Genomic DNA, 86,289 nt, shown 5'->3' with positions numbered 1-86,289 from the left:
CCCCCCCCCCCCCCCCCCCCCCCCCCCCCCCCCCCCCCCCCCCCCCCCCCCCCCCCCCCCCCCCCCCCCCCCCCCCCCCCCCCCCCCCCCCCCCCCCCCCCCCCCCCCCCCCCCCCCCCCCCCCCCGGGGCCGCGCCACGCCGGGCGAGCCTGCCGACACGCTCCCGCGTGCGCGGATAGCCTCCCAAGCGGACTCCCCCATCCCGGGGCCGGTCCGCCCGCCGTCCCGACCCCGAGCACCGCACCCAGGAGGCCGCCCATGCGTCAGCTGCGGCTGGTGGCGCTCTCCGACGACGGCACGAGCCTCGTGCTCGCCCTCGACGGCGCCGAACCCGGCGAGGAGGGCGAGCGGTTCGAGCTGCCGATCGACGAGCGGGTCCGTGCCGCCGCCCGCGGGGACGCGCGCCGGCTCGGCCAGATCGACGTGGAGATCGGCGCGACGCTGCCGCCGCGGGTCATCCAGGCCCGCATCCGCGCCGGGGAGACCCCCGAGCAGGTGGCGCAGGCCTCCGGGATCCGGGTCGAGCGGATCATGCGCTTCGCCCACCCGGTGCTGCAGGAGCGCGAGCGGGTGGCCGAGCGGGCCCGCGAGGCCCGGGTGCGGCTGTCCGAGGGCGCGCCGTCGGTCCCGCTGCAGCAGTTCATGTCCGAGCGGCTGCGACTGCTCGGCGCCGACCTCGACGCCGTCCGCTGGGACGCCCACCGCGCCGGCGACGGCGTCTGGCAGGTCACCGCGGCCTGGCAGGCCGGCGCCAAGTCCGGCGTCACCCGGTGGGCCTACGACATCCCGGCCCGCACCGTCGCCCCGGTCGACGCCGCCACCACCGACTTCGCCGAGGGCACCCGCCTGGTGCGCGTCGTCCCGCACGTGCCGACCGAGCGACCGTCGCCGGTGCGCCCCCGGCCGGTCGTCGTCGTCCCCGACGACGACGGCGTCGCCGCCCCCGCTTCCTCCCGGCTCGCCCGCGACGAGGACGGCGACCCGGCCCCGGACGACGACGTGCGACGGGTGCTGCCTGCCGACGGCTCCCCCGCCGGCGCCCACCGCACCGATGCGCCCGCCGACGAGGACGACATCAGCGAGCACGACACCGTGGTCCTGGGCCGCCCGGGGAGTGACGGGGACGACGACGAGGACCCGCGGGCCCGCATCCCGGCGTGGGAGGACATCGTCTTCGGGGTCCGCCGGCACCGCTGACCTGCGCCTACCCGTGCAGGTGGGGTCGGCGACGAGTGACGCCGGCCACTCCGGGGGAGGTGTCCGCGCGGAACTGCCGGGTACCACGGGACACATGTCAGCCTCGGTGTCCATGCCCCTCGGCGGCGTACAGGTCGGTTCCTTCGACTCCTACGAGCAGGCCCAGGCCGCCGTCGACTACCTCTCCGACCAGAAGTTCCCCGTCGAGAACGTCACGATCATCGGCTCGGATCTGCGCCAGGTCGAGCGGGTCACCGGCCGGCTCACCTGGGGCCGGGTGCTCGCCGCGGGCGCAGCCGGTGGCGCCTGGTGGGGTCTGTTCGTCGGCCTGCTCCTCGGCATCTTCGCCGTGGACGGCTCCGCCTGGATCGGCTCGCTCCTGACCGGCCTGCTCATCGGTCTGCTCTTCGGCATGCTGTTCGCCGCGATCGGTTACTCCGCCAGCCGGGGACAGCGCGACTTCACCAGCACCAGCACCGTGGTCGCCGGCCGCTACGACGTCATGTGCAATCCCGCCCGCGCCGAGGAGGCCCGGGCGCACCTGGCCCGCTTCTCGCTGCGCGGCTGAGGCTGCTGCCCTCCTGCAGGGTCGGGCCGTGGCCCCGTCCACAGGCTCGCCGCGAGCTCGGACGGCCCCGCTCAGAGGCTCGCCCCGAGCCTGCGAGGGGTGAGGAGAGCGGGGTCCTTCTCGAGGAGGACGGGGGCCTTCCTCAGCGCAGCGTCGCGAACGCCACCGCGGCCGCGGCGGCGACGCCCAGGGAGTCGACGCCGGCCCGCATGGGGATGCGCGCCCGCACCCGCGCGGCCCGCTGCGCCTCCGGGGTCAGCCCCGGTCCCTCCGCCCCGAGCAGCACCGCCGTGCGCGGGTGCATCCGCGGGTCCACCGCCGCCAGGTCGACCGCGTCGTCGGCCGGGGTGAGCGCCACGGTCAGGTAGCCCGCCTCGTGCAGCCGGTCCAGCCCGCCGGGCCAGTCGGGCAGGACGGCGAACGGCAGCGCCAGCACGTGGCCCATCGAGACCCGCACCGACCGGCGGTAGAGCGGGTCGGCGCAGCGCGGGTCCAGCAGCAGGCCGTCGACGCCGAGGGCCACCGCGGAGCGGGCGATCGAACCCAGGTTCTCCGCGTCGTTGAGCGCCTCCAGCACGGCCAGCCGGCGGGGCGCGGCCGGGTCCGGCCCGGCCAGCAGCGCGTCGAGGTCGGCCGGGGGACGACGGTCGGCCGAGGCGAGCACACCGCGGGTCAGCCGGAAGCCGATGACCTCCGAGAGCACCCACTTGTCCGCCTCGTAGGCCGCGACCCCCTCGGGCAGGTCGAGCGCCGCCACCCGCCCGGGCACGCCCAGCACGGCGCGCACCCGGTAGGGCGAGGCCAGCAGCCGCTGCACCGCCGGGACGCCCTCCACGATGACCGGGCCGGTGCCGCGCTCGGTGCCCGGCCGGCGGTCCCCGGCCTTGAGGTCGCGGAAGTCGGCCACCCGGGGGTCGTCCGGGTCGGTGATCGTCGTGGGGCTCGGCGGCACGGCGTCGATCCTCCCAACCCGCGCTCGGCGGGCGGTCGCGCCGTCCGCCCCGCAGGATCGTCGGCGTGCCCCCTGCTCCCGTGACCGTCGTCGGCGCCGGCATCGCCGGGATCGCCTGCGCCCGCGCCCTGGCCGCGGCGGGGACGCCCGTCCGCGTGCTCGACCGCGGTCGCCGGCCGGGCGGGCGCATGGCCTCGCGGACGATGTCCCAGCGGACCGTCGACCTCGGCGCCTCGTACCTGACCGCGCACGAGGGCTCGCCGTTCGCCGCGGTGGTCGACGACTGGGTCGCGCGCGGCCTGGCCCGCCCGTGGACCGACACCTTCGCCGTCGCCGGGCCCGACGGGTTGCGGTCCACCACCACCGGTCCGGTCCGGTACGCCGCGCCCGCCGGGCTGCGCTCGCTGGTCGCCGACCTGGCCACCGGGCTGGACGTCGAGAGCGGGCACACGGTCGCCACCGTCGGCCCCGGCCCGCGGGTGGACGGCGAGGACGTGCCGGCCGTCGTCCTGGCCATGCCCGACCCGCAGGCCCGCCGCCTGCTCGGCGCCGTCGCGGCCGGGCGGCTGCTGGACGACCGGCCGTGGGAGCCGTCGCTGGCCGTCGTCCTCGGGTGGTCCGAGCGGCGCTGGCCGGCCGACCTGCACGGTGCGTTCGTCCACGACGACCCGGCGGTCACCTGGGTGGCCGACGACGGCGACCGGCGCGGGGACGGCGCCCCGGTGCTGGTCGCCCACACCACCGCCGAACTGGCGGCCGCACACCTCGAGGACCCGGACGCCGCCGCCGGCCCGGTCACCGCCGCGGTCGGCCGGGCGCTGGGCATCGACGTCCCGCCGGCCTGGACGGCGGTGCAGCGCTGGACGTACGCGCGCCCGGCCGAGCCGCGCCCGGAGCCCTTCGGGCTGGCCGACGGCATCGGTGTCTGCGGTGACGGGTGGTCGGCCCCGTCCCGGGTGGAGAGCGCCTGGACCTCCGGGCACCTCCTCGGCACCGAGCTGGGCAGCACCCTGCTCACGGCGTGACACTCGCGACCATGGCGCCCTGACCACCCCCAGGCCCCCGCGGTGGTCCCGGCGCCGTGATCGCGGAGAGTGGCGGCTAGCGAGCCACCCGGGCCAGCTGGCGGGCCTGGGCGACCAGCCGGCCGGTGGCGTCCCAGATACGGCACTCCTCGTCCGACCAGCCGCCCGCCACCTCGGTGGAGCGCGACTCGACCAGGCACCAGCCCGGCGCCGGCAGCGCGCGGACGAGCACCTGCAGCTGCACGGTGGGCGCCCAGCCCGTCCGGCCGACGGCGAAGGCGGTGGGCGGCAGGGCGTCGGCGAACAGCAGCAGCGCCAGCGGGTCGGGGTCGCGGCCGTCGGCCAGCCGGATCCAGGAGCGCAGCACCCGCTGGTCGGAGAACCGGCCGACGGTCCAGCCCGCCGTCGCGGGGTCGAGCCGGGTGTCGATCTGCCGGACCAGGCCGACCGTCGGCCCGGCACCGGTGGTCCGGGTGAGGACGCAGTCCTCGGGGTCGGGCACCTCCGGCGCGGCGTTGACGGTGTACTCGGCCGGCTCGCTGCCGAGCGTCGCCGTCGTCACCTGCGCGGCGATCGACGGGCCGGCCTCGCCGGTGAGCAGCACCGTGGAGTGCGCCAGCGTGCGCCCGGCCGGGCCGGGCGTGACGGCGAGGTGGGCCGGCCCGGCGGCGGTGGCCCGCAGGTAGCTGGCCGACAGCGCGACCGGGTGCGGGTGCGGGCTGTCCAGGACCGCGGCACGGGCCGCGACCGCCAGCAGGTAGCCGCCGTTCAGGACGCCGCCGCCGACGTCCCAGCAGGGGTCGAGGTCGGCCACCAGCCCCCCGCCCTCGGCGCGGCGCACCGCCGTGGCGGCGTCGAAGGCGGACGGGATCCCATCGGTCTGCGGCACGCCCCGGAGCCTGCCAGGGCGGGAGCCCGTGGCGTGCACGCACCCGGGGCGCGGCCTGGCCACCGCACCGGCCGGCGGTGACCGCCCGGTCGTGGGGCCGCGCACGACGGAGCGGTTCGGGGGGTCGCTGCGGGCCCTCCACGGGCGGCCCGCCGAGGCCCGGCGGGCCCGGCTGGACGAGATCCCCTCCGATCACCAGGCGGCGCCGACGGAGTGCACGGAGTGACATCCCGACGTCCGTGGCGTCGCACCGTGACCACAACTTCACGAAGCGCGACGCGCCGTCCTCCGCACCCCCAGGACTGGGGGGCGGCGTCCCCCTCTGCCGCGTGTGCCCGGCACCTCCTCCTCCCCCGGAGCCTCGGATCCATCGAGAGCGGGCCGCGGGGGCGGGCTCTGCGACGCCGGGGGGCGGGTGCACGTGCACGGGTACGGGGACGAGACGGCCGGGGTGTGCCCGTTCAGCGGGGTGGGTGCCGGGACGACGCGCCGCGGGGTCTCGCGGCGCACCGTGCTGGCCGGGCTGGCGGGCCTGGCCGCACTGCCGGTCATGGGCGGGACGGCGCACGCCGCGCCGGGCCGGACGCCGACCTCGCCGCCGCGGCCGCCGGCCCGCCGCCCGCGGGCCACGCGCGGCGCGCACGCCGTCGGCAACCCGCGCGGCAGCGACATCGCGGTGCGCGCCGGGCGGGACAAGGAGGCCCGCTTCGGCGTGATGTTCAAGAAGCTGCCGGCCTTCTCGCCGCCGGACGCGCTGCTGACCGCGCTGGCGGTCTCGATGACCGACGGCAAGGCACCGCTGTCCGACGTCAAGGACTCCGACGTCGCCTTCGACAACCCGGGCATGCCGGCCGGCTACATCTACCTCGGCCAGTTCATCGACCACGACATGACGCTGGACAAGACCCCGCTCACCCAGCAGCAGCAGGACCCGCGGGGCATGACCAACTACGACACACCCCGGTTCGACCTGGCCAGCGTCTACGGCAAGGGCCCGGCCGGCAGTCCCGAGCTCTACGACCCGGCGCGGCCGGGCTACCTGCTGTGCAACGACCACGACGGGGTGCGCGACCTGCCCCGCGACGACGTCGGCGCGGCCTACCTCGGCGACCCGCGCAACGACGAGAACCTGATCGTCGCCCAGCTGCACGCCGTCTTCCTGCGACTGCACAACCGGCTGCGCGACCAGGGCCGGAGCTTCGAGCAGGCCCAGCAGCAGGTGCGCTGGCACTACCAGTGGCTGATCGTGAACGACTACCTGCCGCGCATCGTCGGGCGAGAGGTCGTCGACCGGCTGGTGCGCCGCCGTCGCAGCGGCCCGATCGAGTTCCTGGGCCGGTTCTACAAGCCGCGCAACCCGCGACGGCCCTACATGCCGGTCGAGTACTCCGGCGCGGCCTACCGCTTCGGGCACAGCATGATCCGCGCCGAGTACGAGGTGCACGACCAGCACACCGTGCCGATCTTCGCCAACGAGGGCCACCAGGACCTGCGCGGCAACCGCCCGGTCCCCGAGGACCTCTGGATCGACTGGAACTACTTCTTCGAGATCCCCGGCATGAGCACGCCGGACGACCGCAACATGGCCCGGTTGATCGACACCCAGCTGTCGCTGCCGCTGTCGACGCTGCCCCCGACCGTCGTGGCCCCCACCGCCGGCGCGATCACCTCGCTGGCCGAGCGCAACCTGCTGCGCGGCAAGCGGCTCGGCCTGCCCGCCGGCCAGGACGTCGCCACCGCCATGGGCCTCGAGCCGCTCACCAACCAGCAGCTGGGCCTGACCGACCCCGGCTGGAAGGGGAAGGCGCCCCTGTGGTTCTACGTGCTCAAGGAGGCCGAGCTGCTCGGCGGGCACCGGCTGGGCCCGGTCGGCGGCACGATCGTCGCCGAGGTGGTCCTCGGCCTGATGGCCTGCGACACCAACTCCTACTTCACCGCGAACCCCGGCTTCGACCCCGGGCCGGGCTACGCCATGGGCTCTTTCCTGCTCTGGGCCGACGCCATCGACCCGCGGGCCTTCGAGAGCCCAGCGGAGGAGGAGCCTGCGGACGGCGAGGTCGACGAGCTGCCCGAGGACGAGGCGCCGCACGAGGAGGAGCCCGAGGTCGAGGAGCCGGAGGACGCCGAGGAGCCCGAGCTGCTCGAGCCCGGCGAGGCGCCCGACCCCGCGGCCACGACCCCGGTGCCCGGCCCGGTCGTCTGAAGGAGGACCACCCCTCAGCGGCCGACCGGCCAGGCGGCGACCCGGTCGTAGCGCGGCACGGGTCCGAGGTGGCTCTCCAGCAGCTCCACCTCGGTCACCGGCCAGCCGGGGCCGCGGTGGCCGGCCAGCCGCTCGGGCAGGTCGCCGTCCCCCGGCCGGCCGGGCCGCCAGCGGCCGAGGGTGAGGTGGGCGCGGAAGGGCCGGTCCTCGACGGGCAGGCCGAGCCGGCGGGCGACGTCGGCCAGCCGGGCGGCGAGGACGCGCAGCGCCGCGTCGTCCCCCGTGACGCCGGCCCAGAACACCTGCGGACGACGCCGCGTGCCGAACCGTCCGGCGCCGGCGAGGCGCAGGCTCATCGGCGGGGTGGCTGCCACGGTGGGGCCGGCGGCGGCGACCAGCTCCTCGACCTGCTCGGGCGGGACCGCGCCGAGGAAGAGCAGCGTCAGGTGCCAGCGCTCGGGCGGCGTCCAACGGGGTGCACCGGGCGCCTCGCGCAGCGGCGTCAGCGCACGGTCGAGGTCGGTCAACGCGCCGGCCGGCGGGGTCACCGCGAAGAACAGCCGCCGCGGCCGGGGCGCGGTCAGTCGGGCACCGCCAGGCCGGCGTCGCCCAGCGCCGCCTGCAGGCGCAGCCGCTCGACGTCGCGGGGCCGTCCCGGCGGGACGGCGTCCAGCGCGTGCGGCACCTCCAGCAGCCGGGCCGCCTCGACGAGGACGTCGTCGTAGGCCGCCTGCAGCCCGCGGCGGCGGGCCATCGGTGCCCCGGCCGGCACGCGGGCGAGCTGGGTGCCGAGCCGGCGCAGGTCGGCGGCCACCAGCTCGAGGGGGCGGCCGGTCGGCGCCATCGGCTCGCGTCTGCGGCGCAGCGGCGCCGGCAGGCGCGCCGACCCGAAGACCAGGCGGGCCACCCAGCCGGCCAGGGCGACCGAGGCCACCACGCCGGCGACGATGGCGCCCAGGTGCAGCAACGAGGTCCCCATGCCGCCTCCACGGACGACTCGAGAGTGGTGGTCGTCACGGTACGACGGTCCGGCGGGGGTCAGCTCGCCTGCGTGCCCGGCGCCTCCGCCGATGCCGCCTCCGCCGCGGCCCGGACGGTCGCCGGCGGGACCGCCCGCGGGGAGACGTGCAGCTGCAGCCGCGGTGGGACGACGCGCGCCTCCAGCCGGACCCGTCTGCCACGGGCCAGCCACGCCGCGGCGATCCCGCCCGCGGCGACCGCGACCGCGCCACCGAGGACGAACCCCCAGGGCGCCCCCCACCGCTCGGCCACCCAGCCGATCAGCGGCGAGCCGATCGGCGTCCCACCCATGAAGCAGGTGAAGTACAGCGCCATCACCCGGCCGCGCAGCTGCGGGTCGACGCCCAGCTGCACGAAGCTGTTGTTGGCCACGCTGAACACCAGGCCCGCCGCGCCGGTCGGCACGAGCAGGGCGGCGAACGACCAGTACGTCGGCATGAGGCCGCAGACGATCGACGCCACCCCGAAACCCGTGGCCGCGAGCACGAGGAACCGCTGCCTCGGCCGGGTGGTGCGCCGGGTCGACAGCAGCGCCCCGGACAGCGATCCGGCCGCGAAGCAGGTGGTGAGCAACCCGAACGCCTCGGCGCCGACGCCGAAGACCTCGCGGGCCATCAGCGCGATGGTGACCTGGGAGTTGAAGGTGAAGGTGCCCAGCACGAGCGCCAGCCCCAGGGCCAGCCTCAGGTCCGGCCGCGACCACGCGTAGGCCAGCCCCTCGCGCAGCTGGCCCCGGGCCCGCGCGACCGGTGGGCTGGAGTGCAGCTCGCCCGGCCGCATGGACAGGAGCGCGCCGATGGTGAACGCGAAGCTGGCCGCGTTGGTGAAGAAGGCCGGCGCGGTGTCTCCCGAGGCCGCGCCGATGAGCAGCCCGGCGACCGCGGGGCCGACCAGCCGGGCGCCGTTGAAGATCGTCGAGTTGAGGCTGACCGCGTTGGGCAGCAGCTCCGGGCCGACCAGCTCCGCGACGAAGGCCTGCCGCACCGGTGCGTCGACGGCGGAGACCGAGCCGAGGGCGCCGGCGAGGACGAAGACGTGCCACAGCGCGATGCCGTCGGTGGCCACCAGCAGCCCGAGCAGGAGGGCGAGCAGACCCATCAGCGTCTGGGTGGCCACGAGCATGCGGCGCTTGGGGTAGCGGTCGGCGAGCACCCCTCCGTACAGCCCCAGCAGCAGCGTGGGACCGAACTGCAGCGCGGTGATCAGCCCGAGGGCGACGCCGTTGTCACCGGAGAGCTGCAGGACCAGCCAGTCCTGACCGATGCGCTGCATCCAGGTGCCGGTGAGGCTGACCAGGTTGGACGCGGCATACAGCCGGTAGTTGCGTACGCGCAGCGACCGGAACGCCCCTGTGTCCCCAGTTCCCCTGCTCACCCACTCGCCAGCTCGTCCGTGGTGACCGCGGCCTCGCACGGCACCGTCCGCTCCTGGGCGGTGAGCTGCTCGAGCGTGTCGGTCGGCCAGCCCTCCCGGGCGCGGGCCTCGACGGTGAGGGGGAACCGCATGACCGCCGGCCGCAGGTCGTGAGCCAGCGCCGCGGTGTCCGGCGTCGTCGGGCTCACGGTCCTCAGCCTAACCGCGGACCACAGCCGGCTCAGAACAGCTGCTGCAGCGGCTCCAGGGCGAAGTAGACCAAGAACAGCACGCTGATCAGCCACATGAGCAGGTGGATCTCGCGCCTGCGCCCGGCCGCGACGTGCAGCAGCACGTAGCTGACGACGCCGGCGCCGATGCCGTTGGTGATCGAGTACGTGAACGGCATGAGCGCGATGGTGAGGAAGGCCGGGATCACCACCGTCATGTCCCCCCACTCCAGGTGGCGGATCTGGTTGACCATCAGCGCGCCCACGATCACCAGCACCGGCGCCGCGGCCTCCGACGGCACGATCTCCACCAGCGGGCTGAAGAACATCGCCAGCAGGAACAGGACGCCGGTGGCCACGCTGGCCAGGCCCGTCCGTGCGCCGTCGGCGACCCCGGCGGCGCTCTCGACGTAGGTCGTGTTCGACGAGACGCTCGCCGCACCGCCGGCCGCGGCGGCCACCGAGTCGACCAGCAGCACCGGCTGCGACCTGGGCAGGTTGCGCTCCTCGTCGAGCAGGTCGCCCTCGGCGCCGACCGCGGTCACCGAGCCGACGGTGTCGAAGAAGTCGGCGATCATGATCGAGAAGATGATGAGCAGTGCCGCGATCACGCCGATCCGCTCGAAGCCGCCGAACAGCGAGACGTTGCCCACGATCGACAGGTCGGGGGCGCTGACGACCTCGTCCGGCAGGGTCGGCACCTGCAGCGCCCAGCCGCGCGGGTTGACCTCGCTGCCGTCGGCGCCGACGCGCGGGCCGACGTCCGCCACGGCCTCCACGACGATCGCCAGCACGGTCGAGACCACGATGCCGATGAGCAGCGCGCCCCTGACCCGGCGGACGACGAGCACGCTGGTCAGCAGCAGCCCGACGACGAAGACCAGCAGCGGCCAGCCGGCCAGCTGGCCGTTGACGCCGAAGCTGATCAGCGGGCTGCCCGGCCGGATGACCCCGGCGTCGGCCAGCCCGATGATCGTGAGGAAGAAGCCGATGCCGACGGCGATCGCCGTCTTCAGCTGCGCCGGGATCGCCTCGAAGACCGCCCGGCGGAAGCCGGTGAGCACCAGCGCGGTGATGAGCAGGCCCTCGAGGACGACCAGGCCCATGATCTCGGGCCAGGACAGCTGCGTGGCCGCGAAGACCGCGACGATGGCGTTGATGCCCAGCCCGGTCGCCACGGCGAAGGGGTACCGCCCGACGATGCCCATGAGGAGCGTCATGACCCCGGCGACCAGCGCGGTGACCGCGGCGACCGAGGCGAAGGGCAGCGTGGCCCCGGTGATGTCCGCCCCCGACAGGATGATCGGGTTGAGCACCACGATGTAGGCCATCGTGAAGAAGGTCGTGAGACCGCCGCGCACCTCGCGGGTGACCGTCGAGCGGCGGGCGCTGATGCCGAAGTAGCGGTCCAGGCCGTTGCTCGGCCGGACGCGGGGGCCCTCGCTGCGGCGCGGGCGCTGTGCCGCGCCGGCGACGTCGGCGGGCGTGCCGCCGTCCGTGGTGCTGCCCGAGGGCGGGCGGGACTTCTCTGCCATGGCGACTCTCCGGACGCGCGGCCGGGCGAGCGGGCGGCGGGGGAAGCGCGCCGGCTGACCGGTGGGGACTGCGATGAGCGGCGACAGCGTGCCACACGGGTGTTCCGACCAGGTGACACGCGGTGGGGCCTGCGGGTTCTAGGGTCGACCCGTGCCCCGACCGGCCAAGCAGGCCCCTCCCCCACTGCACGTCGACACCGTGCGGGTGGTGCTGGCCGGGACGGCGCTGTGGGTGGTGGCGCTCGTCGTGCTGCTGCTGCTCGGCGACCGGGTGGACCGGGTGTGGACCTGGACCTGCGTCGCCGGCATCGCGCTGGCGTTCGTCGGGCTGGGCGTCATGCGCATCCAGGGCCAGATCGGCCGCCGCGACTGACACCCCGCTGTTCCCGGCCGCCGTCCCTGGCCGCTGGAGCCGCTCCTCACCAGACCTCTCCCCCTGCCCACACCTGGGGGCAGGGGGTGACTCTCCTCACCGGAACTCTCCCCTTGCTTCCTCCTGGAAGCAGCGGCTGAGGTTTCCGAAGACAGCTCCCCTCACTCCCCCGGACCGGCGTGGGCGTGTGCGAGGGAGCGGGGGCCGGAGGCCTCCCGACGAGTGCGCCAGACCCGTTCAGCTCAGCAGGGGGACGGCACCCGGCCGCGGTGCTGCGACCGACGAGCGGGGCCCGGAGGGTCCCCGAGGAGGGACGCGTCCGGCAGGGCTCAGCTCAGCAGGGGAACGGCACCCGGCCGCGGTGTCGGCCGGTGGGCCGACCGATCACACCGTCACAGCACGTCGAACGAGCCGGTGTCGTAGCGGGCCGAGCGCACGACCTCCGCGGCGTCGTCGGCGACCAGCGTCGCCTGGCTGTGCGCGCCGCAGCCGTAGTCGACGGCGACCACGCGGCCGTCGGCCGGGGCGTAGACGTTGCCGCAGGCACCGAAGCTCTGCCGCAGCGAGCCGGCCAGCGGCAGGAAGAACCCGCAGGTGCCGCACGGACCGGGCGCCTGGCGGGCCATCGCCGAGCGCGGGCCGAACTCCCCGGCGTTCCAGCGGGCCACCGCCTCCTCGCGCCCCTCCCTGGACATGACCCGCTCACGACCGAGGCCGATCTCGGAGGCCACCACGGACCCCTCGGGGTCGTCGGCCGAGTCGTCGTCGGTCGTGTAGCTGGGGACGAGCCGGGGGTCGTCCTCGGTGGAGGGCAGCACGTCGCCGACCGAGAGGTCACCGGGGCGCAGCCGCTCGTGCCACGGCACCCAGGCCGGGGCGAGCAGCGCCTGCTCCCCGGGCAGCAGCACGACCTCGTCGACGGTGACGTGCTCCTCGCCGGGCACCGCCGCGAGGGTCACCGCCCAGTACCAGCCGACGTAGCCGGGCAGCCGACTGGCGAAGGAGTGGGTGACCACCTCGCCGAGGTCCGCGCCGCCCTGTTCCGCGGAGGGCGTCTCGCGGGTGGCGCCGAGGTGCTCGCCCACCAGCTCGGGGGACCCGGCGGTGTCGACCGCAGCGGCCCGCGCCTGCTCGACCGCGGTGCTCAGCGCGTCGCTCCCCGCGGCGGCGGGGTCGGAGAACTCGGCCACGGCGCCATTGTCCCTGACGCCCGGAGCCGCCCAGGTGCGCGGGGGCGCTGTCCGCGTCCTCCCAGGTCGGTGCGGCACCATGGGCTGCGTGTCGTCGTCCCGCCCACCCGGCGCCCGCCGCGCCCTGCGCCGGCGCCCGTCGCCGCCTGCGGCCCCGGGTGCGGAGACGGCACCGCTGGAGGTGCCGAGGCCGGCCACCAGACCGCTCCCGACCGCGGGCCAGGTGCCCGGGCCGTGGGCCGGGGACGGCGCGGGTGCTCCTCCGCCGACGGCTGCGCTGCCCCCGGCCGCCCCGCCGCTGCCTCCGGTGCCGCGGAAGCTGACCGTCACCCGGGTCGCGGCGGCGCGCACCCGCGAGCTGACCGGGGCCGCCGTCCGCCGGGTGCAGACCGCCAGCCGGGCCGACGGCGCCGCGGAGAGCGGGCTGGCGCAGCTGCTGTGGGTCAACGCCCTGCACATGGCCGGCGACGCGATGATCGCCGTCTCCCTGGCCGGCACCCTCTTCTTCGCCGCCACCACCGACGCGCAGCGCAGCAACGTGGCGCTCTACCTGCTCGTGACGATGGCGCCGTTCGCGGTCGTCGCCCCGGTGATCGGGCCGCTGCTCGACCGGCTGCAGCGCGGCCGCCGCTGGGCGCTGGCCGTCAGTCAGCTGGGCCGGGCCGCGCTGGCGCTGGTCATGGCCGCCCACTTCGACGACCTCTGGCTGTACCCCGCCGCGCTCGGCGTGCTGGTGCTGTCGAAGGCGCACAACGTGCTGCGCGCGGCGGTGGTCCCGCGGGTGCTGCCCGGCGCGATGTCCCTGACCTCGGCCAACGCCCGGACGTCGGTGTTCGGCCTGGTCACCGCCGGCGTCTTCGGCGGCATCGGCGCCGGCCTGGCCTGGGCGCTGGACTTCTCCTGGCTGCTGTGGGCCACCGCCGCGGTGTTCGTGTGCGGTGCGGTGCTCGCGCTGCGGCTGCCCCGGCACGTCGACGTCCCCACCGGTGAGCTGCCCGCCGACGTGCTCTCGACCGCACCCCAGCCGGTGGCCACGGGGCGGCGCCGGCGGCCGGTCAGCCCACGGGTGGTCGTCGCGCTGCGGGCCAACGCGGCGCTGCGCGGACTCGGAGGCTTCCTGACGATCTTCTCCGCCTTCCTCGTGCAGGCCACGGTCGAGGGCGGCTGGCAGGGCACGCTGGCGCTCGGCGCGGTCGCCGGGGCGGCCGGCGTGGGCAGCGTGCTGGGCACCGCCGTCGGCTCCCGGCTGCACCGGGTCGACCCGGACCGGGTGGTGCTGTGGTCGGCGGGCACCGCGGCGGCGATCACCGTCGTCGCGGCGGTCTTCTACAGCCTCGCGATGGCCGCCGTCGTCGCCGGCGTGGCCGCCGCCGCCAACGCGCTGGGCAAGGTCGCCCTCGACGCGATCATCCAGCGCGAGGTGCCCGAGAGCCTGCGGGCCTCGGCGTTCGCCCGCTCGGAGACGATGCTCCAGATGTCCTGGGTCGTCGGCGGCGCACTGGGCATCGCCCTCCCGCCGACCGGCTGGCTGGGCTTCACCGTCGCCGCGGGCCTGCTCGTGCTCGCCGTCGGGCTGGTGCTCTGGGGTCCGCGCCGCCGCACCCCGGCCCCGACCGCGCCGGTGCCCGCCGCGGACGCCCTCACCGACCCGCTGGGGCGGCTGTCGTGAGACGGGTCGCGCTCCCGGCCGCCGTCCTGCTGCTGGCCGGCTGCGGCTCCGAGCCGTCGGGCCCGCAGGACGTCGTCGTCGAGGCCGGACCGCAGCGCGTCGAGGCCTCCCCGACCCAGTACTGCCTGGACGGCGAGGGGCAGCGCTACGCCACCGACCCGCCGTACGTCGAGGTCTCCCCCGACACGACCATCCGGCTCACCGTGCCCGGTCCGGTGGCCGAGCGCGGCTGGAGCGTGCAGGTGTTCGACGACCGGCTCCAAGGACTCCTCGGCGAGGTGCCCGTCGACCCCGGCGCGGCCGTGTTCGAGGTGAACAGCTCCGACGTCGCCCCGCCGGCCTTCTACCTCGTCGTCGTCGAGGACGCCGGCGAGGAGTGTGACGGCTTCAGCGGCGCCTGGCCGATCGGGTTCCTGCGCGCCGGCGGGACCCGGGGCGGGACGGCGACGGAGCCGACGACGCCCGCTCCCCAGGGCTGACCCCGGCCACCCTCCAGGGGCCCGCGCCGAGGTCCGCCCGGTCGCGTGCCCCCCACGCAGCGTCACCCACGGTGGAGGCCACGTCCGCCTCGGCGCTCATGGTGACGCGAGGGGCGCGGTCCTCCTCCGCCACCCGGCCCGAGAGGGGGCACCGCCCGTCGGGCTCCTCCGACCGCGACCGGCTCGGACCAGAGGACAGCGTCCTGGGGGTCCACCCGGGGGAGCCGGGCTCACGGAGCGTGTTGCGCTGCGCTCGCGCGTCCGTCCGCCGCGGCCGGCTCCCTCCGCGCGCGCCAGACCACCCACGCACCGCTGATGGTGACGAGGCCTGCACCGACGAGGACGGTGGGGGGCGTGGCCCTGGTGGTGAGGGCGCCGAGGATGATCCCGAAGGGGTACATGAGCAGCGCCGCCAGGATCCACAGCGCGCCTGGCCAGACGCTGAGCGTGCCGGAGCGCCACATGGCGATGCCGAGGAGCACGTTGCCGACGAAGCTCGCGAGGATCGCGGCCAGCATGACGAGCGCCTGCGCGTCGTCCGCGGTGCTGGTGGGGAGCTCGTCGAGGTCCATCCCGGCCAGGTACGCCTGGCCCTCCAGCGGAGGACCGAAGGCGGAGACGCCGGTGAAGAACAGGAAGAGGCACTGGCCGAACACCGCGACGGCCATCGCCCAGAGAGCGAGCCGCGCAGCGCGCGTGCGGAGCAGATAGGCGCCCAGGGCGAAGGTCCCGAAGACCACGAAGATGAGACCGAGCCCGCTGCCCAGCACGTGCGTGAGGACGTACTCCGGCGCGGTGACGAACCGCGCCCACGCCTCGTACTCCTCGTCGGGGTTCGGCTGGGGCTCGCGGGCGGCCCACAGGGTCAGCACCCCGTAGAGGGGCAGCCCGATGAGCCCGGCGCGGATCCAGACCGCCGCCACCGGTGCGGTCGTCCTGTCCATCCCCTGCGGTACTCGGGGTCCTCGTGCGGGTGCGGTGGCGCTGCCGGGAGCCGCGTCGTCCCCGGGGCGAGAGCTGGTGGGTCGGTGCGTGGACATGGCGCTGTCTCCAGTGCGGAGCGGCAGGGGATGCCCGGTGCGGGAGCGCACCGGGCAGCAGGTCGGCGAACTCGGGACGGGTGACTGGACAGTCCCGTCGTCTCGCGGCCCGTCGCCTCCAGGGTGGGTGGCATGCAGTTCGACGAGGGAGCAGCAGTCCTCGACGCCTCCGACCACCCCCCTACCGTGGCTCCCGATGCAGGCGTCCCACATCCGTAGGACCCCGGAGGGACCTACGGCCTCGCGCCGGTCCGGAGCCGCCCTGGTGTCGGGGAGTGGCCCGCCACGGTGGCACGGCTCCGGTGCCACGTCTGCCCGCCGAGCGCAGTTCCTCCGTCGGGCGACCGGCACGGCGGTACCTCGTCCGGATGGGGCAGCGGGTCGACGACGCCCGATCGGACGGCAGGCACGAGGGGTCCACGGCTCACGGAGCGTCAGCGCCTCCGCGAGCGTGACCCTCGTGCCCGCCCCGGGCCGTCAGCCCCGCGGAACGCCGGGACCACGCCTCCTGGCAGGAACGCCTAGTGCTCCAGGTCGGTGGCGACCGCGCGCAGCACCGAGGCGACCTTGCGGGCCACCGGCCGGTCGGGGTGCCGGCCGCGGCGCAGGCCGTTGGAGACGTCGTCGAGCAGCTTGATGAGGTCCTCGATGATCGGGACCAGCTCGTCGGGCTTCTTGCGGGTCCGCTCGGCGTGCGCCGCGGTCACCGAGGGCAGCGGGTCGAGCACCCGCACCTGCAACGCCTGGTCGCCACGGCGGCCGGCGACGATGCCGAACTCCACCCGCTGACCGGGCTTGAGCTCGCTGGTGCCGGACGGGAGGGCGTCCTTGTGCACGAAGACGTCCGGGCCGTCCTCACGGGAGAGGAAGCCGAACCCCTTCTCCGGGTTGAACCACTTGACTCTGCCGGTGGGCACGTTGATCCCTCAGTCGTCGATCGCGGGCGGCCCCGGCACCGGGCCGGGAGGACGGGCGGCACGGGCGGCCGTTGATCCCAGGTTAGTCGCCGGGCGGCGTCGTCCCACCGGTATTGCGCCGCCCGCCTCCCGGGCCCGACCTAGCCTGGCTCGGTGCCGCCTGCCGACCACCCCGACTACCGGTTCACGCTGGCCAACGAGCGCACGCTGCTGGCCTGGCTGCGCACCGGGCTGGCGCTGGTCGCCGGCGGCGTCGCGGTCGCGGAGTTCGCACCCGACCTCGGCGTCCCGTGGGGCAGCGCCGCGGTGGCGGTCGCGCTGGTGCTGACCGGGCTGGGCGCGGCGGTGGGCGGGTACGCGCGCTGGCGGCGCAACGAGCGGGCGATCGCCGCCGACCGGCCCCTGCCGCCGGGGCGCGTGCTGCCGGCACTGGTGACCGCGGTGGCCGCCGTCCTCGTCGTCGTGGCCGTCCTGGTCGGGGTCGAGGTGCTGCGCCCGTGAGCGGACAGGGGGGAAGCCGGTCAGCGAGGGACGAGCGAGGAGCGGAGCGCCCCGCGGGAGCGAACCGATGACACCGAGCGAGCAGGAGACCCAGCCGGAGCGCACCGTCCTCTCCTGGCAGCGCACCGGCCTGGGCGTGCTCGCGCTCGCCGGCCTGCTGGCCCGCGCGGCGGTGACCGACGGTGCACCGGTGCGGCTGGCCGTGGCCGGCGGGGTCGCGCTGCTGGGCCTCGGCGTGCTGGGCGGCCTGGCACCGGTGCGGGCCCGGGCGGTGGACCGGGCGCTCGACCTCGGGACCGAGGTGGCCGTGCCGCGGCTGGCGCTGGCGGTCACCGCCGTCGTCGTCGCCGTGGCCGGCGTCGCCCTCGTGGCGGTGCTCAGCCCCCGCTGACCGGCTTCTCGACGATGCCGAGCCGGTCGAGCAGCACGAGGAACACCGCGGCGAAGTCGTTGGCGGCCACGTCGCGGCGCACCCGGTCCCAGTCGACCTGCTCCCGCAGCGCCCGGGCCACCGGCAGCAACCGCCCGTAATCGCAGTAGTGCTCGTCGAGCGCCATGAGCTTGGTGACGACGATGTCGGTGGCCTCCAGCACCGGCATGTGCACCGAGAGCACCGGCATGTCCTCGGCCCGGTCGATGAGGTCCTGCTCCACCGGGATGCCGCAGGTGCGCCACAGGACGTCGACGAACGAGTTGCCCTGGACGACCTTGGTCAGCCAGTCCTCGGCCGGGTCGACGACCTGCAGCCCCGCCTCGGCCAGCACCTTGGCGGCTCGCTCGGCCTCCGCCGCCGGTACCAGGAAGTCCGCGTCGTGGTCGGGTTCGGGCGCCCCGCGGACCCAGGCGGCGTAGCCGCCGCACAGCGCGAAGGGGACGTCGCCCTGTTTGAGCGCGACGGCGACGCGCTTGAGGAGGTCACGGATCTCGTCGCGGTCCGAGGGTTGCACGTACAGCCTGCTACCCGGGGTGCGCCCTCCGGAACACGGCGGTGTGGACGGCGGCGCGCGGGGCACAGGAGCCCTCGTGCGGATCGCGACCTTCAACATCCTCCACGGGCGCTCGCCGGTCGACGGCCGGGTCGACGTCGAGCGCCTGGCCGCCGCGGTGAAGACCCTGGACGCCGACGTCCTGGGGCTTCAGGAGGTGGACCGGGACCAGCCGCGGTCGATGAACGCCGACCTGACCGCCGTCGCCGCCGAGGCGATGGGGGCGGTGGACTCGCAGTTCGTCGCGGCCCTCTCGGGCACCCCGGGCGGCACCTGGATGGCGGCCACCGGCGACGAGCAGCCGGGGTCGGCCAGCTACGGCATCGCGCTGCTGTCGCGCTACCCGGTGGTGTCCTGGCGGGTGGTGCGGCTGCCCGCACTGCGCAGCCGGGTGCCGGTCTGGTTCCGCGGCGCCCCGCGCCCGAAGCTGGTCGGCGACGAGCCGCGGGTCGCCGTCGCCGCCGTCCTGGAGGGGCCCTCGGGCCAGTTCACCGTCTGCAACACGCACCTGTCGTTCGTGCCGGGGTGGGGCGCGCTGCAGCTGTCGAGCCTGGTCCGCTCGCTGACCGGCACCCGTGAGCCGCTGGTCCTCATGGGCGACCTCAACATGCAGGCCGGCCAGGCGGTGCGGGTCAGCGGGCTGCTGCCCCTCGCACCGGCCACGACGCCGACCTTCCCGGTGGACGAGCCGGTCCGGCAGCTGGACCACGTGCTGGCCCGCGGGCCCATCGCCGCGAGCGGCCCGGGCGAGGCGGTGCGGCTGCCGCTGTCGGACCACCGTGCCCTCGTGGTGCCCTGCGCCCCCGACTAGCCCTCGCCGTCGGCCCCTGCAGGGTCCCGCCGCCGGCTCCGTCCAGAGGCTCGTCCCCGCTCAGGCGTTGCGGACCGCGTCGGCCGCCTCCAGGCCGAGCTCCCGGACCGACACCTCGCGCATCTCGACCTTGCGCACCTTGCCGGTGACCGTCATCGGGAAGCCGTCGACGATCTTGACGTAGCGCGGGATCTTGTAGTGGGCCAGCTTGCCGCTGCAGAACTCGCGCAGCGCTTCGGACGTGAGCGGGGCGGCGCCCTCGCGCAGCCGCACCCAGACCATGAGCTCCTCGCCGAAGCGCTCGTCGGGCACCCCGATGACCTGGGCCTCGACGATGTCGGGGTGGGTGTAGAGGAACTCCTCGACCTCGCGCGGGTACACGTTCTCGCCGCCGCGGATGACCATGTCCTTGATCCGGCCGACGATGTTGAGGTAGCCCTCGGCGTCCATGACGGCGAGGTCGCCGGTGTGCATCCAGCGGGCGGCGTCGATGACCTCGGCGGTCTTCTCCGGCTCCTCCCAGTAGCCCAGCATCACCGAGTAGCCGCGGGTGCAGAACTCCCCCGGTGTCCCGCGCGGCACGGTCAGCCCGGTCTCGGGGTCGACGACCTTGACCTCCAGGTGCGGGTGCACCCGCCCGACGGTCGAGGTGCGCCGGTCCAGGTCGTCGTCGGCGCCGGTCTGGGTGGAGACCGGTGAGGTCTCGGTCATGCCGTAGCAGATGGTCACGTCGGTCATCCCCATCTCCGAGACCACCCGCTTCATCACCTCCACCGGGCACGGCGAGCCGGCCATGATGCCGGTGCGCAGGCTGGAGAGGTCGTAGGAGGCGAAGTCCGGCAGGGCCAGCTCGGCGATGAACATGGTGGGGACGCCGTACAGCGAGGTGCAGCGCTCGTCCTGCACGGCGCGCAGCGTCGCGGCCGGGTCGAAGCCGGGCGCCGGGATCACCATCGTCGCGCCGTGCGAGGTGGCCGCGAGGTTGCCCATCCCCATGCCGAAGCAGTGGTAGTAGGGCACCGGGATGCAGATCCGGTCGGCCTCGGTGTAGCCGCAGCCCTCACCGACGAAGAACCCGTTGTTGAGCAGGTTGTGGTGGGTGAGGGTCGCGCCCTTGGGGAAGCCGGTCGTCCCGGAGGTGTACTGGATGTTGATCGGGTCGTCGGCCGACAGCTGGGTCTCCCGCTCGGCCAGCAGGCCGCGGTCGCCGGCCCGGCCGGCGGCCACCAGCTGCTCCCACTCCGGGGAGCCGAGGAAGACGACCTCGCGCAGGTCGGGGCAGCGGTCGCGGACCTCGTCGACCATCGCGCGGTAGTCGCTGGTCTTGAACGCAGGTGCGCTCACCAGCACCGAGATGCCGGCCTGCTCCAGCACGTAGGCCAGCTCGTGGGTGCGGTAGGCCGGGTTGATGTTGACCAGGATCGCGCCGAGCTTCGCGGTCGCGTACTGCACGAAGGCCCACTCGGCGCAGTTCGGCGCCCAGATGCCGACCCGGTCGCCCTTGACCACCCCCAGGGCGTCGAGCCCCAGGGCCACGGCGTCGACCTCGGCGACGAACTCCGGATAGGAGAAGCGGCGACCGGTGGCGCACTCGACGAGCGCCTCGTGCTCGCCCACCCGCGCCGCCGTCCGATCGAGGTCGGCCCCGATCGTGTCCCCGAGGAGGGGCACGGTCGAGGTGCCACTGCTGTAGGACGGCAGCGCGGGCTGGGTCATGCTCTTCCTCCTGGATGTCGGCCCCCCTGCAGGGGCCCGCTGCGAGCTGTGGGGGCAGGGGGGTCCTTCTACTACTCGCCCGCCATGACGCCGGCCCGGTTGGGCTTGTCGGTCGGGTGGGCGTAGCGGAGGCGGCTGGGCGGCAGCGGGAAGTCGTGGTCCTCGCCGAACGGCGACAGGGGGCCGGCCGACTCCGCGAGGAACTCCGTCACCGGCGCGCCCCCGTCGTCCGACTGACCCCAGGTGGGCTCCACCAGGTGGTCGTGCTTGGGGTTCCGCTTGGCCATGTCGCCGTGTCCTCCGTTGTGCTGGGTCCGCGCGGTGCACCGCCCGGTGCCCGCGTCCGTCGTGCATCTTGGCGGAAGCAGTACCCCGGACGCACGCCGGTCAGCCCCTGCGTCGGGTCAGTGGTGCCGCACCGCCCGGGCGCCGTAGAGCGTGGGGAGGCCGTCCGCGGTGAGCACCCACTCGCGCGGCCCGACGGGGGCGGCGCGCACCACCGCGTCGTGCAGCTGCTGGACCGCGCGGGTGCGCCAGACCGCGGTGCTGGTCAGCCGCAGCCGCACCGGTTCGGCCAGGGGGTCGAGCTCGTCGTAGCCCTCGGGCTCGAAGGACAGCACCGCGGGCCCCGCGACGCGCAGCACGCCGATCTGCCAGGGCACCGTCTGCAGCGCCCGCTGCCAGCGGTGGTGCCGGGCCAGCGCGCCGGCTCCGGCGGCGGCCGCCACCGAGCCGACCATCACCAGCGCGAGGACGACGAGGCCGGCCAGCGGCACCCGCTGCCCCGAGTCCCGGGCGATGGTGACCGCGGCGGCACCGAGCAGCACCCCGAGGACGACGGCGATCAGCCCGCCGGCCAGCCAGCGCAGCGCCCCGGCCTGGTAGCCGGTGAGCGCGGTGCGGGTCTGGGGGTCGTCGGCGGCCGGGATCACGCCTCCATGCTGGCAGGGGCGTCGGTCGGAACGGCGACGTAACGTGGACCGGATGTCCTCGCCCGCCCCCGCGACGCTCGCCTCCTGGCTGCGCACCCGCAGTGACGAGCAGCTGGCCGCGCTGCTGTCCGCCCGGCCCGACGTGGCCCGCCCCGCGCCGTCCGACGTCGTGGCCCTCGCCAGCCGGCTGGCCGTGCCCGTGTCGGTCGACCGCGCCCTCGACGAGCTCGACGCCGCCACGCTGCAGGTGCTCGACGTGGTGCTGCTCGCCGACACCGACGGGGTGGACGCCGCCGACCTGCCCGCCGCGCTGCCCGCGGTGCCCGACGACGTGCTGCAGGGAGCCGTCGACCGGCTCACCACGCGGGCACTGCTGTGGGGCGACGACGTCCTGCACGCCCCCGAGCCGGTGCGCCGCGCGGTCCGCTACCCGGCCGGCCTGGGACGGCGGGCGAGCGAGCTGCGGCTGACGCTGCCGGCCGACCTGCCGAAGGCGCTGGCCGAGCTGCCGGCCGAGGAGCGCGACGTGCTGGCGCGGCTGGCCGGCGACCGCCCGGTGGGCCACCTCCCCGACACCGACGGCAGCGCCGCCTCCCCCGCCCGGCGGCTGCTGCAGCGCGGGCTGCTGGCCCGCATCGACGCGCTCAACGTGGAGCTGCCCCGCGAGATCGGGCTGCAGCTGCGCGGGGGCCTGCCCTACGGCCCGCCGCGGGTGCGCCCGGAGCCGGCCGTCGTCGAGTGGGACCCAGCCGTCGTCGACCGGCAGGCCGCCGGTGCCGCGATGGAGACGATCGGGCGGGTCGGCGAGCTGCTGACCCTGCTCGAGGAGGAGCCGGCCGGACTGCTGCGCAGCGGGGGTGTCGGCGTCCGCGACCAGAAGCGGCTGGCCCGCGCCCTGCACGTGCCGGAGCCCGAGGCGGGGTGGCTGCTGGAGCTGGCGTACGCGGCCGGCCTGCTCGACGTGGGCGGCCCGCACCGCGACGAGTGGCTGCCCACCCGCGCCTTCGACCTGTGGCGGGAACAGGAGCTGCCCGACCGGTGGGCGACGCTGGCCGCCGGCTGGCTGGCCGCCGTCCGGCTGCCCTCCCTCGCCGGGCAGCGCGACGTCTCGGGCAAGGCGGTCAACGCACTCTCCCCCGACCTGGTGCGGCACACCGCGCCGGCGATCCGCCGCTCGGCGCTCAGCGCGCTGGCCGAGTACCCGCCCGGCCGGGGCGTGGCCGCCGACGACCTGGTCGCGGTGCTGCGCTGGCGCACCCCGCGGCGGGCCGACCGGCTGGCCCCCGTGCCCGACCTGCTGGCCGAGGCCGTGCGGCTGGGCGTCGTCGTCGGCGGGGTGCTGTCCGGCGGCGGGCGCGGGCTGCTGGCCACCGGCGAGGACGGCGCGGCGGACGGCATGCGCGGGCTGCTGCCCGACCCGGTCGACCACGTGCTGGCCCAGCCCGACCTGTCGCTGGTGGCGCCCGGCCCGCTGGTGGCCGAGCTCGCCGACACCCTCGCCGTCGTCGCCGACGTCGAGTCCTCGGGCGGGGCGACGGTGTTCCGGGTGTCGGAGGCCAGCGTGCGCCGCGCCCTGGACTCCGGCTGGTCGGCCACCGACCTGCACGAGTTCTTCGCCCGCGCCTCGCGGACGCCGGTGCCGCAGGCCCTCGACTACCTGGTGGACGACGTCGCCCGCCAGCACGGCCGGCTGCGGGTGGGCGCGATCGAGAGCTACGTCCGCTCCGACGACCACGGGCTGCTCTCCCAGGTGCTCAACGACCGGCGCACGGCGACCGCGGAGCTGCGCCGCCTCGCGCCCGGGGTGCTGGTCAGCGGGCTCGGGGCCGACGAGGTGCTCACGGTGCTGCGCGGCGCGGGCTACGCCCCGGCCGGCGAGTCCCCCGGCGGTGCCGTCCTCACCCGCCCGCCGGCCCGGCCGCGCGCGGCGGGCCGCCGTCCCGGGGGCTCCGCCCCGCAGGCGCCGCGGCCGCTCACCGGCGACGAGGTGGCCGCCACGGTGCGGGAGATCCGCGCCGGCGACGCCGCCCTGGCCGCCCGCCGCGGCGAGGCCGTGCGGCAGGTCCCCGGGGTCACCACGGCGGGCACGCTGGAGCTGCTCTCACGGGCGGTCCGCGAGGGCGTGCCGGTGTGGCTGGGCTACGTCGACGCCCAGGGCAGCGGCAGCCAGCGCGTCGTCCAGCCGGTGTCGCTGGCCGGCGGCTTCCTGCAGGGCTACGACGAACGCCGGGGGGAGAGCCGGACGTTCGCCGTCCACCGGATCACCTCGGTGGCGCTGGTGGAGGACGAGGAGCGGGCCGCGTCGTCCTGACGTCTCGCACGCGTGAACCGCTTGCCTCCCGCAACGGTCGACGCGACCCTCCCGCTGCATGGGGACTGACGGGAGCACCGCCGAGCAGCTGGCCACTGCGCTGGGGACGGTGCTGGGGATCGACGACCTGCCCGTCCGGCTGCGGGCGTGGGACGGCTCCGTGGCCGGCCCGCCGGGCGCTCCGGTGGTCACCGTCCGCGACCGGCGGGCGCTGCGGCGCCTTGTCTGGTCGCCGGGCCAGGTGGGCCTGGGCCGTGCCTACGTCGTCGGGGAGCTCGACGTGGAGGACGACGTCGTCGCCACCCTGGCGGCCCTGACGACGGCCGGGTGGTCCGCCACCACCGAGCGCCCGCCGGCCCCGACGGTGCGGCAGCGCGCCTGCCTCCTGGGCACCGCCGCCCGGCTCGGGGCCCTGGGACCACCTCCTCCGCGGCCGCCGCAGGAGGTGCCGGCACGCCGGTCCGGGCGCCGGCACACCCGGACCCGGGACGCCGCCGCGATCTCCCACCACTACGACGTGGGCAACGACTTCTACCGCCTCGTCCTCGGCCCGACGCTGGTCTACTCGTGCGCCGTCTGGGACTCCCCCGCCACCGGCCTGGACGCCGCGCAGGAGGCCAAGCTCGACCTGGTCTGCCGCAAGCTCGCCCTGCGGCCGGGCGCCCGGCTGCTCGACGTCGGCTGCGGCTGGGGCAGCCTGGCGCTGCACGCCGCGCAGCGGTACGGGGCCGACGTCGTGGGGGTGACCATCTCCGCCGCGCAGGCGGCGCTGGCCCGCGAGCGGGTCACGGCCGCCGGGCTCGCCGACCGGGTGGAGATCCGGGTCCAGGACTACCGCGACGTCCCCGACGGCCCGTTCGACGCCATCAGCTCGATCGGCATGGCCGAGCACGTCGGCGCGGCCGGGATGCCGGCGTACGTCGCCACCCTGCGCGACCTGCTCCGCCCCGGCGGCCGGCTGCTCAACCACGCCATCGCCCAGAACGCCGGGGACCCCCGCTCCCGCCGCGGCACCTTCGTCAACCGGTTCGTCTTCCCCGACGGCGAGCTGCTCCGGCTGGGCGACACCGTCACCGCGCTGGAGGCCGGCGGCCTGGAGGTGCTCGACGTCGAGGCGCTGCGCCGGCACTACGCGCTCACCCTGCGGGCCTGGTTGGAGCGCCTGGAGAAGCACTGGGACGCCGCGGTGGCCGCCAGCGACGAGGGCCGGGCGCGGGTGTGGCGGCTGTACATGGCGGCCAGCGCCCTGGCGTTCGAGACCGGGCGGCTGGGCGTGAACCAGGTGCTGGCCCGGCGTCCCGGCGGTGAGGAGCCGCCGCTGCGCCTGCGCGCCTGGCTGTGAGCCCGGGTCACACGCCCAGCGGGAAGGGGCTGTCGGTCCCCGTGGTTACCGTGTCGGAGGCCGTGCGCGGCCGCCGTCCCCTCCCGTCTGCCGAAAGGTCCCCGTGAACGACGGACCCCTCATCGTCCAGTCGGACAAGACGCTGCTGCTCGAGGTCGACCACCCGGCCGCCCGCGAGTGCCGCGCGGCGATCGCGCCGTTCGCCGAGCTCGAGCGCTCGCCCGAGCACGTGCACACCTACCGGGTGACGCCGCTGGCGCTGTGGAACGCGCGCGCCGCCGGGCACGACGCCGAGCAGGTCGTCGACGCGCTGGTCCGCTACTCGCGCTACCCCGTGCCGCACGCGCTGCTGGTCGACGTCGCCGACACGATGGACCGCTTCGGCCGGCTGACCCTGCAGAACGACCCGGTGCACGGGCTGGTCCTCACCAGCTCGGACCGGGCGGTGCTCGAGGAGGTCATCCGCAGCAAGAAGGTCGCCCCGATGCTGGGCGCGCGGATCGACGGCGACACCGTCGTCGTCCACCCCTCCGAGCGCGGCCGGCTCAAGCAGGCGCTGCTCAAGGTCGGCTGGCCGGCCGAGGACCTCGCCGGCTACGTCGACGGCCAGGCGCACCCGATCGAGCTGGCGCAGGACGGCTGGCACCTGCGCGACTACCAGCAGGAGGCCGTCGAGGGCTTCTGGCAGGGCGGCTCGGGCGTCGTCGTCCTCCCCTGTGGTGCGGGCAAGACGCTGGTCGGCGCCGCGGCGATGGCCGAGGCCCGGGCGACGACGCTGATCCTGGTGACCAACACCGTCTCCGGGCGGCAGTGGAAGCGCGAGCTGCTGGCCCGCACCTCGCTGACCGAGGACGAGATCGGCGAGTACTCCGGCGAGCGCAAGGAGATCCGCCCGGTCACCATCGCGACCTACCAGGTGATCACCACCCGCCGGAAGGGCGAGTACCGGCACCTGGACCTCTTCGACGCGCAGGACTGGGGGCTGATCGTCTACGACGAGGTGCACCTGCTGCCCGCGCCGATCTTCCGGCTCACCGCCGACCTGCAGTCCCGCCGCCGGCTGGGCCTGACCGCCACGCTGGTGCGCGAGGACGGCCGGGAGGACGACGTCTTCTCGCTGATCGGCCCGAAGCGCTACGACGCCCCGTGGAAGGACATCGAGTCCCAGGGCTACATCGCGCCGGCCGAGTGCATCGAGGTCCGGGTGTCGCTCGACGACGAGGAGCGGATGACCTACGCGGTCGCCGAGCCCGAGGAGCGCTACCGGATCGCCGCGACCGCGACCTCGAAGCTGCCGGTGATCCGCCGGGTGCTCGACCGGCACCCCGACGAGCAGAAGCTGGTGATCGGCGCGTACCTCGACCAGCTCGACGAGCTGGGCCGGGCGCTCGACGCCCCGGTCATCCAGGGCTCGACCACCAACCGGGAGCGGGAGAAGCTCTTCGACGCCTTCCGCGCCGGGGAGATCAAGACGCTGGTGGTGTCCAAGGTCGCCAACTTCTCCATCGACCTGCCCGAGGCCGCGGTCGCCGTCCAGGTGTCGGGGACCTTCGGGTCGCGGCAGGAGGAGGCCCAGCGGCTGGGCCGGGTGCTCCGCCCCAAGGCCGACGGCCGGCAGGCGCACTTCTACACCGTGGTCAGCCGCGACACCCTCGACGCCGAGTACGCCGCCCACCGGCAGCGCTTCCTGGCCGAGCAGGGCTACGCGTACACGATCGTCGACGCCGCCGACCTGGCCGGCCCGGGTGAGGTCAACGGCCCGGACTGGGTGGACGAGCCCGCCGACTGAAGAAGGACCCCTCTGCCCCCCACCGCTCGCGAGCTCGCGGCGGGACCCTGCAGAGGAGCCACCGCTCAGCCCTGGGCGGCGGTCCACGCGGCGATCTGCGCGCGGGAGCGGAAGCCCAGCCGGGTGAGGATCTGCTCGACGTGCGACTCCGCCGTCCGCGGCGAGATGACCAGCCGCGCGGCGATCTCCCGGTCGGTCAGCCCCTGGGCCACCAGGTCGGCCACCTCCCGCTGGCGGCGGGTCAGCGGGCCGGACGGCGGGGGTGTCGGCGTCCCCGCCGCCGGTCCCTCCCGCAGTGCCAGCGCGACCGCCGACGCCCGCTGCAGGGCGCTGCCCTCGGCGTGCCGGGCGCCCCACCGCTGCTCGCCGAGGGCGCGACGGGCCACCCCGGTCCAGTGGTCGCCCACCGCGGTCAGCGGCTCCGGTAGCCGGGCGGGCACCGACCGCCAGACCGCGTCGGCCGCGCCGGCCAGCCGGGCGGCCGTCTCGGCATCCCCACGGGCGGCCGCGGTCCAGCCGAGGGCGGTCACGCAGAGCGCGACGCCGCTGCGGTCGTCGACCTCCCGCATGAGCCGCAGCGCCTGCTCCTGGAGCCGGGTGGCCGCGGCCGGGTCGCCGGCGGCCAGCCGCACCAGGCCCTGCCCCCAGAGGGCGTGGGACCGGGTCCACGGGTCGTCGGCGCCGGCGAGGCTCGTGTCGAATGCGGCGTCGGCGGACCCGAGGTCGCCGGCGAGCAGGGCCACCACCCCGACGTCGGCCCAGCAGAACGCGCCGGCCCCCGCTCCGACCACCTCGTGCTCGGCGGCCGCGGCGCGCAGCAGGCGGTCGGCCGCCGCCAGGTCCGCACGGAACAGCGCCGCCTGGCCGAGGTACTGCGTGGCCAGGGCAGCCACCGCCGGCAGGTCCAGCGCCCGCGCGTCCCGCAGCCCCTCCTCCAGCAGCGGGACGGCGGTCTCCGGATCGGTCGCGACCAGGGCGAGGTGACCGGCGACGACCAGGCCCCGCGCTCGCTCGGGACAGGGTGCCGGCACTGCGCGCAGCAGCAGGTCGAGCCAGCGCCGTCCCTCGCCGAGGTGGCCGCGGGCCGCCCAGTACAGCCACGCGTCGGCGACGGTCGCGAGCCCGGCCGCCTCCTCCCCGGGCGTGCGCAGGCAGTGCTCCAGCGCCGGGGCGAGCTCGGCGTGCACCACGGCCAGCCGGTCGAAGGCGGCGACCTGCCCCGGGCCGAGGAACTGCGCCGCCGCGTCGGCCACCAGCCGGGCGCACCAGTCGCGGTGCCGCCGGCGCACCGGCTCCGCCTGCCCGGAGGCCTCGAGCAGCTCGCGGCCGAACGCCCGGACGGTCTCCAGCATCCCGAACCGGCTCCCGGTGCCGTCTCGGACGACGGTGAGCAGGGAGGCGTCGACCAGGCCGCCGATCGCGTCGAGCAGGTCGTCGACCGGCAGCCCGTCGTCGGCGCACACCGCCTCGGCGGCCGCCAGGTCGACGTCCCCGGCGAACACCGCGGCGCGGGACCACAGCAGCCGCTCCCGGTCGCCGAGCAGGTCGGCGCTCCACTCCATCGTCGCCCGCAGCGTGCGGTGCCGGTCCGGCCCGGCGGGCCCGGGCCGGCGCAGCAGCCCGAAGCGGTCGTCGAGCCGGTCCAGCAGCTCGGCGGGGGTCAGGGCGCGCAACCGGACGGCGGCCAGCTCGATCGCCAGGGGGATGCCGTCCAGCCGGCGGCACAGCTCGGCGAGGGTGCCGTCGTCCGCCGGGGTCAGCACCAGGTCGGGGGCCGCCGCCCGGGCCCGCTGCGCCAGCAGGGCCACCGCCTCCGATCCCGCACCGACCGGCAGCGGGGGCACCGCGAGCAGCGCCTCCCCCGGCAGGTCCAGCGGCGTCCGGCTCGTGGCCAGGATCGTCAGGCCGGGGCAGGCGGGGGCGAGCGCGTCGAGCAGCACGGCGCAGGCGTCGCGCAGGTGCTCGCAGTTGTCGAGCACGAGCAGCACCCGCCGCTCGCCGAGGACGTCGGCCAGCGACGCCGGGAGCCAGCGGCCCGTGCTGTCCCGGACGTCGAAGGCGGCTGCGACCGCGGCGGCGGCGAGCGCGGGGTCGGCGACCGCGGTGAGGTCGGCCAGCACGACCCCGTCGGGGAAGGACCGGCGCAGCTCGTCGGCGGCCCGCAGGGCCAGCCGGGTCTTGCCCACCCCGCCCGGCCCGACCAGCGTCACCAGCCGCGACTCCGCCAGCAGCTCGCGCACCCGGCCCAGCTCGGCGCGCCGGCCGACGAACGAGCTGCGCTCGGCCGGCAGCCGGGACCCCGTTGCGGGGGCTGCCCGCCGCACCATGGCCGGGGACCGTAGCCGCCGGGTACGGGTGCGTGGGAGGACCCGTACCGCCCTCCGGGAGATGCCCGCTGTGCCCACCGCCCGCCGGCGGGAGCGTGGCCGCATGGGCGCGCGCGGGCACGGGGGGACCGGGCTCTTCCTCGTGCAGTTCCGCAGCTGCCCGCCGTCGGTGGCCGACGCGGTGGAGATGCACCGCGCCCTCCGCCGGGCGGTGACCCGGCTCAGCGCGGCCGGGACGGCGATCCGGTGGTGCGCCGCCTGGCTCCTCCCCGACGAGTGCCGGTGCCTGTGCCTGGTGCAGGCGGCACGGGAGGCCGACGTCGTCCGCGCCCGCGACCTGGCCGCCCTGCCCACCGCGTCCGTCGCCCCGGCCCGCGCGCTGGACGGCCCTCCCCTCCCCCGAACCGGAAGCAGGTCCTGACATGTCCGCCACCGACGCCCGCCGTCCCGTCCCCGCCCGGGCCGGCGGCCTGCGCGACCGGGTAGCCCGCCGCCCGTTGACCGCCTTCCTCGTCCTGGTCGCCGTCGTGGGGTGGCCGCTCATGTCGGTGCCGGCGCTCACCACCCACGGGGTCCTCCCTGGCGGGCCGCTCCCGCAGGAGCCGTTCGCCCTCGGGACGACGCTGCTCGTGATGCTGCCCGCCGCGCTGTGGGTCACCGCGGTCGCCGACGGCCGCCCCGCCGTCCGGGCCCTGCTCCGTCGCGCCGTCCAGTGGCGCTTCGGGGCCGGCTGGTGGGCCGCGGTGCTCCTGGCCCCGCCGGTGCTCACCCTCGCCGTCGGGGTGGCCGCGGGGCAGGGCCTGCGGACCGGCGACCTGCTCGCTCCGCTGGCGTCCGGCGCCCTCTCCGTGGTGGCCGCGGTGCTGCTCGTGCACCTGTGGGAGGAGACCGTGTGGGCCGGTTTCTTCCAGGGTCGCCTGGAGCAGCGGCACGGCTTCCTCGCGGCCGCCGCGCTGACCGCCGTCCCGTTCGCGGCGGTCCACCTACCGCTGGCGTTCATCGGCGACCTGACGGCCGGCCGCGTCGGGCTCGCGGTCGGCGCGCTGTTCGTGCTCGGTGTGGTGATGCGGCTGCTGGTGGGCGCCACCGTGCGCGGCGCCGCCGGCAGTCTGCTGGCCGCCGGGATCGTGCACGCGACGTTCAACGCCTCCAACAACGAGGGCGACCTGGTCGACGACCTGCTCGGCGGCGGCCAGCCCACGCTCTACGCGATCACCGCGGCGGTCCTGTTCGCGGCCGGGGCCCTTCTCGCGGTGCGGGACCGGCGCTGAGTCGTCAGCCGCCCGAGACCCTGTAGCACATCTGGTGCTGCAGTCGTGGCGTGACCCGCATCGGCGTGCGCGAGCTGCGGCAGAACGCCAGCCGGTACCTCGCGCTCGTGAAGGCCGGCGAGACGGTCGAGGTGACCGAACGCGGCGAGCTGGTCGCGGTCCTGGCCCCACCGTCCCCCGCGGCGACGGCACGCGAGCGGTTGATCGCCGAGGGCCGGTTGATCCCGGCCACCGGGCCACGCTTCATCCCGGAGCCCGTGGCGGCCGCTCCTGGAGCGCCGAGCGTCTCCGAGGCACTGGCCGAACAGCGTGCCGAGCGACTGTGATCGCCTTCGACAGTTCCGCCCTCACGAAGCTCGTCGTCCGCGCACAGGAGACCCCGCCCCTCCGCGCGTGGTTGGCAGCACATGAGGAGGCCGCGTGGTCAGCCAGCTCCCTGACCCGTGTCGAGGTCGTGCGGGCCGTGGCTCGGGCCCAGGCCGCCGCGGTGCCGACCGCTCGCAGACTCCTCGCGGGGATGGACCTGGTCCCTCTGGGGCCGGACCTCCTGGAGGTGGCCGCCGACCTCGGACCGCCGTCCCTGCACAGCCTCGACGCCGTCCACCTGGCGACGGCCCTGACCCTCGGGTCGGCGCTGGACGCCTTCGTGGTGTACGACGAGCGGCTGGCGCAGGCGGCCGCCGACGCGGGGCTGCCCGTCGTGTCGCCGTCCTGACCCGGCTCAGACCTCCGCCAGCACCGCCCCCAGCCGGCGCACGCCCTCGGCGATCCGCTCCGGCGTGTTCGTGGTGAACGACAGCCGCAGCGTGGCGCGGTCCGGCGTCCCGGCGTAGAAGGCCGCGCCGGGCACGAAGGCCACGTCGTGGGCCAGCGCACGGTGCAGCAGGTCGGCGGTGTCGGGGGTCCCGGGCAGGCGCACCCACACGAACATCCCGCCGTCGGGGTCGGTCCAGGTGCTGCCCTGCGGCAGCACGTGCGGCAGGGCCTCGACGAGGGCGTCCCGGCGCGCACGGTAGGCCGAGCACAGGGTCATGACGTGCGCCTCCACGTCGGCCGCGGCGAACCAGGCCGCCGCGGCGGCCTGGTCGATCGTGGAGGTGTGCAGGTCCGCCGCCTGCTTGGCGACGGTCAGCGCGGGCAGCAGCCGGGACGGCACCCGCAACCAGCCCAGCCGCAGCCCCGGTGCGGCGATCTTGGAGAAGCTGCCGACGTGCAGCACGTGGTCGTCGGCGCCGGGCTGCGCGGCCAGCGAGAGCACCGGGGCACCCCGGTAGCGGAGCTCGCCGTAGGGGTCGTCCTCGACGACCCAGACGCCGTGCCGGGCGGTGAGCTCGACGACCTCGGCGCGCCGCTGCGCCGGCATGGTGCGGCCGGTGGGGTTGGCGAAGGTCGGGACCAGGTACAGCAGCGCCGGCCGTTCCCGCTCCAGGACGTCGGCGAGCGCGGCCGGGTCGACGCCGTGCTCGTCGGTGGGCACGGGCACCACCCGGGCGCCGGCGAGCTGGAAGCACTGCAGCGCCGCGAGGTAGGTCGGGTCCTCCACCAGCACGACGGCGCCCGGGTCGAGCAGCGCCGTCGCGACGAGGGTCAGCGCCTGCTGCGAGCCGGACGTGACCAGCAGGTCGTCCACGGTGGTGAGCAGGCCGCGGGCGGTCATCCGGGCGGCGACCCGCGCCCGCAGCTCGCGGTCGCCCTCGGTGGGCGCGTACTGGAGGGCGCGACGGGCCGACGACCCCCAGAGGACGGCGTCGTAGGCGGCGCGGACGCCGTCGAGGTCGAACAGCTCGGGCGCGGGCAGGCCACCGGCGAAGGAGACGACCTCCGGCCGGTCGAGGAGGGCCAGCAGCTCGCGGACCGGCGAGCTGGCCACCCCGGCCAGTCGCTCGGCGAGGGCGGGGGCAGGACGGGAGAGGACGAGGGAGGACACGGGTGCTCCAGGAGGGACTGCACGGTGAGGGGGACGGCGCCGGGGTGCGGGTGGTGTGCCGCTGTCACCCGGGCCGGGAGGGCCTCCTGGTCGAGGAGCCGCACCCAGCGTACGACCGCTGCCGGCGCCACGCCCCGCGCGACGCCGGGGTGGGACGGCTGGGGCGCGGTGGGCGGCCGGGACCGGCGGAACGGACGACCCGGCCGGTCGCGGGCATGACGATGCCCACACCGTGCGGATCGCACGGGGCATCGGCGCAGGTCAGCGGCGGATCGTTCGGCGCCATACGTCCTCGCGGACGGCGCGCGCGGGAGGTGGCCGGTTCGGCGTGTTGCTCGTCGCCCGGGCAGGATGGCTCCCGACATGGCGAGTGCAGCACGCGCGGAGGCGGTCGCCCCGCAGAGGACCAGCCGACCGCTCCGGGCCTGGCAGCAGGCCGCGTTGGAGCAGTACGAGCAGGAGTCACCGAAGGACTTCCTCGTCACCGCGACCCCGGGGGCAGGCAAGACGACCTTCGCCCTCACCCTGGCCGCGCGGCTGCTGCAGCGGCGCGAGGTCGCCCGCGTGATCGTCGTCTGCCCGACCGACCACCTGCGCCTGCAGTGGGCCGAGGCCGCCGACCGCATGGGCATCGTCCTCGACCCGAACCTGACCAACGCCGTCGGCCCGGTGCGCGCCGGCACCCAGGGTTACGTGACGACGTACGCGCAGGTCGCGGGCAAGCCCATGCTGCACGCGGCCCGCGCCACCGCCGTGAAGACGGTGGTCATCCTCGACGAGGTGCACCACGCCGGTGACGGCCTGTCCTGGGGCGAGGCGGTCGAGGAGGCCTACGGCTTCGCCGCGCGCCGGCTGTGCCTGACCGGGACGCCGTTCCGCACCAAGCCCGACGAGCGCATCCCCTTCGTGCGCTACGAGGAGGACGGCTTCGAGGGCGACGACGGCGAGGGCGGCATGGGGCTGGTCAGCCGCGCCGACTACACCTACGGCTACAAGGAGGCGCTGGCCGACAGCGTCGTCCGCCCGGTCGTCTTCGCCGCCTACACCGGCACCTCGCGCTGGCGGAACTCCGCCGGCGAGGTCGTCGCCGCATCGCTGTCCGAGGCCGGCACCCGGTCGGTGGAGATGCAGGCCTGGCGCACCGCGCTGGACCCCAAGGGCCAGTGGGTGCCGCACGTCATCGCGGCCATGGACGACCGGATCACCCACCTGCGCGAGGAGGGCGGCATGCCCGACGCCGCCGGGCTGATCCTCGCCAGCGACCAGGACGACGCCCGCGCCTACGCCAAGATCGTCCGCCGGGTCACCGGCAAGGCGCCCGAGCTGATCCTCTCGGACGACCCCAAGGCGTCGAAGAAGATCGAGCGCTTCGCCACCGGCTCGGCCCGGATCGCCGTCTGCGTGCGGATGATCTCCGAGGGCGTCGACGTCCCGCGGGCCGCCGTCCTGGCGTGGATGACCTCCTACCGGACGCCGCTGTTCTTCGCCCAGGCGGTCGGCCGCGTCGTCCGCGCGCGGGCCGCGCACGAGTCGGCGACGGTGTTCCTCCCCGCCGTCCGGCCGCTGCTGTCGCTGGCCGCGTCGATGGAGGAGCAGCGCAACCACGTCATGCCGCCGCCGAAGGCGCAGGACCCCGAGGGCCTCGACCTCGAGCCGCTCCCGGCCAAGGAGCGCGAGCCGGTCACCATGAAGCAGTTCGAGGCACTGGAGGCCGACGCCCGATTCGCCCACGTGCTGCACAGCGGCACCGCGCACACCGGCGAGGGCCGCCCGGCCACGGGGCGGGCGGGGGATGACATGGCCGCCGAGGAGGAGGACTTCCTCGGCATCCCCGGCCTGCTCACGCCGGAGCAGACGGCGTCCCTGCTGGCCCGGCGGGACGAGGAGCTGCGGCTGCGCATCGCCCAGCGCGTCCACGACGACGACACCGGCGAGCTGCCCGTCGTCGAGGACCACCCCGACGAGGACGACGCCGGCCGCTCCTGGCGCGACGCCGCCGAGCTGCGGCGGGAGGTCAACCGGCTGGTCGCCCGGGTCGCGGCCAAGACCTCCCGGCCGCACGGGGTCGTGCACACCGAGCTGCGCAAGGCCGTCCCCGGGCCACCGTCGGCCTCGGCGTCGGTCGAGGTGCTCCGCGCCCGCCGGGAACGCCTCCGCACCATGCTGTGACGAGCATCGCCGGTGGGCGGCAGGCGCCGCGAGTGAGCAGTTGTGGTCGCTCGACGTGGCGTGTCCGCGCGTGTCGCCGACAGCAACTTCGCAGTCGGCGGCGCGCTCCCGGGCGACGGCGGGCACGCCGCCACCCTGCCCGAGCCGGCCACCCGGGACAGCTCCCCGACCGGGCAGGCCCGAGGGGTCAGCTCGGCGCGGGGGTGAGCAGGCCGCGGGCGGCGGCGAGGGCCACGGCCTCGGTGCGCCCGCCCGCGCCGAGCTTGGCCAGGATCCGGCTGACGTGCACGCTCGCGGTCTTCTCGCTCATGTACAGCTCCGCACCGATCTGCCGGTTGGTGCGGCCCTGGGCCAGCAGCCGCAGCACCTCGGCCTCCCGCGGCGTGAACACCGCCGCCACGTCCGGCACGCGCCCGACCCCGGGCAGGCCGAGCCGCCCCCGCCGGGCCAGGGCCGTGACCGCCGACCGCAGCGGCGCCGCGCCGAGCCGGGCGGCGACCTCCGCGGCGGCACGCAGCTCGTCGGCCGCGGCGGTCCGGTCGTCGGCGGCCAGCAGCGCCTCGGCCAGCCGCCACCGCGACCGCGCCTGCTCGTAGACGTGCCCGTAGCCGAAGGCGTCGACCGCGGCCCGCCAGGGGGCCGGCTCCGCCCGGCCGGCGAGCCGGGCCGCCTCGGCCTCCACGCGGGCCTGCCAGGCGGCCGCCTCCACCCCGAACGGCCCGACGTCGCGCAGGTGGTCCTCGACCGCCGCGCGGGCCTCGGTGACCAGCTCCTCCCCCGCCTCGACCCAGCGCCGCGCCGCCGCCTCGTCTCCCTGCAGGCGGGCGGCCGCGGCGGCGTCCCCGACCGGGGCCAGCGCGGTCGCGACCAGCCGGAGCACGGCGAGCCGGTCGGCGTCCCAGTGCGCCCGCACCTGCCGCACCGCCTCGCGCGCCCGGGCCACGGCGGTCCCGGCGTCCCCGGCCCAGGCGGCCAGGTCGATCTCCGCCCCGGCCGTCGCCAGCAGCAGCAGGACGTGCGCGTCCAGTCGCCGGGCCAGCCCGCGGGCCCAGACGACCCGCTCGGCGGCCGACGGGTCCCCGCGGCCGACCTGCACCAGCAGCCCGGCGGCGCGCACGTGCGCGGCCATCTCCGGCACGCGCGCCAGCCGGTCTGCCAGCGCCAGGCTGCCGTCCCAGTCGCCGGACACGTAGCGGGCCGACACGCCCAGGTGGCGCAGCTCGGCGCCGTAGAACGACCACTCGACGCCGAGCTCGGCCGCGCGGTCCAGCGCCGCGTCGACCCGGCGCAGCGTGGCGGCGACGTCGCCGGCCTCGTACGGGACGACGGCGAGGTTGAACAGCACCCGCAGCTCGACGTCGGTGTCGCCCGACCGCCGGGCCCGCACGAGGGCCTCCTCCAGGCGGCCGGTGACGTCGCTGCCGCCGCGCATCCGGGCCAGCGAGACCGCGGTGTCGGCCCACGCGCTGTCCAGGCCGAGGGCGTCTGCGGCGGCCAGTGCCTCGTCGGCCGCGGCGTCGGCCTCGGCCCGGCGGCCCACGGACCAGCTGGTGCGCGCGTGGGTGGCCGCCGCCCAGGTGCGCACCGGGGACGGCGGGTCGGCCAGCACCAGCGCCATGGCCCGGCTGCTCTCCCGGTAGGCCGCCGCCTGGTCCTCGATCCGGCTCAGCGCCTGGGCCAGCCGGTAGTGCACCCGCGCCCGCTCGACCGGGTCGCCGTCCGGGCCGAGCAGGTCCAGCGCGGCGCGGATCAGCGCCACCCCCCGCTGCGGCTCCCCCGCGGCGCGGGCCGCGGCCGCGCTGTCGAGCAGGAGGCTCGGCTGGTCGCGCCCGGCGCGGGCAGCGGCGTCGGGCACGGCCGGCCACAGGGCCAGCGCCGTCTCCAGGTGCTGCAGCTGCTCGGCGGGCGCACCGGCGCGGCACGCCTCGGCGGCCGCCTCCAGCGACGCGGAGAACGCGCCGGCGAGGTCGTTGCTGGCGCGCGCGTGGTGGGCCAGCTCCGCGGCGGTGCCGGCTCCCGGCGTGGCGGCGAGGTGGGCGGCGGTGGTGGCGTGCAGCCGGACCCGCTCACCGGGCAGCAGGTCGGCCAGGACGGCCTCGCGCAGCAGGGCGTGCCGGAAGCGGTAGCGACCGGCGTCGGAGACCACGAGCAGGTGGTGGTGCACCGCCTCGGCGAGGGCGGCCTCCAGGTCTGCCGGGGGCAGCCCGCTGACGGCGGCGAGCAGGTCGTGGCGCACCTGCCGGCCGGCGACCGCGGCCACCCGCAGCACCTGCTGGGCCGCCTCGCCGAGCTGCTCCACCCGGGTCAGCAGCACGTCGGTCAGCGCCAGCGGCAGCGTCTCGCCGGCCAGCCCGGCGGCGAGCAGCTCCTCGGCGTAGAAGGCGTTGCCCTCGGCGCGGGCGACGACGTCCTCGACCGTGCGGTCGGGCACGCCGGAGGCCAGGCCGCGCACCAGCTCGCCGACGGCGGCGTCCGGGAGCGGCGCGAGCTCCAGCCGCTCGACGACGGGCAGCCGCACCAGCTCGGCGAGCAGCGGGCGCAGCGGGTGGCGGCGGTGCAGGTCGTCGGAGCGGTAGGAGGCGACGAGCGCGATCGGTTCCTCGCCCAGCCGGGCGAGCAGGTAGCGGAGCAGGTCGCGGCTGGAGCGGTCGGCCCAGTGCAGGTCCTCGAGGACGACGAGCAGCGGCGTCTCCGCGGCCAGCTCGCCCAGCAGCGCCACGACCGACTCGAACAGCTGCAGCCGCCCGCCGTCCGCGACGGGACGGCGGGCCAGCGGGCGGCCGAGGTCGGCGGCGTCCCCCGCTGGCATCTCGGGCACCGCGGGGACACCCCGGCCCGACAGCAGCTCCGGCAGCCCGGGCTGCCCCGACCCCGCCGCCACCGGGCGCAGCAGGTCGACGAACGGCAGGTAGGGCAGCCCGACGTCGCCGAGGTCGACGCAGTGCCCGGTGAGCACGCGCAGGCCCCGCTCGGCGGCGCGCGTGGCGAGCTCGTCGAGCAGCCGGGTCTTGCCGACGCCGGCGTCCCCGGCGAGCAGCACCGCCCCGGCGCGGCCCTCGAGGGCGCGGTCGACCGTGGTCAGCAGGCGGGCGAGCTCGGCGTCCCGGCCCACGAGCGGTCGGTCGTCGTCCCACTGCGGCACGGCTCCGATCGTGGCAGACGGGCCCTCCTGCCCCCACCACTCGCAGGAGGAGGACCCCGTCCTCCCCACCCCTCGCGAGCTCGGGGCGGTGCCCTGGACGGGGCCGCGGCCTGGAAGGGCCGCTGCGGGGGCGGGGGTCCTCCCGTCAACGCGCCCGCCGGGACCAGCGGGTGGTCCAGGCGTTGCGCCGCGTGCGGGTGCCGCGGCCGATCTGCTGCAGCAGTTCCCGGCGGTAGGCCAGCTCGGCCTCGAGTCCGGGGTTGGGGTAGGTCTGCACGACCGTCTCCTGTCGTCGTCGTGATCGATGGCGACGACGGTCGTGCTGAGGGGGCGCTCGCGGCATCGGTCGGTCGGGCAGACCTGCCGGGGTGGATCGCGGCTGAGGCCCCTCAGCCGGCCCTCCCACGGTGAGGTGTGGCGCGGGCTGTCGCCTGGTGCGCGTCCGCTGCCACGCGGCGCTGCCCGGCACGATCGATCCCGTGGGATGGAGCAGGGTGGCCGACCCTGGTCCCCGGGGAGAGGACGGCGATGGGCGAGAACAGCAGCAGCCACGTCCCCGTGACCCACGGACGCTGCGCGCACGCCGCGGGCCCCTTCTACCACGGGACGAGGGCCGCGCTCGAGGCCGGCGACGAGCTGGTCCCCGGCCACGGCTCCAACTTCCAGGAGGGCCGGGTGTCGAACCACGTCTACTTCACCGCGCTCGTCGACACGGCCGCCTGGGGAGCGGAGCTGGCGTCAGCGCTGGCCGGGAGCGGGGAGCGGGGACACATCTACGTCGTGGAGCCCCTGGGCCCCTTCGAGGACGACCCGAACGTGACCGACAAGCGGTTCCCCGGCAACCCCACGCAGTCCTACCGCACCCGCCACCCGCTGCGCGTCGTCGGGGAACTGGACGACTGGGAAGGTCATGACCCGGAGGTCGTGGAGGGGATGCTGGACAGCCTGGCGCGGCTGCGGGAACAGGGGCTGGACGTCATCGAGGACTAGGAGGGGTCCTCGCGTCGGCAGATGACGCGGCTCTGCTCCGCCGCAACGGGGAACAGCTGTTCCGCTGCGGGGAGCGACAGCCGGCCGGGGGCCTCACGCCTCCACCGTGAGGAGGGGCCTGGCCTCAGCGCAGCTCGGTGCCCTTGGTCTCCCGCAGGGTGAGGATGACGGCGAACGCGACCGCAGCGCCCACCGCGACGTACCAGAAGAACCACAGCGGGTGCCCGGCCTCGGACAGCCAGGTGATCACCAGCGGGGCCGTGCCGCCGAAGGTGGCGACGGTGAGGTTGTACCAGGAGCCGATGCCGATGGCGCGCAGCTCGGTGGGGAACAGCTCGCTCATGATCGCCGGGGCGATCGAGGCCATGAGCGCGTAGAGCCCGAGGCCGGTGCAGAAGACGACGATCAGCGAGAAGAGGTTGTCGCGGACCAGGAAGGACAGCGGCACGATCAGCACGGCCATCGCACCCGACCAGATCAGCAGCTGTGGCTTGCGCCCGATGTGGTCGGAGAGCTTCCCGAACGGGTAGCACAGCGCGACGAACAGCGCGGTGCCGATCGAGAGCGCGATGAAGACGTCGGTCTTGTCGGCGTCGCGGAAGGTGATCGCGAACGGCGTCAGCGCGCTGAAGAACGTGTAGTACGACAGCGTCGACAGCAGCGTGAAGGCGCACAGCTGCACCACGGCCTTGGGGTGGTGCTTGATCGTCTGCAGCAGCGGGTGCTTCGTCGCGCGGGCCTTCTCCGCGTTCTCCTCGAATTGCTCGGTCTCCACCAGCGACCGGCGCAGCCACATGCCGACCAGGCCGAGCACGCCGCCGATGAAGAAGGCGATCCGCCAGCCGTAGGACTCCAGCTGCTCCTGGCTGAGCGTGCTGGTCAGCAGCACCCCGAGCAGGGACGCCGCCAGCAGCGCCGACCCGGTGGAGATGTAGAAGAACGACGAGTACCGCCCGCGGTGGGCGGGCGGAGCGATCTCGCCGAGGTACGCGGAGGCGTTGGACACCTCGCCACCCAGCGACATCCCCTGGGCGACCCGGGCGAGCAGCAGCAGGACCGGTGCCAGCCAGCCGACCTGCTCGTAGGTGGGCAGGATCGCGATGACCATCGAGCCGCCGGCCATCAGCAGGATGGTCAGCAGCATCCCGGCCTTGCGGCCGCGCAGGTCGGCGAACCGGCCGAGCAGGATGCCGCCCAGCGGCCGGAAGAAGAAGGCCAGCGCGTAGGTCGACGTCGCGCCGATCAGGGCGAGCGCCTCGTTCTCCGCCGGGAAGAACTGGCCGGCGAAGAAGACGACGAACGTCGCGTAGACCGTCCAGTCGAACCACTCGACCGCGTTGCCGATGCTCGCCGAGACGAGCGTCCGGACCGGCAGCCGGTGCCGCTCCTCGGTCGTCGTCGTGCCTGGACCCTGGTGGACCGTGTCGGCCATGGGACCTCCCCACGTCGCCCGAGATGTGGACTCGGATCGACCGTAAGGGCGACACGCCACGACGGCACGCCGAAGCAGGAGAAGGGTCCGGACCGGGCGACGGCCGCCTCGCGGCGAGAGGCACAACGCGGCTCCAGGCCCCCGACCGAGGTCGGGGCGGTGGTCCGCGAAGGCGTAACCAAATTGGCACCCGGGGGCACGATGCACCCGGCCCGGACGCTCTCCACGCTACCCCCGAGGACGCCCGCTCACACGGCCAGGGGCGAGAGACTTCGACCCTCCGGACCGCGTGCCAGACTCCGCCCGTGGCCGACCTGACCGACGCCGAGGCGCGCGTGCTGTCCGCCGTCGACGAGGCCTGGGCGGTCTCCCGGCTGCGGGAGCTGGTGGCCGTCCCCTCGGTCGGCGGCACCCCGGCGGAGTGCGAGGTGCAGCACCTGGTCGGCGACCGGCTGGAGGAGCTCGGCTGCGCCGTCGACCGCTGGCCGATCGACCTCGCCGCGGCAGCGACGGCGCCGGACGCGCCCGGCCAGGAGGTCGAGCGCAGCGAGGCGTGGGGCGTGGTCGGCACCGCGCCGGCGGCCGAGGACGGGACGCCGGCGCTGGTCTTCTCCGGTCACACCGACGTCGTCCCGCCCGGGGACCGCGCGCTGTGGCCCGGCGACCCGTTCGACCCGCGCGTCGCCGACGGCGCGGTGCACGGCCGCGGCTCCTGCGACATGAAGGCCGGGGTCGTCGCCGCGCTCGCCGCGCTGGCCGCCGTGCGGACGGCGGGGGTGCGGCTGGCCCGACCGGTCGCGGTGCACGCCGTCGTCGGCGAGGAGGACGGCGGGCTCGGCGCCTGGGCGACCCTGCGGCGCGGGCACCGCGGCGAGGTGTGCGTCATCCCCGAGCCGACCGCCGGCGCCGTGGTCACCGCCAACGCCGGTGCGCTCACCTTCCGGCTCGAGGTCCCCGGGCACGCCGCGCACGCCGCCCACCGCGACCGCGGGGTGAGCGCGGTCGAGAAGTTCGCCGAGGTGCACGCCGGGCTGCGCGCGTTCGAGGCCGAGCGGCAGCAGGGCGCCGACCCGCGCTTCGGCGACGCCCCCTACCCGTACGGCATCAACATCGGGCGGGTGCGGGCCGGGGACTGGGCCAGCTCGGTGCCCGACCGCCTGGTCGCCGACGGCCGCTACGGCGTCCGGCTCGGCGAGGACGTCGCCGCGGCGCGGGCCGCCCTCGAGGCACGGCTGGCCGAGCTGTGCGCCGCCGATCCCTGGCTGGCCGGGCACCCGGTGCGCCTGACCTGGACCGGCGGCGCCTTCGCCAGCGGCTCGCTGCCGCACGGGCACCCGCTGCTGCCCGCCGTCCAGCGCGCGGTCGCCGACACCGGCGCCGGGGTGCCGCCCGAGCGGGCCATCCCGGCCGGCAGCGACCTCCGGCTCTACGCCGCGGCCGGGGTGCCGACGCTGCACTACGGCCCCGGCGACCTGCACCTGGCGCACGGTCCGCTGGAGCGCGTGCCGGTCGACGAGCTGGTCACCGCGGCACGGGCGTTCGCGCTGCTGACCCTGCGCACCTGCGGGGTGGCATGACACTCGTAGGGTTCGAGGCGTGGGCGCGGCTGGCCGGGGACTCCCCCACCTCCCGCACCGAGTGGGCGGCCGTCGTCGCCGCGTGGGGTGAGCCGCACCGCCGGTACCACGACCTCCGGCACCTGGCCGCCGTCCTCGGGCTGGTCGGGGAGCTGGCCGGCGCCGCCGCCGACCCCGACGCGGTGCAGCTGGCCGCCTGGTACCACGACGTGGTCTACGACCCCCGCCGTGGCGACAACGAGCAGGTCAGCGCCGAGCGGGCGCGCGCCGGCCTGCGCGGGCTGGTGCCGCCGGAGCGGGTCGAGGAGGTGGCCCGGCTGGTGCTGCTCACCGCCGGGCACGACCCGGCTCCGGACGACGCGAACGGCGCGGTCCTCTGCGACGCCGACCTCGCGGTGCTCGCCGGACCGCCCGACGCCTACGCCGCCTACGCCTCCGCGGTGCGCGAGGAGTACGGGCACCTCTCCGACGCCGAGTTCACCGCCGGTCGCACCGCCGTCCTCGAGCACCTGCTGGCGCTGCCGGCGCTGTACCGGCTGCCGGCCGTCGCCGCCGAGTGGACGCCGCGGGCGCGGGCCAACCTCGCTGCCGAGCTCAGCCTGCTACAGCGCCGCGCCTCTCCTGGGTCGCAGGGGCCTCCCCAGCGGCACGGACCCCCCGCGTCTTCTTGAGCCGCAGCCCCGCCCCCACCAGCCGGGCGAGCAGCTCGCGCCCGCCGACCGGCTCGGCGCCGGCGGCCACCGCCACCTCGTAGAGCTCGTCGGGGACGTCGTAGTGGTCGCCCTGGAACGCCCGCCGCGGGATGCCCAGCTCCGTGGCGACGAAGGCGTGCAGCTCCTCGTAGGAGACGTCGCTGACCAGGTGCGACCAGCGTCGCCCGCGCCACGGCCACACCGGGGGGTCGATCAGCACCGCCACGGCGACAGTCTGCCCGCGGCACTAGCGTTCTGCCGGTGAGCGAGGAGATCCGCTGGGGCGTCGTCGGACCGGGCCGCATCGCCGAGAACGTGATGGCGGACTTCGCGCACGTGCCCGGCGCCCGGCCGGTCGCGGTCGCCTCCCGGTCGGCACGGCGCGCGGCGGCGTTCGCCGAGCGGCACGGGCTCGAGCGGGCGCACGGCTCCTACGCCGACGTCCTGGCCGACCCGGACGTCGACGTGCTGTACGTGGCCACGCCGCACCCCCAGCACCACGCGGTCGCTCTCGCCGCGATCGACGCGGGCAAGGCGCTGCTGGTCGAGAAGACCTTCACCGCCACGACCGAGGGCGCACGCGAGGTGGTCGGGCGGGCCCGGGAGCGCGGGGTCTTCGTCATGGAGGCGATGTGGACGCGGTTCCAGCCGGTCGTCGTCCGGCTGCGGGAACTGGTGGCCGACGGCGCGATCGGTGAGGTCCGCTCGGTGCAGGCCGACCTCGGCGTGGCCCGCGAGTACGACCCCGCCGACCGGCTGTTCGCCCACGACCTCGGCGGCGGGGCGCTGCTCGACGTCGGCGTCTACGTCGTCTCGTTCGCGCAGATGGTGCTCGGCGACCCGGACACGGTCACCGCGACCGGGTCGCTGTTCCCCACCGGCGTCGACGCCGAGGCCGCGCTGCTGCTGGGGTACGCCGACGGCCGGTCGGCCACGCTGACGGCCTCGCTGCGGTACCCGACGCCCGGGCAGGCGCGGGTGTTCGGCACCGCCGGCTGGATCGACGTCCTGCCCCGCTTCCACCACCCGCGCACCATCGTGCTGCACCGCTCCGGCGCCGATCCGGAGGAGATCACGCTGCCGCCGTCGGGCACCGGCTACAGCCACGAGTTCGCCGAGGTGACCGAGTGCCTGCGGGCCGGGCGGACCGAGAGCGCCGTGATGCCGCTGGCCGACACCCTCGCCGTCCAGTCGGTGCTCGGCCGGGCCGCCGACCAGCTCGGCGTGGCGTTCCGGGAGGACCCGCACGTGCTGGCGTGACGCCACCCGGACGGGTGGGCCGCCTCGAGCCGCCGCCGGACGTGCCGATGGTCACACCGACCGCCCGGCCGGCCGGGTCGCCCCGACCCGTCCGGAGCCCCGCGTGGTCGTCGTCGAAGCCCCGGGAGGACGAGCGCGAGGCCGAGCGCAGCTCCGACGACGGGCGCCACGGCTCGGACGACGGCTGAGCCGACCGTCCGGTCGTGACGAGTTGCCCGGAGGGGTCCTCGAGGACGGCACAACGGCTCCACGTGGCTCGGGCACCGCACCCGGCCGCGGTGGCGTCCGGTGGGACGACGGTGTCACGGCGTCCCGGCCTGCGGCGTCTCCGGGGGCGCCCAGGCCCGGCCGCTGGCCTGGTCGGCGGTGGGCACGCGGGTCGGCGTCCGGCCCGTGCGGCGCACCGCCTCGGCGAAGACCACGGCATCGGTGACGGCCGCACCTCCGGGGTCGTTGTTGAAGTAGACGAGGACGTCGGAGTCGCCGTGGGTCTCCGACAGCCGCTCGGCCCAGGCCTGCAGCGCCTCCGGGCGGTAGGCCCAGCCCTCGACCCCGGTGTGCAGGCGCAGGTACCCCCAGTCGGCGGTGCGCCACAGCGGCGCGACCGGCTGCTCGGCCCGGTCGGCCCAGCACAGCGCCGCGCCGTAGCGCTCGAGCAGCGCGCGGACCTCGTCGGTCCACCAGGAGTCGTGCCGCGGCTCGACGGCGACGCGCACGCCGGCCGGGAACTGCGCGAGGCACTCGCGCAGCAGGTCCGGGTCGGCCTTCAGCGTGGGCGGCAGCTGCAGCAGGACGGCGTCGAGCCGGTCGCCGAGGCCGGCCATCCGGTCCACCAGCCGGGCGACCGGCTCCCCGGGGTCGCGCAACCGCTTGACGTGGGTGAGGAACCGGCTGGCCTTGACCGCCCACCGGTAGTCGGCGGGTGTGCGCTCCCGCCAGGCCTCGAAGGTGGTCCGCTCGGGCAGCCGGTAGAAGGCGTTGTTGCTCTCGACGGTGGCGAAGTGCTCCGCGTGGTGCTCCAGCCACAGCCGCTGCGGCAGCTTCGGCGGGTAGAAGCGGCCGCGCCAGTCGCGGTACTGCCAGCCCGACGTCCCGATGACCACCGCCACGACCAGCGCCTACCCGCCCCGACCGCCGCCGACGCGGACCGGTCGCGCCCCCGGATTGGGGGGATCCGCTCCCCCTCCGCTCGGCTGCCGGGCGCGTCGCCGCGCGACGACCGTGACCCCCACGAGACCGGCCCACGGTGGTGTGGGGTCCGGCGCGACTGCGGAGTAGGCGATGACCAGGACACGACCGACCCAGCACGGCGGTCGCGGGGGTGCGCACAAGGCTGTGGTTCCCCCCGCGTCGCGAACGTCCCGATCCCCCAGGCGACTGATCGCCGGCGGTCTGGTGGCCCTGACGGCCACCGGGAGCCTCGTGACCTTCGCGACCATGGCCCAGGCCGGGAACCCGCCCCTGGGTCCCGGCAACATCGAGGTCTTCCCCAAGCGCGACATGGTGGCCCTCGAGGGCTACACCGACCAGGCCGGCGAGACGGCGACCGTCACCGTCTCGCGCAACGGGCAGCAGATCGGGATCGGTGAGGGCGTCGTCGACGCGACCGGCTTCCTGGAGTTCAACCACCCGGGTGGCTCCTGCTGGACCGGCGTGACGCCCAACATCCAGGGCGGCGACCTCGTCGAGGTGCGCTTCAGCGAGACCGCCTTCACCGACGGCGCCTACGTCAGCTCGGCGAAGATCACCAGTGTCACGCACAGCGACTTCGGCGCGACGGCGGCGGACGGCGACGTCGAGGGCACGGTCACCATCAGCGGCACCTACGGCGACGACTTCGGCACCCGCTTCGACCTCTCGCGCTTCGTCGTCGAGGTGGTCAACCCGGAGATGCGCCGTCCCGACCCCAGCACGCCGCCCACCCTCATCGGCGAGCGGGCGATCGGCTGGACGCCGGTCGTCGACCCGGCCGAGCCCAACGGCGGCCCCGGGTACGAGGTCACGGGCACCGCTGGGGACGGCGCCTTCTCGGTCACCTTCGGCATGTACTCCGCCGCCGACGCCGAGCGCGTCCTCGACGGCGAGCACGTGGTGACCTCCTGGATGCAGGACTCGGGCGAGCTGGCCCTCGGCAACTCGCTGTACGAGTTCGGCGAGACCGACGGCCCCGGCTTCGGTGGCTGCCCGGCCGGTCCGGCCTCGCAGGCCCCGGTGCCTCCCACGAGCGTCACGGCGACCCGTAGCGGCACGGACGTCACGCTGACCTGGACGACCCCGGCCCAGCCGGTGGACGCCAACCCGGTCACCCAGTACCGGGTGGCCGTCGTCGACGGGGTCACCGGGCAGGAGATCGCCGTCCGCCAGGGCGCCAACCCCGGCGAGAACTCGGCGACCATCCACGGCCTGGTCGCCGAGCAGGCCTACGGGCTCATCCTCGAGGCCACCAACGGCCAGTGGAGCCCCGTGGTGCAGCTGGGCACGCTCAACGCCGACGGCAGCATCACCCCGGCGACCGACCCGACCAACCCCGACACCACCGGTGGCGGCACGGGCGGCACGGGTGACGGCACCGGGGGTGGCGGCACCGTCGAGACCCCGACCGAGCCGGTCGTGGTGCCTCCGACGGCGCCCTCGCTCACCCGCGTCCTGGCCGGCCACGAGTCGGTCACGGCGGAGTGGACGGCCGCCCAGCCGGGCAACCCCACCAGTGCGATCACCGGCTACGAGGTCGTGGCCACGCCGCCGGTCGGCAGCGCCGCCACCCCGGTGACGGCAGCGGTCGCCGCCACGGCCACCTCCGGCACGGTCACCGGCCTGACGAACGGCGTCGACTACACCGTCCAGGTGTTCGCCCTGGCCGGCACCCAGCGCACGGGCAGCACCACGGCCACGGGCGTCAACGCGGTCGTCAAGCCGAGCGACGTCGTGACGGTCAGCCGGGCCCAGTACCGCGCCGACCGGCGCGAGTACCGGATCTCCGGCACCGCCCAGGACACCAGCGCCAACCGGGTGCACCTGCGGGTCGGCGACGTCGCGGGCAGCGGCGCGGTCATCCAGGTCAACGTCCCGGTCCTGGCCGACGGCACCTGGTCGGTGGACCTCCGCAACGGTCCGGTCCTGCCGACCAACAACCGGTTCAACGTCACCTCCGACTCGGGGGCCAGCACGGTCGCGGCTCTGACGCGGTCGCGCTGATCCGGCCGGCACACGTCGGGGCAGCAGCCGGGCCCTGACACCCCGGACACACCGAGGGCCCGTTCCCGTTCGCGGGGGCGGGCCCTCGGTGCGCACGCGTGACTGCGCCACCGCGCGGGCACACCGACCCGCGTGACCGACCTCCCCCCGACCGTCTTCGTCCTGTTCGGCGCCACCGGTGACCTGTCCCGCCGGATGGTGCTGCCGGCCTTCTTCGAGCTCGCCCAGCGCGGCCTGCTCCCGGAGGACTGGCGGTTGGTCGGGAACGGCCGCGGCGACGTCTCGCACGTGGACTTCGCCGACCTGGTGCACGACGCGCTCACCGAGTTCGGCCCGCACCCCGACCAGGGCCCGTGGGAGGAGTTCGCCGCGCGGCTGCGCTTCGCCGGCGGCGGTTTCGCGGAGTCCGACCCGGGCAGCCTGCTCGACGTCCTCGGCGAGGCGCGCGAGGAGCTGGGCGGCGACCCGCAGCTGGTGCACTACCTGGCCGTGCCGCCGTCGGCCTTCGAGAAGCTGACCCGGGCACTGGGGCAGCACGGGCTCACCGAGGGCGCACGCGTCGTCTACGAGAAGCCCTACGGCACCTCGCCGGAGAGCTTCCGCGAGCTCGACGACCTGGTGCACTCCGTGCTCGACGAGGACCAGGTCTTCCGGATCGACCACTTCCTAGGCAAGGAGGGCACCCAGGACCTGCACGTGCTGCGCTTCGCCAACGGCCTGTTCCAGCACGCGTGGCACCGCGACCACGTGGCGCAGGTGCAGGTCGACGTCCCCGAGGACCTCGACGTCGCCCAGCGCGCGGAGTTCTACGACGCCACCGGTGCCGCCCTCGACATGCTGGTCACCCACCTGTTCCAGGTCGCCGCCGAGGTCGCGATGGAGCCGCCGGCCAGCTTCGACCCCGCCGACCTGCAGGAGGCCCGCGAGGGCGTGCTCGCCGCCTTCCGGCCCCTGGACCCCGACGAGGTCGTGCTCGGCCAGTTCGACGGCTACACCGAGATCGAGGGCGTCAGCGACGACTCGCGGACCGACACCTACGTCGCCGCCCGGCTGTGGGTCGACACCGACCGCTGGCACGGCGTCCCGTTCGTGCTGCGGACCGGCAAGCGGATGGCGGCCAGCGAGCAGCGGGTGAGCCTGCTGCTGCGCCGTCCCGACGGGCCGGTCACCGACGTCCCCGGCCACGGCAACGTGCTGTCCCTGTCGCTGTCGGGGTCGGGCGCGGTGGACCTGCAGGTCGTCGCCAAGGAACCCGGTCCCGACCTCTCCCTCGCCACGGCGACGGCCACGCTGCAGCTGGCCGACGTCCCCGGGGGGACGCCGCTGCCGCCCTACGTGTCCCTGCTGCACGACGTGCTCGTCGGCGACCGGTCGCTGTTCACCAGCAGCGACGGCCTGGCGCACGCGTGGCGGGCGTTCGCCCCGCTGCAGCAGCGCCCCCCGCAGGTGCACCGCTACGCGCCGGGCTCCTGGGGCCCGGAGGAGGCCGAGGCGCTGGCCGAGCCGTGCGGCTGGCTGCTGGGCGACGGACGCCGCTGAAGAAGGACCACCCTTCCCCCCACGCCTCGCACGCTCGGCGCGGGCCCCTGAAGGGTGGCCGCCGTCCGAGAGCCCCGGAACGCCGACAGGGGCGGCCCCGCGAGTGCGGGACCGCCCCTGCCGGGCAGTGCTGGTGGTGCGGTGCCCCTCAGCGCGAGGGGCGGGCGGGACTCAGAAGTCCATGCCGCCCATGCCGCCGTCGGCGCCCGGCACGGCCGGGGCGGCCTTCTCCGGCTTGTCGGCGATGACGGCCTCGGTGGTGAGGAAGAGCGCCGCGATGGAGGCGGCGTTCTGCAGCGCCGAGCGGGTCACCTTGGCGGGGTCGATGATCCCGCTGGCGACCAGGTCCACGTACTCGCCGGTCGCGGCGTTGAGGCCCTGACCGGTCTCCGAGTTGCGCACCTTCTCCGCCACGACGCCGCCCTCGAGGCCGGCGTTGACGGCGATCTGCTTCAGCGGCGCCTCGAGCGCGACGCGCACGATGTTGGCACCGGTGGCCTCGTCACCCTCGAGGTCGAGCTTCTCGAACGCGACGGTGGTGGCCTGCGCCAGGGCGACGCCACCACCGGCGACGATGCCCTCCTCGACGGCGGCCTTCGCGTTGCGGACGGCGTCCTCGATGCGGTGCTTGCGCTCCTTGAGCTCGACCTCGGTCGCGGCGCCGGCCTTGATGACGGCGACGCCACCGGCCAGCTTGGCCAGGCGCTCCTGCAGCTTCTCGCGGTCGTAGTCGGAGTCCGACTTCTCGATCTCGGCGCGGATCTGGTTCACCCGGCCGGCGATCTGGTCGCTGTCACCGGCGCCCTCGACGATCGTCGTCTCGTCCTTGGTGACGACGACCTTGCGGGCGCGGCCCAGCAGGGAGACGTCGGCGGTGTCGAGCTTGAGGCCGACCTCCTCGCTGATGACCTGGCCACCGGTAAGGATGGCGATGTCGGCGAGCATGGCCTTGCGGCGGTCACCGAAGCCGGGGGCCTTGACGGCGACCGACTTGAAGGTGCCACGGATCTTGTTCACGACCAGGGTCGCCAGGGCCTCGCCCTCGACGTCCTCGGCGATGATGGCCAGCGGCTTGCCCGACTGCATGACCTTCTCCAGCAGCGGGAGCAGGTCCTTGACCGAGCTGATCTTGGAGTTGACCACGAGCACGTACGGGTCGTCGAGGACGGCCTCCATGCGCTCGGCGTCGGTGACGAAGTAGGGCGAGATGTAGCCCTTGTCGAAGCGCATGCCCTCGGTGAGCTCGAGCTCGAGGCCGAAGGTGTTGCTCTCCTCGACGGTGATGACGCCTTCCTTGCCGACCTTGTCCATCGCCTCGGCGATGAGCTCACCGATGGCGGTGTCGGCGGCGGAGATCGACGCGGTGGCGGCGATCTGCTCCTTGGTCTCGACGTCCTTGGCGGTCGAGAGGAGGTACTCGGTGACCGACTCGACGGCCTTCTCGATGCCCTTCTTCAGGGCCATCGGGTTGGCGCCGGCGGCGACGTTGCGCAGACCCTCGCGGACGAGCGCCTGGGCGAGCACGGTGGCGGTGGTGGTGCCGTCACCCGCGACGTCGTCGGTCTTCTTCGCGACCTCCTTGACGAGCTCGGCGCCGATCTTCTCCCACGGGTCCTCGAGCTCGATCTCCTTGGCGATGCTCACACCATCGTTGGTGATGGTGGGGGCGCCCCACTTCTTCTCGAGGACGACGTTGCGGCCCTTCGGGCCGAGGGTCACCTTGACGGCGTCGGCGAGGGTGTTCATGCCCCGCTCGAGGCCGCGGCGAGCCTCTTCCTCGAAGGCGATCATCTTGGCCATGTGGTGATGTCCTCCATGCATGGATCGCTGCACGGCCGGGACCGGCGCCCGCGACGGACGACACCAGCGCGGCGGGCACTCCGTCGGCCCGCACACCAGTGCCTCACCGTTCCGACCTGATTGGCACTCGGCACTGTCGAGTGCCAACCCGAGTCTGGCACTCGCCCCTGCCGAGTGCAAGAACGGGGTGACCCGGGCGGCTGTTCCGGGCCGTCAGCGACCTCCCGAGACCTCGGCGGTCGGCACGGGCGCCGGCGCCTGCCGGGCCGCAGGGCCCCAGGGGCCGCGGGCCGCCGCGGCCCCCCACACGCGCAGCACCAGCGACGGGGACAGGCGCATGAGCCGCCACATCACGCGGGCCTGACGCGGCGCCACGATGACCGCCCGGTTGCGGTCCACGCCGCGGAGGACGTCGGCGGCCAGGGCCTCGGCGCTGTACAGCCGCCCACCGCTGAACCGGGTGATGAGGGCACGGGTGTCGATCCCCTCGACGCTGGGCACCCGCGGCAGGTCGGCGGGCATCCCCTTGTCGAGGATCGGCGTGTCCACACCACCGGGGCAGACGACGCTCACCCGGACGCCCCGGGGGGCGCCCTCCGCCCGCAGGCTCAGCGACAGCCCGACCACCGCCCACTTCGTCGTCGCGTACGGAACGGACCCGGGCGACGGCAGGAGGCCGGCCAGCGACGCGGTGTTGACGATGTGGCCGTGCCCCTGGCGCACCATCAGCGGATAGGCGGCGTGCACGCCGTGCACCACACCCCGGAGGTTGACGTCGAGGGTCCGGCCCCAGTGCGCCAGGGCCAGCTCCTCCGCCGGCCCGCCGATCCCGATACCGGCGTTGTTGAACAGCAGGTCCAGCCGGCCGTGCCGCTCCGCGGTGCCGGTGACGAGCGAGGCGACCGCGTCCGCCTCGCGCACGTCGACGACGGCAGCCGTCGCCGTGCCGGGCCCGGTGGCGCGCAGCCGCTCCGCGGCCTCCTCGGCCGCCGCGCCGTCGACGTCGGCGAGGACCACCCGGTCCCCGCGGCGCACCAGCGCCGTCCCCAGGGCTCGTCCGATCCCGGATGCACCACCCGTGACGATCGCGACGCGCGACATGGCCACCCCCTCGTCCCCCGGCGCCGACCGCGCCTCCCGGGGGCAGCGTCCCGCGGTCACGCGCGCGGGACCACACTCCCGCCCACGGCTGCGGCACCGGCTCGCAGCGCGGGCGGACGCGCTCGACGGACCACGGGGACGGCACCGGGTGGCGGTGTCCGAGCGAGCCGCCCCGCGAGGGTCGGCCGGCGGCGCGGGGGCCGGAGGCCCCCGGACGTCGGGCAACGGCTGGGCTCGACGCGACACGTGGACGAGACGTGGTCGCGGTGTCGTCCGGAGGACGACGGTCAGCACAGCACCGAGGCCCGGCCCCCTCTCGGGGAACCGGGCCTCGGTGGTCGTGCTGAGGTGGTTCTCAGGCGCTGTGCCGGGTGCTCGCCTACGCGAGCTCAGGCGACGCGGACGGCGTCGGCCTGCGGACCCTTCTCGCCCTGGACGACCTCGAAGGTGACCCGCTGGCCCTCGTCGAGGCTCTTGTAGCCGTCCATCTGGATGGCCGAGTAGTGGACGAAGACGTCCTGACCGCCGTCGACGGCGATGAAGCCGAAGCCCTTCTCGGCGTTGAACCACTTCACGGTGCCCTGTGCCACGTGCGCTCCCACGTTTCGTGCCTGCGGACGACCTCCCACCGACCAGGGAGGCCGGGTCGAGCTCTTCCGCCCGCAGATCACGAACGTGGAACCGAACCGCGGGAGAACGTACAGCACAAAACGCGTGGTGAGAGCAGGCTCACGCACACGGGACCCCAGATCGAGGGGGACACCCGTCCCCCGCGACCCGGCACCACCCCGGCGGGTCAGCCGATGAGCCCCGCGCCCCGGACCGAGGACAGGGACGGCGCCACCCGGTGGGTCGGCCCGACGACCGGCTCCAGCGGGTCGAGGGTCTTCAGCCCCTCGCCGGTGTTGAGGATGACGGTCTCCTCCGCCGGGTCCAGCCGACCGTCCTCGACCAGCTGGCGCAGCACCGCGGTGGTGACGCCGCCCGCCGTCTCGGCGAAGACGCCGGTGGTGCGGGCCAGGTCGCGGATGCCCCGCACGATCTGGGCGTCGTCCACCCGGCCGACGGCGCCGCCGGTGCGCCGGATGGCGTCGAGGGCGTAGGGGCCGTCGGCGGGGTTGCCGATGTTCAGCGACTTGGCGATCCCGGTCGGCTTGACCGGCTTGACGACGTCCCAGCCGTTGTCGAAGGCGGTGGCGATGGGGTCGCAGCCGGCGGACTGGGCGCCGAAGATCGTCCACTCGGTGGCCTCGACGATGCCGGCCGCGGTCAGCTCGCGGAACGCCTTGTCCACCTTGGTGAGCAGCGAGCCCGACGCCATCGGGATGACGACCTGGGCCGGGATCCGCCAGCCGAGCTGCTCGGCGATCTCGTAGCCCATCGTCTTGGAGCCCTCGGCGTAGTAGGGCCGCACGTTCTGGTTGACGAAGGCGGTGTCCTCGAACTCGTCGGTCTCGGCGAGCTCGCTGGTCAGCCGGTTGACGTCGTCGTAGGAACCGTCGACGGCGACCAGCGTCTGCCCGTAGATGGCCGACTGCACGACCTTGCCCGGCTCGAGGTCCGACGGGATGAAGACGAAGGAGGGCAGGCCGACGCGGGCGGCGTGCGCGGCCACCGAGTTGGCCAGGTTGCCGGTCGAGGCGGCGGCGATCTTCGCGTAGCCCAACCGCTTGGCGGCGGTGGCGGCCAGGCTGACCACGCGGTCCTTGAAGGAGTGGGTGGGGTTGGCCGAGTCGTCCTTGACCCACAGCCCGCCGGTGAGGCCCAGCTCGGCGGCCAGCCGGTCGGCGCGCACGAGCGGGGTCATGCCCGGGTCGAGGGTGACGCGGTCGGCCGGGTCCTGGCCCACGGGGAGCAGCGCGGCGTAGCGCCAGATGTTCTGCGGGCCGGCCTCGATCTGCTCGCGGGTGACCGCCCGCATGAGCTCGGGGTCGTAGTCGACCTCCAGCGGGCCGAAGCACTCGGCGCAGGCGTGCTCGGCGATGAGGCCGAAGGTGGCGCCGCAGTTGCGGCAGACGAGCCCGCGGGCCGGGGACGGCGGGACGGGGCCGCCCGCGCCGGAGTCGGCCTGCAGAGAACCGGGAGCGGTCAGGGTCATGCGACGACTACCTCCTCATCTTCCCCGCGTCGGGCCGTCGAGCCGCGCGGGACGGAATTGGCACCCTTCCGCTGCGCGGACGCGCGGTGCGGCGGTTGCCGGGGCTTCGTCGGGCCGTGTCCCTCTGCCCCTCTGGATGAGTGGAACGCCCAGGACTCTACCCACGTCGCGGGCGTCGCAGTGGGCCGGGCCAGGATGGGCTGGTGAGCACGCGCGTCGTCTACACCGACCTCGACGGCACGATGGTCGGCCCACGCGGCTCCTTCTGGCACACCGAGGGACGTGAGCTGACCGCCGAGCCGGCGGCCACCCTGCTGGAGCTGCACCGCGCCGGCGTGGCGCTCGTGCTGGTCAGCGGCCGCACCTTCGAGCAGGTGGTGGAGGCGGCGCGGATCTTCGCCGCCGACGGCGCCATCGCCGAGCTGGGCGCCACGATCAGCTGGGACGCCGCCCGGCGGACCCACCGGCTGACCGGCGCGCTGCCCGCGGAGCACGCGGGGCGCACGCCGATGGCGGTGATGGCCGAGCTCGGGGTGGTCGACGCCCTGGTCGCCCAGTACCCCGGGCAGGTCGAGTGGCACGCGCCGTGGCACGCCACCCACCAGACCGACGCCCTGCTGCGCGGCCGCTTGGACCCGCTGGCGGTGGACGCCTGGCTCGCCGAGCGGGGGCTGGGCTGGCTCACCCTCAAGGACAACGGGGCGCTGCCGCGCACGGCCCGCACGACGCTGGCACCCGCCGAGGCGCCGGTGCGGGTCTACCACCTGATGCCGCGCGGGATCACGAAGGGCGCGGCGATCGCCTGGGACCTCGAGCGGCGCGGGCTGACCCCGGCCGAGGCGGTGGCCATCGGCGACAGCGTCAGCGACCTCGAGATGGCGCCCGCGGTCGGCCGGCTGTGGATCACCGCGAACGGGGCCACCGTCGACGGCATGGCCGACCTGCTGGCCGCCGTCCCCAACGTGTCGGTGACCGACGCCCCGATGGGCGAGGGCTGGGCCCAGGCCGTCCGCGCGTCGCTGTGACACTGCGATCCTCCGGATCGCACCGCGGCCGATTGCCGTCCCCCTGCTGCGCGGAGCCGCTGCGCGCGAACGCGGGGAGGACCCTCCGGGCCCGTCCCCGCGTCCCGCCCTCGCAGGGCGGCTCACCTCCTGCTACGACGTCACGTCGCGGCGGGAGAAGTGCCGCAAGCCCAGTGCCGTGAACACCACCGCGTAGACCAGCGACTGGACGACGCCGCGGAACAGGTCGCCGGAGTCGACGGGGGTCTGCAGCAGGTCGGTCCAGGCGAACTCCTCCGCGGTCGGGAAGAAGTCGCGGATGGACCCCAGCTGCTCGACCTGGTCGAGGATCGCGAAGACGAACATCGTGAACACCGCCCCGCCGACCGCGGCCAGCGGCGCGTCGGTCACGGTGGACAGCCAGAACGCCAGCGTGCCGACGACGAGCAGGTGGACGGCGAGGTAGCCGACCATCCCGGCCAGCCGCAGCAGCCCCTCCCCCTGGCCCAGCGTGACGCCGACCGGTGTCCGGACGGCGTCGAAGCCGAACGCGATGCCGCCGGCGAGCAGCGCGGTGAGCACGAGCGTGACCAGCGCGCCGACCGACAGCACCAGGGCGGCCAGCCACTTCTGCCGGAGCAGCCGCATCCGCGGCACCGGGGTGGCCAGGGTGTAGCGCAGCGACCCCCACTGGGCCTCGCTGGCCACCGTGTCGCCGAAGAACAACGCGTACACGACGACCAGGAAGAAGCTCGTCGTCGCGAACAGCACGAACAGCGTGAAGTTCAGCCCGCTGGCGGTGGCGACGTCGACGAGGTTGATCCGGCTGTTCTCCTCGGCCTCCTCGGTGCCGCCCAGCTGGAGCGCGGCGATGAGGACCAGCGGCAGCGCCACCATCAGCACCAGGACGCCGAGGGTGCGCCGGCGCTTGAACTGCCGGCGCAGCTCGACCGACAGCCGCAGCGTGCGCTCGGGCCGGTACCCGGCGACCGCCCCGGTCGGCTGCACGTGCCCGGTGGTCACGCGTCCTCCCCCACCAGTGCCAGGAACGCGTCCTCCAGCCGCCGGCGCGGCGTGAACGCGTCCACCGCGATGCCGCCCGCCACCAGCGCCTGCAGCGCCCGCGCCCGGCCGGCGCCGTCGAGGTCGGCGACCAGCCCCTCGTCGGTCCGCTCCACCGTCACCCCGGGCAGCCCGGTGAGGACGGCGGCCGCCCGCTCGGTGTCGGCGTCGTCGGCCAGGCCGACCAGCACCGACCCGCCGGTGCCGACGATCTCCTCGACCGTGCCCTGGGCGATCTTCTGCCCCTTGGCCATGACGACGACGTGGCTGCAGGTCTGCTCGATCTCGCTGAGCAGGTGGCTGGAGACGATCACCGTGCGGCCGGTCGCCGCGTAGGAGCGCAGCACCTCGCGCATGGCGTGGATCTGGGGCGGGTCCAGCCCGTTGGTCGGCTCGTCGAGCACCAGCAGGTCGGGCAGCCCCAGCATCGCCTGGGCGATCGCGACCCGCTGGCGCATGCCCTGGCTGTAGCGGCGCACCGGCCGGTCGATCGCGGTCCCGAGGCCGGCGACCTCGATGGCCTCCGCCATGTGCGCGTCCTCGGCGGGGCGGCCGGTGGCGGCCCAGTACAGCCGCAGGTTGTCGCGGCCGGACAGGTGCGGCATCAGCCCGGTGCCCTCGACGAACGACCCCAGCCGGGACAGCACCGGCGCGCCCGGGCGGATCTCGTGGCCGAAGACGGTGATCCGCCCCTCGGTCGGCCGGATCAGCCCCATGAGCATGCGCAGCGACGTCGTCTTGCCCGCGCCGTTGGGGCCGAGCAGGCCGAGGACCTGGCCGCGGCGCACCTCGAAGGAGAGGTCGCGGACGGCGACGAAGCCGTCCTTGTAGGCCTTGGAGACGCCGGTGAAGCGCAGCGGCACGTCCTCGCCGTCGGGCTCGACCACCGAGACCCGCCGGCGGCGCCGGCGTCCCCACAGCAGCGCGGCCAGCCAGCCGAGCAGGCCCAGCGCCACCACGACGCCGAGCAGCACCCACCAGCGGGAGGTGCCGTCGGCGGCCTCGGTGCGCCCGCCGACCTCCGGGACGGCGAGGGCGGCGGCGTCCCCGCCCCCGGCCAGCGCGACGGAGTAGACGGCCGCCTCGGCCGGCAGCGCGAACGCCTGGTCGGTCGAGGAGACGACCACGCGCATCGTGTGCCCGGCCTCGAAGCGGTGCACGATCCCCGGCAGCGTCACGCTCACCCGCGTCGGCGCGGTCGGGTCGGCGGACAGGCCGGTGAGCGCCAGCGGTGCGACCAGGCCCGACGGCAGCGTCGCCGTCCCGTCGGGGGCGACGTCGTAGAGCTTGGCGAACAGGGTCGCCGAGCCGCCGGGCGAGGCGACGCCGAGGTCGATCGTGGAGGCGCCGACGACCTCCACCGCCTCGTCCAGCGGCTCGCTCTCGAAGGCGGCGAACTGGCCGGGGATCTCGAACGACTGCCCCGCCAGCGCCGAGGCCAGCGAGCCCAGCCCCGGGACGACGGTGATCGCGGCCGGCGTCCCACCGGGGGGCGTGACGACCGGCTGCAGCGGACCGTCGACGGCGACCGCCCGGCGCTGCGCGGGCTCGGTGCCGGCCAGGCCCGGGTACGCCGGCGCGGTCACGGTGCGGTTGCCGCCCTGCACGGTCCCGACGGTCGCGGTGACGCCGGTCGGGGCGGGGAACTCGAAGCCGGTGCCGGGGTCCTCACCCCGGCCCCGCAGGTGCCAGTCGAACCAGCCGGCGACCTGCTCGCGCAGCTCCTCGGTGGTGCGCTCGGAGGCCTGCGCGTCGTGGCCGCCGGCGTACCACACGACCTTCACCGGGGTGCCGTCGGCGGCGATGCCGCGGGCGTTGGCGTCGGCCTGGCCCAGGCCGAACAGCGAGTCCTGGGTGCCCTGGACCAGCAGGGTGGGGGCGTCGATCCGGTCGAGCACCGCGGCCGGGCTGCTGCGGTCGAGCACGGCGGCGATCTCGGGGGTGAGCGTGCCGGTGGACGCCGCGGACTGGTACGCCGCGCAGACCTCGGCGGTGAAGCGGCCGCAGGTCAGCAGCTGCTCGACCGCCTGCGGGTCCACCGCCGCCGGGTCGATCGACCCGAGGTCCGCGGGGAGGTCCGCGGGCGGGCCGCCGGCCGCGGCAGCGCCGTCGCCGTCGCCGTCTCCGTCGCCGCCGCCGAGCGCGCCGAGCAGCCCGCCGGTGGGGGCCGACCCGACGCCGAAGAACAGGCCCGACCACAGCCGCTTGTAGACCCCGCCGTCGGCCGCCTGCGGGGTGGCCGCGACGGTGTCCGCGGCCGGCTCGCCCACCTGCGAGGGGAAGAACGCGGCGGTCAGGGAGTTCCAGGTGATCTGCGGGGCGATCGCGTCGACGCGGTCGTCGTAGCCGGCGCCGAGCAGGGCCAGGGCGCCGCCGTAGGAGGCCCCGGCGACGCCGACCCGCGGGTCGCCCTCGGCGTCGAGCAGGACGTCGTCGCGCCCCGCGAGCCGGTCGAGCAGCGCGGAGAGGTCGGCCACCTCGAACCGCGGGTCGTCCAGCCCGATCCGGCCGGTGCTCTCCCCGAAGCCGCGGGCCGAGTAGGTCAGGACGACGTAGCCGCGGCCGGCCAGGTCGCGGGCGTCGTCGGCCACCGAGTCCTTGCTGCCGCCGAAGCCGTGGGCGAGGACGACCGCCGCCGCCGGCTCGTCGGCCGTCGCGGATGCGGGCAGGTACAGGGTGGTGTCGAGCTCGGCGGCGTCCGCGCCCGTGCCGACGGGGACCCGTGCCTCCTCGGTGGTGACGTCCTCGGCCGCCGCGGCCGGGACGACGGGCAGCAGCCCGGCCACGGCCAGGGTGAGCAGCAGGAGCAGGGCGGCGGACGTCGCGCGGGCGCCGGGACGCGGGCGGGGACGCACGGGCCCGCGAACGGGACGCACGGAGCCGCCAACGCGCGGCCGCGCCCGGTGGTTCCGGAGGCGGGCGGAACCGGTCAGGGCAGCCACTCGCCGGTGGTGACGACCACGAGACCGGGCGTCCCGACGTCCGGGACCTCGAAGAAGCGCACCGCCGGGCCGCTGATCTCCGGGAACTGCTGGACGAGCTGGATGGCGGCGTCGTACTGGGCCTGGTCGCCGTCGGTGTAGTAGACGGTCGTCGTCGCGACGTCGGCGCCGTCGTACTGCCCGACGCCCGCGGACGACCAGCCCCCGGAGGTCAGCTCCGCGGCGATGTCCCCCGCCAGGCCGGGGACGCCCGTGGCGTTGAGCACGGTCACGGGCACGCGCACCGGCGTGGCGGGCGCGGCGTCGACCGGCGGCAGCGGCTGGACGTCCAGCGGCGGCAGGGCGGAGCTCGGCACGGCGGGGGCCGGCACCGTCGCGCTGGGCTCGGTCGAGGCGTCGCGCGAGACCTCCTGGGCCTCGGGCGAGGTGAAGGAGTAGACGCCGAGCACCACGAGGGCGACGACGGCGACGGCCAGCAGGCCCACCGCGGCGCGGCGCACCCCGGTGGTGCGCCGCTCCTCCTGGCGGGCGGCGCGGACGGCGCGCAGCCGCTCGGCCTCGGCGGCCTGGCGCTCCGCACGGAACGCGGCGCGGCCCCCGACGACGCCGGTGGAGCTGCCGGTGTCCGGCCCGCGGCGGTCCTCGTGGTCGTCCGGCGGGTCCGCGTCGCCGTACCGGTCGTCGTCGTACTCGTCGCCGTACCGGTCGTCGTCGTACTCGTCGTCGTGGACGGGCGTGCGGTCGGGGATGGCCTCGGTCGCGGGCGCGGCCGCGCGGGACGAGCCGGCGGGCGTGCGGTCGGGGATCGCCTCGGTGGCCGGCGGCGCGGGCGGGGCCTCGTCGCGGGTCCGGGAGGGGCTGGTCCAGTCGCGGTACCCCGGGGCGGCGCCGGGGGACGACGCGGCGGCCGGCGGCCGGCCGGAGGACCAGGCGGGCTCGTCGGCGGGCTGGGCCGCGGCCGGGTGACCCGTCGTCACCGCGGCGCCGACCGACGCCGCGTCGGCCGCCCACGGGCGGACCCGGTCCGCGGCACGGCGGCGGGGTGTCTCCGCGGGGCGGGCGGCCGGCGCCGGGTCGTCGGCCGGTTCGGGCGTGGGCACCGCCTGGAACGGGGCGACGGTGGTGCGGGGGGCAGCCGGCGCGGCCGGCGCCGCGGCCGCGGACGGCGGCACCGGCAGCCGCATGCGGGTCCGCGGCGCGGGCTCCGCGGGCCGCCGGTCGGCGGACGGGGTCGGCCGCGGGCGACCGGCCGAAGGCGCGGGGCGGGCGGCCGACGGCGCCGGACGGTCGGCGGACGGCGCGGCACCGGCGACCGGGACCGGTACCGGACGGGCGGGGACCGCAGCGGCGCGGCGGGCTCCTGCGGCGCGGCTGCCCTGGGCGGCGGGCACGGCGGCACGTGCAGCGCCGGCGGCCGAGCTGCCGCTCCGTGCAGCGGAGGCACCGCGCGACGCCGCCGGGACGGCAGGGCGGGCGGGTGCGGCGGCGCGGGCCGGGACGGCGGCGCGTGGCGGGGCGGCCGGCGGCACCGGGCGGCCCTGCGGGGGACGGGGGCGACCCGGGTCCTCCCCCGCCTCGAGCAGTCCGTCACGCCGTCGGTCGGCGCGACTGCGGTTGGGCGCCGTCGGGCGGTCGCCCAGCTCGCGTGCGGCCGGAGGCGCGGCGGGCGGGCCGTCGGTGCGGCGTCGTCCGTGCGGGACGGGGGTGCTCCCCCGGTCCGTTCCGTCACCGCCTGGCGCGGCGTGCCTGCCCACGGTGACCAAATCTAGAGGGCGCGGCCTCCGTTGCCCAGGAACTGAGACGATCGACGCTGTCCGCGCGCGGCGCGCAGCCGGCGCAGCCGCCGCACCAGCAGCGGGTCGGCCTCGAGTGCCGCAGGCCGGTCGACCAGGGCGTTCAGCACCTGGTAGTAGCGGGTCGGGGCCAGGCCGAAGCGGTCACGGATGGCCGTCTCCTTGGCACCGGGCCGACGCCACCACTGCCGCTCGAACGCGAGCATCTCGTGCTCGCGGCGGGTCAGGCCACCGGGTCGGGCGGGCGGGTCGGGGACGGGAGCGGGGGTCGGGTCGGCCGCCGGGGGAAGAGGCACCTCGCCCCCCGGCGGGGAGACCGCGGGAGCTGGTTCGGCAGACACGGGAGTCCTCCTTCGGAACACCCCCGACGGTAGTCCCGCCAACCGACATCCCGGAGCCACCGGCGCCCCGTGCAGGTGGGAGGACCCTCTCCTCCCCACCACTCGCGAGCTCGCGGCGGGCCCCGGGAGAGGGCCGGGTGGCGGGGGCGAGGGGGTCCTCCTTCAGACCGGCGCGGGCGCGGCCTCCACCCTCCGCCCGCGGACTCCGGCGCGGGCGTTGCGCAGGCTGTCGACCGTGAAGACGGCCAGGGCGATCCAGACGATGACGAAGCCGGCCAGCCGGGCCGGCGGCATGGGCTCCCCGTAGAGGAAGACGCCGATGGCCAGCTGCATGAGCGGCGTGACGTACTGCAGCAGACCGACCGTGGACAGGGGGATGCGCCGCGTCGCGCCGGCGAACAGCAGCAGCGGCACGGCGGTCGCCACGCCCGAGCTCAGGAGCAGCAGCAGGTGTCCGGTGCCGGCGCTGCCCGCCGTCCCCTCCCCCCGCGCGTGCAGGACGGCGAGGACCACCACCGCGGGGACGACGACCAGCGCGGTCTCCACGAACAGCCCGGGCGCGGCCGCGACGCGGACCAGCTTCTTCATCAGCCCGTACAGGCCGAAGCTGACCGCCAGCGCCAGGGCGATCCACGGCGGGCGGCCGTAGTCGACGGTGAGCACGCCCACCGCGACCGCGGCGATCCCGACGGCGACCCACTGCAGCCGGCGCAGCCGCTCGGCGAACACCACGACGCCGAGCAGCACGCTGACCAGCGGGTTGATGAAGTAGCCCAGCGAGGTCTCGACCACGTGCCCGGAGTTGACGGCGTAGACGAAGACCAGCCAGTTGGCGGCGATGAGCACCGCGGCGCCGGACAGCACCAGCAGCGCACGGCGGTCGGTGACCGTCGCGCGCACCTGCGGCCAGGCGCGCACCGCGGTCAGCAGGACGGCGACGAACAGCAGCGACCAGATGACCCGGTGGGCCACGATCTCCAGCCCGCCGGCGGGCTCGAGCAGGGGGAAGTACAGCGGGAACAGCCCCCAGAGGCCGTACGCGGCCAGTCCGGAGGCGACCCCGGCGCGCCGCTCGTCCACGCGTGGCAGGCTACGCCTGGCCCCGTCCCGAACCCGTGGCCGTGAGGAGGACGGGGTCGCTCACCCGGTCTGGATGTAGTCGACCAGCTGGGCGCGCTCCTCCTCCAGCTGGTCGAGCCGGGCCTTGACGACGTCGCCGATGGAGACGATGCCCACCAGGGCGCCGTGCTCGACGACGGGGACGTGCCGCACCCGGTGCTCGGTCATCGTGCGGGCCAGCTCCTCGACGCCCGCGTCCGGGACGCAGGTGTGCACCTGCGCGGTCATCACGCTGGCGACCGGGTCGGCGAGCAGCCCGGCGCCGCGCTCGTGCAGCGCCCGGACGACGTCCCGCTCGGAGACGATCCCGTCGACGCGGCGTCCGTCCTGGGAGACCACCAGGGCACCGACCCCGTGCTCGGCGAGCAGCGCGAGGGCGGTGCGGACGCTGGCGGCCGCGTCGACGGTGGCGACGTCGGCTCCCTTGCGGCGGAGCAGCTGACGGATGTGCATGCCGGACCTCCTCGCCGTCGGGTCGCGCGGGCCGAGTGTGCTCCCGGTCACAGGCCCCCGGCAACGCCCGGAGCGGCCTACCGTCGTCGGTGTGCGAACCCGTACCGAGACGCGTCGGCCCACGCCGCTGCAGTGGGTGCGTTACGCGCTGGGCGGCCGGCTGCCGCGGGAGCTCTCCCCGTGGGTCCTGGCCGACACGACGGAGCCCGGCTGGGTGCGCCGCCACCTGACGCGGGCGGTGGTGCAGCTGCTGCCGGTGCTCGTGCTGTGCGTCGCCGTCGTCCCCGTGCCGCTGGTCTACCGGCTCTCCGCCGCCGCCGGCGGGCTGCTCATGGGGCTCATCTTCTCGACGGCGTTCATGGTCGAGACCACCGAGCACCGGGTCGCCAAGGCCGGTTACCCGCCGGGCACGGCGGCGCGGCTGCGCGCCGAGCGCAGCGAGCGGGAGCAGCTCGAGCGGCGCTCCCCCTACCGGCGGGACGGCGCCGGCAGCTTCGACTGAAGAACGACCCCCGCCTCACGAGCTCGGCGCCCTGGCCCCCGTCCGGGGCACCGCGCCGCGCCTGCGAGGCGTGGGGGTAGGGAGGTCCTACTGGTCCTCGACGCGGAAGCCGATGGACAGCCGCACCTGGAAGTAGTTGACGTCGCCGTCGACCACCTGGCCGCGGATCTCCCTGGTCTCGAACCACTCGATGTGCCGCACCGTCTGCGCGGCCTTGCGGATCGCGGTGCGGATGGCGTCGTCGACGCTGGTCTGGCTGCTGCCGACGATCTCGCTCAGCCGGTAGACGTGGTCGGACACGGCCGCCTCCAGGGTTCGGCGCCGGCGCCGTCGTCTCGGCGCCGGCCGAGCGCCACGCTAGCGGCGGGCCGCCCGGCCCACCACGGGACGGGCTTTACCCATTCCTTACCCGGCGCTGGTCCCGCACCGGCCGCCGACCGCCTAGCGTGGAGGGAATCCCTCCCCGCCCCTCGGACACCCGCGGCAGGACGACGATGACGGATCTACACCTCGTGGTCGGTGGTCTGCTCACCCGCGACCCCGTGCTGGCGCCCCTGCTGCTGAACTACGCCGCGGCCCTGCAGTGGGCGCAGGCTCCGGCACCGACCTCGATCGCCCCGAGCTGGGCGGCCGACGAGCGCCCCGGCGCCCCGGACGGCGGTGAGCTGCTCACCGTCGAGGCGCACGTGTCCCGGGACACCCCGCACCCGCACCGCTGCCTCGACACGGTGCTCGACACGGTGCACACCGTCCTGACCCGCGGGCCGATCCGCGTCGAGCGCCTGGCCGACGTCGACGTCCCGGACATCGGCGGGGGGACCGTCTCCCGCGCCGCCACCTGGGCGCTGACCCTGGCCGCGCCGGACGTCCTCGACCGGCCGGCCACCGGCTACCGACCGTCGGGGGCGGCCAGCTCCAACCGGTAGCCGTGCCCGCGCACGGTGACGATCTGCGGTACCCGGCGGCCGGGCGGGGCGACCTCCTGCAGTTTGCGCCGCAGCGCCGCGACGTGGACGTCGAGGGTCTTCGTCGAGCCGAACCAGTTCTCGTCCCAGACGTCGGCCATCAGCTGCTCCCGGCTGTGCGCCACCTCGGGCTGGGCGGCCAGCCGCGCGAGCAGGTCGAACTCCTTGGGTCGCAGGTGCACCTCGCCGCCGGCCACCGTGACCCGGTGCCGGGCGACGTCGACCACCAGGTCACCCACGGCGCGGACGGCGGGCCCCGTCGTCCCGCTGCTGCCACCGCGGCGCAGGTGCGCCCGGAGGCGGGCGTGCAGCTCGGCCAGCCGGACCGGTTTGACCAGGTAGTCGTCGGCGCCCGCCTCCAGGCCGACGACGACGTCCATCTCCGCCGAGCGCGCCGTCAGCATCACCAGCACGCACCCCGGCTGGGTGGCCCGCAGCTGCCGGCACACCTCCACGCCGTCGAGGTCCGGTAGGCCGAGGTCGAGCAGGACGAGGTCGACCGGGGCGGCCGCGGCGCGGGCCAGACCCGCGGCACCGGTGCGCTCCCAGGCCACGTCGTAGGCGTGGCTGCGCAGGCTCGACACCAGCGCCTCGCCGATGGACGTGTCGTCCTCGACCAGCAGCACTCGACCGGCCATGCGGGCATGGTGGCACCCCGTCCCCGGCCGCGGGTCCCGTCCGGCCGCGGCGGGATGCGGTGACAGCGCCCGCCGGCCGGAGCACGCTGACGGTCCCGAGCACCGTGACCGCCGGAGGGAGGTCCCGCCCGTGCGGACCCGGATCATCGCTCTCGCCGTCCTGACCTCCGTGCTCGCCACCTGCCTGTTCGCGGTCCCCCTGGCCGTGGCGGTGCTCGACTACTTGGTGCAGCACGAACGCACCCACCTCGAGCGCGCCGCGAGTTACGTGGCGATCGAGGTCTCGGGGGAGGTCTACGACGGGGACCCGATCGACCCCGAGGACCTCGAGGTCTACGACGAGGACTACGCCGTCGCCGTCTACGACGAGGACGGCGACCGACGGGCCGGCGCCGTCCCGGGCGACCACTCCGAGCTGCTCTCCCAGGCCCTCGACGGTGGGGTGGGTTCGCGGACGGGGGGCGACCTCCTGCTGGCCGCCTTCCCCGTCACCCACTCCGACGACGTGGTCGGCGCCGTACTCGTGGCCACCCCGCGGACCACCGTGCTGTGGAACGTGAGCGTCCTCTGGGGGGCGATGGCCGGCCTGGCGGCTGCCGCGGTGGCCGTCGCCTGGTTGGTCGGACGACGGCAGGCCCGCCGGCTGGCCCGGCCGCTGGAGGACCTGGAGGAGAGCGCCCGGCGGCTGGGCGACGGCGACTTCAGCGTCCGCAGCCACCGGGGCGGGATCGAGGAGATCGACGCGGTGGGGGCCGCGCTCGACGCGACCGCGATGCGCCTGGACGAGCTGCTCGCCCGCGAGCGCGCCTTCTCCGCCGATGCCTCCCACCAGCTCCGGACCCCGCTGGCGGGCATGCGGCTGCGCCTGGAGGCCGCGCTCGAGCGCTCCGACGCCGATCCGCGGCCGGCGATCGCCGCGACCCTGGTCGACGCCGACCGCCTCGAGGCGATCATCGACGAGTTGCTGACCCTGGCCCGGGTCGGGCAGCGCGCGCGGGACGCTCTGGTGGAGCCGCTGGACCTGGAGACCCTGATCGGGGAGCTGTCGCCGGAGTGGGGCGCGCGCCTGGCACTGCACGGCCGCGACCTCGCCGTGCGGGTCGACCCGGACGCCCCGCACGCGCGGGCGTCGGGCGCGGCGGTGCGTCAGGTGCTCGGGGTCCTGCTCGACAACGCCGTCACCCACGGCCGCGGAACGGTCACGGTCGCCGTCCGCGAGGCCCCCGGAGCCGTCGCGGTCGACGTCGCCGACGAGGGCCCGGGCGTCCACGACGCCGAGGACGTGCTCTTCGCCCGCCAGGCCGACCGCCGGGACGGACACGGCATCGGCCTGGCCCTGGCCCGTCGCCTGGTGGAGGCCGAGCAGGGCCGGCTGACCCTGACGCGGGTGTCGCCGCCGGTGTTCACGCTGCTGCTGCCGACGGCGGTGCGCGAGGACGACGCCGTCCCGGCCCGGCAGCCCGGCGGCTGAGGTCCGCCCCGGCCGCCGGGCGGTGCCGGTCCTCGGGCCTACTCCCTGGCCGTGCCGGCGTCGTGGTGGCGCTCGGCCCGCCTGCTCTGGTGCCAGTACACGCCTGCAGTCAGCGCGATCAGCACGATGATGACCGCCATGATGACCAGGTCCAGTGGTGACACCGGTACATCCCATCCTTCCGTCGTCGTCCGGACGTGCCGCGCACGAGTGCCCCCGCGCTGGCGCCGTGACCGGGCACCGGTGGCAGGGGCCGGACACCCACCTCGCGCGTCCGGCTCCCCGGACGCGAGCGGGAGGGTGGCCGGAGTCCCGGCCACGACCTCCGTGCGGCAGCTCCGATGCGGTACCGGTCCGGCCCGAGACGGGCTGGACCGCTGTGGTCACGGCCGGGGACCCTAGGGAGGACGGATGCGTTCCGGTATCGGGCCGGACGACGCTTTACCGAGTTCTTGCCGTCCGTTTGCGTTCTTGCCGTCCGTCTGCCCGCCGGGACCGCCGGCACCGGACGACGTGAGCTGTGTGAGCCGACGGGGGGACTCGAACCCCCAACCGCCCGATTACAAGTCGGGTGCGCTACCAGTTGCGCCACGCCGGCGGGACACGGGACCAGGTCCCGGGGACGAGCATAGGGAGACCGCAGGGAAGAGGCTCCTCGGCGTCCGCCGGGAGCCGCGCCGGTCCGCTGCGACTCGGGCACCCGGTCAGCCCTCGAGTCGCTTCACGGTCTGGTGGGAGACCGCGATGCTGCTCCTGCACGGGCAGATGATGCCGGTCGCGTACGCCGCCTCCACCGTCCTGCTCCTGCTGCGCCATGGCCTCGGCCGCCGGGACGGCCGCGGCGACGCCGTCCGCCCGTCCGAGCGGGAGGCCGTCCGCGCCTGAGCCCGGATCCGTCGCCGCGGTCGTGGCGGTCTCCGCCCTCACGTGGGGCCTGCGCGCCGCGCGGTTCGCCGTCCTGGCGCCCATGCGCGGGAGCGCCGTCGTCACCCACGTGGGCGGGCACATGCCGCTCGGTGTGATGGCGGTCCTCGCTGCCTACACGCTCCGCGACGTCCCGACCGACGGCGCGGTGGCCGCGCTGCCCTTCGTCGTCGCGGTCGCGGTCACCGTCGGTCTGCACCTGTGGCGGCGCAACGCCCTGGTCAGCATCCTCGCCGGCACCGTCGTCCACGTCGCCCTCGCGACCGCGTTCGCCGGCGGCTGAGCCGGGCTCAGCCGCCGGCGAACGACGGGTCAGAGCCGCGGGTCGACCGGCTCGGACTCCAGGGCCAGGACGGCGAAGACGCACTCGTGCACCCGCCACAGCGGCTCGCCCCGGGCCAACCGCTCCAGTCCCTCCACGCCGAGCGCGTACTCCCGGAGGGCGAGTCCGCGCTTGCGCCCGAGCGAGCGCTCCCGCAGCCGCTCGAGGTGCTGCGGCTCGGTGTAGTCCGGGCCGTAGACGAGCCGCAGGTACTCGCGTCCGCGGACCTTCAGCCCGGGCTGCACCACGCCGCGTCGGCCGCGGGTCAGGTTGGCCGCGGGCTTCACGACCATGCCCTCGCCACCGGCGGCGGTCATCTCCTCCCACCACGCCGTCGCCTCGGCCTCGCTCGTCGGGTCGGTGACGTCGACGGGGAGCCAGCGGGTGCCGCGGACCAGCTCGGGGTCGCTCTCGGCGAGGCGGTCGGCGAGCGCCAGGTGCCAGGCGTGCGGCCGGTCGGCGTACGTCGTCCCCGCCGTGGCCAGCAGCTGGAACGGCGCCAACGCGACGCCGGTCAGCCCGTCGGTCGGCCAGCAGTAGCGCCGGTAGACCCCGGTGAAGGCCTCGGCGTCGGCGGTCCGTCGGCGCTGACGGTCGAGCAGGTCGGCGACCTCCAGGCCCCGCGCGGCCGCCTGCTCCAGTGCCGAGACCGCCGCCGGCAGCGCCGTCCGCGCCGCGGCGCCGACCGCCGCGTACTGGGAGCGGATGAGGTCCCCCGCCTTGACCGACCACGGCAGCAGCTCCGCGTCCAGGAGCACCCAGTCGGTGCCCAGCTCCGCGAACAGCCCGGCCTCGTCGACGGCGGCGCCGAGTCGGGCCAGGAACGCGGCGGTGAGCTCGGGGCCGAAGACGGAGCGGCCGGTGCGGGTGTGCAGCACGCCGCTGCCGTCGCGGCGGACCAGCGCCACCGCGCGGGAACCCATGTGCTTCTCCTGGCAGACCACCTCGGCCACGCCCTCGCCGCGGTAGTGGGCGAAGGCCTCGGCCGGGTGCTCGAGCAGCCCCGGCCGGGTGGAGGTGGCCGAGGGGCTCATCGTCGGGGGCAGGTACAGCAGCTGCTCCGGCGCGACCGCGAAGCGGCTCATCACCTCGATCGCGGCCGCGGCGTTCTCCTCCCGCACGGTCACCCGCCCGGCGAGCCGGGTCTCGACGACCCGCTTGCCGAGGACGTCGTCGACGTCCAGGACGCCGTCGGCACGTCGGGCCTCGACCGGCGGGGCGGCGTCCTCCGCGGGCAGGAAGGGGCGGGCGGGCTCGTAGTACGTCTGCCGCGCCGCGACGCTGACCAGCTCCCTCTCGGGGTAGCGCAGCGCGGTGAGCCGGCCACCGAAGACGCAGCCGGTGTCCAGGCAGAGGGTGTCGTTCACCCACTCCGGTGTCGGCACCGGGGTGTGCCCGTAGAGCACCGTCGCGCGGCCGCGGTACTCGGTCGCCCACGGGTAGCGCACCGGCAGACCGAACTCGTCGGTCTCCCCGGTCGTCTCGCCGTAGAGGGCGAAGTCCCGCACCCGGGCGCTGGAGCGGCCCTGCAGCGACTCCTTGAGCCCCGCGTGCGCGACGACGAGGGCCCCGCCGTCGAGGACGTAGTGGCTGACCAGACCCGAGCAGAACTCCTCGACCTCGCGCCGGAACCCCTCGTCCTCGGCCTCGAGCTGGGCCAGCGTGCGCTCGAGCCCGTGGGTGACCTGCACGTTGCGTCCCCGCAGGGCGCGCACCAGCTTGTCCTCGTGGTTGCCGGGGACGCACAGCGCGTGGCCGGCGGCGACCATGCCCATGACCAGCCGCAGCACGCCGGGCGAGTCCGGGCCGCGGTCGACGAGGTCGCCGACGAAGACCGCCCGGCGCCCGGCCGGGTGCTCGGCGTCCACCGCTCGACCCTGCTCGTCCCGGCGCAGGTCGTAGCCGAGCGCGCCCAGCAGCTCCTCGAGCTCGGTGCGGCAGCCGTGCACGTCGCCGATGACGTCGAACGGACCGGTGTCCTCGCGCCGGTCGTTGTACTGCTTCTCGTAGGTGACGACCGCCCGCTCGATCTCCTCGGTGCCGTCCAGCACGTGCACCTTGCGGAAGCCCTCCCGGCCCAGCCCGCGCAGGCCCCGGCGCAGGTCGGCCCGCTGCCGGCGGACCACGCCGGGTGCCAGGTCCCGGTCCGGGCGGAGCGCGTTGCGGGCCAGGCACTCGCTCTCCGGCACGTCGAGGACGATCGCCACCGGCAGCACGTCGTGCTCGCGCGCCAGCCGCACGAGGGACGCGCGGTCCTCGGCCTTGACGTTGGTGGCGTCCACGACCGTCAGCCGCCCACCGTGCAGCCGGATGCCGGCGATGTGGTGCAGCAGCGCGAAGGCCGCCGGGGTCGCCGACTGGTCGTTCTCGTCGTCGGCCACCAGACCCCGGCAGGAGTCGCTGGAGAGGACCTGGGTGGGCGCGAAGTGCCGGCGCGCGAACGTGCTCTTGCCCGACCCGCTCACCCCGATCAGCACGACGAGGCTCAGCTCCGGGACGACGACCGTGCGCGGTCCGGCGCTCATGCGGCCACCCCCACCGCACGCCGGGTGAACACGGCCATCTGGGTGGGGGTGCCGACCTCCGGGTCGTCGTCCCCGACACCGAGCAGCCGGACGGCGTAGCCGTAGCGCTCCCCGACGGCGGCTGCCCAGCCGGCGAACTCCCGGCGAGTCCACTCGAACCGGTGGTCGCGGTGCCGGAACGCGCCGGCGGCCAGCCCCTCGAACCGGACGTTGTACTCGGCGTTGGGCGTCGTCACGACGACGGTCGTGGGGGCGGCGGCGCCGAAGACGGCGTGCTCGAGCGCCGGCAGCCGGCCGGGGTCGAGGTGCTCGACGACCTCCATGAGCACGGCGGCGTCGTAGCCGCGCAGCCGGGCGTCGGTGTAGGTCAGGCCGCTCTGCAGCAGCCGGATCCGTACGCGCTGCCGCTCGGGCAGCCGGTCCAGCCGCAGCCGCCGGGCGGCCACCTCCAGCGCCCGGGCGCTGACGTCGACCCCGACGACCTCGGTGAACGCCGACTCGGCCAGGAGCGCCTGGAGGAACGCGCCGGCGCCGCAGCCGAGGTCGACGACCCGCTGGGCGCCGGCCGAGCGCAGGGCGGCCAGCACCGCACCGTGTCGCTGCAGCGCCAGCGGCACCGGACGCCCGGCGTCCTCCTCGTGCTCGGCCGTGCGCGGGCCCCCCGCCGCCGCGTCCGGAGGAGCGGTGGCGTCGTCCAGCGTCTCGACCGCGGTGTCGTCGACCTCGGCCAGCCGCTCGATGGCGCGGCGGGTGAGCGCGGTCCGGTGGCCGAGGTAGCGGCGGGTGATCAGGTCGCGGTCCGGGTGGGTCGCCAGCCAGCCCGAGCCGGCGCGCAGCAGCTTGTCGATCTCGTCGGTGCCGATCCAGTGGTGCCTGGCGTCGTCGAGCACCGGCAGGGCGACGTAGAGGTGGTTGAGCGCATCGGCCAGCCGCAGCTCACCGGTCAGCCGCAGGTCGACGTACCACGAGTCGCCCCATCCGGGGAACGTCTCGTCCAGCGGCACCGCCGTCGCCTCGACCCGCCAGCCCAGCGGGGCGAAGAAGCGGTGCGCCATCTCCGTCCCGCCCCGGCAGGACAGCGCGGGGACGTGGACCTCCAGCGGCAGCGCGACGTCGACCAGCCCGGGGCGCTCCCTGCTCACGCCACGGCGGGCGCTGGCGAAGGCCTTGCCCAGTGCGACGGCCAGGAGGCTGGAGGCGGCGTAGGGCCGGTCGTTGACGTGCTGGGCCAGCGCCGCACCCTCCGGGCTCCCGGCCCGCGCCGACCGCACCAACCCGATCGGGTCCACCTCGAGCAGCAGGGCGACGGTGCAGCGGTGCTCGTCCGCCTCCGGGTAGAACACGTGCGCCGTGCCGGTCGAGACCTCGACCTGCTGCGCCCGTGCGGGGTTCTTGTGCAGCAGGAAGCCCAGGTCGGTGGCGGGCACGTGGGTGGTGGACAGGGTGACGAGCACGCCGCAGTGTCACCGACCGCCCCCGTCCGGTCGACTCCCTTTCGTCGGACGCGCCGGGATGGAACCCGAGCGGGCGGCCCCGTCCAGGGCACCGCCCCGAGCCTGCGAGGGGTGGGGAGGACGGGGTCCTTCTTCTTCAGGCCGCGGCGTCACCGTGCTTGAGGTCACCGCTGGGGTCGCTGCCGGCCAGCGGGAGGCTGGAGAGCCACCGGGCGAAGCCGTCGGGGTCGCGCCGCTCGAGCTCGTCGAGGGTCTGCTCGCGCCGGACGACGATCGCCTCGCGGGTGCGGGCGTCGAGCGGGCCGGACAACGCCGTCGTCGTCCGGACCCACTCCTGTCCGAGCGCCTCGGTGGACAGCGAGGACACCGGCGGCAGCGGGACGGCGGGCTGGCGGGCCCCGGCGACGGCCGACGGCGACGTCCTCGGGGAGCTGCGGACCAGCCAGACGACGGTCCACGTGCCCGCGGCCACCCCGGCGACCATCAGGGTGAGCACCGCCCCGCCGAGCACGGCGGTCCCGGACAGGACCAGCAGGACCGCGACGGTCGCCACCCCTGCCTTCCAGGCCGCGTCGACGACGGCCTGCTGCCCGGGGCGGGACTCGCGGGCCACCCCCGCCGCCAGGCAGGCGGACACCAGCGCGGCGAGCCCCACCGCGACCAGGCCCGGCGGTCGCAGGGCCAGGCCGCCGACGACGGCCAGCCCGGCGCCGGCGACGGCGCCGGGCCAGAACAGGAGGCGGGGAAGCGGACCGCGGGTGGACACGGGGCACCCTCCAGGGAGGACCGGACTCGGGAGGCCGGGCGATCACCGACGAGCGGCGACCCGGGTCCCGCCCCTACCCATCCGCACGCCTCTTGCACCCTCCGTGGCGGGACCGTCTTCCCACGCAGGCCCCGGGCGAGGAACCTCGACGGCACCCACGGGGGACGACCGTCATCCGGAGGTGCCCGTGTCCACGACGACCCCCACCCCAGCCGGGACGCTGCCCGCGCCCGGCCCGGCGGGCGACGACCCGCAGCCGCCGCCCGTGGTGGTCGGCGCCGACGGCAGCGAGTGCGGGCTCCGAGCGGTCCGCTGGGCCGCCGAGGAGGCCGCCCGCCGCGACGCGCCGCTCCGGATCGTGCACGCCACCCCGCACCTGGGACACCGGGGCGTGGCCGGCTCCCCCGCGGGCGACCTGCCCCGTGCGCGCGGTGCCACCGCGCAGGCGTACACCCTCGCCCGGCACACCGTGCCGTCGCTCGAGATCTCCACCGAGGTGGTGCCCGGCGAGCCGGTGCAGGCGCTGCTGCAGGCCGCCGAGGACGCCCAGCTCGTCGTCCTCGGCATCGCCACGACCGGTGCGGCCGACGAGATGGTCCTCGCCTCGGTCGCCCAGAAGGTCGCCGCCCGCTCGCCCCGCCCGGTGGTCGTCGTCCCGCGGTCCCGGCCGGGCGGCACCGGCTCCCGGCCGCACGTGGCGGTGCTCGGCCTCGGTGAGCGGGAGGACGACGAACCGGTGGCCGTCTTCGCCGCCGAGGAGGCGCTGCGGACCGACCGGCCGCTGCTCGTACTGCACACCCGGGCGGACGACGGCGGCGCGTGGGCCGCGGACTCCTCGCGGTGGGCCGAGCGCTGGCCGGACCTGCGCGCGACCCACACCCCGGTGCCCGGCCCGACAGGTGGGCGGGTGCTGGCCGCGGCTTGCCCGACCCCGTTGCTCTCGATGAGCGCGGGCCACGGTGGGCTGCTGCACCGGCCGATGGACGGGCTGCACCGCTGGCTGCTGCGGCACTGCACCTCGCCGATGGCCTTCGTGCCACCGGTGCACCGGGTGACCGGCAAGGAGCCGCGCGAGGAGATCATCGCCGTCGGCTGAGAGGACCACCCTTCCCCCCACGCCTCGCGGGCCCGGCGCGGGCCCCTGGAGGGTGGCCGACGGAGCCCGGGACGGGGCCGCCGCCCTCCCCTGGCGGGCGGCGGAGGAGGGGCCCGGCAAGATCACCGCCCGTGGGTTCCTCCGTCGTCGACCTCGGCCCCCGGCTCGTGGTGACGCTGACCGCGCTGACCGCGCTCGCCGCGGTGGCCGGCCGGCTCTCCGGCCTCGGCCAGGACCGCCCGGTCGTCGTCGCCGCGCTGCGCGCGACCGTCCAGCTGGCCGCGGTGTCGGCGGTGCTGCTCGTCGTCGTGCGCTCGCTGGCCCTCTCGGCGCTGTTCGTGCTGCTCATGGTCAGCGTCGCGGCGGTCACCGCGGCCGGGCGGGCCACCGGGCTGGCCCTTCGCAGCGCCGGCGTCGCCCGCCGGGTGGGCTCCGCCGCCGTCCCCGTGCTGGTCGGCGCCGTCCCGGTGGTCACCCTGGTGCTCGCCAGCGGCGCCGTGCCGTTGCGCGGTGAGGCGGTCATCCCGATCGCCGGGATCCTCGTCGGCGGGGCGATGACGGCGACGTCCCTGGCCGGCCGCCGGCTGCGGGAGGAGCTGGCCGCCCGCCGCGGCGAGGTCGAGGCCGCGTTGGCGCTGGGGTTCCTGCAGCGCGACGCCGTCCGCGAGGTGCTGCGGCCGGCCGCGGCCACCGCGCTAATGCCGCCGCTGGACCAGACCCGCACCGTCGGGCTCGTCACGCTGCCCGGCGCGTTCGTCGGGGTACTGCTCGGTGGCGGCAGCCCGCTGGAGGCCGGCGCAGCCCAGTTGCTGGTGCTCGTCGGCCTGCTGGCGGCGCAGGTCGCGGCCGTGTGGACGGTGGTGGAGCTGGTGGCGAGGGGCCGGCTGCTCCCCGACGTCCCCCGCTGAGACGTCCAGGCACCTCACAGGAGACCGTCAGCGTCGGGTCAGCGGCGCGGACCACCGTGGTCGTCGGAGGGCGGTGGACCACCGCCCACGAGGAGGACGAGGACACGTGAACCCCTACGGCACCCCCCACCCGGCGCCGGGCCCCTGGGCGCCGCCGGCCTGGCCGCAGCAGCCCGCCCACGGGCAGGCGGCGCCGGGTCAGCAGGCGACGGGGACGGCCACCCCGGGGCACGACACCCTCCCCGGGCAGCAGCCGCCGTTCGAGCAGCCGGGCCCGGTCGCACCCGCGCCCCAGCCGCCCCGTAGGGCCGGCCGGTGGCGGATCGGCGTCGCGGGCCTGCTCGCCGGGGCCCTGATCGGCGGCGGCGCCGGAGCGGGTGTGGCCCTGCTCGCCGACGGCTCGGACGGCAGCAGCGGCGGTGGCACGGCCGCCGCGCAGAACGTCACCATCACCAACCCCGAGACGGCGACCGCGGTGACCGCGGCAGCGGCCAAGGCGGCGCCCAGCGTGGTCACCGTCTACGTCACCGGCGCCTCCGGCTCGGGCAGCGGCTCCGGCGTCGTCCTCAGCGACGACGGCTACGTGCTCACCAACGACCACGTGGTCAGCCTGGACGGCGCCGGCTCGAGGATCGTCTCGGTGCGCACCTCCGACGGCACCCTCTACGACGCCACCGTCGTCGGCACGCAGCCGGTCTACGACCTGGCCGTGCTGAAGCTGGAGGGCGCCTCCGGCCTGACCCCGGCGACCTTCGCCGACTCCGACGACGTGCAGGTCGGCGACCTGGCCGTGGCCATCGGCGCCCCGCTGGGCCTGTCGGACACCGTGACCGACGGCATCATCAGCGCCACGGGCAGGGCCGTGGCCACCGGCTCCACCGAGGGCGACGCCACCGTCATCGACGCGCTGCAGACCGACGCGGCCATCAACCCGGGCAACTCCGGCGGCGCCCTGGTCAACGGCGCCGGCGAGGTGGTCGGCATCAACACCGCGATCGCCACGGTGGCCTCCGGGGCGCCGGGCCAGTCGACGGAGAGCGGCAACATCGGCGTCGGCTTCGCCATCCCGGGCAACACCGCCAAGCGGATCGGCCAGGAGCTCATCGCCGACGGGTCGGCCGAGATCACCTACCTGGGCGTGAGCGCGCAGACCGCCGCGGACCCGCAGCAGTCCGAGGTCGGCACCGGCGCCCAGCTGGTGCAGGTGCAGCCGGGCACCCCGGCCGCCGACGCGGGGCTGCAGGCCGGCGACGTCGTCACCGCGGTCGGCGACCGGGTCGTGACCACCTCGACCGAGCTGACCGCCGCCGTCCGCAGCGCCGCCCCCGGCGACCAGGTGACGCTCACCGTGCGCCGCGGGCAGGACACCCAGCAGGTCGACGTCACCCTGGGCGCCAGCGAGGGCTGATGGAGGACCTCGTCCCCCTCGTGGAAGACCCCCCTGCCCCCCGCCCACTCGCAGGCTCGCGCCAGGCCCCGTCCAGAGGCTCGCCGCGAGCTTGCGAGCGGCGAGGAGGACGGGCTCCTTCCACTGCAAGGAGGCCGTCAGGGCTCGGGGCGGGCCCCTGGACGAGGCCGCCCTCTTAAGCTAGGTGGGGTGTCGTCGAGTCCCCCGAGCGCTCCGCTGGCCGCGTCCCTCGACGACCCCGAGCGGGCCCGCGACCTGGCCCGCATGAAGCGGCTGGCGACCAGTCTGTTCCTGCTCGCCGCCGCGGTCTTCCTGACCTGCGTGCTCCTCGGGCCGGAGACCGGCGCCTGGGTCGGGTACGTGCGGGCCACCGCCGAGGCCTCCATGGTCGGCGCGCTGGCCGACTGGTTCGCCGTCACGGCGCTCTTCCGGCACCCGCTGCGGCTGCCGATCCCGCACACGGCGATCATCCCGCGCAAGAAGGACCAGATCGGCGCGAGCCTGGGCGCCTTCGTCCAGCAGAACTTCCTGACCCGCGCCGTGGTCGAGGACAAGCTGACCACCATCGACGTGCCCGGCCGATTGGGTGCGTTCCTCGCCGCACCCGGGCGGGCCGAGCGCCTGGCCGGCGACGCCGGGGCGGTGCTGCACTCGGTCGCCGGCCTGCTCAAGGACGACGACCTGCGGCCGGCCGTCGCCGGCCTCGTCGACCGCAAGCTGCACGCCACCCCGGCCGCCCCGGTGGTCGCCAGGGTCCTCGAGCTCGTGGTGGACGGCGACCGGCACCAGGAGGTGCTCTCGGCGGGCCTGCGCGGACTGGCCCGGTTCCTGCAGGACAACCGCGTCGTCTTCCGGGCACAGCTGGGCGACGCCTCCCCCGCCTGGGTGCCCGACTGGGTGGACGACCGGGTGTTCGACCGCGCGTTCGCCGGCATCCAGGACTTCCTCGAGGAGGTCGGCGACGACCCCCGGCACGAGCTGCGGCGCGCCTACGACGCCCGGCTGCGCGCCTACGTGCACGCGCTGCGCACCGACCCGGCGACCGCCGCCCGGGTGGAGGAGCTGAAGAAGGAGCTGCTCGAGCACCCCGCCGTCCGGACCTGGTCGGGATCGCTGTGGACCCACCTCAAGGACGCCGCCCTGGCCGCGGCCGCCGACCCCGGCTCGGCGCTGCGGGCCCGCGTGGCGGGGCTGATCCGCGAGGCGGCCCAGCTGCTGCAGACCGAGCAGCGGGTGCGCGAGCTGGTGCAGCGGCACGCACACGGCATCGCGGGCTACCTGGTGGAGCGCTTCTCCGGGGACGTGGCCGACCTCGTGGGCAGCACGGTCGCCCGCTGGGACACCGACGAGACCAGCCGCCGCATCGAGCTCCAGGTCGGCCGCGACCTGCAGTTCATCCGGATCAACGGCACCGTGGTCGGCGGCCTGGCCGGCCTGGTCATCTACACCGTGGCCCAGCTGCTCGCGTGAGGACCCCGTCCTCCCCACCCCTCGCATGCTCGGGGCGGGCCCCTGGACGGGGCCGCCTCCAGGTCACCCTCCGCCGATCGAGGAGGCCCTGGACCGGGTCTTCAGCGGCCGGCGCGCCGGTCCAGCACGGCAGTCGCGAGGGCGAGCGCTCCCCAGGCGGCGGCGGAGACCCCCAGCGCGGCCGCCCTGCCCCGGTCCGGCACGGCCGAGGGCAGGACGGCGGCGTCGGCGCAGTCGCTGAGGACCCGAGCCGCGGTGAGCATCGCCAGGCCGATCACGGCGTCCCGCGCGCCGAGAGCGCGGACGAGGGCCCGCGTCTGCGCGGTGTCGGGCATCCCGGTGGGCCCGATGAGCACCCGGGGCGCGACGACGAGCGCGGCCGAGAAGGTGGCCGTGGCGGCTCCGACCACGGACGTCAACGAGGACATGTCCCCAACCAACCAGCCCGCTCGTGTGGCTGCCCATCGGGACGCCGCCCCGCGGGGCCGTCGACGAGTGGGCCCGGAGGGTCCGTGAGGAGCAGGAGGAACCCGTCCTCCACGCCCTTCGTGGGAGGACCCCGCCCCCTACCGGTCGCGAGCTCGCGGCGAGCCTCTGGACGGGGCCGGCGCGGGACGGGGCCAGGGGCTCAGCGCGTCAGGGGGACGGCTCCTGGCCGCGGTGCGGTCCGGAGGACCGCCGGGCACTCGCTGCGGCGTAGAGGGCGATGCCCGCGGCGACGCTGACGTTGAGGGACTCGGTGTCCCGCGCGATCGGGATGCGCACGACGACGTCGCAGCGCTCGCGCACCAGCCGGGACAGCCCCGCACCCTCGGCGCCGACCACCAGCGCCAGCGGGTCGGCGAAGCCGTCGAAGTCGTGCACGTCGACGTCGCCGTCCCCGGCCAGGCCGACGGTCATCAGCCCGGCGTCCTGGTAGGAGCCCAGCGCGCGGGCCAGGTTGACCGCACGGGCCACCGGCAGCCGCGCGGCGGCGCCGGCGCTGGTGCGCCAGGCCGACGCGGTCATGCCGACCGAGCGCCGCTGCGGCACGACGACGCCGTGCGCGTCGAACGCCGCGGCCGAGCGGACGACGGCGCCGAGGTTGCGCGGGTCTGTGACGCCGTCCATCGCGACCACCAGCGGTGGGCGGCCCGAGTCGCGGGCGAGGTCGAGCAGGTCGTCGGGGTGCGCGTACTGGTAGGGCGGCACCTGCAGGCCGATGCCCTGGTGCAGCGCCCCGCCGGACATCCGGTCGAACTCGGCCTTGCCGACCTCCAGCAGCGGCAGCCCCCGGTCGTTGGCCAGGTGCAGCGCCTCGGTGATCCGCTCGTCGGTCGCCGCCCGGGTGTCTCCGGTGACCACGTACAGGGCGGTCGCCGGGATCTGCGCGCGCAGCGCCTCGACCACCGGGTTGCGGCCGAGCAGCAGCTCGGGCGCCTCCTCCGCGCGCTGCCGGCTGCGGTCGCGCTCGGCCCGGCGCCGGGCGTCGGCGACCGCGCGCCGCTGGGCGGGGTGCCCGGGGCGCATCTCCGCCGGCGGGGTGGCGCCGCGGCCGGCGAGCGCGCGGCGGCCCTTGCCGCCGGTGCCCCCGGAGGCGCCCTTCTTGTGCGCGCCGGTGGTGCGCCCCCGGCGCTGGCTGTTGCCGGCCATCAGCGACTCAGCTCCCATCGCGGTCCCTGCGGGGTGTCCTCGACCTGGACGCCGAGTGCGGCGAGCTGGTCACGGATCGCGTCCGCTGTTGCGTAGTCCTTGCGCGCCCGGGCGGCCTGGCGCTGCTCGAGGGCGAGGGCGACGAGCCCGTCGGCCACCTCCGTCAGCCGGTCGTCCACGCCGGCGGCGGACCAGTGCGGGTCGAGCGGGTCCAGCCCCAGGACGCCGAGCATCGCCCGCACCGAGCCGAGCGCCGCGGCGGTGGCCTCGTCGTCCCCCTCGGCCAGCGCCGTGTTGCCCTGCCGCACCACCTCGTGGACGGCGGCCACCGCGGCCGGCGTGCCCAGGTCGTCGTCCAGGGCCGCGGTGAACTCCGGCGCCGGCTCGGCCTTGCCCGCGTCCGCCCCCACCCGCTCGGCGGCGCGCTTCACGAACGACTCCAGCCGCCGGTACGCCGCGCCGGCCTCGGCGAGCGCGGCGTCGGTGAACTCGATCGTCGACCGGTAGTGCGGCGTGACCAGGTAGTAGCGCAGCTCGACCGGCCGCACCCGCTGCACCACCTCGTCGACCAGCGCGGTGTTGCCCAGCGACTTGCTCATCTTCTCACCACCGAGGGTGACCCAGCCGTTGTGCAGCCAGTACTGGGCGAACCCGTCGCCGGCCGCGCGCGACTGGGCCTGCTCGTTCTCGTGGTGCGGGAAGCGCAGGTCCAGCCCGCCCCCGTGGATGTCGAACTGCGGCCCCAGGTACCGCTCGGCCATCGCCGAGCACTCCAGGTGCCAGCCCGGCCGGCCCCGGCCCCACGGCGTGGCCCACGACGCGGTCTCCGGCTCGCCGGGCTTGTGCGCCTTCCACAGCGCGAAGTCGCGGGGGTCGCGCTTGCGCTCGTCGGTGTCGGTGTCCGCGGCCGGCTCCAGGTCCTCCACCCTCTGCCGCGTCAGCGCGCCGTACTCCGGGAAGGAGCGGACGTCGAAGTAGACGTCGCCGTCCACCGCGTAGGCGTGGCCACGCTCGACGAGCCGTTCCATGAGCGCCACCATGTCCGGGACGTGCCCGGTGGCGCGCGGCTCGTAGGTCGGCGGCAGCACGCCGAGGACGTCGTAGGCGCGGGTGACCGCGAGTTCGTTGGTGTAGGCCCAGGCCCACCACGGCACGCCTGCGGCCTCCGCCTTCGCGAGGATCTTGTCGTCGATGTCGGTGACGTTGCGGACGTAGGTGACCTCGAGGCCGCTGTGCGCCAACCAGCGGCGCAGCACGTCGAAGGCCAGGGCCGAGCGCACGTGTCCCACGTGCGGCGGCCCCTGCACGGTGAGCCCGCAGACGTAGACGGAGGCCTGCCCGGCACGCAGGGGCGTGAAGTCGCGGACCGCGCGGGCGGCCGTGTCGTACAGGCGGAGGCTCACCGCGCGGAGTCTACGGAGCGCAGCACCAGCACGGCGCGGAGTCCACGGAGCGCAGCACCAGCACCGCGCGGAGTCCGCGGAGCGCAGCGTCAGCTCGGCGCGGGGTCCACGGGCGTCGTCCGGACCACCAGGGCCGTCGCCATCGCCGCCCGGCCCTCGCCCCGCCCGGTGAGCCCCAGCCCGTCGGTCGTGGTGGCCGTGACGCTCACCGGGCCGCCCAGCGCCTCGCCGAGCACCCGCTCGGCCTCCGCGCGGCGCGGGCCGACCTTCGGGGTGTTGCCGACCAGCTGGACCGCGGCGTTGCCGACCTGCCACCCGGCCGCCGCGAGGACCTCGCGCACGTGGGCGAGGACGGCGGCCCCGCGGGCGCCGGCCCAACGCGGGTCGTCGGTGCCGAGCAGGCCGCCGATGTCGCCGAGCCCGGCGGCGGACAGGACCGCGTCGGTGAGGGCGTGCGCCACGACGTCGCCGTCGGAGTGCCCGGCGCAGCCGTCGACGCCCGGCCACTCCAGCCCGGCCAGCCAGCAGGTGCGGCCGGCCTCGACCGGGTGGACGTCGACCCCGACGCCCACCCGCGGCAGCTCGGTGCTCATGGGTCGACTCCGGGCTCGTCCCGCTCCTCGGTCTCCGGCGCTCCCTGCGATGCTCGCTCGCCCGCCGTTCCCGCGTTCACCGCGGCAGCTGGAGCTCGGCCAGGGCCAGGTCGTGCGGCACCGTCACCTTCGCGGCCCGCTCGTCGCCGGCCACGGTCACCACCGGGACCCCGGCGGCGCGCACCACCGCGGCGTCGTCGGTGAGCTCGACGCCGTCGGGCAGCCGGTCGTAGGCGTCGACGAGGACGGCGCCGGCGAAGCCCTGCGGGGTCTGCACCCGGCGCAGCGCCTCCCGCGGCAGGGCGCCGGTCACGACGCCGTCGCCGTCGACGCGCACGGTCGTGTCGACGACCGGCAGCACCGGCACGACCGCCGGCGCCCCGTCCGCCAGTGCGGCGAGCACGCGGGTCACCACCTCGGGCGGGGTCAGCGGGCGGGCGGCGTCGTGCACCAGGACCGCGTCGGGCACGGGGCGGGCGGGATCGGTGACGGCGGCGAGGGCCGCCCGGACCGACGCCGTGCGCGTGGCGCCGCCGACGACCGGACGCGCCTCCGGCGGCAGGACGGCGGCGAAGGCGGCCAGCTCGTCGGCCGGCACGGCCACCACCACCTCGGCCACCCCGCTGCCGAGCAGGGTGTCGACCGCCCAGGCGACCAGCGGCCGCCCGGCCAGCGGGACCAGCGCCTTCGGCCGATCCGCCCCCAGACGCAGACCACTCCCGGCCGCTGCGACGATGCCGACAGCGTGCACGGGAGTGGGCTGGAGGTGCGGGGAGAACTCGGGGACCGAGCTCAGCTGGCGAGGACCTCGTCGAGGAGCACCTCGGCCTTGTCCTCGTTGGTGCCCTCGGCGAGCGCGAGCTCGCTCACCAGGATCTGGCGCGCCTTGGAGAGCATGCGCTTCTCGCCGGCGGAGAGGCCACGGTCCTTGTCGCGGCGCCACAGGTCGCGCACGACCTCGGCGACCTTGTTGACGTCACCCGAGGCGAGCTTCTCCAGGTTGGCCTTGTAGCGACGCGACCAGTTGGTCGGCTCCTCGGTGTGCGGCGCGCGCAGCACCTCGAAGACCCTGTTCAGTCCGTCCTGACCGACGACGTCACGGACGCCGACGATCTCTGCGTTGTCGGCCGGCACCCGCACGGTCAGGTCGCCCTGGGCGACCTTCAGCACGAGGTAGGCCTTCTCTTCGCCCTTGATGACCCGCGTCTCGATCGCCTCGATCAGCGCTGCCCCGTGGTGCGGGTAGACAACGGTCTCGCCGACAGTGAAGCCCATGTGTGTGTGACCCCTTTCGCTGTCCACAGGTTACCACGGCAAACTGACGAACGGGACCGTCTGATTTCGTAAACCCGCAGGTCAACGGCCAGAGAGAGTACTCGGGAGGGGTTGACAGGAGCATGGTCGGTGTGCGTGCGAGAGGGGTGCGACCGGGGGTGACCCCCCGTGCGCTGGCCCTCGCCACGCACCCGGGGCCGGCGGTCGCGGTCACCGTCGTGGCCGGGCTCCTCGCCCTCGCCGCCGGGGTGCCCGCGGGACGTGCGGCACTCGTCACGGTCGCCGTCCTCGCTGGTCAGGCGTCCATCGGGTGGAGCAACGACTGGCTCGACGCCGACCGCGACCGGGCCGTCGCGCGGGCCGACAAGCCGGTCGTGCAGGGCGCCGTGGCACCCACGCTGCTGCGCACGCTGGCCGTCGGTTCGGCCGCGGCGGCCGTCGTCCTGTCGCTGCTGCTCGGTCCCGTCCCCGGGCTGCTGCTCCTCGTGCTGGTCGCCAGCGGCTGGGCCTACAACGCCGGGCTCAAGCGCACCGCCGTGTCGGTGCTGCCCTACGTGACCGGCTTCGGGGCGCTGCCGGCCGGGGTGGTGGCGGCGGCGCCGGGAGCGCCGCCGGCGCCGTGGTGGCTGGTCACCGCCGGGGCCGCGCTGGGCGCCGCCGCGCACCTGGCCAACGTCGCGCCGGACCTGGAGGACGACCTGGCCACCGGCGTCCGCGGCCTGCCGCACCGGCTCGGTGCGCGCGGCTCCGCCGTCACCGGGGCGGTCGTGCTGGGGGTGGCCTCGCTGGTGCTGGTCCTCGGACCGGACGGCCCGCCGACCGCTGCCGGGTGGGCCGGGCTGGCACTGGCGGTGCCGGCCGTCGTCGTCGCGGCGCTGGCCGGCACCCGGCGGTTCCGCCGGCTGGCGTTCCCCGCGGTCATGCTGCTGACCGTCCTCGACGTGGTGCTGCTGCTCGCCGGCGGGGCCGCGGTCAGCTGAAGGCGGCACTCCTGCCCCCGCCGCTCGCAGGCTCGCGGCGGGACCCTGCGGGAGGGCCGCCGCGAGCCTGCCCGCGGGGTCACTTCCCGTTCTTGCCGTTGCCGTTGCCGTTGCCGTTGCCGTTGCCGTTGCCGTGGCCGGCCGGCGCCGGCTGCTCGACCACCGGCGCCTGCTCGGCCGACTCCTCGACCGCCGGCTCCTCGACCGGAGCGGCGGCCCGGTCGGCCCGGCGCTGGTCACGGTTCTCGTGGGCCACGCCGGGCATCTGCTGGCGGTTGGCCACGCCGTCGCGGGCGGCCTCGCTGACGCGCTGACCGTGGTTGCTGGACACGGGCTCGGCCGGCGTGTCGTCGACCTCCGTGGCGGGCGTCTCGGTGGTGTCGTCGGCGACACCCTCCCCGGAGCCGTCGCCGGCCGGGTCCGAGGTCGTCGGGGCGGGCACGGGGAGCGTCGTCGGCTCGTCCTCCGTCGGCGCCTCGGGCTGCTCGCCGGCGAGGTCGTCGTCGGTCTCGGTGGTCGACTCGGTCGGCGCGGTGCTCGGGTCAGTCTGCGGAACGGTGCTCTCGTCCGAGACGCTCGTCGTCTCGATGGAGGTCGGCTCGTCCGGCGTGGTCAGCGCGACGGTGGTCGCTGTGCCGGTCAGGGCGACGGCGACGACGCCGCCCGCGGCGGCCGCCTTGGCGACGGCACCAGCGGCGACGAACTTGGCGGTGAGGGTGGAGATCAGCACGTGGGGCCTCTTCCGTGAGGTCCGGGCGGGTCGCCCGGCCGTCCCGCGGGACGGTTCCTGGGTGGGGACGAGGAGACCGGTCGCCAGCAGCTCGGCCAGGGCCGCGTTCGGCCGTCCGGGCTCCGTGGCGCTCGCCCGGACCGCGTCGGTGAACGCGGCCAGGCCCTGCGCGCCCGCGGGCACGGGACGGCCGGCGAGGCAGGCCGCGAAGGCCTCCTCGTCGGCCCGGACGTCGGCTGGCGTGGTCATCTCGCTCCCGTCATCGCCGGGCGGGCCGACAGGGGTGCGCCCGTCGTCCCAGCCGTCTCACCCGTCCGGGGGGTCCCGGCCGGCTCCAGCTCGGCGCGCAGCCGGCGCAGCCCGCGCCGCTGCAGTGCCTTGACCGAGCCCACCGAGCGGCCCATCACCGCGGCCACCTGCTCGACGGTGAGGTCGGCGAGCACCCGCAGCAGCAGGACCGAGCGCTGGTCGGCCGGCAGGCCCGCGCACATGCGGTGCACGGTCTCGGTGCCCAGCCGGGTCAGGACGTCGTCCTCCACGTCGCCGCCGCGCGTCTCGGGCAGCAGGTCGTCGGCGTCGTCGGCCAGCTGGGGACGGCGGCTGCGCCGGCGCCAGTCGTCGACCAGCCGGCGGTGCGCGATGGTGAACACCCACGAGCGCAGGCCGTCCTCGTCCCCCGCGAAGCCGGCGAGGCCGCGGAAGACGGCGAGGAAGGTCTCGCTGGCCAGGTCGTCGGGGTCGAGGGCACCGTGCAGCCGCAGGTACCCGGTGACCGCCGGGGACAGGTCGCGGTAGAGCACCTCGAAGGCCCACGCGGCGCCCGCCTGGGCCGCCGCGAGGACGTCGTCGAACGCCGGACCCGTCGCCATCCGCACCTCCCGCCGTACTCCTGTACGGGAGGGGGATCGGCAGGCGCGGGCCCGAACTGGACCGTCGTCCCCCGGTCAGATGACCTCGGTGCCCCGCAGCCGCTCCTGCTCGACGACCTCCTCCAGGCCCTTGAGCCGGTCCAGCCCCTGCAGCGCGCGGCGCATCCGCTGGTTGGGCGCCAGCCGCTCCCGGTTGCGCTCGAGGAAGGCCCAGTAGCCGGCGGTGAAGGGACAGGCGTCCTCGCCCAGCCGCGTGCGGGGGTCGTAGCGGCAGCCGCCGCAGTAGTCGCTCATCCGGTCGATGTAGGCGCCGCCGGCGGCATAGGGCTTGGTGGCCAGCAGGCCCCCGTCGGCGTGCTGGCTCATGCCGACGACGTTGGCGACCATCACCCAGTCGTAGCCGTCGACGAAGCTGCGGTGGAACCAGTCGGTCATCGCCAGCGGGTCGATGCCGCGCTGCAGCGCGTAGTTGCCGAGCACCATCAGCCGCGGGATGTGGTGCACCCAGCCGTCGCGGCGCAGGTCGCCGAGGACGTCGGACAGGCAGGCGGCCTCGACCGCGCCGTCGTCGAGGTCGGCCAGCCAGTCCGGCACCGCCTCGTGCGCGGCCAGGGCGTTGGCGTGCCGGAAGTCCCGGCCGAAGTGCCAGTAGGTGTGCCAGATGTAGTCGCGCCACCCCATGACCTGGCGGACGAACCCCTCCACGCTGTTGAGCGGCAACGGGTCGCCCTCGGCCACCGAGTCGCGGTAGCGCTGCTCGGCGGCGTGCACCTCCTCCAGCGGGTCCAGCAGACCGAGGTTGAGGGCCGGGGAGAGCAGCGAGTGCGCCATCCAGCGGTCCCCGGTGAGCATCGCGTCCTCGTGCGGGCCGAACGCGCCGAGCCGGGTCCCGAGGAAGTCGTGCAGCCGGAGCAGCGCCTCCTCGCGGGTCACCGGGAACAGCCGCGGGCCGTCGTCCCCCACGAAGGCGACGTCGCCGTCGGCCTCCCAGCGGTCGAGGTCGGCGCGCACCCGCTCGTCGATCTCGTCCTCCTCCGGCCACCACGGCTCGGGGACGGCGAGCCGCCCGCCGGACGGCGGCGGCTCCCGGTTGTCGTGGTCGAGGTTCCAGCGCCCCCCGACCGGCTCGGCGCCGTCCATGAGGACGTCGTGGCGGCGCCGGTTGTCCCGGTAGAAGTCCTCCATGAGCAGCCGGCGTCTCCCCCGGCCATCCGCCCAGCCGGCGAACTCCTCCTGCGTGGCGACGAAACCGCGGGCGGCGAGGACGGCGAGGTCGGGACGGCGCAGGACGTAGTCGCGGCTGCTCCAGGTGGTGGGCGCGCACACGCTCAGCGGCTCGCGCACCCGGTCCAGCGCCTCGGCGTAGGTGCGCACCTGGGAGAACTCCGCCTGGTCGCCCAGCTCGGCGGCCCGGTGCCGCAGCGCCGACAGCACCAGGTGGGCCTTCTGGCGGTGGAACCGGCGGCGCGCGAACACCGCCTTCGACTCGATCAGCAGGACCGGCTGGTCCGGGCGGTCGAGGAAGTGCGGACCGAGCTGGTCGGCGAAGCACCACCGCCGGGTGTCCGGTGCGCGGGCGGGGAACGCGGCCAGCGCCGGGTCGCCCGCGGGCCGTCGCGGCATGCCGGGCACCACCGCCTCACCTCCCGGCGACCATCGTGGGGTGGGCGTTAGGCTCGGCGCGACTCGGGCCATCGACCTGCGGTGGCCGGAACGTCCCTGGAGGTCGACGGCTGTGAACCGCGCACTGCGCGCCGCCACGATGGGTGTCCTGCTGCTCAGCCCGGTCGCGCTGACCGCGTGCAGCGCCGGCCAGGTCCCCCAGACGGCCACCCAGAACCGGGACAAGGTCGGTCCCGAGGCGGCGGTCGGCGACATCACCCTGCGCGCCGTCTCGCTCGCGTACCCGCAGGACGGGCTCTACGCGGAGGGTGACGACGCCGAGCTGCAGATGGCGATCGTCAACGGCGACACCGAGGCCGACACCCTCGTCGGCATCGAGGGCACGGCCTTCGACGGCGTGGTGGTCTCCGGGCAGGCCACGGCCTCCGCCGTCCCGAGCTCCCCGGCGGCCGCCACCACCCCGGCGACGCCG

Annotated in this window: 82 protein-coding genes, 1 tRNA gene and 1 riboswitch (1 of these 84 only partly in view); of the genes, 36 read left to right on the top strand and 47 right to left on the bottom strand. The window is 75.8% G+C overall.

Annotated features, from left to right (window positions below; genetic code table 11):
• Positions 1-259 precede the first annotated feature (259 nt).
• Complete coding sequence (gene sepH, locus ACI79G_RS14160) at positions 260-1,198, top strand: septation protein SepH (RefSeq protein ID WP_456881757.1); 939 nt, start codon at positions 260-262, stop codon at positions 1,196-1,198.
• Positions 1,199-1,292: 94 nt separating this feature from the next.
• Positions 1,293-1,766, top strand: a complete 474-nt coding sequence (locus tag ACI79G_RS14155) for a general stress protein (protein WP_456881756.1) — start codon at positions 1,293-1,295, stop codon at positions 1,764-1,766.
• 142 nt (positions 1,767-1,908) lie between these two features.
• On the opposite strand, the gene ACI79G_RS14150 is transcribed toward ACI79G_RS14155, so the two are convergent.
• Positions 1,909-2,718 carry a TrmH family RNA methyltransferase gene (locus ACI79G_RS14150; protein WP_456881755.1) on the bottom strand — a complete coding sequence of 270 codons (810 nt, stop codon included), beginning with the start codon at positions 2,716-2,718 and terminating at the stop codon, positions 1,909-1,911.
• 65 nt (positions 2,719-2,783) lie between these two features.
• Here ACI79G_RS14150 and ACI79G_RS14145 point away from each other — a divergent pair, with 65 nt between their 5' ends.
• Positions 2,784-3,743 carry an NAD(P)/FAD-dependent oxidoreductase gene (locus tag ACI79G_RS14145; RefSeq protein ID WP_456881754.1) on the top strand — a complete coding sequence of 320 codons (960 nt, stop codon included), beginning with the start codon at positions 2,784-2,786 and terminating at the stop codon, positions 3,741-3,743.
• Between the two features lie 76 nt (positions 3,744-3,819).
• On the opposite strand, the gene ACI79G_RS14140 is transcribed toward ACI79G_RS14145, so the two are convergent.
• Entirely contained in the window at positions 3,820-4,632 is an 813-nt protein-coding gene (locus tag ACI79G_RS14140) for a thioesterase family protein (protein WP_456881753.1), read from the bottom strand.
• A gap of 421 nt (positions 4,633-5,053) precedes the next feature.
• On the opposite strand from ACI79G_RS14140, the gene ACI79G_RS14135 reads away from it, so the two are divergent.
• The gene (locus tag ACI79G_RS14135; protein ID WP_456881752.1) at positions 5,054-6,835 is read left to right on the top strand and encodes a peroxidase family protein; all 1,782 of its coding nucleotides are present in this window, start codon (positions 5,054-5,056) and stop codon (positions 6,833-6,835) included.
• 14 nt (positions 6,836-6,849) lie between these two features.
• Here ACI79G_RS14135 and thpR read toward each other — a convergent pair whose 3' ends face one another.
• Genes thpR through ACI79G_RS14110 form a run of 5 tightly spaced genes read right to left on the bottom strand, consistent with a single transcriptional unit; the run spans position 6,850 to position 10,973 of the window.
• Positions 6,850-7,395, bottom strand: a complete 546-nt coding sequence (thpR, locus tag ACI79G_RS14130) for an RNA 2',3'-cyclic phosphodiesterase (RefSeq protein ID WP_456881758.1) — start codon at positions 7,393-7,395, stop codon at positions 6,850-6,852.
• Between the two features lie 20 nt (positions 7,396-7,415).
• Positions 7,416-7,814 carry a hypothetical protein gene (locus ACI79G_RS14125; RefSeq protein WP_456881751.1) on the bottom strand — a complete coding sequence of 133 codons (399 nt, stop codon included), beginning with the start codon at positions 7,812-7,814 and terminating at the stop codon, positions 7,416-7,418.
• Positions 7,815-7,873: 59 nt separating this feature from the next.
• Positions 7,874-9,229, bottom strand: a complete 1,356-nt coding sequence (locus ACI79G_RS14120) for an MFS transporter (RefSeq protein ID WP_456881750.1) — start codon at positions 9,227-9,229, stop codon at positions 7,874-7,876.
• Positions 9,226-9,417, bottom strand: coding sequence for a hypothetical protein (locus tag ACI79G_RS14115; RefSeq protein WP_456881749.1), 192 nt, complete (start codon positions 9,415-9,417; stop codon positions 9,226-9,228). Before ACI79G_RS14115 ends, ACI79G_RS14120 begins: the two co-directional genes overlap by 4 nt.
• Before the next feature lie 32 nt (positions 9,418-9,449).
• On the bottom strand, positions 9,450-10,973 hold the full coding sequence (locus ACI79G_RS14110; protein ID WP_456881748.1) for an NCS2 family permease: 1,524 nt from the start codon (positions 10,971-10,973) through the stop codon (positions 9,450-9,452).
• A 151-nt stretch (positions 10,974-11,124) separates the two neighbouring features.
• On the opposite strand from ACI79G_RS14110, the gene ACI79G_RS14105 reads away from it, so the two are divergent.
• Complete coding sequence (locus ACI79G_RS14105; protein ID WP_456881747.1) at positions 11,125-11,346, top strand: DUF2530 domain-containing protein; 222 nt, start codon at positions 11,125-11,127, stop codon at positions 11,344-11,346.
• A 392-nt stretch (positions 11,347-11,738) separates the two neighbouring features.
• On the opposite strand, the gene ACI79G_RS14100 is transcribed toward ACI79G_RS14105, so the two are convergent.
• Positions 11,739-12,536: a DUF3027 domain-containing protein gene (locus ACI79G_RS14100; protein ID WP_456881746.1), complete on the bottom strand. Its 798-nt coding sequence runs from the start codon at positions 12,534-12,536 to the stop codon at positions 11,739-11,741.
• Between the two features lie 307 nt (positions 12,537-12,843).
• Between ACI79G_RS14100 and ACI79G_RS14095 the strand changes: the two genes are divergently transcribed.
• Together ACI79G_RS14095 and ACI79G_RS14090 are read left to right on the top strand one after the other, a co-directional pair.
• A complete protein-coding gene (locus tag ACI79G_RS14095) occupies positions 12,844-14,205 on the top strand; it encodes an MFS transporter (RefSeq protein ID WP_456881745.1) in 1,362 nt (453 codons plus the stop codon).
• A complete protein-coding gene (locus ACI79G_RS14090; protein WP_456881744.1) occupies positions 14,202-14,684 on the top strand; it encodes a DUF2771 family protein in 483 nt (160 codons plus the stop codon). Before ACI79G_RS14095 ends, ACI79G_RS14090 begins: the two co-directional genes overlap by 4 nt.
• A 230-nt stretch (positions 14,685-14,914) precedes the next feature.
• Here the strand turns inward: ACI79G_RS14090 and ACI79G_RS14085 are convergent, their stop codons facing one another.
• Both ACI79G_RS14085 and ACI79G_RS14080 read right to left on the bottom strand, forming a co-directional pair.
• Positions 14,915-15,628, bottom strand: coding sequence for a hypothetical protein (locus tag ACI79G_RS14085; protein ID WP_456881743.1), 714 nt, complete (start codon positions 15,626-15,628; stop codon positions 14,915-14,917).
• 617 nt (positions 15,629-16,245) lie between these two features.
• Positions 16,246-16,641, bottom strand: coding sequence for a cold-shock protein (locus ACI79G_RS14080; RefSeq protein ID WP_456881742.1), 396 nt, complete (start codon positions 16,639-16,641; stop codon positions 16,246-16,248).
• A 153-nt stretch (positions 16,642-16,794) separates the two neighbouring features.
• Between ACI79G_RS14080 and ACI79G_RS14075 the strand changes: the two genes are divergently transcribed.
• Both ACI79G_RS14075 and ACI79G_RS14070 read left to right on the top strand, forming a co-directional pair.
• The gene (locus ACI79G_RS14075; RefSeq protein ID WP_456881741.1) at positions 16,795-17,142 is read left to right on the top strand and encodes a YidH family protein; all 348 of its coding nucleotides are present in this window, start codon (positions 16,795-16,797) and stop codon (positions 17,140-17,142) included.
• 67 nt (positions 17,143-17,209) lie between these two features.
• Positions 17,210-17,533 carry a DUF202 domain-containing protein gene (locus ACI79G_RS14070; RefSeq protein ID WP_456881740.1) on the top strand — a complete coding sequence of 108 codons (324 nt, stop codon included), beginning with the start codon at positions 17,210-17,212 and terminating at the stop codon, positions 17,531-17,533.
• On the opposite strand, the gene ACI79G_RS14065 is transcribed toward ACI79G_RS14070, so the two are convergent.
• On the bottom strand, positions 17,520-18,089 hold the full coding sequence (locus ACI79G_RS14065) for a nucleotidyltransferase family protein (RefSeq protein WP_456881739.1): 570 nt from the start codon (positions 18,087-18,089) through the stop codon (positions 17,520-17,522). The two genes, ACI79G_RS14070 and ACI79G_RS14065, sit on opposite strands and share 14 nt — an antisense overlap.
• A gap of 76 nt (positions 18,090-18,165) precedes the next feature.
• Between ACI79G_RS14065 and ACI79G_RS14060 the strand changes: the two genes are divergently transcribed.
• Positions 18,166-18,939 (top strand): endonuclease/exonuclease/phosphatase family protein, encoded by a 774-nt coding sequence (locus ACI79G_RS14060; RefSeq protein ID WP_456881738.1) that lies wholly within the window; start codon positions 18,166-18,168, stop codon positions 18,937-18,939.
• A gap of 60 nt (positions 18,940-18,999) precedes the next feature.
• Here ACI79G_RS14060 and ACI79G_RS14055 read toward each other — a convergent pair whose 3' ends face one another.
• The 3 genes from ACI79G_RS14055 to ACI79G_RS14045 form a co-directional block, all read right to left on the bottom strand.
• Positions 19,000-20,655 carry an AMP-binding protein gene (locus ACI79G_RS14055; protein WP_456881737.1) on the bottom strand — a complete coding sequence of 552 codons (1,656 nt, stop codon included), beginning with the start codon at positions 20,653-20,655 and terminating at the stop codon, positions 19,000-19,002.
• A 71-nt stretch (positions 20,656-20,726) separates the two neighbouring features.
• The gene (locus ACI79G_RS14050; RefSeq protein WP_456881736.1) at positions 20,727-20,942 is read right to left on the bottom strand and encodes a hypothetical protein; all 216 of its coding nucleotides are present in this window, start codon (positions 20,940-20,942) and stop codon (positions 20,727-20,729) included.
• 117 nt (positions 20,943-21,059) lie between these two features.
• Positions 21,060-21,587 carry a hypothetical protein gene (locus ACI79G_RS14045; RefSeq protein ID WP_456881735.1) on the bottom strand — a complete coding sequence of 176 codons (528 nt, stop codon included), beginning with the start codon at positions 21,585-21,587 and terminating at the stop codon, positions 21,060-21,062.
• Positions 21,588-21,639: 52 nt separating this feature from the next.
• Here ACI79G_RS14045 and ACI79G_RS14040 point away from each other — a divergent pair, with 52 nt between their 5' ends.
• From ACI79G_RS14040 to ACI79G_RS14030, 3 genes are all read left to right on the top strand, one after another.
• The gene (locus tag ACI79G_RS14040; RefSeq protein ID WP_456881734.1) at positions 21,640-23,898 is read left to right on the top strand and encodes a helicase C-terminal domain-containing protein; all 2,259 of its coding nucleotides are present in this window, start codon (positions 21,640-21,642) and stop codon (positions 23,896-23,898) included.
• 58 nt (positions 23,899-23,956) lie between these two features.
• Entirely contained in the window at positions 23,957-25,240 is a 1,284-nt protein-coding gene (locus ACI79G_RS14035) for a class I SAM-dependent methyltransferase (protein WP_456881733.1), read from the top strand.
• Between the two features lie 103 nt (positions 25,241-25,343).
• Positions 25,344-27,029, top strand: coding sequence for a DNA repair helicase XPB (locus ACI79G_RS14030; protein ID WP_456881732.1), 1,686 nt, complete (start codon positions 25,344-25,346; stop codon positions 27,027-27,029).
• A gap of 65 nt (positions 27,030-27,094) precedes the next feature.
• On the opposite strand, the gene ACI79G_RS14025 is transcribed toward ACI79G_RS14030, so the two are convergent.
• Positions 27,095-29,356 (bottom strand): ATP-binding protein, encoded by a 2,262-nt coding sequence (locus tag ACI79G_RS14025; protein WP_456881731.1) that lies wholly within the window; start codon positions 29,354-29,356, stop codon positions 27,095-27,097.
• 61 nt (positions 29,357-29,417) lie between these two features.
• Here ACI79G_RS14025 and ACI79G_RS14020 point away from each other — a divergent pair, with 61 nt between their 5' ends.
• Genes ACI79G_RS14020 through ACI79G_RS14005 form a run of 4 tightly spaced genes read left to right on the top strand, consistent with a single transcriptional unit; the run spans position 29,418 to position 31,342 of the window.
• On the top strand, positions 29,418-29,777 hold the full coding sequence (locus ACI79G_RS14020; protein WP_456881730.1) for a hypothetical protein: 360 nt from the start codon (positions 29,418-29,420) through the stop codon (positions 29,775-29,777).
• Between the two features lies 1 nt (position 29,778).
• Positions 29,779-30,627, top strand: a complete 849-nt coding sequence (locus tag ACI79G_RS14015) for a CPBP family intramembrane glutamic endopeptidase (RefSeq protein ID WP_456881729.1) — start codon at positions 29,779-29,781, stop codon at positions 30,625-30,627.
• A 50-nt stretch (positions 30,628-30,677) separates the two neighbouring features.
• A complete protein-coding gene (locus ACI79G_RS14010) occupies positions 30,678-30,953 on the top strand; it encodes a type II toxin-antitoxin system Phd/YefM family antitoxin (RefSeq protein WP_456881728.1) in 276 nt (91 codons plus the stop codon).
• Positions 30,950-31,342 (top strand): type II toxin-antitoxin system VapC family toxin, encoded by a 393-nt coding sequence (locus tag ACI79G_RS14005; protein ID WP_456881727.1) that lies wholly within the window; start codon positions 30,950-30,952, stop codon positions 31,340-31,342. Before ACI79G_RS14010 ends, ACI79G_RS14005 begins: the two co-directional genes overlap by 4 nt.
• Before the next feature lie 6 nt (positions 31,343-31,348).
• Here the strand turns inward: ACI79G_RS14005 and ACI79G_RS14000 are convergent, their stop codons facing one another.
• Positions 31,349-32,554 (bottom strand): aminotransferase-like domain-containing protein, encoded by a 1,206-nt coding sequence (locus ACI79G_RS14000; protein ID WP_456881726.1) that lies wholly within the window; start codon positions 32,552-32,554, stop codon positions 31,349-31,351.
• A gap of 363 nt (positions 32,555-32,917) precedes the next feature.
• On the opposite strand from ACI79G_RS14000, the gene ACI79G_RS13995 reads away from it, so the two are divergent.
• Complete coding sequence (locus tag ACI79G_RS13995) at positions 32,918-34,723, top strand: DEAD/DEAH box helicase (RefSeq protein ID WP_456881725.1); 1,806 nt, start codon at positions 32,918-32,920, stop codon at positions 34,721-34,723.
• Between the two features lie 187 nt (positions 34,724-34,910).
• On the opposite strand, the gene ACI79G_RS13990 is transcribed toward ACI79G_RS13995, so the two are convergent.
• Complete coding sequence (locus tag ACI79G_RS13990) at positions 34,911-37,865, bottom strand: ATP-binding protein (RefSeq protein WP_456881724.1); 2,955 nt, start codon at positions 37,863-37,865, stop codon at positions 34,911-34,913.
• A 145-nt stretch (positions 37,866-38,010) separates the two neighbouring features.
• Positions 38,011-38,142 (bottom strand): hypothetical protein, encoded by a 132-nt coding sequence (locus ACI79G_RS13985; protein WP_456881723.1) that lies wholly within the window; start codon positions 38,140-38,142, stop codon positions 38,011-38,013.
• Positions 38,143-38,393: 251 nt separating this feature from the next.
• On the opposite strand from ACI79G_RS13985, the gene arr reads away from it, so the two are divergent.
• Positions 38,394-38,855, top strand: a complete 462-nt coding sequence (gene arr / locus ACI79G_RS13980; protein WP_456881722.1) for an NAD(+)--rifampin ADP-ribosyltransferase — start codon at positions 38,394-38,396, stop codon at positions 38,853-38,855.
• A 124-nt stretch (positions 38,856-38,979) separates the two neighbouring features.
• Here the strand turns inward: arr and ACI79G_RS13975 are convergent, their stop codons facing one another.
• Positions 38,980-40,287, bottom strand: a complete 1,308-nt coding sequence (locus tag ACI79G_RS13975; protein WP_456881721.1) for an MFS transporter — start codon at positions 40,285-40,287, stop codon at positions 38,980-38,982.
• Positions 40,288-40,592: 305 nt separating this feature from the next.
• Between ACI79G_RS13975 and ACI79G_RS13970 the strand changes: the two genes are divergently transcribed.
• Positions 40,593-41,864 carry an ArgE/DapE family deacylase gene (locus ACI79G_RS13970; RefSeq protein WP_456881720.1) on the top strand — a complete coding sequence of 424 codons (1,272 nt, stop codon included), beginning with the start codon at positions 40,593-40,595 and terminating at the stop codon, positions 41,862-41,864.
• Complete coding sequence (locus ACI79G_RS13965) at positions 41,861-42,535, top strand: HD domain-containing protein (protein WP_456881719.1); 675 nt, start codon at positions 41,861-41,863, stop codon at positions 42,533-42,535. The genes ACI79G_RS13970 and ACI79G_RS13965 overlap by 4 nt, the downstream gene beginning before the upstream one ends.
• Here ACI79G_RS13965 and ACI79G_RS13960 read toward each other — a convergent pair.
• Positions 42,459-42,782 carry a DUF4031 domain-containing protein gene (locus ACI79G_RS13960; protein WP_456881718.1) on the bottom strand — a complete coding sequence of 108 codons (324 nt, stop codon included), beginning with the start codon at positions 42,780-42,782 and terminating at the stop codon, positions 42,459-42,461. The genes ACI79G_RS13965 and ACI79G_RS13960 overlap by 77 nt on opposite strands.
• A gap of 35 nt (positions 42,783-42,817) precedes the next feature.
• Here ACI79G_RS13960 and ACI79G_RS13955 point away from each other — a divergent pair, with 35 nt between their 5' ends.
• A complete protein-coding gene (locus ACI79G_RS13955; RefSeq protein ID WP_456881717.1) occupies positions 42,818-43,816 on the top strand; it encodes a Gfo/Idh/MocA family protein in 999 nt (332 codons plus the stop codon).
• 302 nt (positions 43,817-44,118) lie between these two features.
• Here ACI79G_RS13955 and ACI79G_RS13950 read toward each other — a convergent pair whose 3' ends face one another.
• Positions 44,119-44,925 (bottom strand): DUF72 domain-containing protein, encoded by an 807-nt coding sequence (locus ACI79G_RS13950; RefSeq protein WP_456881716.1) that lies wholly within the window; start codon positions 44,923-44,925, stop codon positions 44,119-44,121.
• Between the two features lie 313 nt (positions 44,926-45,238).
• Here ACI79G_RS13950 and ACI79G_RS13945 point away from each other — a divergent pair, with 313 nt between their 5' ends.
• Positions 45,239-47,011, top strand: coding sequence for a fibronectin type III domain-containing protein (locus ACI79G_RS13945; RefSeq protein WP_456881715.1), 1,773 nt, complete (start codon positions 45,239-45,241; stop codon positions 47,009-47,011).
• Positions 47,012-47,143: 132 nt separating this feature from the next.
• On the top strand, positions 47,144-48,550 hold the full coding sequence (locus tag ACI79G_RS13940; RefSeq protein WP_456881714.1) for a glucose-6-phosphate dehydrogenase: 1,407 nt from the start codon (positions 47,144-47,146) through the stop codon (positions 48,548-48,550).
• Positions 48,551-48,721: 171 nt separating this feature from the next.
• On the opposite strand, the gene groL is transcribed toward ACI79G_RS13940, so the two are convergent.
• The 4 genes from groL to thrC all read right to left on the bottom strand — a co-directional run bounded on the left by groL (position 48,722) and on the right by thrC (position 53,549).
• The gene (gene groL, locus ACI79G_RS13935) at positions 48,722-50,350 is read right to left on the bottom strand and encodes a chaperonin GroEL (RefSeq protein WP_456881713.1); all 1,629 of its coding nucleotides are present in this window, start codon (positions 50,348-50,350) and stop codon (positions 48,722-48,724) included.
• A 213-nt stretch (positions 50,351-50,563) separates the two neighbouring features.
• The gene (locus tag ACI79G_RS13930) at positions 50,564-51,451 is read right to left on the bottom strand and encodes an SDR family NAD(P)-dependent oxidoreductase (RefSeq protein ID WP_456881712.1); all 888 of its coding nucleotides are present in this window, start codon (positions 51,449-51,451) and stop codon (positions 50,564-50,566) included.
• 389 nt (positions 51,452-51,840) lie between these two features.
• The gene (locus ACI79G_RS13925; RefSeq protein WP_091218572.1) at positions 51,841-52,041 is read right to left on the bottom strand and encodes a cold-shock protein; all 201 of its coding nucleotides are present in this window, start codon (positions 52,039-52,041) and stop codon (positions 51,841-51,843) included.
• A 206-nt stretch (positions 52,042-52,247) separates the two neighbouring features.
• On the bottom strand, positions 52,248-53,549 hold the full coding sequence (gene thrC / locus ACI79G_RS13920; protein WP_456881711.1) for a threonine synthase: 1,302 nt from the start codon (positions 53,547-53,549) through the stop codon (positions 52,248-52,250).
• Between the two features lie 12 nt (positions 53,550-53,561).
• A riboswitch (SAM riboswitch) is annotated at positions 53,562-53,692 on the bottom strand.
• 60 nt (positions 53,693-53,752) lie between these two features.
• Between thrC and ACI79G_RS13915 the strand changes: the two genes are divergently transcribed.
• Positions 53,753-54,574 (top strand): HAD family hydrolase, encoded by an 822-nt coding sequence (locus ACI79G_RS13915; RefSeq protein ID WP_456881710.1) that lies wholly within the window; start codon positions 53,753-53,755, stop codon positions 54,572-54,574.
• Positions 54,575-54,706: 132 nt separating this feature from the next.
• On the opposite strand, the gene ACI79G_RS13910 is transcribed toward ACI79G_RS13915, so the two are convergent.
• From ACI79G_RS13910 to ACI79G_RS13885, 6 genes are all read right to left on the bottom strand, one after another.
• Positions 54,707-55,576, bottom strand: coding sequence for an ABC transporter permease (locus tag ACI79G_RS13910; protein WP_456881709.1), 870 nt, complete (start codon positions 55,574-55,576; stop codon positions 54,707-54,709).
• Entirely contained in the window at positions 55,573-58,470 is a 2,898-nt protein-coding gene (locus ACI79G_RS13905; protein ID WP_456881708.1) for an alpha/beta fold hydrolase, read from the bottom strand. Before ACI79G_RS13905 ends, ACI79G_RS13910 begins: the two co-directional genes overlap by 4 nt.
• A gap of 74 nt (positions 58,471-58,544) precedes the next feature.
• On the bottom strand, positions 58,545-59,741 hold the full coding sequence (locus ACI79G_RS13900) for a LytR C-terminal domain-containing protein (protein ID WP_456881707.1): 1,197 nt from the start codon (positions 59,739-59,741) through the stop codon (positions 58,545-58,547).
• 581 nt (positions 59,742-60,322) lie between these two features.
• On the bottom strand, positions 60,323-60,691 hold the full coding sequence (locus ACI79G_RS13895; protein WP_175479555.1) for a DUF3263 domain-containing protein: 369 nt from the start codon (positions 60,689-60,691) through the stop codon (positions 60,323-60,325).
• A 162-nt stretch (positions 60,692-60,853) separates the two neighbouring features.
• A complete protein-coding gene (gene rarD / locus ACI79G_RS13890) occupies positions 60,854-61,771 on the bottom strand; it encodes an EamA family transporter RarD (protein ID WP_456881706.1) in 918 nt (305 codons plus the stop codon).
• Between the two features lie 60 nt (positions 61,772-61,831).
• Positions 61,832-62,263 carry a CBS domain-containing protein gene (locus ACI79G_RS13885; RefSeq protein ID WP_091218580.1) on the bottom strand — a complete coding sequence of 144 codons (432 nt, stop codon included), beginning with the start codon at positions 62,261-62,263 and terminating at the stop codon, positions 61,832-61,834.
• 91 nt (positions 62,264-62,354) lie between these two features.
• Between ACI79G_RS13885 and ACI79G_RS13880 the strand changes: the two genes are divergently transcribed.
• The gene (locus ACI79G_RS13880) at positions 62,355-62,765 is read left to right on the top strand and encodes a DUF5313 family protein (protein ID WP_448621291.1); all 411 of its coding nucleotides are present in this window, start codon (positions 62,355-62,357) and stop codon (positions 62,763-62,765) included.
• 87 nt (positions 62,766-62,852) lie between these two features.
• Here ACI79G_RS13880 and ACI79G_RS13875 read toward each other — a convergent pair whose 3' ends face one another.
• The gene (locus tag ACI79G_RS13875; protein WP_456881705.1) at positions 62,853-63,065 is read right to left on the bottom strand and encodes a dodecin; all 213 of its coding nucleotides are present in this window, start codon (positions 63,063-63,065) and stop codon (positions 62,853-62,855) included.
• 194 nt (positions 63,066-63,259) lie between these two features.
• Between ACI79G_RS13875 and ACI79G_RS13870 the strand changes: the two genes are divergently transcribed.
• Positions 63,260-63,691, top strand: a complete 432-nt coding sequence (locus ACI79G_RS13870) for a hypothetical protein (protein WP_456881704.1) — start codon at positions 63,260-63,262, stop codon at positions 63,689-63,691.
• Here ACI79G_RS13870 and ACI79G_RS13865 read toward each other — a convergent pair.
• The gene (locus tag ACI79G_RS13865; RefSeq protein ID WP_456881703.1) at positions 63,655-64,368 is read right to left on the bottom strand and encodes a response regulator transcription factor; all 714 of its coding nucleotides are present in this window, start codon (positions 64,366-64,368) and stop codon (positions 63,655-63,657) included. The genes ACI79G_RS13870 and ACI79G_RS13865 overlap by 37 nt on opposite strands.
• Positions 64,369-64,498: 130 nt before the next feature.
• Here ACI79G_RS13865 and ACI79G_RS13860 point away from each other — a divergent pair, with 130 nt between their 5' ends.
• The gene (locus ACI79G_RS13860; RefSeq protein ID WP_456881702.1) at positions 64,499-65,839 is read left to right on the top strand and encodes a sensor histidine kinase; all 1,341 of its coding nucleotides are present in this window, start codon (positions 64,499-64,501) and stop codon (positions 65,837-65,839) included.
• 38 nt (positions 65,840-65,877) lie between these two features.
• On the opposite strand, the gene ACI79G_RS13855 is transcribed toward ACI79G_RS13860, so the two are convergent.
• Both ACI79G_RS13855 and ACI79G_RS13850 read right to left on the bottom strand, forming a co-directional pair.
• Positions 65,878-66,003 carry a hypothetical protein gene (locus ACI79G_RS13855; RefSeq protein ID WP_456881701.1) on the bottom strand — a complete coding sequence of 42 codons (126 nt, stop codon included), beginning with the start codon at positions 66,001-66,003 and terminating at the stop codon, positions 65,878-65,880.
• Between the two features lie 361 nt (positions 66,004-66,364).
• Positions 66,365-66,437, bottom strand: a tRNA-Thr gene (locus tag ACI79G_RS13850).
• A gap of 146 nt (positions 66,438-66,583) precedes the next feature.
• On the opposite strand from ACI79G_RS13850, the gene ACI79G_RS13845 reads away from it, so the two are divergent.
• Positions 66,584-66,724: a hypothetical protein gene (locus ACI79G_RS13845; protein WP_456881700.1), complete on the top strand. Its 141-nt coding sequence runs from the start codon at positions 66,584-66,586 to the stop codon at positions 66,722-66,724.
• A 22-nt stretch (positions 66,725-66,746) separates the two neighbouring features.
• Complete coding sequence (locus ACI79G_RS13840; protein WP_456881699.1) at positions 66,747-67,046, top strand: branched-chain amino acid transporter permease; 300 nt, start codon at positions 66,747-66,749, stop codon at positions 67,044-67,046.
• Between the two features lie 29 nt (positions 67,047-67,075).
• On the opposite strand, the gene ACI79G_RS13835 is transcribed toward ACI79G_RS13840, so the two are convergent.
• The 3 genes from ACI79G_RS13835 to ACI79G_RS13825 form a co-directional block, all read right to left on the bottom strand.
• Entirely contained in the window at positions 67,076-69,610 is a 2,535-nt protein-coding gene (locus tag ACI79G_RS13835) for a polynucleotide kinase-phosphatase (protein WP_456881698.1), read from the bottom strand.
• The gene (locus ACI79G_RS13830; protein WP_456881697.1) at positions 69,607-71,064 is read right to left on the bottom strand and encodes a 3' terminal RNA ribose 2'-O-methyltransferase Hen1; all 1,458 of its coding nucleotides are present in this window, start codon (positions 71,062-71,064) and stop codon (positions 69,607-69,609) included. The genes ACI79G_RS13835 and ACI79G_RS13830 overlap by 4 nt, the downstream gene beginning before the upstream one ends.
• A 136-nt stretch (positions 71,065-71,200) precedes the next feature.
• Entirely contained in the window at positions 71,201-71,830 is a 630-nt protein-coding gene (locus tag ACI79G_RS13825) for a hypothetical protein (RefSeq protein ID WP_456881696.1), read from the bottom strand.
• Positions 71,831-72,017: 187 nt separating this feature from the next.
• Here ACI79G_RS13825 and ACI79G_RS13820 point away from each other — a divergent pair, with 187 nt between their 5' ends.
• The 4 genes from ACI79G_RS13820 (at position 72,018) to ACI79G_RS13805 (ending at position 76,712) form a co-directional block, all read left to right on the top strand.
• Entirely contained in the window at positions 72,018-72,926 is a 909-nt protein-coding gene (locus ACI79G_RS13820) for a universal stress protein (RefSeq protein ID WP_456881695.1), read from the top strand.
• 131 nt (positions 72,927-73,057) lie between these two features.
• Entirely contained in the window at positions 73,058-73,834 is a 777-nt protein-coding gene (locus ACI79G_RS13815) for an ABC transporter permease (RefSeq protein WP_456881694.1), read from the top strand.
• A 106-nt stretch (positions 73,835-73,940) separates the two neighbouring features.
• Complete coding sequence (locus ACI79G_RS13810; protein WP_456881693.1) at positions 73,941-75,242, top strand: trypsin-like peptidase domain-containing protein; 1,302 nt, start codon at positions 73,941-73,943, stop codon at positions 75,240-75,242.
• A gap of 189 nt (positions 75,243-75,431) precedes the next feature.
• Entirely contained in the window at positions 75,432-76,712 is a 1,281-nt protein-coding gene (locus tag ACI79G_RS13805) for a DUF445 domain-containing protein (protein ID WP_456881692.1), read from the top strand.
• Positions 76,713-76,813: 101 nt separating this feature from the next.
• Here ACI79G_RS13805 and ACI79G_RS13800 read toward each other — a convergent pair whose 3' ends face one another.
• From ACI79G_RS13800 to ACI79G_RS13775, 6 genes are all read right to left on the bottom strand, one after another.
• Positions 76,814-77,140: a hypothetical protein gene (locus tag ACI79G_RS13800; protein ID WP_456881691.1), complete on the bottom strand. Its 327-nt coding sequence runs from the start codon at positions 77,138-77,140 to the stop codon at positions 76,814-76,816.
• A gap of 208 nt (positions 77,141-77,348) precedes the next feature.
• A complete protein-coding gene (rlmB, locus tag ACI79G_RS13795) occupies positions 77,349-78,362 on the bottom strand; it encodes a 23S rRNA (guanosine(2251)-2'-O)-methyltransferase RlmB (protein WP_456881690.1) in 1,014 nt (337 codons plus the stop codon).
• Positions 78,344-79,747 (bottom strand): cysteine--tRNA ligase, encoded by a 1,404-nt coding sequence (gene cysS, locus ACI79G_RS13790; RefSeq protein WP_456881689.1) that lies wholly within the window; start codon positions 79,745-79,747, stop codon positions 78,344-78,346. The genes rlmB and cysS overlap by 19 nt, the downstream gene beginning before the upstream one ends.
• Positions 79,748-79,836: 89 nt before the next feature.
• Positions 79,837-80,340 carry a 2-C-methyl-D-erythritol 2,4-cyclodiphosphate synthase gene (ispF, locus tag ACI79G_RS13785; protein ID WP_456881688.1) on the bottom strand — a complete coding sequence of 168 codons (504 nt, stop codon included), beginning with the start codon at positions 80,338-80,340 and terminating at the stop codon, positions 79,837-79,839.
• A gap of 76 nt (positions 80,341-80,416) precedes the next feature.
• Complete coding sequence (ispD, locus tag ACI79G_RS13780) at positions 80,417-81,091, bottom strand: 2-C-methyl-D-erythritol 4-phosphate cytidylyltransferase (protein ID WP_456881687.1); 675 nt, start codon at positions 81,089-81,091, stop codon at positions 80,417-80,419.
• A gap of 41 nt (positions 81,092-81,132) precedes the next feature.
• Complete coding sequence (locus ACI79G_RS13775; RefSeq protein ID WP_073418385.1) at positions 81,133-81,615, bottom strand: CarD family transcriptional regulator; 483 nt, start codon at positions 81,613-81,615, stop codon at positions 81,133-81,135.
• 158 nt (positions 81,616-81,773) lie between these two features.
• Here ACI79G_RS13775 and ACI79G_RS13770 point away from each other — a divergent pair, with 158 nt between their 5' ends.
• Positions 81,774-82,595, top strand: coding sequence for a UbiA family prenyltransferase (locus ACI79G_RS13770; protein ID WP_456881686.1), 822 nt, complete (start codon positions 81,774-81,776; stop codon positions 82,593-82,595).
• Between the two features lie 79 nt (positions 82,596-82,674).
• Here ACI79G_RS13770 and ACI79G_RS13765 read toward each other — a convergent pair whose 3' ends face one another.
• The 3 genes from ACI79G_RS13765 to ACI79G_RS13755 form a co-directional block, all read right to left on the bottom strand.
• Positions 82,675-83,574 carry a hypothetical protein gene (locus tag ACI79G_RS13765; RefSeq protein WP_456881685.1) on the bottom strand — a complete coding sequence of 300 codons (900 nt, stop codon included), beginning with the start codon at positions 83,572-83,574 and terminating at the stop codon, positions 82,675-82,677.
• Entirely contained in the window at positions 83,571-84,194 is a 624-nt protein-coding gene (locus tag ACI79G_RS13760) for an RNA polymerase sigma factor (RefSeq protein ID WP_456881684.1), read from the bottom strand. The genes ACI79G_RS13765 and ACI79G_RS13760 overlap by 4 nt, the downstream gene beginning before the upstream one ends.
• Positions 84,195-84,269: 75 nt before the next feature.
• Positions 84,270-85,817: a cryptochrome/photolyase family protein gene (locus ACI79G_RS13755; RefSeq protein ID WP_456881683.1), complete on the bottom strand. Its 1,548-nt coding sequence runs from the start codon at positions 85,815-85,817 to the stop codon at positions 84,270-84,272.
• 112 nt (positions 85,818-85,929) lie between these two features.
• Between ACI79G_RS13755 and ACI79G_RS13750 the strand changes: the two genes are divergently transcribed.
• Positions 85,930-86,289, top strand: partial view of a hypothetical protein gene (locus ACI79G_RS13750; RefSeq protein WP_456881682.1) — the beginning only. The gene runs 405 nt beyond the window's last position; 360 of the gene's 765 nt are visible here — the first part of the coding sequence; its start codon is at positions 85,930-85,932; its stop codon lies beyond the right edge, outside the window.

The sequence above is a fragment of the Geodermatophilus sp. SYSU D00779 genome (assembly GCF_054050595.1).
The sequence above is the reverse complement of the archived record's forward strand: the minus strand, read 5'-3'. Positions and strand labels throughout refer to the sequence as shown.

What these genes read in the sequence shown, in the direction of transcription:
- ACI79G_RS13845 (WP_456881700.1), top strand. Translation starts at nt 66,584, where the DNA reads ATGCTGCTCCTGCACGGGCAGATGATGCCGGTCGCGTACGCCGCCTCC.
- ispF (WP_456881688.1), bottom strand. Translation starts at nt 80,340, where the DNA reads ATGAGCACCGAGCTGCCGCGGGTGGGCGTCGGGGTCGACGTCCACCCG.
- ACI79G_RS13975 (WP_456881721.1), bottom strand. Translation starts at nt 40,287, where the DNA reads ATGGCCGACACGGTCCACCAGGGTCCAGGCACGACGACGACCGAGGAG.
- ACI79G_RS14125 (WP_456881751.1), bottom strand. Translation starts at nt 7,814, where the DNA reads ATGGGGACCTCGTTGCTGCACCTGGGCGCCATCGTCGCCGGCGTGGTG.
- ACI79G_RS13885 (WP_091218580.1), bottom strand. Translation starts at nt 62,263, where the DNA reads ATGCACATCCGTCAGCTGCTCCGCCGCAAGGGAGCCGACGTCGCCACC.
- rlmB (WP_456881690.1), bottom strand. Translation starts at nt 78,362, where the DNA reads ATGGGAGCTGAGTCGCTGATGGCCGGCAACAGCCAGCGCCGGGGGCGC.
- ACI79G_RS14055 (WP_456881737.1), bottom strand. Translation starts at nt 20,655, where the DNA reads ATGACCCAGCCCGCGCTGCCGTCCTACAGCAGTGGCACCTCGACCGTG.
- ACI79G_RS14085 (WP_456881743.1), bottom strand. Translation starts at nt 15,628, where the DNA reads ATGGACAGGACGACCGCACCGGTGGCGGCGGTCTGGATCCGCGCCGGG.
- groL (WP_456881713.1), bottom strand. Translation starts at nt 50,350, where the DNA reads ATGGCCAAGATGATCGCCTTCGAGGAAGAGGCTCGCCGCGGCCTCGAG.
- ACI79G_RS13865 (WP_456881703.1), bottom strand. Translation starts at nt 64,368, where the DNA reads ATGGCCGGTCGAGTGCTGCTGGTCGAGGACGACACGTCCATCGGCGAG.
- ACI79G_RS14050 (WP_456881736.1), bottom strand. Translation starts at nt 20,942, where the DNA reads ATGGCCAAGCGGAACCCCAAGCACGACCACCTGGTGGAGCCCACCTGG.
- ACI79G_RS14025 (WP_456881731.1), bottom strand. Translation starts at nt 29,356, where the DNA reads ATGGTGCGGCGGGCAGCCCCCGCAACGGGGTCCCGGCTGCCGGCCGAG.
- ACI79G_RS13760 (WP_456881684.1), bottom strand. Translation starts at nt 84,194, where the DNA reads ATGGCGACGGGTCCGGCGTTCGACGACGTCCTCGCGGCGGCCCAGGCG.
- ACI79G_RS13755 (WP_456881683.1), bottom strand. Translation starts at nt 85,817, where the DNA reads ATGCCGCGACGGCCCGCGGGCGACCCGGCGCTGGCCGCGTTCCCCGCC.
- ACI79G_RS14015 (WP_456881729.1), top strand. Translation starts at nt 29,779, where the DNA reads ATGTCCGCCACCGACGCCCGCCGTCCCGTCCCCGCCCGGGCCGGCGGC.
- ACI79G_RS14020 (WP_456881730.1), top strand. Translation starts at nt 29,418, where the DNA reads ATGCCCGCTGTGCCCACCGCCCGCCGGCGGGAGCGTGGCCGCATGGGC.
- ACI79G_RS14040 (WP_456881734.1), top strand. Translation starts at nt 21,640, where the DNA reads ATGTCCTCGCCCGCCCCCGCGACGCTCGCCTCCTGGCTGCGCACCCGC.
- ACI79G_RS14035 (WP_456881733.1), top strand. Translation starts at nt 23,957, where the DNA reads ATGGGGACTGACGGGAGCACCGCCGAGCAGCTGGCCACTGCGCTGGGG.
- ACI79G_RS13765 (WP_456881685.1), bottom strand. Translation starts at nt 83,574, where the DNA reads ATGACCACGCCAGCCGACGTCCGGGCCGACGAGGAGGCCTTCGCGGCC.
- ACI79G_RS13930 (WP_456881712.1), bottom strand. Translation starts at nt 51,451, where the DNA reads ATGTCGCGCGTCGCGATCGTCACGGGTGGTGCATCCGGGATCGGACGA.
- ACI79G_RS14070 (WP_456881740.1), top strand. Translation starts at nt 17,210, where the DNA reads ATGACACCGAGCGAGCAGGAGACCCAGCCGGAGCGCACCGTCCTCTCC.
- ACI79G_RS13835 (WP_456881698.1), bottom strand. Translation starts at nt 69,610, where the DNA reads ATGAGCGCCGGACCGCGCACGGTCGTCGTCCCGGAGCTGAGCCTCGTC.
- ACI79G_RS13995 (WP_456881725.1), top strand. Translation starts at nt 32,918, where the DNA reads ATGGCGAGTGCAGCACGCGCGGAGGCGGTCGCCCCGCAGAGGACCAGC.
- ACI79G_RS13870 (WP_456881704.1), top strand. Translation starts at nt 63,260, where the DNA reads ATGACGGATCTACACCTCGTGGTCGGTGGTCTGCTCACCCGCGACCCC.
- thrC (WP_456881711.1), bottom strand. Translation starts at nt 53,549, where the DNA reads ATGACCCTGACCGCTCCCGGTTCTCTGCAGGCCGACTCCGGCGCGGGC.
- ACI79G_RS13900 (WP_456881707.1), bottom strand. Translation starts at nt 59,741, where the DNA reads ATGCGGCTGCCGGTGCCGCCGTCCGCGGCCGCGGCGCCGGCCGCGCCG.
- ACI79G_RS13775 (WP_073418385.1), bottom strand. Translation starts at nt 81,615, where the DNA reads ATGGGCTTCACTGTCGGCGAGACCGTTGTCTACCCGCACCACGGGGCA.
- ACI79G_RS14110 (WP_456881748.1), bottom strand. Translation starts at nt 10,973, where the DNA reads ATGGCAGAGAAGTCCCGCCCGCCCTCGGGCAGCACCACGGACGGCGGC.
- sepH (WP_456881757.1), top strand. Translation starts at nt 260, where the DNA reads ATGCGTCAGCTGCGGCTGGTGGCGCTCTCCGACGACGGCACGAGCCTC.
- ACI79G_RS13800 (WP_456881691.1), bottom strand. Translation starts at nt 77,140, where the DNA reads ATGTCCTCGTTGACGTCCGTGGTCGGAGCCGCCACGGCCACCTTCTCG.
- ACI79G_RS14155 (WP_456881756.1), top strand. Translation starts at nt 1,293, where the DNA reads ATGTCAGCCTCGGTGTCCATGCCCCTCGGCGGCGTACAGGTCGGTTCC.
- ACI79G_RS13965 (WP_456881719.1), top strand. Translation starts at nt 41,861, where the DNA reads ATGACACTCGTAGGGTTCGAGGCGTGGGCGCGGCTGGCCGGGGACTCC.
- arr (WP_456881722.1), top strand. Translation starts at nt 38,394, where the DNA reads ATGGGCGAGAACAGCAGCAGCCACGTCCCCGTGACCCACGGACGCTGC.